Genomic DNA, 109,687 nt, shown 5'->3' on the forward strand with positions numbered 1-109,687 from the left:
CGGTGGCCGTGTTGTCGAAGGGGTTGGGGATGACAGTCTGAGCCGCAATGATGGACAGCGATGCGCGGCTGAGGGTCTTGCCCCAGGAGGCGCGCCAGGTCAGGGTGTCCGTCAGGTCCAGTGCCGAGCTCACGGCCGGCAGCACGTTGCTGTAAGAGCCCTTCTCCTGGTTGGGCAGGTAGGTCAGGCTGGTGCCTTGCTGCTTGAAGTTGTCGATCAGCGTCTTGGTGCGCGAGTAGCGCACGCCGGCGTTCAGGCGCAGTTCCCTGCCAAACACCTCGCCCCTGAAGTCGGATTGGATGAAGCCGGTCGACACGTTCTCCTGTGCCTTGAAGCTCTGCGCCGGCGTGAAGGTCGCCTCCGAGTTGAAGGCCAGCGGGTCGAAGGTGGCGTAGGTGTAGTCGCGGGTGAAGGTGCCCCAGGCGTGCGGCCAGCCGGCGCCCATGTCGAGGTTGCCGATCGGCAGCGTGGAGGTCATGCCCGAACGCAGGCCTGCCGTGCCCAGGGTATTGAGCTTGGCGGTGGCGCCGGAGGTGCCGTTGCGCTTGTTGATGTCCTTGGAGGTCTCGGCGTACACCAGGCCGGCCTTCAGGTGGCCGGTCCAGTCGCCGGCCAGGGCGTAGTCCCAGTCGGCCACGACGCGGCCCTGCTTGCCCTTGTCGGTCTCGCGGGTCCAGCCGGTACCGATGCCGAAGCCCTGGAAATTGGCCGGGTCGGTGTAGCTGACCGGCGAGGACATCGACGGATAGACGTGGTCGCTACCGTAGTCGATGGTGGAGTCGACGCCGAAGATCTGGCCGGACAGCGTGTCCTGGTAGCTCAGCGCCTTGCTGTTGTTGGTGCTCAACTGGCTGGTGAGGACCAGCTTGTCGCTCACCTTCCAGCGGGCATTGGCGGCCACATAGCCGAACTTGGTCTCGTCTTCGCTGTAGGTCACGCCGCTGCTGTAGGACGTGTTGCCGAAGGTGCCCGTCAGCAGGTTGGATGCCGGATCGATCTTCACGTCGAGCGGGATGAAGCCGTTGTTGCCGGACTGGCCTGCGGGCGCGCTGCGGTTGGTGGTGCGGCTGTTGCGGATCAACAGGCCAAAGTACATCTCGTCGCGCGTGTTCTTCAGCTTGGAATAAAGCGTGTCCAGGCTGAAGTCCAGGGTCGGCGTCTTGTACTGCAGCGAGGCCACCATGCCGTCGCGGCTGCGGTCGTTGGACGAACCATAGAAGCGGTAAATGCGCGGCAGCAGTGCGTTGTCGACCTGGGCACGGGTCAGGCTACCCAGATTGGCGCGTGGGCTGTCGTAGTCCAGCGCAAAGGCGAAGTTGCCCTTCACTGGGCTCTGACTGGCGCGTGCGGAGCTGTTGTAGCCGCCGGTCGCCTCGAAGCCGGAGCGGTTGTTCACGCTCGACGCGTGCGACACGCCCGCCAGGAAGCCCCACTCGCCCCAGGTGTTGGAGAACAGCGCGAAGCCCATCGGGTCCGTCTTGCCGGACGTGGTGTTGTACGACGCGGTGACACCGTAGCGGATGGTGCGCTTGGGATTGTCGAAGGGGCGCGGGGTCTGCAGGTCCACCACACCGCCCATGCCGCCTTCGCTCAGCTCCGCCAACGGGGTCTTGTAGAAGTCCACGCGACCAAACAGCTCGGACGCGAACACGTCGTAGTTGAAGCCGCGCGCCGCGCTGCCGATGGTGGCGGTGGACGTGGCGTTCACCAGCGCGCCGTTCAGCGTGGTGACGGAGTACTCGGTCGGCAGGCCACGGATGGAAATGCGCTGGCCTTCGCCCGAACTCTCATCGCGGTTCAGGATGACGCCAGGCACGCGCTGCAAGGACTCCGCCACGTTCGCCTCGGGGAACTTGCCGATGTCCTCGGCCACGATGGAATCGCGCACGCCGATGGCCTGCTGCTTGAGCACCATCGATTTCTCCAGGCTGGAACGAAAGCCCGTCACCACGACGGCTTCGAGCTGGCTTTTTTCTGCCTTGGCCGCGCCGTCCGACGCGTCTGGCGCCTTTTCGGCCACTGGGGCGGCAGCAGTTGCCTGGGCACCTGCCTGCCCGTAGGCAGCGGCAAGCGCGATGGAGATCGCCGAATAGATCAGTCGTTGTTTCATTGTCTCTGCTCCATATGCCACTGCGGGCTTATTTGCAACTCCGGCCTTATTTAAACGCCGGAGATTGTCAGTTTATTTAAGCAACCACTGAAGTGGTATCTATTATTATGTCAACGTTACCATGTCAGGTTAAAAAAATAGCACCATCCCGGCCAATCACGCGCAGCACAAATTCCGGTCATCTGCTGGATGGCGGCTGCCAAGCGGGCGCCATCGATGCGGTCACGTGCCGGTGCCGCCTTCTTTGATATGGTAACGTTGTCTCATTCGGCTGCAAGTTGCTTTGCAACGACAGCCGCCAGCGGGCTGGCGCGACGTCGAGGGTGCGAGCCATTGTTGCCTCAGCTTACTGCCACGGGCCGAGGAGAAGGTATCAATAAAAGGGCCCGAGATATACGAAATTGCGTGGGACGCGGCTCGCATATCGGGGAAGCGCGGCAGTCGCACATCAATCCTTGTATTTGGGGTCGATGTTGAGGAAGGGCCCACCCTGGTACACCAGCGCGGGGTCGTGCGGGTCCGACCAGTCCACCGTGTCGGCGATTCGATCCGCAAACTGGCGCGAGCTCTGAGTCGGTTGGTAGCGCAGAAAGCGCGAGTGCCGGTCATCCCACCACTTGCCCGGGTTGTCGGAGACGCCGAAGGTGATGGTGTGGCCCACCCGCGGCGTCAGCAGCGAACGGCGCAACAGCTGGACCAGGTCGTCCAGCCCCAGCCAGGTCGCCAGTTGCCGGTGCGTGGTGGCCTCGGGGAAGCAATAGCCGATGCGGATGCACACCGTCTCGATGCCGAAGCGGTCCCAATAAAGCCGGGACAGCGATTCCCCGAACACCTTGGAGACGCCGTAGTAGCCATCGGCCCTCGTCGGCATCGAGGCGTCGACCGTCTCGGTCGTTCGGTACATGCCCATCGTGTGATTGGAGCTCGCGAACACGACGCGCCGGATGCCCAGCTTGTGGACGGCCTCGTACAGGTTGACCACGCCGAGGATGTTCGCGGCCATGATCGGCTGGAACTCGGTCTCGGTGGACACGCCGCCGAAGTGCAGGACGGCGTCGACGCCGTCGCACATCGCCAGCACCTGGTCGCGATCAGCGAGGTCGCAGTGCACCACCTCCTCGCCCGGTCGCGCCGGTCCCAGATCGGCGACGTCGCTCAGGCGCACGATCTCGGCGAACTCTTGCAGGCGGTCGCGCAGGCGGCCACCAAGCCCGCCGGCGGCACCGGTCATCAGGATGCGTTTGAAAGGCTTGGACATGATGATGGTGGCTACTCCGCGCCGACTTCAACGCGGATTGGCGCAGCCACGCGCTTGCGATAGGCCTCCACATAGGCCTGCCAGGCCGGCGCCGCGGGGAATTCGCCGGACCAGCTGGCCGCCGCGCCCAGGAAGTAGCGCAGCGGCTGCCCGGTCCTGGCCTTGACGAGGATCAGCTCGTTGTCGGCATCTGCTGCATAGCCCTGCGCACCCGGCAGGACGATGGCGGCGCCGAAGTCCCCAGCGCTGCGCTGGCGCACCCACTGCATCAGCGTGTCCGGCGCGCGGTAGGTGGCGACCTCCGGCGTCTGCTCGGCATAGGCCGGCTTCTTGTTCAGGCCCAGGGCGACGGTGAGCTCCTGCGGGTTGGCGGTGGTGAAGGTGCTTTCGACCGTGTCGAAATAGTGGCCTGCGTCGACCGTGAAGCGCTTGGTTTCGCTGACCGACACACCCTGCGCGTCCCAGGCCGCGTAGTCCAGCTCGAAGACGGCCCGCACGGGCCCGTTCGCCAGCACACGCCAGGCGGAGTAGTTGCGGCTGGTGAAGAGGCGGCTGCCATTCCAGATGCCGGTGCCGCCCGCGCCACGCGTGCGGCCGACGGCGTACATGTCCAGGCCCTCGCCCTCTTCCCGGTGATAGTGGTCGTGCCCCTTGTTGTACCAACGGTCGACGATGAGATAGGACGGCCGCTTGAACCAGATGTCGAGCCCGCTCGTGACCAGGACTTCCTTGTCACTGCCCGGCGGCGCCGGTTCGGCCAGTGCCGGCCCGTAGGTGCGGTGGCCGATCTTGTCGTTTTCCCAGGCGAAGTCGTCCAGGCGCTCGGGAACATAACGGGCAAACGCCTTGACCGGAAACGGCGGCGCCACCGTGGTGCTCCTCTCGACGGTGAAGCGGGCGCTCTGCTCATCCGCCGCGAAGTCGTGCTGGAAGATCAGCTCACCGTAGGCGATGCCCGCGCCCTTGGGGTCCCGCGCCAATGGCGCCACATTGGTGACCTGGTAGGGCAACAGGCGGCCGCTGGCATCACGCACGGCCAGCTGCAGCATCAGCGCCCCCGGCAGGCGCCGGGCAACCTCTGCCCACGGGATCGTGATCGTCTCGGCCGGACGCGCCGCCTTCAGCTCATGCCGGACGGTGATGACCATGCGCTCGGCCGCCTCGGCACCGAGCGCCGCCAAGGCCAGCCCTGCGGCGAAGATGGCACGCCACATCAATAGTTCACCGCGTAGTCTTTGGGAAACCTGCTGCCGCTGAACGCCTTCTTCTGCGTCCAGTCCTGCGCCGGCGCGGTCCAGTAGGAATCGCTGGCCGGCAGGCCCAAGGCCAGCAGACCGGCGGCAGCGATGTACATGCTGCCGTTGTTCGAGTACCAGTCCCCCAGCTCGGGCTGGTGGCCGCGAAAACCGATGGTGAGGAAGCCATCTTTGCTGAAGTTGCCCGGGCCGCCCCAGATGGCGACATGGGCCGCGTGCAGGGCCGAACGGACCTGCCCCTCGGGCAGCGAGGCGGGAAGCTGCTTGCGCCAGGCAAGCAAGGCCAGTGGCTGGAATACCGCGGTGCGGTAGGTCAGCGAGCGGCCGATGGGCGGGTAGCTGCCTTCCGGCCCCACGAAACGCTCCAGGTGTTCGCAGTAGCGCTGCGCGCGCTTGGTGGCTTGCGCCAGCAGGTCTTCCGGCTTGGCGTTCCAGAACGGCGCCTTCCTGGCCGCCAGCACCTCGAGGATCTCGAGGAGCATGGGGTACATGACGTAGGAGCAGTAGTAGTCGAAATGGAAGTCCTGGCCGTCCTTGATCCATCCGTCGCCGACATACCACTCGTTGATCTTGCGGATCGCGCCATTCATGCGCATCGGGTCGGATTCCTCGCCGATGGACAACAGCCAGGCCTCGTTCATCGCCGCGAACAGCAGCCAGTTGATGTAGGGCACCTCGATGCGGCGCAGGCCCTTGATCTCGGCAACGATGCGGACCTTGGTGGTGGCGTCGAGCGGCTCCCATAACACCTTGGGGGCGCGCATCAAGGCATTGGTGAAGTAGGCCGAATCGACCAACGCCTGACCGTGGCCCTTCCAGGTCAGGTAGTCGGGGCTTTTGGGGTCGACCGCGTTGGCATAGCTTTGCAGGGCCTGCTGCTGCAGGCGCTGGCGCAACCTGCCTTCGGGCGTGGCATCGGCCGGCAGCGCGAGCCAGGGCGCGATGCCCGACATCAGGCGGCCAAAACATTCGAGATAGGCAACCGACGGGTCCCGACCGTCCCAGGTGGGGCTGAGTTCCAGCACGAACTTCTTCTTCAGCTCGCCCCTGGACATGGGATCCAGCACCGGCTCGGCCATCTGCCGGAGCAGGTCCAGCAGGTAGGCACGCTCCTGGCCGGGCGCCCCCGCGGACACCGCAGAGCCCGCAGAGCCCGCGCCCAGCAGCGCCGGCAGGGCTGACCCACAGGCCGCTGCGCGCATGAAATTGCGACGTTCCATAGGACCTCCTGGCGGCAGCGTCATTTATCGAGCAGGCGGGCCATTTCCGCCCCGGCAAGGAGGAAAGCGCCGACGCCGAAGTGCGACGTGGAATTCTGGTCGACCACCTGACCCGGAATCGCGCGGTCACCGATGGGTTGCACATAGCCCAGCTTGCCGTCCGGCTGCATGGCGACCGTCGTCAGGTAATGCCAGCCGCGCTGCGCGGCCGGCAGATATCGGTCGCGCGGCAGCAATCCGTTGTTGATACCCCAGAGCAGGCCGTAGGTGAAAAACGCGGTGCCGCTGGTCTCGGGCCCGGGCGCGTGGGCCGGGTCCATGAGGCTGCGCGTCCAGTAGCCCTCGGGCTGCTGCAGCGGCACAAGCGCCGCCGCCATGGCCTGCAGCCGTTCGATGTATTCGCCGCGATGCGGGTCGTCCTGGGGCAAGTCCGACAGCACTCTCGCGAGCCCGGCAAACACCCAGCCGTCGCCGCGCGCCCAAAAGTCCTTCTTCCCGTTGACGCTCTTGTGCTTCGGATAAACGTATCTGGCATCGCGGTAGTAGAGCTGCTCGGCCGGGTCGTACATGATGCCGCCGGCGTGGCTGTAATACTCGTACAGCTTGTCGAGATATTGACGATTGCCGGTGATCTTGTGGAGTTTCGTCATGACGGGCATGACCATATAAAGCCCATCCACCCACCACCAATAATCCTTATTGGCGGTGCTCATCTGATATTCCATCACCTCGCGGGCGCGGGCGATCTTGCGTGGATCCTTGTCGAGCTGGTAGAGATCGGCATAGACCTGAAAACAGATCTGCCAATCACCGAACAACACGTGGTCGTCGGTTTCACCATAGCTGTATTTCCAGTTGGCCTTGTCCTGCGACTTCGCGCCCGCCCATTGGTTGTGCTCCGCCCAGGCCTCCGAATAGCGCCGGTAGCTTTCCTTGCCCGTCACCCGATAGGCCTCGATGTTGCCGGTGTGATAGGCCGCCACGTTCCAGAACGGACTTTCCTGCGCCGGCGTGCGCGCCTGCCAATAGGCATTGACCTTGTCGATCGCGGCAAGCACGTCACTGCGACTGCCGGCCCCACTTTTGGCGGGCGCATTGGCGCAACCGCCAAGCGCCAGGCTCAGCGCAAACAACAGGCCAGTCACGTGATTCTTCAGTCTGATCATTGCGGAGTGCAGCTGATGAGCAATGCCAGCCCATCATTGGAAGCGAATATGGTCACGTTAGCATACTGGTGATCACAGACAAAGAGTTTTCTTCCATCGCGCCGCGAGACCGCAGCGACTGGGGGTTTATACGGAGTAACAGATCCTTGCCATCACAGAATGTGGTATCGTGACCACATTAGGTATCCAATTTCTACGTCGATCTATGCCCAAACCGAGCAGGCTCAGTGAAGTAGCAAAACTGGCTGGCGTCGCCCCCATCACGGCATCGCGCGCAATTCGCGGCAAGGGCTACGTCTCCGAGGACGCGCGGGCGCGGATCATGGAAGCCGCGGCACAGCTGAACTACGCGCCGGACATGGTGGCGCGACGCATGCGCGGCGCGGAGAGCCGGCTGATCGGCATCTTCGTCAACAACTTCGGCTCACTCGCGCTTCACGAGATCACCAGGGAAATCAGCAACGAGGCCCGCGCCCGTGGCTACGACATCGTGCTTTTCAATGCCGAGCGCTTCGACGGCCCGGAACGCGCGGGCACACGCGACATGCTGGCCAACCTGTGCGCGGGCCTGATATTGCCCATGCCGAACGTCGAGGACGGCTACCTTGCCGAGCTGGAACAGCGCCAACTGCCCTGCGTTTTCGTCAACTTCGAGGCACGCAGCACCAAGCTGCCGGTCGTCGTCGTAGAGAACCGCAAGGGCGCCTGCTTGGCCGTCGAGCATCTGCTTTCACTGGGCCACCGTCGCATCGCCTTCATCGCCGGCTCGCATCACACCGGCCAGAGCGGCGAGCGCCAGGCCGCCTATGTCGAAACATTGAACGCTGCCGGGATTGCCGTCGATCCGGCATTGATCGTCACCGGCCGCTTCGTTCAAAGCGGCGGGTACGCGGCCACCCAGCAACTGCTGTCCTTGTCCGAGCCGCCAACGGCCATCTTTGCCGCCAACGATGAGATGGCGTTCGGCGCCATCGATGCCATCCACAGCAAGGGCTTGCGTGTGCCGGGCGACATCTCGGTCGTCGGCTTCGATGACATCGCCATCTCCGGCCACATCCACCCCCCGCTGACCACGATGCGCCAGCCGCTGGTAGAGCTCAGTGCGTGCGCCGTGCGGGAACTGATGGCACTCATCGAGGGCCAGAGCCAGGAGGCGAAGAAGATCGCCCTGCCCCTCGAGCTCATCGTGCGCAAATCGACCGGTCCAGTCCCGCAGCGCGGCTGACGATGAACTACGTGCGCTCTGCCAGCGCCCGAAGCGTCCTGTCGACCGGCCTTGCCGGCCTGGCCGTCCTGCTGCTCTGGCTGCTGTGCGGCGATTTCGGCGTCTCGATGCGCGAGCGCGCGGCCGTGCCGAGCGCGCTCGAACTGCTGCGCCGGCATGCGGCGTCCGACACCACGATCTCGCTGCTGCTGTCCACCGTGCCCGCCGCCTTGAGCTTGCTGCTGGTGCCGCTGGCCGGCTATCACTCGGACCGCTGCCGCAGCCGCCTCGGCAGGCGCAAGCCCTTCCTGATGATTGCCGCGCCCACCGGTCTTCTGGCCATGGTGGGCCTGGCCGCGTCGCCCACACTGGCGGGCTCGCTCGACGCCGCACTGGGCGGCTGGTCACCCGGCCTGCACAACTGCCGCCTCGTCCTGTTCAGCCTGTTCTGGGCCGCATTCGACTGCGCCGCCATCAGCGCTTTCTCGCTGTTCAACGGCCTCGTCAACGACCTCGTGCCCGCGGGCCTACTCGGTCGCTTCTTTGCGGTGTTCCGGATCGTCAGCCTGACGATCGGCATCGCGTACCACAACTGGATCTTCGCGCTCACAGACCACTATCTGCGCGAGGTCCTGATCGGCGTCGGCCTCTTCTTCTGCCTGCCTATCCTCGCGATGGCGTTGATGCTGAAGGAAACGCCCTTGCCGCCCGAGACCCCCTCCGCGGTCAGAACCGGGAGCCGGCTGAGATTTCCACTCGATCATGTGCTGGCCTGCTTCCGCTATCGCCCCTATGGGTGGGCCGTCGCCGCCTTCGTGCTGGCGAGCGTCACCTTCAGTCCCTTCAACACCTTCTACCTGCACTATGCGCACGCGGCCGGCATTCAGAAGACCACGCTGGGCGCGTTGACGGCGGCAGGCTATGCGGTGTCCATCGTGTCGGCTTTTGCCATCGGGTCCATGGCTGATCGCTTTGGCGCACTGCGGGTCTCGGTGGTCATCATGACGGTGTACTGCGCCATCTCCGCGGCCGGTTTCGCCATGGTGTCGGACGCCGCCAGCTTCCGCGCCTTCTACTTCGCCCACGTGGTGATCTCAGGCGCCTGGTTCACGGCCGCCGCCTCAATGCCAATGGCGCTGTTTCCTCGCGCCAGCTTCGTGCAGTTCAACTCGACCAAAGACCTGATGGTCATCTTCGGCACCATCCTTGTCAGCAGCATCCAGGGGCCAATGCTCGACCTGTCCGAGCATGACTATCGCTACACGCTGCTTGCAGGAACGGTGTTCTCGCTGCTGTGCGTGCTGTGTCTCTTGCGGCTGCAGGCAGGCCGTCTTGCCATGCAGATCGCCATCCGATAGGCACAGCACCCGACGCCGGCAGGACCTACCAGGCGCTGCAAGCCTTGCAGGGACGATTTCGATCCTCCTCCTCTCCACCAACCGATCATCCTGAGCGATCCCGCGTCGTCCCAGTAACTCCGAAAAGCCCTTGAGCATCACTGCTCCAGGGCTTCTTTTTTTCCCGATTGAGGTCGGCAGCTTGGTCAACGGGAACGTCATTTGCCCAAAACGGCGTCGCAGCTGCAGCGCAGTTTTTCCATGAAGGAGCTTCCATGCGTCGTGTTCAACATCTACTGTCAATCGCTCTCCTCACGCTCACCGCACTGGTGGCGTTGCCAGCCCACGCCAAGTCCGACGAGTCATTCATGAAGGATGCCGCGCACGCTGGTGCCGCGGAGATCGAGGCGAGCAAGCTGGCCCAATCCAAGGCAAAAAGTGCCGACGTGAAGGCGTTTGCCGACGCCATGATTACCGACCACACGAAGGTCGCCGACGAACTCAAGGCCCTGGCCGCGAAGAAGAGCGTCAAGCTCCCGGAAGGCCCGTCGATCAAGCAGAAGGCCGAGCTCAAGCTGATTGACGCTGGCGACAACGACAAATTCGACGAGCGCTACGCCAAGCACTTCGGCGTGAATGCGCACAAGGGCACGATCAAGCTGTTCGAGGACGCCGCCAAGAACGCCAAGGACCCCGAGGTGAAGGCCTGGGCGGAAAAGACGCTGCCGGGCCTTCGTCATCATCTTGAAATGGCCCAGGCCTTGAGCGTCGCTCCCAAAAAGTAAGGCTGTCGAGCAGCTCATTGCCGAATCGTGAGTACCTTGTCACTGGCGCTGCTTCAGGGCATGAAATTTGCCGATGGAGAAGCTTGAAAAGGCACGAAAGCGCCATTTGAACCCCGCGCCGCTCGGCTTGCATCGGGCGGCGCGCTTTGCCACCAGCCAGTAGGAAATCACATGCCAACCGCAACGAAAACCTCAGCCAAGGCGTCCAAGGGCGCATCCACCAAACCCGCCACCGGTTCAAAGGCGCGTGGCAGCGAAGCTCCCGACGCGATCGACCTCCTGATCACCGACCACCGCGAGGTGAAGGCGCTCTTCAAGGCCTACGAAAAACTCGTCAAAGCTGAAGCTGACCCGGGAGAGAAGCAGATCGTCGCCGCGCAGATCTGCGTGATGCTGACCGCCCATGCAACCGCGGAAGAGGAACTCTTCTACCCGCGCGCCCGCGAAGTGCTGGGCGAAGACGAGGATCTGGTCGACGAGGCCGACGTGGAGCACGCCAGCGCCAAGGAGCTGATTGCTCAGATCGAGGCCGGCTCGCCTGACGATCCGCTGTATGACGCCAAGGTCAAGGTGCTGGGTGAGTACATCGACCATCATGTCAAGGAAGAGGAAGGCGAGATGTTCCCCAAGATTCGCAAGTCCGACCTCGACCTGGATGTGATCGGCGAGGAGATCGCCGCGCGGAAGGCAGAACTGATGGGCCAGGCCGGCGACCCGCACTGACCGGCTTGCGACAAGGCCTAGTCATCCGGGCCTTGCCCTCCTCCACCGACATCAACATGCCGGAGCAACAACATGGCAGACGACAAGGCAAAGACCGGCGGCCAGGACCGTCAACGCATCAATGTCAACGAGGACTATGAGCTGCGCGATTGGGCCGCCAAGTTCGGCGTCACGACCGAACAGCTGAAGCAGGCGGTTGCCGCGGTAGGCGACCGCGCCGCCGAGGTGGAGCAGCACCTGAAAGGCAAGCGCAGCTGACCCACTGCCGGCACACAACTGACGGCGGCGTGGGTGACACATGGACTTTGCGCAAGGTCCGGAAACCGTGGCAAGACAGCTGGTCGGCTGGACGCTGCTGGTGAACGGCATCGGCGGCGTGATCGTCGAAACCGAGGCCTACGACGTCGACGATGAGGCCTCGCACAGCTTCAAGGGACCGACACCACGCAACGCCACGATGTTCGGCCCACCCGGCAGAGCCTATGTCTACCTGAGCTACGGCCTTCACTGGTGCCTGAACGTTGTCTGTCGGGAGGCCGGCCACGGTGCGGCGGTCCTCATTCGCGCGATCGAACCGACGCGCGGATTGGAGTTGATGCGCGAACGCCGTGGCGTTCGGCAAATGCAACTGCTGGCCGCCGGGCCAGGTCGGGTCGGCCAGGCCCTGGCGATTGATCGGTCTTTCGACGGCTTGCCGTTGAACCAACCACCGTTCGAACTGCTTGAGCCTCCCACGCAGGTCCGTTTGGCCGTCGGTGCCCGCATCGGCATCACCAAAGCCACCCATCGGCCCTGGCGGTTCGGCGTCGCCGACTCTCCCTATCTCAGCAAGCGATTCGGCCAGATCGGCAGCCTCTCCCAGTAGGTCTCGTCTGACCCTGCAAGTGCGCCTCGACGCACGATGCGTATTGCCATGTCGCGGCACATTGCTGCAATGCAACATGGAGATCGCAATGACACGATTGGATTCCGCTTCTGCAGCGTCGGCACCCTCGTTGGCCCTGTTGGGCCTGGAGCCACTTCGAGCGGCTTGGGAATATGCGCGCATGCGCGTGATGGATTCTTCGGGGATCGCGCGCGGGGACGGCCATGCCGTCGTGGTGTTTCCCGGCCTGGCATCAGACAGACACGCCACGGGGCCGCTCATCTCGTTCTGCCGTGACCTCGGCTACGAGACGCATGACTGGGGCCGAGGATTCAACACCGGCCCTCAGGGCGAGCCCAACGCATGGCTGGATGAACTGGCTGAACACGTGGCTGCGCTGCCGACGGACGGCTTGCTGGATGTCAGCCTGATCGGCTGGAGTCTCGGCGGGATCTATGCGCGGGAAATCGCCAAGCGGCTTGGCACGAATGTGCGCCAGGTCATCACGATTGGCACGCCGTTCGCTGGCGGCAACGACGACACACACGCGGCCCTCGTGTACCGGCTGCTGAATGGGCGCAAGCCCGTTCTCGACAGTGCCATGCGCCAGCAATTGCGGACGGCCCCCGAGGTGCCCACAACCTCCATCTACAGCCGCACCGACGGCGTGGTGGCCTGGCAGGCCTGCATACAGCCCGGGCGCCGCCGCGACACAGAGAACGTCGAGGTGGAAGGCAGCCATTGCGGCATGGGCTGGAACGCCAAGGTGCTTGAAGTGGTTGCCGACCGGCTCAGACAGCCACGCGGCCAGTGGAGACCGTTCACCGATTCAAGTCGCCAGGTCGGCGCGAATGCGGCCCCTTGCACCGGTTGATGAAAGCGCGCCCTTGCCCGTTGTTCGGCGCAGCGAATTCGATTCGCAAGACTTCAGTCCAGCTCGATCCACACCGGCGCATGGTCGCTGGACTTTTCCCAGCCGCGGACTTCGAGGTCCACGGCCGCTGCGCGCAACCGGGGCACAAGCGATGGGGTCAGCAGCAGGTGATCAATGCGCAATCCGGCGTGGCGTTGGAAGGCATTCCTGAAGTAATCGAAGTAGGTGTAGATCGTGGTGTCGGGATGGAGCGCCCGGATCGCGTCCGTCCAGCCTTGCGAAATCAGCCGCTCGAACGCTTCGCGCGTCTCGGTGCGAAACAGAGCGTCATCGACCCAGCGTTCCGGTTTGTACACGTCGCGCGGGGTGGGGATCACGTTGTAGTCCCCGGCCAGCACCACCGGCATGTCGCCTTGAATCAGCCCCGCGGCATGAAGGATGAATTGCTCCATCCAGCGCAGCTTGTAGTCGAACTTGGGACCCGGGGCCGGGTTGCCGTTCGGCAGGTACAGACACACCACCTTCAGGCCGCCCACATTGACCTCGAGGTAGCGGCTCTGGGTGTCGTCCGGGTCATCCGGCAGCCCTCTTTGGACCTCCACGGGCGCCCGGCCGCGCACGAGGACGGCGACACCATTCCAGCTCTTCTGGCCGTGCCAGACAGCCTCATACCCGAGCGCCTGCAGCTCCTCTCTTGGAAAACGGTCCTGGGGCGACTTCAACTCCTGCAGGCAAGCGACGTCGGGCTGCGTCTTCTCGAGCCAGCGCAGCAAGACGGGAAGGCGGGCGTTCAGGCCGTTGATGTTGTAGGTGGCGATGCGCATGGAAGACACCGGGAAGTGCGGGCGACGTGCCCGGCAGTTGAGTTGCAAACCGGATCAGCAATCTACCGCGGACCGCAAGGAGACGACTGCCGGGACAGCGCGCCGAGCTATGCCCCGGGCGGCCCTTCGTCCTTGTCTTGGCGCTGGGATCCCTCTTCATCGAACTTCAGGACGGACAGTTTCCCGTCGCCTTCGAGGAAGGCTGCTCGCACCTTGCAGACGTCGTCGACACCGGCTTGGCGCAGTTGCGCCTGCACGTCCTCGCGGGTCAGAAACTCCTTGCGCAGGTTGCGCATCAGCATCTGCCCATCCTTGACGAGCTGCAGCGGGTCGGGCTCAGTGAGCTTGCGGACGGCCTCCCACCGGAAACTGGCCCAGTCGAGCGCGTAGTTCCAGAACACCAGGGTGCCGACGAGGACGAAACCTTCCGCCACGGTCTGGTAGCTGCCAGACATGCCGTTCTGAGAGGCGTCGGCAATGACGACCACCAGGAGGATGTCCGCCACGCCGAACGACCCGGGATCGCGGCGCAGCACGAAACGGAAGATCAACAGCAAGAACCAGTACATCAACGTGCCCCGCGCGAACAATTCGAGCGGCGACACGTGAATCGAGAACAGTTCTGCCAAGTTCATAGCTACGTTCTAGATCGGACCGCTTCGGAGGGCCTGATGTCAGCCTTGAGCACGCGCGCCATCTGTTGCAGCGCGCTGTCCCGCGCGTCAGCAGACTCGGCGGCGACGCAGTCGACTGGAACCCAAACCGAGTAGCCCCGCAGGTAGGCATCCATGGCGCTGAACAGTACGCAGCTGTCTGCGGCGATGCCGGTGACGATGAGCCGCTTGCAGTGCAATTGATTCAGAAGCAAGTCCAGCGGCGTGGCATAGAAGGCCGAATGGCGCGGCTTCAACAGCGCGAAGTCGTCGCGTTTGGGGGCCATGAGCTTGGCGATCTTTCCGGGGGTGCCCGCAGTGGCGTGGCAGTGCCGCCAGAGCGCCTTGAAGTCGGATGTCCACTGGCCGTAGTTGTCATTCGCGTAGATGGTGCGGAAGCCATCGGCGGCCACGTGCTGGCGCAGCTTGGCCGTCTGCTTCGCAGCTTCCAGCGCCGACGGGGCCAGCTCTGCCGCACCATCGAAATTCAAAGGGTTCACGAAGTCCACCAGCAGCAAGACGGTCTTGCTGGGCTGCAGGTCGTCAGTCCTGATCTTGCTCATGTCGTCTCCAGCGGCGGTACTGGCAACACGCGTTCCCGCCCTGGAGCGTGGCACCCGCGCCCCTCGGCAGTTACGCATCGCCCGCCGTAACCGCGGCCTTGTCTGACATGCAGCCCGCGAGGGCTGCTTAATCTTGTGTCGCGGCGCCATGAGGGCGCCCGCGTTTTTCCACCATCCGCCCTGACTGCCGTGACGTCCAAACGCCAGCCGCCCAGCCTTGCCGGTTTCGTGCGCGTGCGCGGAGCGCGCGAGCACAACCTGAAGAACGTCGACGTGGACATCCCGCGCGACGCCCTGGTGGTTTTCAGCGGCGTGTCGGGCTCAGGCAAGTCCTCGCTGGCCTTCGCGACCATCTATGCCGAGGCGCAGCGGCGCTACTTCGAGTCCGTCGCACCGTATGCGCGCCGCCTGATCGACCAGGTCGGCGTGCCCGCGGTGGACGCCATCGACGGCCTGCCGCCGGCCGTGGCCCTGCAGCAGCAGCGCGGCACGCCCAGCGCGCGCTCTTCCGTGGGCAGTGCCACGTCGCTGTCCAGCCTGCTGCGCATGCTGTACTCGCGCGCCGGCCACTACCCGCCCAAGCAGCCCATGCTGTACGCGGAGGACTTCTCGCCCAACACGCCACAGGGGGCCTGCCCCAGCTGCCACGGGCTGGGCCGCGTCTACGAGGTCACCGAAGCGTCCATGGTGCCCGACCCCTCGCTCACCATCCGCGAGCGCGCCGTCGCCGCCTGGCCGCCGGCCTGGCACGGTCAGAACCTGCGCGACATCCTCGTCACGCTGGGCCACGACGTGGACAAACCCTGGCAAGACCTGCCGAAGAAGGTGCGCGACTGGATCCTCTTCACCGAGGAGCAGCCCACCGTGCCGGTCTACGCAGGCTTCACGCCCGCCGAGACCCGCGCCGCGCTCAAGAGCCGCATGGAGCCCAGCTACCAGGGCACCTTCATGGGTGCGCGCAAATACGTGCTGCACACCTTCGCCACGACGCAGAGCGCGCTGATGAAGCGCCGCGTCGCCCGCTACATGATCGCCAGCGACTGCCCCACCTGCGAGGGCAAGCGGCTCAAGCGCGAGGCGCTGTCGGTGACCTTCGCCGGGCTGGACATCGGCGAGATGGCGCGCCTGCCATTGCGCGAACTGGCTTCGGTGCTCGGCCCGGCCGCTCGCGGTGAAGCCCACGCGAGCCAGGGCCGCGGCATCAGTCACCACACGTCTCGCCAGCACGCCGCCCAGCGCGTCGCCGCCGGTGGCAAGGCCCATGCGGCGGCGCCGGACGTGAGGCGCACACCCGAGCAGTCCGAAGAGAAGCGCATCGCGGCGCAGCGGCTCGCGCACGACATGCTGGAGCGCATCACCACCTTGAACGAGTTGGGCCTGGGCTATCTGTCGCTGGACCGCGGCACGCCGACGCTCTCCTCGGGCGAGCTGCAGCGCCTGCGGCTGGCCACGCAGATCCGCTCCAACCTGTTCGGCGTCATCTACGTGCTGGACGAGCCCTCGGCCGGCCTGCATCCTGCCGACGGCGAGGCGCTGTTGCGTGCGCTGAAGGCGCTGAAGGACAGCGGCAACTCGCTCTTCATCGTCGAGCACGACGTGGAACTGATGCGCGAGGCCGACTGGCTGGTGGATGTGGGCCCCGAAGCCGGCGAGCGTGGAGGCGAGGTCTTGTACAGCGGGCCGCCGGCTGGGCTCGAGGCCGTGGCCGCGTCGCGCACCGCTGCCTACCTGTTTCCAAAGGCCCGGCCCGAACGGCCGGCGCGGCGCGAGGCACGCGGCTGGCTGGAGCTCGCCGGCGTCACGCGCAACAACCTGCGCGGGCTGGGCGTGAAGTTCCCGCTCGGCTGCTTCGTGGCCGTCACCGGCATCTCGGGCTCGGGCAAGTCCAGCCTCGTCAGCCAGGCGCTGGTGGACCTCGTCGGCCAGTCCTTGGGCCACGAACCGCCGCTGCCCGAGACCGATGAGGAGGACGACTCCGACGTTGCGGCGCGCGAGGTCACGCACGGCCACATCGTCGCCGGCGCGGAACACATCCGCCGGCTCGTGCGCGTCGACCAGAAGCCCATAGGCCGCACACCGCGCTCCAATCTGGCGACCTACACCGGCCTGTTCGATCACGTGCGCAAGCTCTTCGCCGCCACGCCGGCGGCGAAGGCCAAACGCTATGACGCGGGCCGCTTCTCGTTCAACGTCGCCAAGGGCCGCTGCGAGACCTGCGAGGGCGAAGGCTTTGTCAGCGTGGAGCTGCTCTTCATGCCCAGCGTCTACGCGCCCTGCCCCACCTGCCACGGCGCCCGCTACAACGAGGCGACGCTCAAGGTGCGCCTGCGCGAGCAAAGCATCGCCGACGTGCTGCGCATGACGGTGGATGAAGCCTCCGCCTTCTTCGCTCAGGACGCGGCGCTGGCACGGCCACTGACGCTGCTGCAGCAGATCGGCCTGGGCTACCTGCGGCTGGGCCAGCCCGCTACTGAGCTGTCCGGCGGCGAGGCCCAGCGCATCAAGCTCGCGACCGAGCTGCAGCGCGCCCAGCGCGGCCAGACGCTGTACGTGCTGGACGAGCCCACCACCGGATTGCACCCGGCGGACGTGGACAAGCTGCTCGCCCAGCTCAACAGTCTCGTGCAAGCCGGCAACACGGTGGTCGTCGTCGAGCACGAGATGCGCGTCGTGGCCGCCAGCGACTGGGTCATCGATGTCGGCCCGGGGGCCGGGGCCGAGGGCGGACGAATCGTTTGCGCCGGCCCCCCGGAAGCGATCGCCGCGGAGGCGCAGAGCCGCACTGGACGCTATATCGCCATGGCGCTGCGCTGAGTAGTGCGGCAGCGTGCATGTCGAAGCGCTTGCAGGGCGCCTGACGAGTGCCGCCGCCCGAAAGCCTACACTCTGATTCGCCCTGCAGGCCACGCGTGCGTGGCCGCGATCTTTGGAGCGCATGGACTTGTCTTCCGCCCCGCTGGCGCTGGATCGCATCCGCGGCGACATGGCCGCGCGGGTCAGGGCTTTTCGGTGGGAAACCACGGCGAGGACGTCTACTTCAATTTCTCGTACAGCGCCGTGCGCGACGAGCTCGGCCAAGCCCGCGGCGTGCTGGTGACCTTTGCAGAAACCACGGAGAAGGTGCTGACTTCGCGGCGCCTGGCCTTCCTTGATGCGCTGGCGCAGGCCACCCGCGAACTCGTCGATCCGGCGGACGTGATGCACATCACCGCCGAGCTGCTGGGGCGCCATCTCGGCGTCAATCGCTGCGCGTATGCCACGGTGCGCGAAGACCAGGACACCTTCGACCTCCTCGGTGATTTCAACGACGGCGTGCCCAGCATCGTGGGCACCTACCGCTTCGCCGACTTCGGCGAAGCGGTGTTGAGGCTGATGCGCGCTGACCAGGCCTATGTCAATCACGACGTGGATCGAGACCCCGCCACGGCCGGCACCGATCGCACCGCCTATGTGCGCACCAGCATCCAGTCCGTCATCTGCGTGCCGCTGCACAAGAACGGTCGTTTCGTGGCCGCCATGGCGGTCCATCAGCGCGTGCCGCGCCACTGGAGCGACGAGGAGATTTCACTCGTCAAGGTCGTCGTCTCCCGGTGCTGGGAGGCGCTGGAGCGCACTCGGGCCGAGGCCGCCCTGCGCGAAGAGGCGCGCACGCTGGAGACTCTGAACCGCACCGGCGCCGCGCTGGCGGCGGAGCTGGACATCGGCGTCCTGCTGCAGCGCGTGACCGACGCAGCGACATCGCTGACGGGCGCGCAGTTCGGCGCATTTTTCTACAACGGCGTCCACGACGATGGCGAGGCCTATCTGCTGTACACGCTGCCCGGCGCCGACCGCAAGCAGTTCGAGAACTTCGGGCATCCTCGCCCGACGCCCATGTTCGGCCCAACCTTCCGCGGCGAACCGACGATCAGGCTTGACGATGTGATGGCCGATCCGCGCTACGGGCAATGGGGGCCCCACCGTGGCATGCCGGCAGGCCATCTGCCGGTGCGCAGCTACCTCGCGGTAGCCGTGATCAGCCGCTCGGGCGAAGTGCTGGGCGGCTTGTTCTTCGGCCATGCCAATGTCGGCGTCTTCACCGAGCGCAGTGAGCGGATCGCCGAAGGCATCGCCAGCCAGGCTGCCATCGCCATCGACAACGCGCGCCTCTACGCCGCCTCTCGCGACGCGATGCGTGAGCGGACCCAGTTGCTGGAGAGCGAACGCACCGCCCGCCTGGCGGCGGAACAAGCGGGCCTGGTGAAGGACGAGTTCCTGGCAACACTTTCCCATGAGCTGCGCACCCCGCTGAGCGCCATCACCGGCTGGGTGCACATCCTGCGCCGCAAGGCGCGGAGCAAGACGCTGAATTGAAGAAAGGTATCGACGTCATCGAGCGCAGCGCGAAGGCACAGGTGCAGCTCATCGAGGACCTCCTCGACATGAGCCGCATCACCACCGGCAAGCTGATCCTGAATGTCGCGCCGGTCTCCGCGGCGAGCTTCACGCTTGCGGCAGTCGAGTTATTGCTGCCTGCAGCGGACCGTGCAGGCGTGCGGCTCACGACAGACGTCACGATGCACGAGGGCGCGGCCGTGATGGGCAACGCCGTGAGACTGCAGCAGGTGGTGACGAACCTGGTCTCCAACGCGGTTAAGTTCACTCCCCGTGGCAGCGAGGTGCACGTGGCGCTGCGTTGCACGGCCGAGGTCGCGGAGATCGTGGTCGAAGATACCGGCATCGGCATTTCGTCCGAGTTCCTGCCGTTCGTCTTCGAGCGGTTCCGCCAGGCGGACGGTTCAATGGCGCGCCGTCATGGCGGGCTGGGCCTTGGCTTGTCGATCGCGCGAAACCTGGTTGAACTGCATGGCGGCCAAGTAGGCGTGCACAGCGACGGGCCGGACCGCGGTGCACGCTTTTCAGTGCGGTTGCCGCTGATCAATGCGCGAAGTCTCGCCAGCGCCTCACCCGACCCTGGCGCGGTTGATCGAACCTCGCTCGCCGGCGCGCGAATTCTGGTTGTGGATGACGACGACACGGTGCGCGAGATGGTCGCCCGTGCGTTGGAACTGCAGGGGGCGCAGGTGGTGACGGCGGCCACTGGCGCCGAGGCGCTTGCCGTGCTGCCCAGTTCCGGGGTGAACTTGCTCGTTTCCGACCTCGGCATGCCTGAGATGACAGGCTTCGAGCTGCTGGAGCGCGTCAGGGCCTTGCCGGCGGATCAGGGCGGGAATATCCGCGCCATCGCGTTGACGGCGTTTGCTCGCGAGGCCGACCAGCGCAAGTCGATTGACGCAGGCTTTCTCATGCATTTCCGCAAACCTGTGGAGTTTTCTGCGCTGGTGCGGGCGATACAGGAAATGGGACTCGCGTAAGAGCCCTTGCTGGCGCCTGGAGGTCGCCAGTCGAGACGCAAGATTTCACGGCGCATCGAAGCCGCCATGCACCGGGCGCCCGCCCTGCTCAGGGCATGGAACTCAAGGCCTCGCTGCGAGACAGATAGGCGCTGAAGATCCTGTAGAGGCTGCCGTCAGCCCGCATGGCGGCGATGGCGTCCTCGATCCTGCGGGCGTCTTCCTCGCGAACCCTGGACCTGGACAGCGCAAATCCCGCAGCGTAGTTGTCCGCCGGAAAGCCATCGATGACCGTGACCCTGCCCTGCAGCTTGCTGTCCGCAAGGATTCGCCCCCACACGACGGGTTCGGACAGGAAGGCCGCATCGCGACCCAGGCCCACGAGCCGGGCCGCCATGTTGGCGTCGGCGTATTCGTCCACTCGCCCCTGCTGGCGCAGCCTGGCGATCCAGGGGTCCCACTGCGGGCCATGCTTGAAGCCCTTGACCACCGCCAGCCGCAATTGACTGTCTTCCGCGAATGCGTCCAATGTCAGGACCGGGCTGGGCAGGCCCTTTCGAACCAGCAGCCGGTTGCGCCCGCTCATGTAGATCACGAAGCGCGCGAAGCTGTTGCGCTCCTCGGTCTCGATGGCAGACACCGTCATGTCGAGGCTGCCATGGGCCAGGTCGGTCCAGGTGCGGACTCGGGAATCGACAAAGGTTTCGAACTTGCAGCCCGTGCGGCGGGCGACTTCGTTGACGATGTCGACATCGATGCCCACCGTACCGCCCCCTGCGCGTCGAAACGCCAGCGAACCGTACTCGTACAGGGCCACGCGGTAGGGCCCGCACACGGCCGGCTGCGCCAGTGCCTGCGCGCCCGCTGCGGCCAGGCATCCCGCCACCACCCACTTGCTGACCTTGCCCATGCGCCTTCGGTGCCCATCAAACCCCGACCGAGTATCTGCGGCTTCTGCGCGCGCTGCGGTCCAGGCGCGAAAAGGCTCAAGTCTGGGCCGGACCTGCCGATAGCAGGCGAATGGAACTCACCAACGTCAGCAATGTGAGCATCGCGTCAAGCCCCGCCCAGGGCGACACCGCCACCACCGTCGGCCTGCTGGTGCTCAGGAAGGCGCTCGACGTGCAGGCGGCCGGCGCCATGGCCCTGCTCAGCGCGCTGCCGCAGCAGCCGGCACTGGCGACCGAAGGTTCCTTGGGCCGCAACCTGAACACCTTCGCCTGACGGCGCCGCGCAGCGACTCCTCAAAGTCCGGCGCGCCGCAGCCACGCCTCTGACTCGACGGGCTGAATCCCGCCCGCCGACCGCAGCTCGCGCAGCACGCGGTAGCGGCTTTCGATACCCACCAGCATCAGCACCCTTTGGCCAGGGTGGGCGCGCACGGCGTCGCGCAGGCGCTCCGCATGGTGCCGATCCCACTGCGCCTGCACGTTCGCGGCGCCCTCGCCCACCAGCCCCTCCTCGATCTCGCGCAGCGCGGCCACCAGCCGGTCCGTCTTCTCGCTGTTCACGTCGGCGGCGGAGCGCCATCCACTGGCCATGGCCCGGTAGGTGGCCTGCTTCAGATCGTCGAGTGCCTTGGCGCCGGCCGGGTTCTGTTCGCCGAAGGCCTTGTATGCGCGGCCCGCCACACCAGTGAGCTGGCTGAACAGGGCTTCGTCCGGTTCCGAGCCCAAGCCCTTGGCGCCCGTGGCATCGAGGTAGGGGAAGACGACATCCGTGTACTCGACCTTGCCTGGCCAGACCTTGCGGCCGCGCAGTTCGCTGGGTGTCACATCCAGCACCAGCACATCCGGCTTCACAGCCACGATGACCTGCCGCAGCACGGCAAGATCGTAGGCGGCGATGGCCTTGTGCCGCGAATACAGCGTGGACAGCACGAGCAGCTCGCCTTGGGCATCCGCCAGCGCCCGCGTGGCCGCCAGAGGCGCCGCCGCCAACATGCCGAGCGCGCCCCGTCTCGACCAGTCATGCTTCACGGTGTTCATGCAGCGCCCTCGCGGTTGAAAGGCGTGCAATCTAGGCGGCACCAGCGTTCCGGTCAGGCGGATGCGACGAAACCGGCCCTGGTGCGATGAGGCGGGTTTGATGGCGCCCGGGCTGGACAAGCGCGGCCCCATGAATTACTGTATACAAACACAGTATTCACAAGGACCGCCATGCCGACACCCCGACTGCTCCTCATCTCCCAGCCCACCGTCGAAGTGGAACGGCATATGTCGGCCGCCGTCGAGAGGCATGGCCTGGACCTGCGCCTCGGCGACGCGATGTTTCCGGCCTCGAATTGGCATCAGACCTGGTCGGACCGCTACCCGGACACGCCCTCCATGCGCAGCACGCTGAAACGCGTTGGCGCGCAGATTGCGGCCGAGGCTTTCACGATGGTCCTGAACCGCATCGGCGGCCGCGAGCACTGGGCCTTCTTCGGCCAAGGCCGGCCACCCGGTTTCGATGATGTGCTGGAGTCGGTACTGGCCGCCTTGCTGCGCGAGGGATGCGGCGAGGGCCCGGGGCACACGCCTCACCTGACCATCAGCTACCGGGCACCGGAGTCCCTGGAGCCCATCTACATCGATCCCATCCCCTGGCAAATCCGCGAAGTGCTGCTCGTCGTCGGCGGCAGCAACGCCGAGTACGGCTACGAGATCATCGACCGTTGGACCTTGCAATCGGTGCCGGCAGACCTGCAGGGCTGCCTTTTCTGAGGTTCGCCGCCTTCGTCCACGCGGCCTTGTCCGACTTTTGCGAGGCCCAAGCGCCGACGTGGCCGACGGGCCCGGATTCCTAAGCTGAGCGGCGTGGCACCTGCCCTGTTGAGGGCATGACGCTGCCACCCATCAAGCCAAAGGAGATCCTCATGACGAAGCAAATCCGCACCTCCCGCCTTTTGTGTGCCCTCGCGCTGATCGGCCTGGCCGGCACGGCTTCGGCCAATCTGACCAAGCCCGTCTATTCGCAGGCCAAGGATGAAGTCAAGGCCATGTTCAAGGCCGAGCGAGACAAGTGCAGTTCGCTGGCAGGCAATGCCAAGGACGTGTGCGCCGAGCGCGCCAAGGCCCACGAGAAGGTGGCCCTCGCCAACCTCGAGTACCAGTACACCGGCACGGTCAAGGATCACAACGACTACCTGGAGTCACGCTACGAGGCGCGCTTCAAGCTGGCCAAGGAAATGTGCGATGACAAGTCCGGCAACGCCAAGGACGTCTGCGTCGCCGAAGCCAAGGCCGAGCACGACAAGGCCAAGGCCGATCTGAAGGCCAACAAGAAGATCGCCTCGGCAGAAGCCGATGCGATGGAGACCAAGCTGAAGGCCGACTACAAGGTCGCCAACGAACGCTGCGACTCCCTGTCCGGTGACACCAAGGACAGCTGCCAGGCCAGCGCCAAGGCCCGCTACTTCCAGTGATGGAAAAGGCCCCGCCCGCGCAAGCGCGGCGGGGCTGATGGCAAAACCGCCGGCTCCAGGGCCGGCGGTTTTTTTGTCGGGGCGGCGTGTGCTCAGCGCACGGCACTGGCCGCAGCGTCGGCCGGCAGGCGCGGCACACCTTCGGCCACGGCCACGACGCGGCCGGCCTGCGGCAGCGTCAGCCGGTTGTCCACGCCGCGCACGCCCTGCGGCGCACCCGCCAGCACGGTGGCGCGATCCCTGGCGGCCGCATCCGGCGCCGGGCCGTCCAGGCGCACGACACCATCCGTCGTTGTCACCTCGATGCGCGGGGCGCTCAGCGCCGGGTCGGCGGCCAACGCCGTCTTGACCTTGAGACTGATGCCCGTGTCGTCGATTGCAGTGCCCACGCCATCCACGGCATTGCGCGAGGCCTCGACGGCGGCATGCTGCGAATCCGTCACTGTCTGGCCCATGCGATGGCCGAAGTCGCGCACGTTCGCGATCGCATCGTCGAGCTGGGTGCCAGGGCTGCGCGAGTCCTGCAGCGTGGCCACGGCGACCGCCGTGATGGCGGCACCCAGCCCGAGCGCAAGCAGCCAGGCACCGGCGCTGGAGCGCCGCCGCGGCCGCTCATCTGCACGCCAGCGGCGCGGCTTGATGTTGGGATCGGTGGGCTGACCGTAGGGCGGCAGACGCTCGCGCAAGTCGTCGGCAGGGGCGCTTGTGACGGGTCTCATGGCGATCTCCTGATAGGCCCGGCGGGCCTCTCGCAGCAAGTCTGGCCGGTGGCCTTTGCGCGGCCCATCAGCGGGCGCAAGCGCCCGCTGTAGGACCGCGCGCCGCGGCGTCATCGCGCTCATGACGGCTTCCCTTTGTCCGATACCTGCTGCCGCTGCAGGCCGACACGGCGCAAAACGGTCGCCGCCCATCATCGACTTCACCACCCCTGAAGCCGCTGCCGCCATGAACTTCCGCCTGCTCTTCTCGCTGCTTGGCCTGTCACTGGCTCAGAGTGGTCATGCGCAGGGCGCACCCACCGGTGGCATCAGCCTGGCAGGTGCGGCGGTGTCGTCCGCAGCGCCCGACCCCGAGCTGAACTGGCGCGACCCGCAATGGCTGAGCCGCCAGAACGAACGCTCGCGCTGGCGCTATCAACTGGGGTTGGAGCAGCAACTGCGCTCACCCGTCCAGCTCGGGCCTCAAGCCTCCGTGCGTGAAGCGCTGTGGGCCGGCGTGAGCTATGACTTCTCGCGTCGCTTCAGCGGCGGCGTCGAGACACCGGTCTGGCAACGCAACAGCGGCTGGGCCGCGCGCATGGCCTTCGAGCGCCCCAAGGGCGATGGCCTGGCTGGCCTGCGTGGCGCCTTCTCCTACCAGCTGAGCGCTCAAAGCCGGCTGACGCTGCGCCCGCAGGCTCGCCGCGTCATGCTGAGCTATTCGGCAAGCTGGTGATGAACGATGCTGGGCATCCAATGCGGCGCGCCGCCACATCGAGGCGATGGGCGGCGCGCAAAACGAGCACTGCGCTTCTGGCTCAGGCTCGCGCCATCCAGTCCTTCAGCTCGTCGGCATGCTCTTCCTCATCCGCCAAGATGTCCTCCAGGAGACGCCGGGTCGTGGAGTCCTTGTCGCCCACCAGACCGATCATCTGCCGGTAGGTCTCGACTGCCACACGCTCGGCAACGAGGTTGGACCTGATCATGGCCTTGAGGTCGTTCACCTCGTCGTAGCCCGCGTGGCTGCGCTCGGGAAGGCCCACCGGATTGAAGTCCGGTTCGCCGCCGAGTTGCACGATGCGCTGGGCCAGCCGGTCGGCATGGCCCAGTTCCGCATTGGCGTGGACAAGGAATTCCGCGGCAATGCTGGGCGACTCCAGTCCCGAGGCCATGAAGTGGTGGCGACGGTAGCGCAGCACACAGATGATCTCGGTCGCCAACGCCCCATTGAGCAGATTGACGATGTCCTCACGCCAGGGCCCGTAGGCCGGCGTCACGGCGCCATCGCCGAGGTCCATGCGGGCCGCGCGCAGACCGGACTCATCCAGTTGCAGGGGCCGGTGGCCTTCAGCCATTGCGCGCCACCACCAGCTGGTTGTCCACCGAGCGCACGCCGTTGACCGCGGAGGCCAGCGTCGTGGCGCGCGCCTGCGAGCCGGCATCGGGCGCCGTGCCCGTCAACGTGACGCGGCCTTCCTCGGCGCGGACGTCGATCTTGGTCGCCTTCAGCCTGTCATCGGCCATCAACGCGGCGTTGATCTTGGTGACGATGGCCGCGTCGGTAGCGGCCTCGGAGGCGGCGGCCGTCGCGTCCTTCAACTTGGTCTCGGCCTTGTCCATCGCCTGGCGGGCGTCGGTCTTGGCTTCGGCGCCGGCCTGCTTGGCGTCGGCAATCGCGCCGTCGAGCTTCTGGCCGGCCGTGCGCTCGTCGTCATGCTTGCTGCAGGCGGCCAGGGCGGCAACCAGAGCCAGAGCGCCGATCAGCGGCGCGCGGAGGGTGGTGATGCGGTTCATCTTGCGTCCTTTCTTCATCGCTGAAGCTGTTGGGAAAACGATGTGGCCAACTGTGGAGGCTTGGCTTGCTGCGCCGCGGCAGCCACGGTGCCTATCGGCTGTCGGACAAGGCCGACTCGTTGCCACTGGCGCCTCTCCTCCTCGCCATGGCGAACATGCTCCCGGAGGATGTCGATGAAGGCCATCAACAACGCAGCGCTGAGCACGACCGTCGTCGCCAGCATCAGCCACAGCGGCGGTGGAGGCATGAGGCGCGCCAGGTTGTCGGTCAGGGTCTTCATCGCTCGCTCCGTGGGGCCTGAACGGCCATGAGCTGACTATGCAAAAACCCTGGTTCTGCGACTGCCGGCCGCCCCCGCGAAGGCCCGTAGGACAAGCGGCCGGCCTATACCCTTTGTAGGACAGCGCTGATCGCGCACGCCATTTGCCGTCGCTACGCTTTACCCATCCTCACAACTGATTCGGAGCGCAACATGATTCGCATTGGCATCGTTGACGACCACGCCATCGTCCGGTCCGGTCTGCGTCAGTTCCTCGGCGAGAACGTCGACCTGCGCGTGACGGGTGAAGCTGGCAACGGACGCGACGCGCTGGAACTGGCCCGCACCGGCGAGGTGGATGTGCTGCTGATGGACATCTCCATGCCGGGCCAGAGCGGCGTGGACGCGCTGTCGGCCATCAAGACGCGCTTCCCCGAACTGCCCATCCTCATCCTCAGCGGCTTCCCCGAGACGCACTACGCCACGGCGCTGCTGCGCCAGGGTGCCAGCGGCTATCTGAACAAGGAATGCGATCCCGAGGAGATCGCCAACGCCATCCGCACGGTGGCGCGCGGCCGCCGTTACATCAGCCCGGCCGTGGCCGAGCTGCTGGCCGACGGCGTCGCCGGTGGCGGCTCCGATCGGCCGCTGCACGAGTCGCTGTCGGAGCGTGAACTGCAGGTCTTCCTGCGCCTGGCCAAGGGCGAGACGGTGGGCGACATGGCCAAAGCCATGTTCCTCAGCGTGAAGACCGTCAGCACCTACCGCACCCGCGTGCTGGAAAAGATCAAGCTCGAGACCAACAGCGACCTGACCTACTACGCGCTGAAGAACGGGCTGATCCAGTAAGAAGGGCGGCCTGCAAATGACAACGGCCCCTGACGGGGCCGTTTGTTCTTGTCAGCCGGTTCGGCTCAGCGGCCGATGTTCAGCGGGCTCGTCGACGAAGCGCGTGACTGGCTCGCAATGCGGCGCTCAAGGTCGGCGTGGTCGATGGCGTCCGACAGATAGCTCTCGTCGACGTCAGACTGGGTTTCCAGCGTCAGGGCGCTGCGCAGGGAGGAGAAGAGGTTGTGGATCAGTTCCATGGGGCTTGGGTGGCTTGTGGCCGTATGCACTAGGGTTAACCCCATTATAGGGTTAATACTAGATTCAACACAACCCAGGCTTCGTGAAATGCGTCACCCCGGCTCCAGTGCCAACCCCGCCTGGGTCCAGGCATCGATGCCGCCGCGCAGCACCTGGGCCTGGTGGCCCCGCTGCTTCAACCAGATGGCCGCTCGCACGGCCGAAGCATCGGCAGGACAGGCGCAATAGGTGATGAAGACGGCCGCCGCCGGCCAATCGGCCAGGGCTGCGTCGCCCAAGGCGCCCATGTCGAGATGACGGGCGCCGGGGATGCGGCTGGCCAGCGGCATGGTCGGCGAGCAGGCGCGCACGTCGACAAACACGATGTCGCTGCGCTGCTGGGCCAAGGCCAGGGCTTCGGCCGGGCCGAGGCGCTCGAAACGCTCGAGCTCCCGGCGCACGCGGGCGCGCCGCCACAGCCGCCAGACCAGGTACAGCCCCAGCGCCACACCCGCCAGCGCCAGGGCGACGCCGCCGAGATGGCTGAGTGCGTGCAGCAGCTCGTCAATCTGCTCATGGAACAGCCGCCCCACGCCGATGGCCACGCCGGCCCACAGTGCCGAACCGAGCAGATTCCAGGCGATGAAACGCGAGACCGGCATGCCCAGCGCGCCCGCCAGCGGCGGCGCCAGGATGGACAGCCCCGGCACAAACTTGGCGATGACCAGGGTCAGCACGCCGCGGCGGGCAAAGCTGGCCTCGTTCTGGCGCACGCAGCTGTCCGGCGAGATGGAAATGCGGCACAGCGTCGCCAGCACCCGCCGCCCGAGCCGTTGCCCGGCCCAGAACCACAAGCCGTTGGCCACGAGCGCCGCCAGCGTCGCGACGGCAAAGCTTTGCAGCGCGAAACCGTCGCGCGTGGCCGATTCCACGCCCGCCAGCAGCAGCACCGGCGTGGACGGCACGGGTGCGCCCAGTTGCTCCAGCAGCACGGCAAGGGCCACGGCGAGCAGCCCGTATTGGGAAAAGAGGTCGTTCAGCATGTCGAGGCTGGTGAGGATAGTCGGAACGACAACTCGCTGATGTCAGCAGCCCAGGCAACCATCGTGATGTAGTTGATTACATTACGACTCCATGCCTACCGAGCTCTGGAGCCAGTTCGACGCCGCGCCGCTGGCGCTGACGCTGCGCATCGCCGTTTTCGCCACGCTGCTGGCCCTGCTGCTGGGCGTGGCCCTGGGCTGGGTGTTCGCGCGCACCCGGCTGCCGGGCCGCGGCCTGCTGGAAGCCATCTGCATGCTGCCGCTGGTGCTGCCGCCCACGGTGCTGGGCTACGGCATCCTGGTGCTGATGGGCCGGCGCAGCGCCCTGGGCGGCTGGCTGCGCGAGCACTTCGACTACACGGTCATCTTCAACTGGCATGGCGCCGTCATCGCCTCGACGCTGGTGGCCCTGCCGCTGGTGCTCAAGGGTGCGAGCAGCGCCTTCGCCCAGGTCGACCGCAACCTGGAGGCCGCGGCCCGCACGCTGCGCCAGTCGCGCTGGAGCACCTTTGTGCGCGTGACGCTGCCGCTGGCCTGGCCCGGCATCCTGGCCGGCACGCTGCTGGCCTTCGCTCGCGCCATGGGGGAGTTCGGGGCCTCGTTGATGGTGGCCGGCTCCATCCCCGGCCAGACGCAGACCGCCTCCATGGCCATCTACGACGCCGTACAAGCCGGCCGTGACGATCTGGCGCTGATGCTGGCCCTCATCGTGTCGGCTGTGTCGGTTGCCATCCTCGTGCTGTCCAACCGCTATCTGCAACGCTCGTCGCCATGAAACGTCGCCTGCTCGCCCTCTGTGCCGCCCTGCCCCTGTTCGCCTCGGCCCAGCAACTGACCGTCTCGGCCGCCGCCAGCCTGACCGATGCTTTCAAGGAGATGGGCCCGCGCTTCGAGGCCGCCAGGCCCGGCGCGACGCTGCGCTTCAATTTCGCCGCGTCGGGCGTGCTGCTGCAGCAGATCGCGCAAGGAGCGCCCGTGGACGTCTTCGTCAGCGCCGACCAGGAGACCATGAACCGCGCGGCGGATCAGAAGCTCATCGCCACCGTTACGCGCCGAGACTTTGCGGCCAACTCGCTGGTGCTGGTCACCCCGACCCAAGGCGCACCCGCCATTGCGACATTGGCTGACCTGAACAAGCCCTCAGTGCGCCGCATTGCCGTCGGCAAGGTGGCTTCCGTGCCCGTGGGCCGCTATACGCAACAGGCCCTGGGCACGGCGCAGCTCTGGTCGGCCCTGGCGCCGAAGCTCGTTTTCGCCGACAACGTGCGCCAGGTGCTCGACTACGTGGCCCGCGGTGAGGTCGAGGCCGGCTTCGTCTACCGCACGGATGCCGAGGTCGCCAAGGGCAAGGTGCGCGTGGCCGCGACGGTGGGCGGCCACACGCCCATCACCTATCCGGCCGCCGTCGTGGCCGACAGCAAGCAGGCCGCGTTGGCGCGAGACTTCGTCAACTTCCTCGGCGGGGCCGATGCTCAGGCCATCCTGGCCAAGTACGGTTTCGGCAAACCTTGATCGACGTCAGCCTCCAGCTATCAGTCAGTGACGCCCGGCGCCGCTTCGACCTCGACATCGCGTTCGCGACCGATGCGCCCTTCATCGCCCTCTACGGCCCGTCGGGCGCCGGCAAGTCGCTGACGCTGCAGGCCATGGCCGGCCTGTTGCCAGTGCAGGCCGGGCGCGTGCTGCTGAACGGCCGCGCGCTGTTGGACACGACAGCCGGCATCGACCTGCCACCCGATGCGCGCGGCGTCGGCTATCTCTTCCAGCACTACGCTCTCTTCCCCCACCTCAGCGTGCGCGACAACATCGCCTTCGGCCTGACGAGCTGGCGCAAACGCCTCAAGTCCGACGACGCGGCGCGGGTGGACGAGTTGATCGAGTCTTTCGGCCTCACCGCCATGGCACGCAGCAAGCCGGCCACGCTGTCCGGCGGCCAGCAGCAGCGCGTGGCCCTGGCGCGAGCTCTGGCCTGCAATCCCCAGGTGCTGCTGCTCGACGAACCCTTCGCGGCCCTGCACCCCATGCTGCGCCAGCAACTGCGCGACGAGCTGCGCACGGTGCGTGAACGCTGGGGCATCCCGGCAGTCATGATCACCCACGACCTCGACGATGTGGCCGCGCTGGCGAATCGCGCCTATGTTGTCGACAGCGGCCGCGTCACGCGCGAGGTGGACCTGGACGCCGGCCAAAGCCGCGAGCTGCAGGATGGCAGTGCACTACGGCCCGAGGATGAGCAGCGCCGCGACTTCCTGAAGACGCAGATCGCGTGACCCCCGGCGACCACCCACTGCTGCAAGGCGAACTGCGCCTCGCTGGCCGGCTCGACGGCCGCTTCTTCGACCTGCTCGCCGCGTTGGCCTTGACCGGTTCGCTGCAAAAGGCGGCCCGCGTCGCCGGCTACAGCTACAAGGGCGCGTGGCTGGTGCTAGACGCAGCCGGCGCGCTGACGCATGCACCGCTGGTCGAGACCGCCACCGGCGGCTCAGGCGGCGGCGGCACGCGACTGACGACCGAGGGCCAGGCCTTGCTCGCCGCCTGGCAGCAACTGCAATCCCGCCATCAGGCCTTCCTGCACGAACAGGCCGCCTGGCTGGAAACCCAACCCGCGCTCGACGCGCTGCTGAAAAGGATGTCCATGAAGACCACCGCCCGCAACCAGTTCCATGGCCGCGTGGCCGGCGTCAACCCCGGCCCGGCCACGACGACGGTGCGTGTCGCCCTGGAGGGTGGCCAGGAGATCACCGCCTCGCTGACGACCCAGGCCGCACAGGAACTGCAGGTACAGACGGGCAAGGAAGCCCTGGCGCTGGTGAAGTCCAGCGAGGTCGTGCTGGTGACGGACTTCGGCGGCTACAGGCTGTCGGCGCGCAACCAATTGGCCGGTACCGTCTCGCGCGTGCAGCGCGGCGCGGTGTCCAGCCTGGTCGGCCTGACCCTGCCCGGCGGCGCCGTCGTCACGGCCAGCGTCACCAACGATGCCGTCGATGCGCTTGGCCTGGCCGTGGGTCAGCAGGCCACCGCCGTGTTCAAGGCCTATGCCGTCATGCTGGCTGTTCGCGACTAGAGCCCCAGCTCGCTCAGACCTGGGTGTTCATCCGGGCGCCGGCCCAAGGGCCAGAAGAACAGCCGCGCCGACGCCGCGATGGGCAGGTCATTGATGCTGGCAAAGCGTCGCCGCATCAGGCCTTCATCGGTGAACTCCCAGTTCTCGTTGCCGTAGCTGCGGTACCAGTGGCCCGAATCGTCGTGCCACTCGTAGGCGAAGCGCACGGCGATGCGGTTGCCTGCACAAGCCCACAGCTCCTTGATGAGCCGGTAGTCCAGCTCGCGCGCCCACTTGCGCACGAGGAATTCATGCACCTGCTCGCGGCCGACCGGGAACTCCGCGCGGTTGCGCCAGACCGTGTCGTCCGTGTAGACGCCGACGACGCGGTCGGGGTCGCGGCTGTTCCAGGCGTCTTCGGCCAGGCGCACTTTCTGGACGGCCGACTCGGCCGTGAAGGGCGGCAGCGGCGGCTTCATCTTCAATACGTCTTGTAGGGCAGGAACTTGCCGCTCATGACGATGCTGACGCGGTCACCCGCCGCGTTGGGCTCGCGCTGCAGGTCCATCTTGAAGTCGATGGCGCTCATGATGCCGTCGCCGAATTCCTCGTGGATCAGCTCCTTGAAGGTCGTGCCGTAGACGCTGATGAGCTCGTAGAAGCGGTAGATCAGCGGGTCGGTCGGCACCGACGTCGGCAGGCTGCCCTTGTAGGGCACGACCTTGAGCCACTGCGTCTCACACTCGGTCAGGTCGAAGAACCTGGCCAGCTTGGCGGCCTGCTCGTCGTTGAAGGTCATCTGGCCCAGGCAGCCGGCGGTGACCCACTCCTTGCTGAGGCCGATGTCGGCGGCCACGTCGGCCCATTTGATGCCCTTGGCAACCTTGGTGGCGATGATCTTTTCGGTGACTTCGAGGCGGCTCATGCGGTGCTCCTGTGGATGGCGGGGTTGGTATCGAGGGGAATGACTTCGGCGGTCTGCAGGCCTGGCCGCACCTCGGGCGGCTGCTCGGGCGCGCGGCCATGCGACAGCGTGGCGCTGCGCTCGACGAGGAAGTCGACGAGGTGGTTGCGGATGCGGTAGTACTGCGGGTCGTGGTGCAGCGTGGCGCGCTGCCGCTCGCGGGGCATGGTGTTGACGACGATCTCCGCCACGCGGGCCTGCGGGCCGTTGGCCATCAGCAGGATGCGGTCGGCCAGCAGGATGGCCTCGTCCACGTCATGCGTGATCATGAAGACGGTCTGGCGCGTGGCAGCGCAGATCTTCAGCAGCTCGTCCTGGATGGTGCCGCGCGTCAGCGCGTCCAGCGCGCCGAAGGGCTCGTCCAGCAGCAGCATGCGCGGCTCGATGGCGAAGGCACGCGCTATGCCCACTCGCTGCTTCATGCCGCCAGAGAGTTGGCTGGGTTTCTTGTCCAGCGCCGGTGTGAGGCCGACGAGGGCGACGTGCTTCTGGACCTGCGCGTCGACCTCGGCGCGCTTCCAGTCGGGCCATTTGCTGCGCACCGCGAAGGCGATGTTCTGGCGCACGGTCAGCCACGGCATCAGCGCATGGCCCTGGAAGACGACGCCGCGCTCCAGCCCCGGTCCGGCCACCTCGCGCTGGGCCATGAAGACGTGGCCGCTGCTCGCCTGCTCCAGGCCGGCCAGCACGTTGAGGATGGTGGTCTTGCCACAGCCGCTGTGGCCGATGATGCAGACGAACTCGCCCTCGCTCAGCGTGAAGTTGACGCCGTCGAAGACGGTCGCGTCGCCATAGCGCTTGGTCAGGCCCTGGACCTGCACAAGTTCAGTCGGCATAGGTCACCGCCTTCTGCGCGCGGGCGAAGAGCAGGTCCAGCGCCATGCCCACGAGGCCGATGACGAGGATGGCGAAGATGACGTTGGGCAGGCTGAGGTTGTTCCACTCGTTCCAGACGAAGTAGCCGATGCCGGTGCCGCCCACCAGCATCTCGGCCGCCACGATGACCAGCCACGCGATGCCCATGCTGATGCGCATGCCCGTCAGGATGGTCGGCGCCGCCGCCGGCAGGATCACTTCGAAGGCCCGGCGGAGCGGGCTGACCTCCAGCGTGCGGGCCACGTTCAGCCACTCGCGCCGCACGCCGGCCACGCCGAAGGCCGTGTTGATCAGCATCGGCCACAGGCTGCAGATGAAGATGACGAAGATGCCGCTCGCCGCCGAGTCCTTGATCGTGTAGAGGGCCAGCGGCATCCAGGCCAGCGGCGAGATGGGCTTGAGCACCTGGATGAAGGGGTCCAGCGCGCGGTAGGCCAACGGACTCATGCCGATGACGAAACCCAGTGGAATGGCGACCAGCGCAGCCAGCAGATAGCCCAGGCCGACCCGCCCCAGCGAGTAGGCCAGCTGCAGGCCAATGCCCTTGTCGTTGGGGCCGCGGTCGTAGAAGGGCTCGGCCAGGTGATGGGCCATGGTGCGGCCCATTTGCGCCAGCGTCGGAAAGCCGCTCTTGGCCGCCACCGGCGTGGCGTCCACCGGCTTGCCCATCAGCTTGGCGTACTCGATCTGCTCGGGCGTCATGGCTGCAGCCGGTGCCGCAGCAGGCGTGCCCTGCGTGGCGAGGTACCACACACCCAGCAGACAGCCGAGCAGCAGCAGCGACAGCACACCAGCGCGGAAGGCGAGCGAGCGCTTCATGTGCGTTTGATCGCGAAGCTGGCCACGTAAGCATCCGGCTTGGCCGGGTCGAACTCCTTGCCCATGACGCTGAACTTCGGATAGCCGCCCGTCTTCTCCTCGGGCGCCGCCATGTCCAGCGCCTTCATCTGCTTCTTCGCATCCGTCAGCAGGAAGACCTTCTCGGCGATCTGCCGGTAGTTCACGTCACCCTTCAGATAGCCCCAGCGCTTCATCTGCGTCAGGATCCACACGGCCATGCTCTGCCAGGGCATGGGGTCGAAGTCGGCGCGGTCGGGCACGACCTTGACATTGCCCAGGCCGTCGGCGAACTTGCCCGTCAACACCTGGGCGATGACGGTCTCGGGCTGGTTCAGATAGGCCTGTGGCGCGATGACCTTGGCAATCAGCTCGCGGTTGCGCGCCTCGCGGGCCATGGCGGCGGCCGTCAGCACCGCGCGGTAGAGCGCGATGAAAGTGTTGGGGTTCCTGGCGATGAACTCGCTGCTGGTGCCGAAGGCGCAGCAGGGGTGGCCGTTCCACAGCTCCTTGGTCAGCAGGTGGATGAAGCCCACCTCCTCGTAGACCGCGCGCTGGTTGAACGGATCCGGGCCGAGGAAGCCGTCGATGTTGCCGGCGCGCAGGTTCGCCACCATCTCGGGCGGCGGCACCACGCGGATCTGGATGTCGCGGTCCGGGTCCAGCCCCGCTTCCGCCACGTAATAGCGCAGCAGGAAGTTGTGCATCGAGTACTCGAAGGGCGCGGCGAACTTGAAGCCCTTCCAGTCCTTGGGATCGCGCTTGTCCTTGTGTTTGACGCTGAGGGTGATGGCCTGGCCGTTGGTGTTCTGGATGGTGGCCACATTCATCGGCGTGGCCGGCGCGCCCAGGCCCAGGCTGATCGCAATCGGCATCGGCGACAGGAAGTGCGTCGCGTCGTACTCCTTGTTGATCATCTTGTCGCGGATCAAGGCCCAGCCCGCCGTCTTCACGACCTCCACGTTCAGCCCCTGCTTGGCATAGAAGCCCAGCGGGTGGGCCATGATCAGCGGTGTGGCGCAGGTGATGGGGATGAAGCCGATCTTGAGGTCCTTCTTCTCCAGCGCGCCCTTGTCTTGCGCCATCGCCTGCAGCGAGGCGATGGGCAGCACGCTGCCGATGGCGGCCATCGCCGTGCGGCGGCCCACGGCCTTCAGGAAGCGGCGGCGCAGCGCGTCCTGCGGAAACAGCGCTTTGACCAACGTCGCCTCGACGAAGCTGGCCGATTCGGCCTCGAAGTCCGTCGTCTCGCTGCGGGTGCGCAGTTCGGCGGCGGCGTGCTCGGCCGGACTGCCGTGCTGGCCACAGGCGCAGTGCATCAGCAGGGGCCGGTCGGCGTCGTAGGGATCGTGGGTCATCGAGTGCTCCTCAAGTGGAAGCGACTCTAGGGAGCGCGCCGGCTCGGCGGCATCGTGGTGGCCGGCGACTTCTTGTAGGGCTGGAACTACGCCACATCGCCCGAAGCCCCCCTAACTGGGCAAGCCGGGGACCACAGGACTGTTGCTCAATCCCTCAGGCAGGGGGTCTCATACCGCTGCCCCACGCCGGTGCCAGCGTGATTTGCGCACTAGCATCCCGCCTCATTCGCGCTCACTCGGACAGACAGGGAAGTTCAATGACCATCGCCACAATCAAGTCATTCATCCTCGGGACGGCTTCGGCAGTCGCCCTGGCCGCTCCCGCCGGTGCGGCCACCATCATCCTGCACGACATCGGCGGCGCCGCCCAGGTGACCGGCACGCAGGCCGAGGCAGGCTTCAGGATCGCAGCGAAGTACTGGGAATCGGTCCTCACCAACAACGCCACGATCGAGCTGAACGTCGGCTACGGCGGGCTGCCGCCGGGCGTGCTGGGCTCGACCGGCTCCAGCCTGATCGACTACGTGCCGATCGGTGCCTACTACAACCTGCTCAACGCCAACAAGACCAGCGCGCTGGACAACCTGGCCGTGGCCAACCTGTCACCCCTGAATGCCAATGGCGGCGTGTCGGTCCTGGTGCCGGCCTATCTTTCGCCGGCCACCCAGGACGGCATCGACGTCGCCGGCGGCACACGGCTGGCGCCCGACAACACCATCAACCAAGCGATGGCGCTGACCTCGGCCAACGTCAAGGCCCTGGGCATCGACCTCGGCCCAAGCTTCATCGATGGCACCATCCAGTTCTCCAACCAGTTCGCCTTCGACTTCAACCCCACGGACGGCATCACGCCGGGCAGCTACGACTTCATCGGCGTGGCCATCCACGAGATCGGGCATGCGCTGGGCTTCGTCAGCGGTGCCGACGATTTCGACTACACCGACGGCCAAACCGGCCCGGTCGATGATTTCTGGTGGGGCTATGGCCTGGACATGTTCCGCTACAGCGCCGCGGGTCAATTGAACTGGGCGCCGAACCAGCCGGCCTACTTCTCGGTGGACGGCGGCGCCACGGCCCTCGGCGATTTCTCGACGGGTGAAAACACCGGCGACGGCAACCAGGCCTCGCACTGGAAGGAGCCCAACCAGGCCACGCCGTGCAACGACTTCCTGGGCGTCATGAACCCCTACATCTGCGGCGGCAAGATGGACTCGGTCACCGCGCTGGACCTGGCGGCCTTCGATGCCATCGGCTGGAATGTGAACGTCGATGTGCTGGCCAACCCGGCCTACGAGCTGACGACGGCACAGATCTACGCGCAGTTCGCCATTCCCGAGCCGTCGACCTGGTCGGTGGTTTTCCTGGGCCTGTTGGCTGCCGGGCTGGTCACGCGCCGCCGCAAGCAGCAAGGCTAAACCTCAGTTACCGCCTCGGCGGCTCGCCCCGGTTGCAGACCTGCACCGGGGCGATTTTCGTTGGGCCGCAGCGCCTCAGGCCGCCGCGGCCACCGCGCGCGTGATCTGCACCTGCACTTCACCCGCGCCCGCAAACACATGCCGCGACTGCTGGCCGATGCGGATGTCGTGCACGCCGGTGATCATGCCGGTCGAGATGACGTCGCCGGCACGCAAAATTTCACCCTGCTGGGCGCGCTTGTTCAGCGTGAAGGCGAGCGCGCCGAGAGGCCCGGGCTTGATGGCGACCTTGCCGGTACCGACCGACTGGCCGTCGATGAAGGTCTCGACATCAATGGTTTCCAGCTCGCGCCAGTTGGTGATTTCGGCGCCGACGACGACGCCCCAGTTGTTGCCGAAGTCGGAGATGACGGCGCCGGGGCCGATGTCGTTCAGCGTGGCCAGTGGGCTGCTCGCCACTTCGACGCCGATGTGCATGGACGCCACCAGCGGGAGGACGGACTCCGCTGTCCAGTCGCTCTTGCCGGCCGGCGAATCCGCCGCGACGACGATGACGACCTCGGCCTCGACGGCCGCGAAGCCGCCTTCGAACACGGGGCATTGCGCCGCGCCGCCCTGCGCCACGTGGTGGACGTTGGGGGCAAAGGCGGGGCCGATGAGGCGCTCTTCAGGAAATTGGGCCGCGAACGCGGGGTTCACGCGGGCGACCTTCCAGCCCTTGACCGCATCGGGCCAGCGGGCGATGGCCGCGGCCTGGATCGCATAGGCCTCGGCCAGCGTCGCGGGCGGCGTGCCGGGGTAGGCCTCGAGGGCGCGGCCGGCGGCGCGGGCGGTGGTGAAGGTTTCGGCGATTTGTTGGGAGGCGCTCATGGAGTTCTTTCTGTGCGCCGGCCGGCGCGGTCATGCATGCGGCCGGCAATGTACCGCGCCGAAACGAAACAGGGTTTTACTTTTCCGGAAGCAACCCTATCCCGCCTGCTCCATGCGCACCGCGAACAGCGCCAGCTCCACGTCGTTGCGCACGCCGATCTTCTCCAGCACGCGGGCACGGTAGGTGGACACCGTGTTGGGTGACAGCACCAGTTGCTCGGCGATCTCGCCCACGCTGCGGCCGGCGGCCAGCAGCTGGAAGACCTGGTATTCGCGGTGCGACAGCTTCTCGTGCAGCGGCTGCTCATCGTCCGCCGGCCGGCCGCCCGCGCCGATGGCGCCGGCCAATTGCTCGGCCACGCTGGGCGTGATGAAGAGCTTGCCGCGGGCGACGCTGCGCACCGCGTCGATCATCTGCTCACTGTGCGCGCTCTTGTTCAGGTAGCCGGCCGCGCCGAGCTTGAGGCTGCGCACGGCGTACTGGCGGTCGGGGTAGGTCGACAGCATCAGCACGGGCAGGCGCGGGAACTCGGACTTCAACGCCTTCAGGATGTCCAGCCCGTCGCGCTGCGGCATGGCGATGTCCAGCAGCACCACGTCGACCTGGCCTGCCCTCACCTGCTGGATGGCATCCGGCCCGTTGGCCGCCTCGCCGACGACGCGCAGATCCTCCGCCTCGGCCAGCACCTGCTTGATGCCCTGGCGGACGATGAGGTGGTCGTCGCAGATCAGCACGCGAATCATGTCAGGCTCTCGTCCGACGGGTACATCGGCCGGTCCCCCGAGCGGACGGCGGTCCGGCTTGGGGCGGCCCGGCGCTCGGCCCGCTTCATTGCGCCTCCAGCGGCATCACCAATCGAACTGTCGTGCCCCGCCCCGGCGCACTCTCGATGCCCAACCGCCCCCCGAAGTGGCCGGCACGCTCGCGCATACCCAGCACGCCATAGCTGCGCGCGTCGTTCAGCGCCTCGGGTGCCGCGCCCACGCCGTCGTCGCGCACCTGCAGATAGAGCACCGGTGCCGGTGGCGCGTCCACGTCGATGCGGATGGCCACATGCCGGGCCCTGGCGTGACGGGCGACGTTGGACAGCACCTCCTGGAAGATGCGGAACACCGCAATCGCCAGCCCCCCTTCCGGCGGCGCGACATCGGCCGCGACGTGCATCTTGACGTCCACCTGCCGCTCGTCGCTGCCGGCAAGCTGGAACTCCTGCGCCTGCCACTCCAGCGCCGCCCACAGGCCCTGGTGGTCCAGGATGCTGGGGCGCAGGTCCGTGATGATGCGGCCGACCGAGTCGACCGCCGTGTCCACCAGGCCGCCCATGCGCTGGCATTTGTCCAGCATGGGCTCGCGCAGGCCAGGGTCGCCGACACGGCGGGCCAGCCAGTCCAGGTCCATCTTCAGCGCCACGAGCAGGGAGCCCAGCTCGTCATGGATCTCGCGGGCAATGCGCTTGCGCTCGGTCTCGCGCATGGCCTCCAGGTGGTGGGCCAGCTCGCGCAGCTCGGCCGTTCGGTCGGCCACGCGCTGCTCCAGCTCGTCATGGCTGGCGCGCAGCAGCGCCTCGGCGCGGCGGCGGGCGGAAATGTCGACGAAGGTGACGACGGCGCCCTGCACCTCGCCATGTTCGATGACCGGGTAGCTCGAATACTCGGCCGGGAAGGGACTGCCGTCAGCCCGCCACAGCACTTCATCGTCGATGCGGCAGGGCTCGCCGCGGCGGAAGGCATTGAAGATGGGGCAGTCGCACTCCGGATAGTGGGCGCCGTCGTCGCGCGAGTGATGGATCAGCTCGTGCATATTGCGGCCCAGCACTTCTTCGGTGCGCCAGCCCAGGGCCTCACAGGCAGCGCGGTTCACAAAGGTGCAATGGCCACCCATATCGATGCCGAATATGCCCTCGCCGGTGCTTTCCAGCAGCAGGGTCAGGCGGCGCGTCGCCTCCAGCGAGGCAACCGGCGGGGTGGCGAGCGTGTCCTGGGCAAACGGCATGCTCATGAGGCGAGCAAAGCCCATGCCACGCTTTGGTGCATATCGAATAAGGAAATAAGCAAACTGTCGTTTGGTGAATAAGCGACTTCGGGCACTCTCGCGGCTTCGTTCATTCGACGGCCATGCCATGCCCTTCTTCCTGCCTTCTCGCCGCACCGTTCTCGCGCTGATCGCCTCCAGCGCCGCCCTGCCGGCGCTGGCCAGTGACGCCACGCTGCTGAACGTCTCCTACGACGTGGCGCGCGAGCTCTACAAGCAGATCAACCCGGCCTTTGTCGCCGCGCAGAAGGCCAAGGGCCAGACCGTCGTCATCAACCAGAGCCATGGCGGCTCCAGCAAGCAGATCGGCGCCGTCATCGGCGGCCTGGAAGCCGACGTCGTAACGATGAACCAGGCCACCGACGTGGACCAGCTCGCCAGCGCCGGCCTGACCCCCGCCGACTGGCGCAGCCGCTTCCCCAACGGCGCGGCGCCCTATTCGTCCACCATGACCTTCCTCGTGCGCAAGGGCAACCCCAAGGGCATCAAGGACTGGAGCGACCTGGCCCGCCCGGGCGTGCAGGTCATCATCCCCAACCCCAAGGTCACCGGCAACGGCCGCTACAGCTACCTGGCCATCTGGGGCAGCGTCATTGCCACCGGCGGCAGCGAAGCCCAGGCCAAGGAACTGGTCACCAAGGTGCTGACCAATGTGCCGGTGCTGGACGGCGGCGGCCGCGGCGCCACCACCACCTTCACGCAGCGGGGCATCGGCGACGTGCTCGTCACCTTCGAGGCCGAGGTGGAGCTGATCGAGAACGAGTTCGGCAAGGGCCAGTTCGAGCAGGTCAACCCCAGCATCTCCATCGAGACCGATGCCCCGGTGGCCCTGGTCGACAAGGTCAATGCCAAGAAGGGTACGGCCGCGCTGGCCAAGGCCTACCTCGACTTCCACTGGACACCGGAAGGCCAGGAAATCATCGCCAGGAACAACTTCCGCCCGCGCGACCCAGCCATCTTCAAGAAGCATGCGCAGCGCTTCGCCAACATCAAGCTCTTCACGGTCGACCAGACGCTGGGCGGCTGGGCCAAGGTCAGCAAGCAGCACTTTGCCGACGGCGGCTCGTTTGACCAAGTCATGGCCAGCATCAAACGCTGATGGCTTCCTTCCTCTCGGCACGCCGCCGCGTGCTGCCCGGATTCGCACCGACGCTGGGCTTCACGCTGTTCTATCTGTCGCTGATCGTGCTGGTGCCGCTGGCCGCCGTCTTCTTGAAGTCCTCGGGCCACGGTTTCGACGCCTTCTGGGCTGCCGCCACGGCACCGCGCGTGATGGCCTCGTACAAGCTCAGCTTCGGGGCCTCGCTGATCGCCGCCTTCATCAATCTCTTCTTCGGCCTCATCCTGGCCTGGTGCATCGTGCGCTATGAGTTCCCGGGCAAGAAGCTCGTCGATGCGCTGATCGACCTGCCCTTCGCCCTGCCCACGGCCGTGGCCGGCATCGCGCTGACGGCGCTGTACGCGCCCAACGGCTGGGTCGGTTCCCTCTTCGCCAAGTACGACATCAAGATCGCCTTCACGCCGCTGGGCATCCTGCTGGCGCTGATCTTCATCGGCCTGCCCTTCATCGTGCGCACCGTGCAACCGGTGCTGGAGGACATGGAGACCGAGCTGGAGGAGGCCGCCGCGTCGCTGGGCGCCCAGCGCTGGACCACCTTCCGCTATGTCGTGCTGCCGACGCTGCTGCCGGCCCTGCTGACCGGCTTCGCGCTGGCCTTTGCGCGCGCCGTTGGCGAATACGGCTCGGTCATCTTCATCGCCGGCAACATCCCCATGGTCAGCGAGATCACGCCGCTGATGATCATCGCCAAGCTGGAGCAATACGACTACGTGGGCGCCACGGCCATCGCGGCCGTCATGCTGATCGCCAGCTTCGTGCTGCTGCTCATCATCAACGGCCTGCAGGCCTGGAGTTCGCAGCGGGGTGGGCGCAAATGAGTACCGCACTGCATCTCGCCCCGGCTCGCGCCAGAGCCAAGTACCAGGACAACCCCGCCACGCGCGAATCCCCCGCCGTGCGGTTCGCGCTGCTGGCACTGGGCCTGACCTTCTTCGCCATCTTCCTGCTGCTGCCCCTCGTGGCCGTCTTCACCGAGGCGCTGCGCAAGGGCTGGGAGGTGTACTTCGCGTCCATCGCCGAAGAGGAAACCTTCTCCGCCATCAAGCTCACCCTGATCGCTACGGCCATCGCGGTGCCGTTCAACCTGGTGTTCGGCCTGAGTGCGTCATGGTTGATCGCCAAGCACGAGTTCCGCGGCAAGCAGCTGCTGATCACGCTGATCGACCTGCCCTTCTCGGTCTCGCCCGTCGTGGCCGGCCTGATGTATGTGCTGATCTTCGGCGCCCAGGGCTGGTTCGGCCCCTGGCTGCAGGCGCATGACGTGAAGATCATCTTCGCCGTGCCCGGCATCGTGCTGGCGACCGTCTTCGTCACCTTCCCCTTCGTCGCCCGCGAGCTGATCCCGCTGATGCAGGCGCAAGGCAAGGACGAGGAAGAGGCCGCCACCGTGCTCGGCGCCAGCGGCTGGCAGACCTTCCGCCGCGTGACCCTGCCCAACATCAAATGGGGCCYGCTGTACGGCGTCATCCTTTGCAATGCGCGCGCCATGGGCGAGTTCGGCGCGGTGTCGGTCGTGTCCGGCCACATACGCGGCCTGACCAACACGCTGCCGCTGCACGTCGAGATCCTCTACAACGAATACCAGTTCGCGGCCGCCTTCGCCGTGGCCTCACTGCTGGCGCTGCTCGCGCTGGTGACGCTGGTGATCAAGCAATTCATCGAGTGGCGTGCCAGCCAGTCGGCCAAGGAAGCGTGATGGGAATTCAAGTCCAAAACATCCACAAGAGCTTCGGCAGCTTCACCGCTCTCGGTGATGTGTCGCTGGACTTCCCGACCGGCGAACTCGTCGCCCTGCTCGGCCCCTCGGGCTGCGGCAAGACGACGCTGCTGCGCATCATTGCCGGCCTGGAGCAGGCCGATGCGGGGCGCGTGCTGCTGGACGGCCAGGACGCCTCGGACACGCATGTGCGCGAGCGCCAGGTCGGCTTCGTCTTCCAGCATTACGCGTTGTTCCGCCACATGACGGTGTTCGACAACGTCGCCTTCGGCCTGCGCGTGAAGCCCAGGAAGCAGCGCCTGCCCGAAGCCGAGATCAAGAAGCGCGTCACCGAACTGCTCAAGCTCGTGCAGCTGGACTGGCTGGGCGACCGTTTCCCGCCGCAGCTGTCCGGTGGCCAGCGCCAGCGCATCGCGCTGGCCCGTGCGCTGGCCGTCGAGCCGCGCGTGCTGCTGCTGGACGAGCCCTTCGGCGCGCTCGACGCCAAGGTGCGCAAGGAGCTGCGCCGCTGGCTGCGTCGCCTGCACGACGAGCTGCACATCACCAGCATCTTCGTCACCCACGACCAGGACGAGGCCTTGGAAGTGGCCGACCGCATCGTGCTGATGGACCATGGCCGTGTCGAGCAGGTCGGCACGCCGCAGGAGGTCTACGAGCGCCCGGCGACGCCCTTCGTCTACGGCTTCCTCGGCGCGGTCAACCGCTTCGTCGGCCAGGCCCGCGGTGGCGTGCTGCACATGGGCGAGCACCAGTTGCCGCACCAGGGCGCCCACGGCGACGGCGAGGTGCAGGCCTATGCGCGGCCGCATGAGCTGCAGATCCTGACCGACGAGTCGGCCCAGGGCCTGTCGGCCACCGTGGAGCGCGTGCTGTCCTTTGGCGCGAGCGCACGTGTCGAGCTGATCGGCCCGGACGGCCAACCGCTGGAAGCCGAATTGACTCGCGAAGAGGCTGAGTCCTTGCGCCTGCAAGGCGGCCAGCGCGTGAAGTTGAGCGCGGCGCGGCTGAGCCTGTTCGAGGCCGGCGCCGGCATCTGAGCACCGGCTCCTCAGTCATGAGGAGGCCCGCGTCCCCAAGATTGGGGACCTAGGGGATGTCCGCTTCCCGCCACCGACTACGTTTGGACAAACAGGTGTCTGTCGCCGGTACGGGCACCGCTGTCGCAAACGCCGGCGGGAGTTCGACATGTCATCCTTCTCCGACAAGGCCGCCCATCGTCAGCGCATGCTCTGGGTCTGCGCCATCATCGCCATCGCTGGCGTCGGCGCCTATGAGCTGGTGCCCACCCAGCCTGGCCGCGACGTGGTCGCGGTCGACGCGCCGCTGCGCTTCGACGCGCCCGCCGCCGGGCCCGACGCATGGCGCGCTGCCTACCGCAACTGCATCGCCCATCCTGCGCCGGACGGCTCCACCGCCGATTGCCTGGTGCTGCTGAAGGACGACTCGCCGCAAGGTTGATATACGCAGCCCGCATGGGCTGCTGCGTTTCGATTCCTTCCGCTCGGCGGACCCCTTGGCCACACTGCCCTCATCCCGCAGCCACCAAGGAATTCCGCATGACCATCACCGCCATCAACGTCCGCAACCAGTTCCGCGGCACGATCAAGGAAATCATCGAAGGCCCGGTCGTCTCGGAAGTCGATGTCGTCACGCGCAGTGGCGATGTCGTCACCTCGGTCATCACGACGCGCTCGGTCAAGGACCTTGGCCTCGAAGTCGGCCGCGAGGTCGTCGCGCTGGTCAAGTCCACCGAGGTGTCGATCGCGACGCTCTGACGAGGAGCCCGACATGGCCTACAGCGCGCCCCGCGTCCTCATCATCCCGGGCCTGAACGACAGCGGCCCGGCGCATTGGCAGACCTGGCTGCAAGGCCAGTACCGCGACGCCCGCCGCGTCACGCAGCGCGACCCCAGCAAACCCGAACTGGAGCGTTGGGCCGAGCGCATCCAGCGCACATTGGAAGTGGCGGGCGACGGGGAATGGCTGGCCGTGGCGCACAGCTTCGGCTGCCTGGCCCTGGCCCGCCACCTGGCCGACCACCCGGACTCGCCCATCCGCGAGGCCCTCTTCGTCGCCCCGGCCGAGCCCGACAAGTTCGGCGTCGCCGAGTCATTGCCCCACCAGCGCCTGCCACGCCGCTCGCGCCTGATCGCCAGCAGCACCGACCCGTGGATGAGCGCCGCCAGCGCCGCGCGCTGGGCGCATCGTTGGGGTGCCAGCTACAGCAATCTCGGACCGGTCGGCCACATCAATGCAGAGGCCGGCTTCGGCCCCTTTCCGATCGCCAAGAGCTGGATCGAAGCTGCGCGAGCGCGCGCCGCCGCCGAGCAAAGGCCACGCCACGCCGAGTTCCGCGAGTGGGCCTTCGCCGTCTGAGATGAAGCTGAGGGTTCAACAACCGCGGACGAGGAACTCGACCCGCCGGTCGAGCGCGTCGGACAGGTCGTCGCGGCCGTTGCCGATCAGCGCCTGCCTGGAGCCGACGCCGCTGCTGGCCAGTCGCGGCGTCAGCTTGGGTGCCACCCGCTTCAACTCGCCCGCGACCATCTCCGCGCGCATCAGCGAAATCCTTTCGTTCACCGGCTCGGCGCCGCTTGCGCTCGTGTGGCCGACCACGTCCAGGCAACTCGGCCGCGCCGCAGCGCGCCTGCCGATCTCGCCCATCCACATCGCATAAGGCAGCGCCGTGGTGCCCGGCGGCGACCAGATCGCCGCAGTGCCGGGCTTGAACAGCACCTTCACGCCCAGCCGCTTCTGGTCGAGCCCCTGCTCGACGATGTCGCCGAAGGCCTTGGCCGCCGCCGACCGCTGGCCGAGCCGCATCCGGGTGAGGTACAGCCCCGTATGCACGCGCAACTGGTTGCCGCCGGGGCTGGCCAGCGCCGTCTCGAACAGCGTGGCAGCTTGCGCATAGCGCTTGGCGGCGTAGGCCTCGCTGGCTTCAGCGATGGTCGCAGCCGTCACGATGCGGTCGATGTACAGCGGGTGGATGGCGTCGCCGGGCTTGGTGCCTTGACAGGTGCGCACATAGCCGGTGGTGGCATCATCCGGCGCCCAGGCCGGTGAATCGGCGAACAGCGGCAACGGCGTCGTGTCCACGCCCTCGGGCAGCGCGAAGGCCAGGCCTTTGCTGACCAGCTTGCCGGTCTTCAGGTCCGCCAGGGCAAGGCAGATCCGGAAGGCTTCGCGCTTGCCCTCGCTCTTGCGCTCGGCATTCACGCCGGTGAAGGTCCCGGTCAGGATCAGCGGCCCACGCACGACGTTGACCGGGTTGAACGGCTTGACGCTGTAGCGCGGGTACTGCTGGGCTATCAGCTTGACCAATTGCGTGCCCATCGTCTGCGTGGCATTCGACTGCAGCCCGGTGACGCCGTCCACCAGCGGATCGATCACCAGCTCGCGGGCCTCTGCCGGCTGCGCGTCGGCGAGCAAAGCCGTGGCGGCGCGCAGCACGGCGGCATCGAACGGCAGCGTGGGGGGTGGCACCGGGGCCGGCGGCGGTGCAGGCATTGTGGCCGGGACCGGCGCCGCCGCGGGGGCCGTGGCAGAGCCGGGGGCACCGCAAGCACCCAAAAGACTCATGAGGCTCACGCCAGCCAGCACCGCCAGCCACCGTGCGGCGCTGGCCCGTCGGACCCGGGATGCCATCCTGTCGCGTCTGATTCGATGCTGTGTCATGGCGCGCTCGCGTCGGGCCTCGGGAGCCGCAAGCGTATCGCGCCTGCGACGTTGCGGCATCCTGTGACCGCGCGCGAGCCCTAGCCGAGCGTTGACTTGAATACCGCCAGCGTCCTCTCCCAGGCCAGCTGTGCCGCAGCGGCGTCATAGCGCGGCGTCGTGTCGTTGTTGAAACCGTGCTGGGTGCCGGCGTAGACGAACTGCTCGTAACGCACGCCGGCCGCCTTCAGCGCGGCCTCATAGGCTGGCCAGCTGGCGTTGACGCGCTCGTCGTTGCCCGCGTAATTCAGCAGCAGCCGCGCCTTGATGCGCGGCACGTCCTCCAGCGCCGGCGCGCCGCCGTAAAAGGGCACAGCCACGCCCAGCTCCGGCACTTGCGTGGCGACGTAGTTGGACAGCGACCCGCCCCAGCAAAAGCCGACGACACCGAGCTTGCCATTGCCGTCGGGCACGGCCAGCAGGCCGCGGGCAGCAGCGACGATATCGGCGCGCGTCTTGGGCGCGTCGAGCTTGCCGAACAGCTCACGCGCCTTGTCCTCGTCGCCCGGGTAGCCGCCCAGCGGCGCCAGCGCGTCGGGCGCATAGGCCACGTAGCCGGCCAGCGCCACGCGGCGGGCGATGTCCTCGATGTGCGGGTTCAAGCCGCGGTTCTCGTGCACGACCAGCACGGCCGGCAGCTTGCCCGCCGCACTCGCGGGTTTGGCGAGATAGCCCTGCACCTGGCCGTTGCCGTCGGGCGACGGGAAGGACTGGCGGCGGATCACCAGGCGCGGGTCATCTGGCTTGACCTGCTGGGCGGCGGCGAAATTGGGGCTGAGCGTGGCCAGCAGCGCTGCGGCCCCGGCCGGGCCGCCGGTGAAGGCCGCGGCCTGCTCCAGAAAACCACGGCGGCTCAGATCGCCATGCACATAGCGGTCGAACAGGGGCCAGGCCTGCGCGGGGATATCGGTCGGTTGCGTCATCGCTAGCGTCCTTATGCGTGGGAATGCCAACTTTAGTGGGACAACCCGGCAAGAAGCGAATATCGATATGGCGAATAGTTCGACGACAGATGCAGGTGCAATTCGCAGAATCGCCTCGCATGAACTTCCAGCAGCTCCGTTCCGTCCGTGAGGCCCAGCGCCGCGGCTTCAACCTGACCGAAGTCGCTCAGGCCCTGCATACCTCGCAGCCCGGCGTCAGCCGCCAGATCCGCGAGCTGGAGGATGAACTCGGCATCGAGCTTTTCGTGCGCGTCGGCAAGCGCCTGACGGGGCTGACCGAGCCGGGCGAGCAGGTGCTGCCCGTCATCGAGCGCCTGCTGCAGGAGGCCGAGAACCTCAAGCGCGCGGCCGACGACTTCGCCCAGGCCGGCAGCGGGCGCCTGCGCATCGCCGCCACGCACAGCCAGGCCCGCTATGCGCTGCCGCCCGCCGTGCGCGACTTCCGCGCCCATCACCCGGACGTGAGCCTGCATCTGCAGCAGGGCTCGCCTCAGCAGATCGCCCGCCTGCTGCTCGACGGCGAGGCCGATGTCGGCATCGCGACCGAGGCGCTGGCGCAATATCCCGAACTCGTCGCCCTGCCCTGCTACCGCTGGACGCACTCGGTCGTCGTGCCGCCCGACCACCCGCTGCTGGACGGCCCGCTGACGCTGGCCCGCCTGGCGCAATTCCCCATCGTCACCTATGAGCCCGGCTATACCGGCCGCTCCCACATCGACGAGGCCTTCGCCGCGGCCCAACTGACGCCCCACATCGTGCTCAGCGCGATGGACGCCGACGTCATCAAGACCTATGTGGAGCTGGGCCTGGGCGTGGGCATCGTCGCGGCCATCGCCTTCGATGACGAGCGCGACCGCCACCTGCGCGCCCTCGACGCCCGCCATCTGTTCGCGGACAACATGACGCGCCTGGCCGTGCGCCGCAGCGCCTACCTGCGCGACTACGTCTACGAGTTCATCCAGACCTTCGCCTCGCCGCTGCGGCGCGAGGTCGTGGACGCCGCGCGCCACCAGAACCCCGAAACCGAGGGGCAGGTGCTGGCGCTGGCGGCCTGATCCGGGCTGTCACCCCGCATTTCCGGGGGTGGCGGCCGAAGGGCGCCAAGCTTGTCACGCCCGGCGCATCCGGGCGCCTGGCCGGCCATTCCTGGCCGACCACCGGCGCACACGGCCCTCGCAGGCTGGCTTAGGCTCAAGCCACGAAGTCTGGAGGAGCCCCGCCATGAAACGCCTTGTCGCCTTGCTCGCCGTCGCGCTGAGCACCCAACTGGCCGCCGCCGGGCCGCTCAGCCTGCAATGGAGCGACCCCGCGGGTGACGCCAGCCCCGTCGGCGACGTCGTGGGCGTTCAACTGCAATGGGACGCCAGCGGCGCCTGGACCGCCTCGTGGACCGCCGACGCCGCCCACCCCTTCACGGGCAATGCGCGCTTCAACCTGAACCTGTTCGACACGGCGCTGTGCAATCTGGCGACGGCCGTGGCGCCACAGCTCTCGCTGGATGCCCTGCACGACTTCGGCGGCAGCACGGCGCTGGTGTTCAGCTACACCGGCCAATCGGCTTTCCTGGCCAACTGGCATGTCGGCGACACCGTCAGCACCGGCAACAACAGCAATTTCATTTCCGGCCTCGTGAACCTGGGCGCCAACGGCGGCCGGGACAATATGGTCACCCAGGCCCGCATCACCGGCAGCCTGCCGGAGCCCGGCACCTGGGCGCTGGCCGCGGCCGCGCTGGGCGGGCTGCTGCTCAGCCGCCGCCGATCCGCGCGCTGACAGCGCCAGGCCCGAGCAAGGCCTGCATGAGCTAGTACGTTCTTCTTCTTTGCCCAGGGTGCTGGCCTTGCCTAGAGTGAACGTCCTCACTCCAGCCACTGCTCATGCGCCGCCTTCTCACCGCACTTTCCCTTGCCATCGCCGCCACCGGCGCGTTGGCACAGACCTCGCTGTTGAACGTCTCCTACGACCCGACGCGCGAGCTCTACCAGGACTTCAACAAGGCCTTCGCGGCGCAGTGGAAGGCCAAGACCGGCGAGACCGTCAGCGTCAAGGCCTCGCGCGGCGGCTCGGGGAAACAGGCCCGAGCCGTCATCGACGGCCTGGAGGCCGACGTCGTCACGCTGGCCCTGGCCTATGACATCGACGCCGTGGCCGACCACAAGCTGCTGCCGCTGGACTGGCAGAAAAAGCTGCCCAACAACGCCAGCCCCTACACATCGACCATCGTCTTCCTGGTGCGCAAGGGCAACCCGAAGAAGATCAGCAACTGGCCCGACCTGGCCCGCAGCGGTGTCGACGTCATCACGCCCAACCCCAAGACCAGCGGCGGTGCTCGCTGGAACTACCTGGCAGCCTGGGGCTATGCGCTGAAGAATGGTGGCACGCCGGATTCGGCCAAGGACTTCGTCAAGCGCATCTACGCCAATACCAAGGTGCTGGACTCGGGCGCCCGCGGCTCGACGACGACGTTCGTGGAGCGCGGCATCGGCGACGTGCTGATCGCCTGGGAAAACGAGGCCTATCTGGCCGTCAAGGAGCTCGGCCCCGACAAGTTCGAGATCGTCACGCCCAGCGTGTCCATCCTGGCCGAGCCGCCGGTCGCCATCGTCGACAAGGTCGTCGACAAGCGCGGCACGCGCAAGCAGGCCGAGGCCTATCTGAACTACCTCTACAGCCCCGAGGGCCAGGAGATCGCGGCCAAGAACTACTACCGCCCGCGTGACGCCAAGGTCGCGGCCAAGTTCGCCAAGCAGTTCGGCCCGGTCAAGCTCTTCACGCTGGACGAGTACTTCGGCAACTGGCGCCAGGCCCAGAAGACCCATTTCGACGACGGCGGCGTGTTCGACCAGATCTACGCACCGGGTTCCAAGTAACGCGCCGACTCACTGGACCGACAAGATGTGAAGTCTTGTTGCTCCGGTCATCCCCGTCTCGACAGCGGGCGTTGAGCGGCCTCATCATGAGGCCGCCATGAGAAAACTCGCGCTCAGCACCGCTCTGCTCATCAGCCTTGCTGGCTGCGCCACGGCGCCGCCACCGGTCACCTCCGCACACGGTCCAGCCCAAGACACGCTCTGGCTGGACCGTCTCACTTGGGGCGCCAGCAGCACCGACCTCAAGGCCGTGCAGGCCAAGGGCCGCGAGGCCTGGCTCGACGCCCAGCTCAAACCCGTCGACACAGCGGCATTACCCGAGGCCGCCAAGGCACAGATCCAGGCACTTTCCATCACCCAGCCGCTGCTGCCGCTGGTGCAGCAGATGGAAGCCCAGCGCAAGGCCGCCGACGCGCTGACCGAGGACGCGGCCAAGGCGGAGGCGCAGAAGAACTACCAGCAGGCCCTGACCAAGCTCGCCCGCGAGGCCTCGACGCGGCAGCTGCTGAATGCGCTGTACTCGCCCAACCAGGTGCAGGAGCAGCTGAGCTGGTTCTGGTTCAACCACTTCAACGTCCACCAGTACAAGAACAATCTGCGCGTCATGGTGGGCGACTACGAGCAGGGCCTGCGCGAGCGCTCCCTCGGGCGCTTCCGCGACCTGCTCGGCTACACGGCCCACCACCCGGCCATGCTGCGCTATCTCGACAACGAGCAGAACGCGGCCAACCGCATCAACGAGAACTACGCACGCGAGTTGCTCGAGCTGCACACCCTGGGCGTGGGCGGCGGCTACAGCCAGCGCGACGTGCAGGAGCTTGCCCGCGTGCTGACCGGCCTGGGCGTGAACGCGACGGACAACAAACCCAAGCTCAAGCCGGCCCAGGAAGCCCAGTACCGCCGCGATGGGCTGATGGAGTTCAACCCCGCCCGGCATGACTTCGGCGACAAGCAGTTGCTCGGCATCACCGTCAAGGGCCAGGGCGAGGCGGAACTGGAGCAGGTGCTGGACCTGCTGGCCAAGCATCCGAGCACGGCGCACTTCGTGTCGCGCAAGCTGGCCCAGTATTTCATCGCCGACGAGCCGCCACCGGCCCTGGTCGAACGCATGGCCGAGCGCTGGCTGCAGAGCGACGGCCGCATCGCCGAGGTGCTGCGCGCCATGGTCGGCGCGCCGGAGTTCGAGGCGTCGCTGGGCCGCAAGTTCAAGGACCCGACGCACTATGTCGTCTCGGCCGTGCGCCTGGCCTATGCCGACAAGGTGGTGCTGAACACCGGCCCCATGATCGGTTGGCTCTACCGCCTCGGCCAGGCGCCCTACAACCGCCAGACGCCCGATGGCTATGCCATGGACGAGAGCGCCTGGGCCGGCCCGGGCCAGATGACGACGCGCTTCGAGATCGCCCGGGCCATCGGCAGCGGCAGTGCCGGCCTCTTCAAGGTCGACGGCGAGGCCAAGGACAGGCCCGCCTTCCCGCAGATTGCCCACCCGCTGTACTACGAGGGCATCGCGCCGCGCCTGGCCACGGCCACGCAGCAGGCCCTGGCCCAGGCCACGTCGCCGCAGGAATGGAACACCTACCTGCTGGCCTCCCCCGACTTCATGCACAGGTGATGTGATGGACCGACGCCTTCTGCTCCAACTCGGCCTGGGTGCCACGCTGCTGCCCACCCGACTCTGGGCCGCTGCACCTGACACGCCCCGCCTGCTTGTCGTCTTCCTGCGCGGCGCCTACGACGCCGCCAATCTGCTGGTGCCGACGTCGTCGAGCTTCTACTACGAGGCGCGGCCCAATATCGCCATCGCCAAGTCGGTGGCGCTGCCGCTGGACGCCGACTGGGGCCTCGCACCCGCGGTGGCCGACAGCATCCACCCGCTGTGGCTGAAGCAGCAGGCCGCCTTCGTGCCCTTTGCCGGCACCAACGACACGACGCGCAGCCACTTCGAGACGCAGGACCATATCGAACTGGGCCAGCCGGACGAGGGCTCGCGCGACTTCCGCAGCGGCTTCATGAATCGCCTGGCCGGCGTGCTCGGTGCGGGCTCCCGTCTGGAAGCCATGGCCTTCACCGACCAGGTGCCGCTGATCCTGCGCGGCAATCTGCCCGTCGCCAACCAGGCGCTGCGCGACCTGGGCAAGCCGGCCATCAGCGGGCCCCAGGCCCAGGTCATCGCCGGCATGTATGCCCACACCCGCCTGGCCGGCACGGTCAGCGGCGGCTTCGAGGTGCGCGACGAGGTCTCGCGGGAAATGGCTGGCGAGATGGAAGCGGCCAGCCGCGGTGCCATCGCGGCCAAGGGTTTTGCGCTGGAGGCGCGCCGCATCGCGCGGCTGATGCGCGAGCGCGTCACGCTGGGCTTCATCGACGTCGGCGGTTGGGACACCCATGTCGGCGAAGGCGGCGCGACCGGCCAGCTCGCCAACCGCCTGGGCGAACTGGGCAAGGGCCTGGCGACATTCGCCGACGAGATGGGGCCGCAGTGGAACAACACCGTGGTGGTGGTGGTCAGCGAGTTCGGCCGCACGTTCCGCGAGAACGGCAACCGCGGCACCGACCACGGCCACGGCAGCGCCTACTGGGTGCTGGGCGGCGGCGTGAAGGGCGGGCGCATTGCCGGCGAACAGGTGGAGGTCAAGGCCTCCACGCTGTTCCAGAACCGCGACTACCCGGTGCTCAACGAGTACCGCGCCCTGTTCGGCGGCCTGATGCGCCGCATGTACGGCCTGAACGACGCGCAGCTGGCCACGGTCTTCCCCGGGGCCAGTGCGCGCGATCTCGGCCTGGTTTAGCGCGCGAGGCGGGCGGCCACCGTCTTGATGCGCTCGCCAAAGACCTTGGCGGTCGCAAAGTCGCCGGCGGCCATCTCGGCGGGCGACGCGTCGCTCGGCGAGGTGGTCATCAGGCCGCCGAAGGAGGCGACGTAGTTGATGTCGTCACGCGTCGAGCTCTTCTTGTTGGACGGCATCATGCCGGTGCCCACCCACAGCATGGAGTGCTGCTGGCTCAGCGTGAAGAAGTAGTGCAGCGTCGACAGCTTGTCGCCGTTCATCGACGCGCTGTTGGTGAAGCCGGCGGCCAGCTTGTCCTTCCAGCCCTGGGTGAACCAGACCTTGCTGGAGGCGTCGGCAAACTTCTTGAACTGCCAGCTGGCGGCGCCCATGTAGGTGGGCGAGCCGAAGACGATGGCGTCGGCCCCGGCCAGCGCTTCCCAATCGGCGTCGGTGATGTTGCCCTCGGCATCGATGGCGATGAGTTTGGCGCCAGCGCTCTCGGCGACGGTCTCGGCGACGCGCTTGGTGTGGCCGTAGCCGGAGTGGTAGACGACAACGATCTTGCTCATGGAGGACTTTCTGTGTGGGTGGGGTGGAGAGAACTCAGGCCGCGAGGTCGAAGACCAGAACTTCAGCATCCTTGCCGGCCGTCAACGCGAGGCGCGATGTTTCGCGAATCTGCAAGGCATCACCGGTTGTCAGGTCTTGTCCATTCACGCTAAGCGCGCCGCGCACGAGGTGCACGTAGGCGAGGCGACCGGGCGCCAGTTCGAGCTCCGCTTGTTCCGCGCCGTCGAAGAGGCCGGCATACAGGCGCGCGTCGGCGTGGAGGGTCACCGAGCCTTGCGCGCCATCGTTGGCAGCGACGAGGCGCAGCTGGCCGCGCTTGGAGGTCGCGTCGAAATGCTTCTGCTCATAGCTCGGCGCAATGCCGCGTGCATCCGGTTGAATCCAGATCTGCAGGAAGTGCGTCGTCTCGTCCTTGGCGTGGTTGAACTCGCTGTGCATCACGCCGGTGCCGGCACTCATGCGCTGCACGTCACCGGGGCGGATGACGCCGGCGTTGGCACCGCCGACCTCGCCGTTGCCCATGCTGTCCTTGTGCGCCAGTTCGCCCGAGAGCACATAGCTGATGATCTCCATGTCGCGGTGGCCGTGAGTGCCGAAGCCCTTGCCGGCGGCCACCTTGTCCTCGTTGATGACGCGCAGGGCGCCAAAGCCCATGCGGGCCGGGTCGTAGTAGTCGGCGAAGGAGAAGCTGTGGAAGGACTTCAGCCAGCCGTGGTCGGCGTAGCCGCGGTCGCTGGACTTGATCAGTTGCATCACCTGGTTTTGCATGCTGGGCTCCTTGGTTTGCTTGCGATGGAGTCAATGTAGGAGCCAGGGTCACCGCCATCGACAAGCGGCTCTGAGGACACCGTTCAAATAGACTGAACGGATGTCGAACCCCCAAGACAAGCGCCGCGCGCTGACCCCCGAGGCCCTGTCCATGATGGACACCATCGCCCGCACCGGCAGCTTTGCCGCCGCGGCCCGCGAGATGGGCCGGGTGCCCTCGGCGCTGACCTATTCAGTGCGCCAGCTGGAAGATGCGCTCGACGTGCTGCTGTTCGACCGCAGCTCCCGCCAGGCCGTGCTGACCGCGGCCGGCCAGGAGCTGCTGCACGAGGGCCGGCGCCTGCTGCAGGAACTGGACGCCGTCGCCAACCGCGTGCGCCGCATCTCCACCGGCTGGGAGAGCGAGCTGACCCTCGCCGTGGACGACGCCATCGCCCGCCGCGCCCTGTTCGACCTGATGGAAGCCTTCTACGCCGAGAAGATCGACGGCGGCGGCCCACCGCCGACCCGGCTCAAGCTGCGCGTGGAGGTGCTGGCCGGCACCTGGGAGGCCCTGCTGCATGGCCAGGCCGACGTGGCCATCGGTGTGCCAGGCCAGCTGCAGAACAGCGGCATCCACTGCGAGATCGCGGGTGAGCTGGAGTTCGCCTTCTGCATCGCGCCCCACCACCCGCTGGCCAACCTGCCCGAACCGCTGACGGCCAGCCAGATCGCCGAGCACCGCATCATTGCCGTGGCCGACAGCGCCCGGCTGATGGCGCCGCTCAGCGTCGGCCTGCTGCCCGGCCAGGACGTGCTGACGGTGCCGTCGCTGGCCATCAAGCTGGAGGCCATGATGCGCGGCCTGGGCTGCGGCTCGCTGCCGGTGCCCATGGTGCGCCGCCACATCGAGGCCGGCCGCCTCGTGCGCAAGGCCACCTACGAGGGCCGCCGCGCCGGCAAGATGCATTACGCCTGGCGCGACACCGGCCAGACGCCGGGCAAGGCCCTGGCCTGGTGGGTGGACAAGCTGCGCAGCGAGACCACGCGCAAGGCGCTGCTCGAACAGCACGAAGGGCTGCTGCTTTGAGCTATCGCGGCCGCTTCGCGCCCTCGCCCACCGGCCCCCTGCATGCCGGCTCGCTGGTGGCCGCGCTGGCCAGCTGGCTGGATGCGCGCGCCCACGGCGGCCAGTGGCTGGTGCGTATCGAAGACGTTGACGGCCCGCGCTGCCCGCCCGGGATGGACGAGATCATCCTGGGCCAGCTCACGGCGCTGGGCCTGGTGCCCGATGAACCACCGGTCTGGCAATCACGCCGCGGCGAGCTTTACCAGGCCGCATTGGAGAAGCTGATCACGTCCGGCCACGTCTATGGCTGCGCCTGCACACGCGCCGAGATCGCGGCGGCCGCCGGCCCCAGGGCCAAGCATGGCGAACTGATCTACCCCGGTACCTGCCGCAATGGCACGCAGGGCAGACCGGTGCGCGCCTGGCGCTTTCGTGCGGAGGGCCGCATCGACTGGCAGGACCGCCACCTGGGCACCCACAGCCAGGACCTGGAAACCGAGGTCGGCGACTTCGTGCTGAAGCGCGCGGACGGCCTATGGGCCTACCAGCTTGCCGTCGTCGTCGACGATGCCGAACAAGGCATCACCGATGTCGTTCGTGGCGAAGACCTGGCGGACAACACGCCACGACAGATCGCGCTGCAGCGGGCGCTGGGCCTGCCCACGCCGCGCTATCTGCACACGCCGCTGGTGATGGCGGCGGATGGACACAAGCTGTCCAAGCAGAACGGGGCGGCGGCGCTGGATCTGGTCGACCCGCCGGCGCGACTGCGTGAGGCGGCGCTCAGGCTGGGCCTGCAGCTGTCTGCAGCGCTGGCGCCCCCCGAAACCCTGGCCCGGCTCGTGCCGCAATGGCTGGCGCAGGCCGGCGGTTGAGGCAGGTCACCGGCGCGCGAGCAGTGCCTCGTAACCATCGCGGCTGTAGCCACGCAGCTTTTCACCGTTCTTGATCAAGAAGGGCACACCGCCGCCGCCGGCAAACTGCACGAAAGCCGTTCGCCCGTCTGGCGTGTCGATGTCGAAGTCGCGATAAGTGATGCCTCGCTGCGCGAGGTGGGCCTTGGCCTGGCGGCAATACCCGCACCAGGTCGCGCTGAACAGAACTGTTCCGCCGAGGGGCGCGGCCGCTGTCGTCTTGCCCTCCTTCTTCAACCGCTCCATCTCCTTCAGAACCTCCGGCGGAATGGCCGTATTGGGAAGGGTCTGCACATCCAGGGTCTTTTCCAGTTTGCCCGTCGTCGGTGGTTGGTCGCTGTAGACGACCTTGCCATCGGGGCCAATGGATTTGTAGAGGGTCTGGGCGTGCAGCGGCGCGCCGGCTGCCGCGAGAAGCACTGCAGCGAGGGCGAGCGAGGAGATGCGCATCGCTTGCGAGCTAAGGTTCGACATGAGCGGCGGCCACAGGCGCGTGGGCACCACGCTGGAGATGCGCATGGAGGTGCTTCAAATAAGGATAGGTTGTCAGCACATCGTCCACCTCGGCCTGGATCAGCTCGCAGATCTCCGCCTGGGCCGGTGACTCGCCGAAGGCCGAGTCGACGATGACCCAATAGGCCGCGCCGCCCGGCATCTTGCACAGGTACTTGGCGCTGAGTGCGGGCCCTTCGTCTCCTCCCCTGTGCTCATAGTCCTTGAGCAGCACCACGGCCTGCGCACCATCGAAAACGGTCTCGCCTTCCTCCGTGTGCAACACGGCAGAGCGCAATTTCGAGTCGACCTCCCTTCTGAGCCTCCTCCTTTGGCTGACAACCAGCCAGGCGATAGCGCCCAGCACGGCAACGACGAGGACGGAATCCAGCAAAGTCATGTCAAACAATTGTGTGCGTAGCGATCTGGGCCGCCAAGAACGTGTTTGCCCTGCCCGAGTCGCGCCCGACGGGTCACGCGGCGACAATCCCGCCTTTCTCCAACAGCTCAAGGATTTCCCATGAACACCACGCCCAGCGGTCTGCAGTTTGAAGATACCGTCGAAGGCGACGGCAAGCAGGCGGCGGCCGGCCAGGACGTCACCGTGCACTACACCGGCTGGCTGTGGGTCGACGGTGCCAAGAACGCCAAGTTCGACTCCAGCAAGGACCGCGGCGACCCCTTCGAGTTCGAGCTGGGCGCCGGCATGGTCATCAAGGGCTGGGACGAGGGCGTGCAGGGCATGAAGATCGGTGGCAAGCGCACGCTGATCATCCCGGCCGAGCTGGGTTATGGCGCGCGCGGCGCCGGCGGCGTCATTCCGCCGAATGCGACGCTGTGCTTCGACGTGGAACTGCTCGGCCTGGCCGGCGGCCCCGAGCACGTCGAACTCAATCTGCACACCACCTCCACCGGCCTGCAGTACGAGGACCGTGTCGTCGGCGATGGCGCCGAAGCCACCAAGGGCCAGCGCGTGTCGGTGCACTACACCGGCTGGCTCTACAAGGACGGCATGAAGGGCAAGAAGTTCGACTCCAGCAAGGACCGCGGCCAGCCCTTCAAGTTCCGTCTGGGCGGCGGCGAGGTCATCGCCGGCTGGGACGAAGGCGTGCAGGGCATGAAGGTCGGCGGCACGCGCATGCTGGTGCTGCCGCCCGAGCTGGGCTATGGCGCCCACGGTGCCGGTGGCGTCATTCCCCCGAACGCGACGCTGCTGTTCGAAGTCGATCTGCTCGCGGTTTGACCGTAGTCAAATCAGGGGACGGCGGCGCTGCTGACAAGCGCCTGTCATTCGCGGATGCTTTGATCCAGTCCGTTCACGCACCCAGATCACATCATGTCGATTGACCAGCGCCGTTTCCCTCGCGTCGAGTTCTTCCTGGTACCCGACGAGCATGAGCAGTTGCCGGTCTGGGTCATCAAGCCCGATGGCCTCGCCGAGGCGCGCGGCGGTGTCGTCGTCAACCTCAGCGAGGCGGGCCTGCAGATCCTGGCCGCGGCCGAACCGCCGTTGGAGGCCCAGCACTATGAGCTGCGCCTGCTGCTCGGCGAGGACGAGGGCGTGCCCCTGTTCAGCGCCGAGGTGCGTCGCGTCTGGACACGGCCGCTGAGCCGCATCGTGCAGCTCGGCGGCTTCGAGTTCGCGTCGCCCAACTCCCAGGCCGAGGAGTTCCTGCTGGCCCAGACTGCCCAGATCACGGCGCGCAAATGGGTGCGCTGTGTGCTCGTGGAGCGCATGACGGCTCTCGCCTGAGCAGGCATACAACGGCCCCTCTGGCGGGCCGTATCAGACTGGGATAGCGTGGCCTCGGGGCAGCATCGCCCCGCCACCGGCCACGCCCATGCTCGAAGCCGACCACCTGCTGCGCTACTGGACCGACAGCCAATGGGCCGCCAATGTGCTGATGCTGATGCATCTCATGGGCGCCATGCTGCTGGGCCTGCTGCTCGGTTATGAGCGGGCCTACCACGGGCGCGCGGCGGGCATGCGCACCTATGCGCTGGTCTGCATGGCGTCCTGTGCCGTGACCATCCTCGTCGGCTATCCCGACCAATGGTTCGGCGGCCACATGGCTGGCGGCTCACTGCCGCAATTCACCGACCCGACGCGGGTCATCCAGGGCGTGGTGACCGGCATCGGCTTCCTGTGCGCCGGCGTCATCATGCGCGAGGGCATGAACATCTCCGGGCTGACGACGGCCGCCTCGATGTGGGCGGCCTCGGCCATCGGCATCGTGCTGGGCATGGGCTTCTACTTCGCCGCCATCGCGCTGACGCTGCTGTGCGCGACGTTGATGATGTGGGGCGCCAAGCTGGAGAGCCGCCTGCCCTCACACCCGGCCATCGCCGTGACGCTGCGCGGCGAATCGGGCCGGCGCTTCACGCAGGCCGAGCTGGCCGAGTTCGCCGACGGCCTGGGCTACCGCTTCGCGCCCGGCTCGCTGAGCATCGAGAAGCAGGGCGACCACGAGGAGTGGCGCTTCGTCTGCACCGCCAAGCAGAACTTCAAGGGCCAGACGCTGTGCCGCTTTACCGGCCGCCTGCATGAGCTGCCCGGCGTGGCCGGCTACCGCGTGACCCACGCGCGCAACTAGAGCAGGCTGACGGCGGCCAGGTTCAGCAACGAGGTCTCGCGCATCAGCCGCACGAAGTCGGCCAGGAAAGGCTTGGCCGCCAGGCCCTCGGTGCTGACCGCATACAGCCGCCCCGTCAGCCCTTGTTCGCCAATGCGCTGGCGCGCCACATAGCCGCGCGCCAGGTAGTTCTCCACCGCCCACAGCGGCAGCGCCGCGATGCCGCGGCCACTGGCCACCAGCTGCAGCATGGCGACCGTCAGCTCACTGGTGCGGCGCGGCGGCGTGACGCCGGCCGGCTGCAGCACGCGGCGCACGAGGTCGAGCATCTCGTCGGGCACGGGGTAGGTGATGAGGGTGTGGTCGGCAAAGTCGCCCGCCTCCAGCCAGGGCTTGGCGAGCAAGACATGACCCTTGGGCAGCAGCGCGACGATCTCGAAGCTGAACAGCGGATGCACGACGACGCCGGTCTCGTCGGCATCCACGTCGGACACGATGGCCAGCTCGGCGCGGTCCTGATGCAGCAGGCCCACCGGGTCGGCCTGGAAGCCGGACACGATGTCCAACTCCACCTCGGGCCAGCGCCCGCGGAAGGCATCCATGGCCGGCATCAGCCAGTCGAAGCAGGTGTGGCATTCCACGGCGATGCGCAACTGGCCGGCCGAACCATCCACCAGCCGGCGCACATCGCGGTCGGCCTCATCGACCTGGGGCAGCACCGAGTCCGCCAGCTTCAGCAGCCGCTGGCCGACGACGCCAAACACCAGCGGGTTGCTCTTGCGCGCGAACAGCTCGGCACCGTAGTGCTCTTCCAGGGCCTTGAGTTGATGCGAAAGCGCCGATTGCGTCAGGTTCAGCAACTGCGCCGCGCGGGACAGGTTGCCGGCCTCGCGCAGGGCGACCAGGGTGCGCAGATGGCGCAGTTCCAGTGGTGTTTGCATGAGCAGAACTGTTGATGAACCCGAAAACGTTTCGTTTGATTCATTGTGCCCGATTGCCGATCATCACGAATCGCTTTCAGCATTGTTCGATTCATCATGATCAAGACTCATATCCTCGGCTTTCCGCGCATGGGCGAGCACCGCGAACTGAAGACCGCGCTGGAGCGCCACTGGCGCGGCGACCTGCCCGCCACCGAGCTGGAAGCCCAGGCCGCCGCGCTGCGCGCCCGCCACTGGAAGCTGCAGCAGGACGCCGGACTGGACCACGTCACCGTCGGCGACTTCGCGCTTTACGACCATGTCGCCCACCTGATCCAGCTGTTCGGCTGTGAGCCGGCGCGCTTCGGCTTCACGGGCCAGGAAACACCGCTGCAGCGCTATTTCGCGATGGCGCGCGGCATCACGACGACCCATGCGCAGACCGAGGCTTGCGGCTGCAGCGGCACGCATGTCGACGGCGTGCCCGCCCTGGAAATGACCAAGTGGTTCGACACCAACTACCACTACCTCGTGCCCGAGTTCGACAGCGCCACCGAGTTCAGCCTGAACGCCGAGCGCCTGCTGGCCGAGGTCGACGAGGCCATCGCCCTGCCCGCCAGCCCCAAGGTCGCGCTGCTGGGGCCGGTCAGCTTCCTCTATCTCGGCAAGAGCAAGCAGGAGGGTTTTGACCGCCTCGTGCTGCTGAAGCGCCTGCTGCCCGCCTACGAGCAACTGCTGACCCGCCTGGCCGCCCGCGGCGTGACCTGGGTGCAGTTGGACGAGCCCATCCTCGGCCTGGACCTCAGCCCGGCCTGGCAGGACGCGCTGCGCCTGGCCTATGCGCGCCTGGGCGTCGTCGGCCAGCCGCTGCTGCTGGCCACTTACTTCTCGCCGCTGGGCGACAACCTCGCGCTGGCCTGCGAGCTGCCCGTGGCCGGCCTGCACATCGACGCCGTGCGCGCGCCCGAGGAACTGCTGCCCGTCGCGCTGCGCCTGCCGCTGGACCGCGAGCTGTCGGTCGGCATCATTGACGGCCGCAACATCTGGCGCAACGACCTGGACCACGCCCTCGCGCAGCTGAACAAGGCCCGCGAACTGCGCGGCGGCCGGCTGTGGGTGGCGCCGTCCTGCTCGCTGCTGCACGTGCCCTTCAGCCTGCGCCATGACGCGGCGCTGGACACCGAGCTGCAGGGCTGGCTGGCCGGCGCCGTCGAGAAGCTGGACGAGTTGCGCGTGCTCAAGCGCGCCCTGTGGGGCGACGAGACCAGCGTGGCCCGCGAACTGGCCGAGTCGCGCATCGCCCGCGCCAACCGAGTCGCCAGCCGGCGGGTGCGCAACGGCAGCGTCGCGGCCCGCCTCAGGGGCCTGTCGGCCGACGCTGACCAGCGCCGCTCGCCCTTCCCCATTCGCCAGGCCGCGCAACGCCAGCGCCTCAACCTGCCCGCCTTCCCGACGACCACCATCGGCTCCTTTCCGCAGACGCCCGAGATCCGCGCCGCCCGGGCCGCCTTCAAGCGCGGCACGCTCGACGACGCGACCTATCGCGAAGCCATGCAGCGCGAGATCGAACTCGCGGTGCGCAAGCAGGAAGCGCTGGGCCTGGACGTGCTGGTGCACGGCGAGGCCGAGCGCAATGACATGGTCGAGTACTTCGGCGAACAGCTGTCGGGCTTTGCCTTCACCGCCAACGGCTGGGTGCAGAGCTATGGCTCACGCTGCGTGAAGCCGCCGGTGCTGTTCGGCGATGTGTCGCGCCCCAAGGCCATGACCGTGGACTGGACCGTCTTCGCGCAAAGCCTGACAGACAAGCCCATGAAGGGCATGCTGACCGGCCCCATCACCATCCTGCAATGGTCTTTTGTGCGCGACGACCAGCCGCGCGCCGACACGGCCCTGCAGATTGCGCTCGCCATCCGCGACGAGGTGGCCGACCTGGAGGCCGCCGGCATCGCCGTCATCCAGATCGACGAACCCGCCATCCGCGAAGGCCTGCCGCTGCGCCGCGCGGCCTGGGGCCACTACCTCGCCTGGGCCACACGCGCCTTCCGCGTCTCGGCCAGCGCTGTGCGCGATGACACCCAGATCCACACGCATATGTGCTACTCGGAGTTCAACGACATCCTGCCCGAGATCGCGGCCATGGATGCCGACGTCATCACCATCGAGACCAGCCGCTCCGACATGGAGTTGCTGCGCGGCTTTGGCGACTTCCGCTACCCCAACGAGATCGGCCCGGGCGTCTATGACATCCACTCGCCGCGCGTGCCGGACACGGCCGAGATGCTGCGCCTGCTGAAGAAGGCCGCCGAGGTCATTCCGCCGGAGCTGCTGTGGGTCAACCCGGACTGCGGGCTGAAGACGCGCGGCTGGCCGGAGACGGAGGCGGCGCTGGCGAGGATGGTGGAGGCGGCGCGGGAGTTGCGGCGTGAGGTGGTGCCGTTGGGCTGACGCGCGCGGCACACGGGCTGGCATCATTGCGCTCGCCGGCGCCAAGAAGCAGTCGACCGGGAACCCGTCAGGCGTCACACGCAAACCGTAGGAGAGCGCGGTGGACATGCAAGACATCACCTCTGCGGTATTCGGTCCTCTTGGCGGCGTTGCCGTTGTGCTCGGTGGCCTCGCGGGCTGGATCGGTTCAGTGCTTCAAGCCCGCATCAACAAGGCGACGGACACGTCCGCGGCAGTTGATATCGATCTGCGCAATCGCCGCATCTCGGCGTATCAGGACTTGTGGAAGATGACTCGGGCGCTGCCAAAGTGGCCCCGGAACCAGGACCTTCAGTACTCCGACCTCGAGGCCCTCTCAGCGCGCCTGCGAGACTGGTATTTCGCGGGGAACGGCATGTACCTGTCTCGAGCCACGCACGCTCATGGCTACTCGCCCCTACAGGAAGCGCTCGCAAAAATCCTGCAGAAGGGAGCCAAGGGGCAAGTGTCCATGGCGGAAGGCGGCGACTATGACAAGGTCCGCGATCGATGCAGCCGCTTGCGAACCGAGCTCACGCTCGACATTGAATCTCGCACGTCGCGTCGGCGCAGCATATGGTTTGTCGAGAGGTGACGCCCAAACATTGAGGTCACCGGCCATACGACCCAGCTCGCATCGACCCGAGGGCCGCGTGCATCGGGCCCTCAATCAATCGCCGGATAGTCCCCCAAGCCATCCGGCCACGGTGTCAGGATCTCGAAGCCGTCCTTGGTGACGGTCACCATGTGCTCCCACTGCGCCGACAGCGACTTGTCCCGCGTCACCACCGTCCAGCCGTCGTTCAGCTCACGGATGGCGGCGGCGCCCGCGTTGATCATGGGCTCGATCGTGAAGATCATGCCCTCCTGCAGCTTCAGTCCCTCGCCCGGGCGGCCGAAGTGGTTGACGTGCGGGTCGTCGTGATAGACGTCGCCGATGCCATGGCCCCCGTACTCGCGCACGACACTGAAGCCGGCCGCGTGGGCGACGGTCTGGATGGCGTGGCCCACATCCCCTAACGTCGCGCCCGGACGCACCTGGCGGATGCCGGCGCGCAAGGCTTCGTAGGTCGTGTTGACGAGCCGGCGTGCCAGCACATTGGTCTCGCCGACGATGAACATGCGGCTGCTGTCACCGAACCAGCCGTCCTTGGTCAGCGTCACATCGACATTGACGATGTCGCCCTTCTTCAGCCGCTTGTCCTTGGACGGGATGCCGTGGCAGACGACATGGTTGGGCGAGATGCAGGCCGTCTTCGGGTAGCCGTGATAGCCGACATTGGACGGGATGCACTTCAGCTCGTTGACGATGTAGTCGCGGCAGAGGTCGTCCAGCTCCTCTGTCGTCACGCCGGGCACGACGTGGGGCTTGAGCATGGCCAGCACCTCGGCGATCAGATGCCCGGCCTCGCGGGCCTTGGCCACCTGCTCGGGCGTACGCAGCTTGAGGCTCTTCATGCCCGCGCTCCCTTGGCCTTCGGCGCCTGAGCCCAGCCGGCCAGGCGCGCCAGGTCCAGCCCGCCCTCCTGCTCGGCGCGGATCAGCAGCTGGCAGATCTCGCTGTGGCTCAGCTGCGGATGCAGTTCGGCCAGCATGCCGATGCGCATCCAGTGCTCTGCCTGGGCATTGATGGAGCGCGACAAGGCCTGGCTCGCAACGCGCAGGCTCTCATGCATTGGATCGGAGATTTTGACGATTCCCATGTCGCGACTATATACGCTTCGTATACGAAACGTATATCACTCAACCTTGGAAACCACCACCGCTTCGTAAGCGCTCAGGAACTCGGGCGGCATGCGCTTGGGCTTGCCGCTGCTGATCTCGATGCAGACCAGCAGCCAGCGGCCGCGCACCAGCGTGACGCCGTCGCTGGCGCGTCGCAGCTGGAAGCGCCGCTCCATCGTCAGCTTGCCGTCGCTGGCCGTCAGCCAGGTGCCGAGCAGCAGCGCTTCGCCTTCGGACGACGGCAGCAGGTAGTCGTAATGGCCCTCGCGGATGGCCATCGCGCGATCGAGCCGGCGGTAGTCGTCGAGCGACAGGCCCAGTGCGTCGGAATGCGCCCAGCCCGCTTGCTCGCACCACTGCACATAGACGGCGTTGTTGGTGTGGGCCAGCCCGTCGATGTGCTCTTGCGCCGGCGTCAGCGCCAGCGTGAACGGCGACGGGTAGTCCCAGTCAGTCATAGGCCGAGACTTCGGGCCGGCGTGCCAGCACGGCAATCGGCGGCGCCCAGCGTTCGCCACGTGGCTTCTTGCTCGTGACCAGCGTGATCTCGCTGGGCTCGAAGACCTCGACGTTGTGCGTGATCGGCGTCGTCAGCAGGTATTGGGCGCGCGTGCTGCGCAGGAAGTGGCCGACGAGCTGGATGTTGCGCACGTCCAGGTGGGCGAAGGGCTCGTCGATGAAGACGAAGCCGCCCGGTGTCTCGTCGTCCTTCATCAGGCCCACCAGCAGGATCAGGCTCTTCAGCACCTGCTGGCCGCCCGAGGCCTCGCCGTCGTTGAGCCCCACCTCGCCCTTGCCGTCGAAGTTGAACTTGACCTGCAGGCCGGCCTGGGCGAGCACGGTGTCGTCGTTGTCCAGATGCGGCAGCACGGCCTCGGCCGTCGTGCCGGCTAGTTCGCCCAGTTCGGCCACGTTCTTCTTGTAGCGGCGCACGGTGGCACGCATCACGTCGATGTAGCGCTCGCGGGCGTTGAAGGCGGCGATGCGGGCCAGCTCGTTGCTGGCGCGGCGGTCGTTCAACTGGGTGTCCTGCTCATGCACCTGGGCCGACATGCGCGCATGTCGGTCGACGACGCTCGCATCGACTTCCCAGTGGCCGCCTTCGAGCTCCTGGTCGACGTGATGGGCGCGGATCTCGGCCTGGCGGGCGTTCTCGAATTCGTCACGGGCGGCGGCCAGCGCGGCGGGCGTGATCCAGGACCTGGGGAACTGGGCCTTCTGCTTGCGGGACTCCTGGGACGCCTTGCGCAGCGCCTCGCGCCTGGCCTCGTGCTCGCGCAGGCGGCCGGCGGCCGAGCCCTCGCCGTCCTTCAGCGCGATCTGGGCGCCTTCATAGGCCTGCTCGCTGCGCGTGGAATCGCGCAGCATGCGATCGTGCTCGGCGTCGAGCTGGCTCATGCGCGAGGCGGCTTCAGCGCGGGCCTGGCGCAGCACAGGCAGGCGGCTGCGGGCTTCGGTGAACTCGTCGGCACGCTCGCTCAACTCCTGCGCCGCCTTGTGGCCCACGGCCGCGCGCTGCACGTCCTTGAACTGGCGTTCGACTTCCGCCTGCGCCTTGGCGACTCGGCTCAGCTCGCCATCCCAGCGGGCCAGCTCGGCCTCCAGCGCACCTCGACGCGAATCGACGGCGGACGCGCCGAACTGGTGGTCGCGCGGCTCGACGAAAACGCTGCGGCCGCCGCGGCCGTCGCGGTAATAGGCATCCGTCGTGATCCATTCGCCGCCGACCTTGGCGCCCTCTTCCGTCGACGTGACGCAGCGGATGCCGCCCAGCTGGCGGGCCAGCCAGGCCGGCAGCGGCGCGCTGACGTTCAGCGCGGCCAGCAGCGTGCCGGCGGGCGCCTGCGTGACGGGCGAGGTGTCGGCCACGACGTAGTGGCGGTAGCGCTGCTTGGCGGCGATGTCGAAGGCGCGGCCCTCGTCGCTGCGGTGCTTCAGCACGACGACCCAGCGCGACGGGCGCAGCAGGCCTTCGGCAGCGGCGCGCCAGGTCTCGTCGGCGATGTCGATGCTGTCGGCAACGAGGTAATGGGCAATGCCGGCGTCATCCAGCGCGCGCTTCATCGGCGCGACTTCAGGCGGCGGCGGGGGCAGGCGCTTGCCGCTCAGCTCGCCGAGCTGGGTCTGAGCTCTCGCTGCCTTGTCGCTGGCGCGGGTGTAGTCGGCGCGCAGGCGCTCGCGCTCGCTGGCCAGCTCCTGCATCTTGGCCGTCAGCGCGGCGGCGTCGGCCTCGACGTCGGCCAGTGCCTTGAGTTCGTCCTCACGCTTGACCAGCGCTTCGGCCGGCCGCTCGGCTTCACGGGCGGCATCGAACGAAGCCCGCGCTTCGCGGCGCTCGCCGTCCAGCGCCTTCATGCGCTCCTTGGCCGTTTCCTGCGCGGTGAACAGGCCATGCAAGGCCGCGCGCTTCTCGCTCAGCGCCTTCACGTCGCCCGAGGCGAACAGGCGCTGGCGGTGCAGCTCGCGCGCATCGCGGGTGATGCGCTCACGCGCCTCGCTCCAGCGCAGCACGGGCAGCACCTCGGTGGCCAGGCGTTCGCGCTCCTGGATCTTGAGCTGGTACTGGCGGTGGCTGTTGACGCGGTTGGCCAAGTCGCTGAGCTGGGCCTGGGTATGCGCCAGCTCGGCGCCGGCCTGCTCCACTTCCTTGCCCAGCTGCTGCTGGTGGCTGCGCGCCTGCTCATAGCGGTCCAGCACCTCCTGGTCGCCGAAGACCTCGAAGACGAGGCGCAGCAGTTCCTTGGGAGACAGCTCGCAAAGGCGGTCGGTCTGGCCCTGCTCCAGCGCCAGCACGCGGCCGATGGCGCGCGTCAGGCCAGCCGCTTCGAGCCGCTTCTTCCACGCCTCGATGCCCAGCCAGTCGCGGTCGCCGCGCTCGGCGAGTTGCTCGATCTCGTGAACGCCGTCGAGGATGACGTAGCGGCGCACCCAGTCGCCGCCATGGCGCTCGATGCGGCAGGCCAGCGTGACCTGGTCGGCATACAGCAGCGACGACGCAAACGGCCGGCTGCTGTTCTGGCGCGAACGCGGGCGGTTGTCCACCAGCGCGCGCAGCCAGGCCGTCTCGGCGTTGGCGTGGCGGGCGTAGGTCTTGTACGTGCGGCCGCCGGAACACTCCAAACCCAGCAGCGTGCGCATGGCGTCCAGCAGCGTGGTCTTGCCCGAGCCGTTGGGGCCGGCGATGGTGATGATGGCGCCGTCCAGGGGCAGCGTGACGCGCTGGCAGTAGTCCCAGTGCAGCAGTTCAAGCGATTGCAGGTGGAACATCAGTCGTCGAGTTCTTGTTGTTCTGCTTCTTCGGCGCGCGGCAGCGGATGGCCGGCGCGGGCCAGCACGTCGCCGAGCGCACCGTCGAGGATGCGGGGTGCCAGCAGGTCGTAGTCGATCAGCAGGTCCAGCAGCGGACCTTCGGCAATGTCCTCGCCGCGGCGCGTGACGAAGCCGTGGCGCTCCAGCAGCTTGAGGTTGGTGTCCAGGCGCAGCTTCTTGCCGAGCTGGTCACCGAAGTCGGCCAGCAGGCTGCGGTAGCTGATCAGCGGCGCGACGCTGGCGGCCTGCGGCATGGGTTTGTCGGTGGCGAAGAATTCGCCCTGGCCGGCATGGATGGCGTCGCTGCGGGCCACCTGGCGCTGGCGCTTGGGCAGGACGATGAGCGACCACAGCACGACGAGCAGCGCCACGCCGTCGCGCGGCAGGTCGAGGTTGTTGTTGGCGGCCAGGCCCATCTCGCCGAACACGGCGCTCTCGGCCGGGCGCAGCAGCGCGACCGAGATGTGGTCGGCATGCACGTTGTCCACCAGGCGCAGGCCCACGCCGGCCAGGCGGGCGCCGAGCTGGTTCCACAGCTCGGTGTCGATCAGCGCGCGGCGCACGAGGGGGTGGCTGCGCGGCAGCCAGCGGCGCGCGAGCAGCTGGGCCGCGAGTTGCGCGGAGTCGTCGAGGGCTTGGCTCATGAGGAAGAAGATTCAGGTGAGAGGACGCCGCGGCTCATCCATTTGACGAACTCGTCGTCGACGGGGCCTTGCTCGGCGGACCAGCGCACCGACCAGGGCTGGCGGGCCATGTCGCCGGTAGCGCCCTTGAGGTGGCGGGCCTGGGCATCGCCCAGCAGCGGCAGCAGCTGGGCGCGGTAGGCAGCGCGGGCATAGCTGTCGCCCAGGATGGCCGGCGCCAGGTCGCGTTCCACGGGGTCGGCGGCGGCCCAGATGGTCAGCAGGGCCTGCATCTGGTCCATGTCGGGCGGCAGCTGCATCACGGCCAGCTCGCCGGTCGGCGCGGCCTGGCCTTGCGGCAGCGCGGCGGCTTCGGAAGGCTTGGGCCGGTCGCGCTCGAACTCGGCCTCGGCGGTGTCGACGAGGTCGTACTGGGCAACCAGCACCGGGTGCACCGGTCGCTCCCAGGCGCCATTCAACAGGGTGGCCAGGTCGCCCTGGCTCTGCAGCCAGCGGCGCACATCGGTGGTCGTGATGCCGGTGGAACCCAGCGTCACGCGCTGGCGGTCTGCCTGCTGCAGGGCGCGGTTGAACTGGCTGGCCATCGCCAGCAGCCGTGCCTGGGCCAGGCCCAGCTCGCGGGCCAGGCGCTCCAGGCGGGCGTCGCCGGCGGTCTCGGCCTGGGCAATGATGGCGCCCAGGGCTTCGCCGGCGCGGTCCACCAGCGTCAACGCCTTCTCGAAACGGGTGCGGGCCCGACGCAAGGCGAACTCGCTGCCGCTGGCGATGGCGTCGGCGAACTCGTCGTAGAGCCGCGAGAGCTGGGCCAGCAGRTGCTGCARCTGGGCCGGCTGCAAGGTGCCGAGCTGGTGGGCGCCRGCGACGCCGGCCAGCAGCGAGGCCAGGTCGCCGTCGGGCGCCTGCTCCTGCGTCAGCGGCTGCAGCAGGCCGACGAGCTGCTGGGCCAGCGGCGTGACGGCATAAGTCTGGGCGGTGGCGTCCCAGGCCAGCAGCTCGGCCTCGCGCAGGCGCTTGAGCACGTTGTCCAGCACCTCGTCGCGCAGCACGTGGAAGGCCTGGTTCAGCGCCTCGCGGGTCAGGCGCGACTCGCGCAAGGCCATCAGCTCGAAGAACACCCACAGCCGCAGCCGGGTGACGCCCGCCGGGCCCTGGAAGAGCGCCCGCAGCGCAACCTGCAAGGCGTCGTGTCGTTCGAGCTGCCACCACAGCAGCGCGTCCGCCGGCACGGCGCCGTCGCGGAAGTAGTCCTCCACGCGGTCGGGGCGCAGCGCGTCGTCGGTGTCCAGGGGTGATATCAGCATGGGGCGCGGATTATCGACGGCGCCTCAGATGCCTCTCGCCGCCGACAAACTAGGGGGTGTCGACGGCTTTGACAGCCACGCGACGTAGTCAGATGCCGTGGCGGCACGGCGCCCATGCAGCCGTCCCGATGGCACCGAACTTGCGTAGTCTCCTGCAACAACCGGAGGAGATGCCATGACCCGCCACTCGCTGCTCGCCATCGCTGCTTTAGCCCTGGCCGCGGCCGCGCCTCAGGCCCAGGCTGCCCTCGTCATCGACTACGCCAACTTCACTGGCGCCTGCGGCTCGACGCTGACCTGCGTCGGCGCTACGGCCCCCACCGGTGGCGGCGACCTGCGGTTGACGCCAGCGGCCGCCTTTGTCGGCGGCGCCGGTTACAGCACGACGGCCATCTCCCTCGGCGCCGGCGCGACCTTCAGCACCAGCTTCCAGTTCCGCATGAGCGAAGCCGGGGGTATCGACCCTGCCGACGGTTTCACCTTCGTGGTAGCCAAGGCCACTGCGGGCCTGGGCGGGCTGGGCGGCGGAATGGGCTACGCTGGCGTGGGCAACAGCGTCGCCATCGAGTTCGATACCTATGACAACGGCGAAGTAGGCGGCAGCAACCATGTGGCCGTGGACGTCAACGGTTCGCTGGCCAGCCTGGTGACGGCCTCGCCCTACGGCAACAGCAACTGCCACCTCGGCAACCACCTGGCGGCCGGCTGCATGAGCAACGGCAAGGTCTGGTCGGCCTTCGTCAACTACGACGGCACGACGCAGAAGCTCAACGTCAGCGTCCAGGAAGCCGGTTCTGCGCTGATTCAACTCATCACCGACTTCAGCATCGACATTTCCGGTGCCCTGGGCACCAACGACGCCTTCGTCGGCTTCACGGCCGCGACCGGCTCAGGTATCGAGAATCACGACATCCTGAACTGGCAACTGGCCAACGACACCTCCATCGTCGGCCCCGGCAACCGCCTGCCCGAGCCGGCCAGTCTGGCCCTCCTGAGCCTGGCCGGCGTTGCCGCCCTGGCCGTCAGCCGCCGTCGCCGCCAGGCCTGATCGACGTTCGAGTTTTGCGAATGCCGGCGTCAAGCCGGCTGAAACCAGGCCCGCGCAAGCGGGCCTACGCTTTGGGGCATGCAAAACACTCGCCTGCCCAGCTTCTTCCTGTCCCACGGCGGTGGCCCTTGGCCCTTCATGGACGGCGACTACCGTCGCGCCCACGCCAAGCTGGAAACTTCGCTGCAAGCCTTGCCCGCCACATTGCCGGCCAAGCCGAAGGCCATCCTGATGCTGTCGGCCCACTGGGAAGAGGCCGCCTTCACGGTCATGACCTCGCCAGCGCCCGGCATGCTCTACGACTACGGCGGCTTCCCGGCCCATACCTATGAGGTGGTCTATCCGGCCCCTGGTGACCCGGTGTTGGCCGAACGCGTCGTCGCGCTGATCCAGGCGGCCGGCCTGCCCGCCGCACGCGACGCCCAGCGCGGCTTCGACCATGGCGCCTTCTGCACGCTGGTGCCCATGTACCCGGACGCCGACGTGCCCGTCGTGCAGCTGTCGCTCAAGCGCGGCCTGAACCCGGCCGAGCACCTTGCCCTGGGCCGGGCGCTGGCACCGCTGCGCGACGAAGGCGTCCTCATCCTCGGCAGCGGCTTCAGCTTCCACAACCTGCGCCTCTACGGCGCGGCGGGCCGCGAACCGTCGGTCGCTTTCGACGCCTGGCTGCAGGCCGCCGTGCCCTCGCCGGACGGCCGCGCCGAGCGCCTGCAGGCCTGGGCCCAGGCCCCCGCCGCCCGCCTCGCCCATCCGCGCGAAGAACACCTGCTGCCGCTGATGGTGGCGGCCGGCGCCGCCGAGGGCGAAGCCGGCGCCTGCAGCTATCACGAGACGGAGTTCATGGGCGGCGTGACCGCGTCCAGCTTCCGCTTCGGCTAGGGCGGGAATGCGCTTGACCTGACGACTGCCGTCACCCTGAGGCTGATGGCTTTTCCCTTCTGGAGAGGCCATGACAGACGAAACCTTCCTGGCAGCCATCGCCAGCGGCGCACTGCCCGCCAGCGACTTCGGCCATCTGCAGCATCTGCGGCTGGCCAGGTTGCATCTACAAAGCGCGCCGCTGGAGGTCGCCATCGAGCGCACCTGCGCCGACATCGCCCGCTTCGCGGCCCACCATGGCGCCCAAGCCAAGTTCCACCGCACCATCACCGAGGCCCTGCTGCGGCTGATGGCAGCCCACGGTCCCAACGATGCGGCCCTGCTGGACGACGCGAGGGGTCTGTCGGCGCGCCACTATTCGCCGACACTGTTGGCCAGCCCGGAGGCGCGGTTGCGCTTCCTTCCACCCGACCTGCTGCCCCTGCCCGCATGAGCCCGCCACTGACGCTCGGTCGCCTGGCCCGCGCCACCGGCCTGGCGCGCTCCTCACTGCTGCATTACGAAGCCCTGGGGCTGCTGAAGCCACTCGCCCGCAGCGAGAGTGGCTATCGGCTCTATGGCGAGGCCGAGGTGCAGCGGCTGCAGGCCATCCGCCGCTACCGCGACGCCGGCCTGTCCCTGCAGGCCATCCAGCAGCTGCTGTCCCGCCCCGCTGCCGGCGGGCCTGCCGCCCTGCTGGAGCAACGCCTGCTCGCGCTGAGCGACGAGGTGCAGCGACTGCGCGAGCAGCAGCAGGAACTGGCCCGGCTGCTCGCCATGCCGGAATTCCATGCACGCCGAAAGGCCCGCGGCAAGGTCGACTGGGTCGCGCTGCTGCGCCAGGCCGGCTTCAGCGACGCGGACATGCGCCGCTGGCACGCTGGCTTCGAGACTGCGGCGCCCGACCAGCACGAGGCTTTCCTGAACTCACTCGGGCTGTCGCCGGCGGAAGTCGCTGCGATTCGTCAAGCGGCTGCGTGATTGCGAGCCGCGGCGTCCGCGACACTGGGGCCATGAGAAACGCGCTGATAGCCCAACTCGTCGCCTGCCATCGCGAAGGCGGCCAGCTCAAAGCCGCCGACTGGGTCGACGCCGTCCGCGACGAAGCCGACGCCTACGCCGTGCAGGACGGCGTCGCGCTGGCCCTGGGTTGGCGCTTCGACCGCTGGAAGTCCGGCGGTGCCAGCGCTCAGGGGCCGTTCAGCCATTCGCCCGTGAATCCCGTGGCGGGCACGGCCCTGCTGGGCGTCGAGGCCGAAGTGGCGCTGCACGTCAACGCGGATGGCGCGCCCGAAGCCATGTGCATCGCCGTGGAACTGGTCGCCTCGCGCTGGGAAGAAGGGCTGGACGCGCCAGCCCTGCTGCGCATGGCCGATCACCAGTCCAATGCCGGCCTGCTGCTCGGCGCCTGGCAGCCCTTTCGCACACTGGACTGGGGCCAGCTCGAATGGCGCCTGGCCCTGGAAGGCCAGCCCGACATCGTCCGCCGCGGTGGCCATTCTCTGAACTACCCGGCCGGCGTGCTGCCCGCGTGGTTCCGTCATGCCACGCGAAACGGCGCCACTGTCGCTGCGGGAACCGTCGTGACGACGGGCGCCTGGGGTGGCCTGCATGCCCTCACCGGCCCGGCCCACGGCAGCCTCGTCATCGAGGGCCTGGGCGAACTCAGCTTTTCAGCAGCGGCGTGAAGACCGCGGCGAAGGCCGCGATGTTGATGACGACCGTCGCCCAGTAGAGGCGCCGGAACGCCGGCTTCACGCTCTTGTGGCGCAGCACCTGCTGGGCCAGCAGCGCCCCCGGCCAACCGCAGGCCAGGGACAGCCCGTGCAGCGTGTTCTCGCCCACACGCCAGTCACCGCGCCGGGCGGCACGCTTGTCGAGCGCATAGACGATGAAGGTCGCCATGCTCATGGCGGAGTAGAGGCCCCAGAGCCAGTTGGGCACACCCCACAGCAGGTGCACGGTGAGCACAAAGCCGGCAAAGGCCGGCACCAGCAGCAACACCCGGCCGCGATCACGCGGCGTGGCGGGCGGCGGTGGCGCCTTGATGGGCCGCACGGCCAGTGCGCGCGGCTTGCCCTGGGCGTCACGGCCCGTCTGGAAGCTCAACCTCTCGCCCACCACCGGCCGCTGCGGGCGGGCCGCAAAGGCCTGGATGTGCACGAAGAGGCGGGCCGCGCCGCCATCGGGCGCGATGAAGCCATAGCCCTTGGCGTCGTCCCACTGGACGAGGGTGCCGGTCTGTCTGTCGCTGGAGCTCATCATGAAAAAAGGGCCCGCACAGCGGGCCCTCCATCATCGCCGGGCGGCAACTGCCGCCGCGGGATCAGCGGCCGAAGCCACCCTTGCGCGGGCCACTCGGCGGACGGCGGTCGCCGAAGGCCGGCTTGGCACCGAAGCTGGGCTTGGCGCCCGGCTGGAAGGGGCGATCGCCGCGCGGTGCGAAACCACGGTCGTCACGGGGCGCGAAGCCGCGGTCTTCACGCGGCTGGAAGCCACGCTCGTCGCGGTTGGCAAAACCACGGTCATCACGCGGCTGGAAGCCACGGTCTTCACGGGGTTGGAAACCACGCTCGTCACGCGGCTGGAAGGCCGGGGCGTCGCCACGCGGTGCGAAACCACGCTGGTCGCCACGCGGGGCGAAGCCGCGGTCGTCACGGGGCGCGAAGCCACGGTCCTGGCCGCCGGCACCATGATTGAAGGGCTTGCCACCGCCATGGAAGGGACGGCCGCCGTCTTCACGACGGAAGGGCTTGTTGCCGAAGCTCGGACGGCCACTGCCGAAGTTGCCACGCGGGCCACGGTCGTCGAAGCTGCCAGCCGGACGCGGCGGGAAGATGCGCGGCTCTTGCGTCTTGGGCTCGAGGCCTTCGATTTGCTGCACCGGAATCGTCTGCGTCGTGAACTGCTGGATGCGGCGGATCATGGACACGTCGTCGCGCAGGCCCAGCGTGATGGCCAGACCCTGGCGACCGGCACGGCCGGTGCGGCCGATGCGGTGGACATAGTCCTCGGCCTTCATCGGCAGGCCGTAGTTGATGACGTGGCTGATGGTCGGCACGTCGATGCCGCGGGCAGCGACGTCGGTGGCCACCAGCACGCGCACCTGCTTGCTGCGCAGGGCCTGCAGCACGCGGTTGCGCTTGCCTTGCGGCATGGCGCCGTGCAGCGGGGCGACCGAGTGGCCGATCTCGGCCAGGCGCTCGGACAGCCAGTCGGCGTCACGCTGGGTGCTGGTGAACACAACGGCCTGCTCCATTTCCGGCAGCGCCAGGATGGATTCCAGCAGCTGGTCCTTGTGATGGGGGTTGTCAGCCCAGTGCAGGCGCTGTTCGATGTTCTCGTGCGTGTCGGTGTGGTTGGCAACCTCGATGCGCTGCGGATCCTTCAACAGGTTCTGCGCAAGGCGGCCGACGTGGCCGGCGAAGGTGGCGCTGAACATCACGGTCTGACGCTCGGGCGGCGTGTTGCCGGCGATCATCGTGATGTCGTCGATGAAACCCATGTCCAGCATGCGGTCGGCTTCGTCCAGCACCAGCATCTCGACATTGCCCAGCACGCACTTGCCGGAATTGATGTGGTCGATCAGGCGGCCGGGGGTCGCGATCAGGATGTCCAGGGGGCCAGTCAGCTGGCGGATCTGCAGCGGGTAGGGCATGCCGCCCAGCACCGTCGCGACCTTCAGGCCGGGAATGAAGCGACCGTAGGTCTGTGCAGCCTTGGCGACCTGCATGGCCAGCTCACGGGTGGGAGCCAGCACCAGGATCTTGGGGCCGTAGATCTTGCCCTTTTCGCGCCGCTTGCTGTCGTCACCGCGGGCGGCCAGGATCTTTTCCAGCGCCGGCAGGATGAAGGCAGCGGTCTTGCCCGAGCCGGTGCGCGCCGAGACCATCAAGTCCTTGTTGGCGATGGCAGCGGGGATGGCGAGCGTCTGCACGTCGGTGGCGTTCTCGTAGCCGGAATCTTTCACGGCCTTCAGGACCACTTCGTTCAGGCCCAGGGTATCGAAACTCATGTCGTTCTTTCAGTCAAAGCCCATCCATGCCGCCCGGAAAACAGTGAGGGCAGACACGCGGGCGCTGAACAGACCATGCCGTTCAGCAGTCAAAGTCGCTGGGAGAAAGCTCGTGTCGGGCGGCTCGGGCTGCTGGTTGCAGTCGGGTGCGGCACGGGGGAACAGTCAAAGCGACGGCTTCATCGCCGCCGACCGATCCACGAGGGGTGTTCGAGAAGCCGTATGAACTACGGGCCGAACGAGGTCAGAGGAGACGTACGAAGCTCGGTTGGAACCGAGCGAAGCTGCGACTGTAGCACAGATCAGGGTTTTCACGGAACTCACCCCTGAAGTGCGGGTGTGCGATCCGGCACGCTTACCGGGCCAACAGTTGGCGCACGCGCGCTTCATCGGCCGGTGTGGCCGGGTGGTAGACGATCATCGTCAGGTCCGGCCGGCCTTCCACGGCCAGGCCGCTGTATTCCAGTGAGATCGGCCCGGCCACCGGATGGTGGATCTGCTTGGCCGCCTCGCCGTAGTTGCCGCGCACGTCCAGCTCCGCCCACATCGCGGCGAACTCGGCGTTGACGGCACTCAGCTCGCTCACCAGCGCCTGCACCGCCGCCGTCGCGCCGGCCCGCGCGGCATCGGCGCGGAAAGCAGCGACGACGAAGCGCGCGTCCTGCGCCCAATTGGGCATGCGCAGGCGCGCGGCGGGGTTGGCGAAGATGTGGCGCAGGATGTTGCGCCGCTCGGGGGGCATGGCTGAGTAGTCGTTCAGCACGGCCGCGCAGGCGCGGTTCCAGGCAACGACATCCCAGGTCGGCGTGCGGATCACCGCCGGGCAGTATTCGAGCGCATCCAGCACGCGTTGCAGCCGCGGCGGCACGTCGGTCGCGGCCTGGTAGCGCACTTCGGGCGGGCGGTTCTGCGCCAGCAGGAAGAGGTGCTCGCGCTCCACGCTGCTCAACTGCAGCGCGCCGGCCAGGCGCTCCAGCACTTCGGTGGACGGCGCGCCGCCGCGGCCCTGCTCCAGCCAGGTGTACCAGGTGGGGCTCACATGGGCGCGCTGCGCCACCTCCTCGCGGCGCAGGCCCGGCGTGCGCCGGCGCGCCAGCGGCAGGCCCAGCGCGACCGGGTCCAGGCGCGCGCGACGTTCCTTCAGGTAGCGGCCCAGCGGGTTGTCTTCGACGACAGACATCGTGATCCTGTTAGTGGCAATACCGGTATGCGCTCACGGCTTCACGCCAGCAGGCGGCGCCGCGACAGTGGCGCCACTTCCACTGTTTCGCAAGGACCTTTCCCATGCATGTGTTCGTGACGGGCGCGACCGGCTTCATCGGCTCGGCCATTGTGCAAGAACTGCTTTCCCACGGTCACCGCGTGACGGGCCTGGCGCGCTCGGACGCTGCCGCTGAAACCCTCGCCGCAGCAGGCGCCGCAGCCCACCGCGGCGATCTGATTGATCTCGACAGCCTGAGGCGCGGCGCGGCGGCGGCCGACGCCGTCATCCACACCGCGTTCAACCACGACTTCTCCCGCTTCGCCGCCAGCTGCGAGGATGACCGCGGCGTCATCACGGCGCTGGGCGACGCGCTGGCAGGCAGCGACCGGCGCCTCGTCGTCACCTCGGGCACGGCCCTGGTGGCCGGCAAGCCGCTCGCGACGGAGACGGACGCGCCTTCCAGCCATCATCCCCGCGCCGCCTCCGAACAAGCCGCGGCGGCCCTGGCCGAGCGCGGCGTGAATGTCAGCGTCGTGCGCCTGCCGCCCTCGGTTCACGGCGAGGGTGATCATGGCTTTGTGCCGCTGCTCATCACCCTTGCGCGCCAAAAGGGCCTGGCCGCTTTCGTGGGCGAGGGGCGCAACCGCTGGCCCGCGGTGCACCGGCTGGATGCCGCCGCCCTGTTCCGCCTCGTGGCCGAACAGGGCCGGGGTGGCGTGAGCTATCACGGCGCCGCCGAAACCGGCCTGCCCTTCGCCGATCTCACGGCCATCATCGGCCGGCGCCTGGGCCTGCCGGTCCAGGGCCTGACGGGCGAGGCCGCGGCGGCCCATTTCGGCTGGTTCCAGCATTTCGCCGCCTTGGACAACCCCTGCAGCAGCGAGTGGACGCAGCGCGAACTGGGCTGGCAACCGCGTCGCACCGGCCTGCTGGCCGATGTGGACCAGCCGGGCTATTTCAGCAACTGAGCCGGCAGCCAGCCGCGCAGGCTGTTGAAGAAGGCCAGGCCCGAGGCGCGGGCCAGGTCGTCGCGCGTCAGCCGCGCCTCCTGGACGCGGCCCTGGGCCAGCAACTCGGCGCGCAACACGCCGGGCAGCAGGCCGGCCGCCAGCGGCGGGGTCAGCCAGCGGCCGTCGAGTTGCAGGGCGAGGTTGCCGAAACTGCATTCGGTCAGCTCGCCGGCCTCGTTCCAGAGGATGAGGTCAAAGGCTTCGGCCGGCTTGGCCAAGGCATACAGCTCACGACGCGTGGTCTTGTGGGCCAGGTATTCGGCGCGTGGACCGCGCGTCGGGATGGGGCGGTCCGCCAGCGCCAGGCGCACCGGCTCGGCCGTGGGCGTGAAGGCGGTGAGCGTGTGTGCGACGCGGCCTTCGGCATCGCAGGTCAGGCGCAGCCGCCAACTGCCTTGCGCATGGGCCTCGGCCACGGCCTTCAGATGCGCCCGCGCCTCGGCCAGCGAAAAACGCAGGCCGAAATGCCGCGCCGTGCGCTGCATGCGGGCCAGGTGCGCTTCGCCACGGAGAGCCACACCGGCTTCGAGGCGCAGCGTCTCCAGCGCCTCGACGGGCGCCTCGGCGCGCGCCAGGAAGCGCGACTTGGCCCGCCATTCGGCGATCTCGGCGGTGGGCTCGCTGTCCAGCGTGATCGCGCTGCCGATGCCGCAAGTGAGGGCGTCGCCGTGGAAATCGACCGTGCGGATGGGCACATTGAAGGTCGCGACGCCGCCGGGCTGGATCAGCCCCAGCGCACCGCAGTACCAGCCCCGCGCCTTCGGCTCCAGCTCGCGGATGATCTGCATCGCACGGATCTTGGGGGCGCCGGTCACCGAGCCGCAGGGGAAGAGCGCCGCGAACGCGTCCGCCAGCGTCAGCCCGCCGCGGCTGACGGCGGTCACGGTGGACGTCATCTGCCAGACCGTCGGCAGCGCATGCAGCTCGAACAGCCGCGGCACGCGCACCGTGCCGAGCTGGGCGACGCGGCTGAGGTCGTTGCGCAGCAGGTCCACGATCATCAGGTTCTCGGCGCGCTCCTTTTCGCTGGTGCGCAGATGCGCCTGGGCAGCTTCGTCGTCGACGCGGTCGCGGCCGCGCGGCGCCGTGCCCTTCATGGGCTGGGCGGCGAGCAGCCAGCTCGCCTTGGCACCGGGCACGGGGCGCCAGTCGAAGAAGAGCTCCGGCGACACGCTGGCGGCGCCCGCTTCGCGCAGAAACAGGCTGAAGCCACCCGGCTGGCTGGCGTGCAGGGCCAGGAAGAGCTGCTCGGGGTCCAGTGCGCCGGCCGCCGCACGCAGCCGCGTCGTCAGGTTGACCTGATAGCAGTCGCCGTCGCGGATATAGGCGCGTATGCGCTCGATGGCGGCCGTCGCGTCGGGCTCAGCATCCTGCCAGCCGAGCAGGCCGGTGTGGGCCAGCGGCAGCTCCGGCCAGGGCTCGGGCGCCGTGTCGTAGACGGCGAACTCGACCAGGGGTTCGCTGGCCGGATGGGTGGCGAGGGCCTTGTCGAAAGCAGCCGCCGCCTCGTAGCGCAGGCCCCCCAGCACCCAGGCGCCGGCGCGCGCGGCGGCCTCGGCTTCGGCGATGACACCGACGACCTCGTCGAGCCGCCCTGCCCTCAGCCAGCGCGCCGGCGGCTGCCCCCAGCAGCCACGCAGGCGCTCGCCGTCCTCGCGGGCCAGCGGGTGGCGGGGGAAGTCGAAAGCGGCGTGCAGCAAGCGCCGTGCAGGCCGATCAGGCCAGGTTCAGGAAGTGGGTGCGGTAGTGCACCAGCTCGTCGATGGACTCATGGATGTCGGCCATGGCCGTATGCGCCTGGGCCTTCTTGAAGCCCTCCAGCGCGGCCGGCTTCCAGCGCTTGGCCAGTTCCTTCAACGTGGAGACGTCGAGGTTGCGGTAGTGGAAGAAGCTCTCCAGCTCCGGCATGTAGTTGGCGAGGAAGCGGCGGTCCTGGCAGATGCTGTTGCCGGCCATCGGGCTCTTGCCCTTGGGCACGTATTGCTTCAGGAAGGCGATCGTCTGGGCGGCGGCTTCCGCTTCGGAGATCGTGGACGCCTTGACGCGGTCGATGAGGCCGCTCCTGCCGTGGGTGCCCTTGTTCCAGGCATCCATGGCGTCCAGCGTCGCGTCGCTCTGGTGGACGGCGAAGACCGGACCCTCGACGCGCTTTTCGAGGTTGGCGTCGGTGACGACGACGGCGATCTCGATGATGCGGTCGGTGTCGGGATAGAGCCCCGTCATTTCGAGGTCGATCCAGATCAGGTTGTTTTCGCTGAGGGCAAGGGTGTCGGACATGGTGGGCTCTCTCTGAAGAGGCGGAATTCTCGCAGCCTAAACTTGAGGCTTATGTCTCCATTGCTGTTGTCCCTTGCTTTTGCGCTCGCGCTGGCCGCCTCGACCCTCGTCAAATTCTGGCTGTCCTCGCGGCAGATCCGCCATGTCGCCGCCCACCGCGACCAGGTGCCGGCGGCCTTTGCCGGCAGCGTGACGCTGGCGGCCCATCAGAAGGCGGCGGACTACACCGTTGCCCGCAGCCGCTTCGGCCTGCTCGCGCTGGCCTTCAATGCGGCCGTGCTGCTGGGCTGGACGCTGCTGGGCGGCCTGAACGCGCTCAATGGCTGGATCCTCGCCGCCAGCAGCACCCTGCCCGAGGCCTGGCAAGGCATGGGCTACCAGCTCGGCCTCGTCGCCGCCTTCGTGCTGGCCGGGTCGCTGCTGGACCTGCCCTGGGAGCTGTGGTCGACCTTCCGCATCGAACAGGCCTTCGGCTTCAACCGCACGACGCTCAAGCTCTTCTTCGCCGACATGGCCAAGGGCCTGGCCGTCGGCGTGCTGATGGGGCTGCCCATCGTGGCCCTCATCCTGTGGCTGATGGGTGCCGCCGGCCCGCGCTGGTGGCTGTGGGCCTGGGGCGCGTGGATGGGCTTCAACCTCCTCATCATGGTCATCTACCCGACCGTCATCGCCCCGCTGTTCAACAAGTTCGAGCCGCTGACGGACCTGGCGCTCAAGGACCGCGTCGAGAAGCTGATGGCCCGCTGCGGCTTTGCGGCCAAGGGCCTGTTCGTCATGGACGGCAGCCGCCGCTCGGCGCATGGCAATGCCTACTTCAGCGGCTTCGGCCCGGCCAAGCGCGTCGTCTTCTTCGACACCCTGCTGGCCAAGCTCAACGGCGGCGAGGTCGAGGCGGTGCTGGCCCATGAGCTGGGCCACTTCAAGCACAAGCACATCACCAAGCGCATCGTGTTGATGTTCGCCATGAGCCTGGCCGGCTTCGCGCTGCTGGGCTGGCTGATGCAGCAGCCAGCCTTCTACCTGGGCCTGGGTGCGACACCGAATCTCGCGGCGCCCAACGACGCACTGGCCCTGATCCTCTTCCTGATCGCCGGCCCGGTGTTCGGCTTCTTCGTCACGCCCCTGGCCAGCCACTTCTCGCGCCGAGACGAGTTCCAGGCCGATGCCTATGCCCGCGCCCAGGCCAGCGGCGCCGACCTGTCCTCGGCACTGCTCAAGCTGCACGAGGACAATGCGGGCACGCTGACGCCCGACCCGGTCTACGCCCGCTTCTACTACTCCCACCCACCTGCTGCCGAACGCCTTGCAGCCCTCGCCTCATGAACGATCTGCTGCTTGCCCAATGTGATCCCAAGGCGCCCCTGATGGATGCCGACACGCGGGGCCGCGTGCTCGCCGCCCTGCCCGGCTGGCTGCCCGATGCCGAGAACAAGGTGATCGGCCGGCGCTTCGGCTTCGCGAACTTCTACCAGACCATGGCCTTTGTCGACGCGGTCGCCGAGATCGCGCATGCCCAGGACCATCACCCCGAGATGCTGGTCGGCTATGACGCCTGCACCGTCAGCTTCACCACGCATTCGCGGGGCGGGTTGACCTTGAACGATGCCATCTGTGCCGCGCAAGTGAGCGCCCTGCCCGAAGCGACCGGTACATGAGCAAATTCCAGGCGCTGGACCTGGGACTTGTCGTGCGCGGCCACGGCCGCCACTACATTGTCGAGGACGCCGACGGCAAGCGCTTCGTCTGCCATCCACGCGGCAAGAAGAGCGACGCGGTCGTTGGCGACCAGGTGCGCTTTGCGGATTCTGGCGACGAGGGTGTCATCGAAGCCGTCGAGCCGCGTCGCAATCTGCTGTTCCGCCAGGACGAGTGGAAGACCAAGAGCTTCGCGGCCAATCTCGACCAGTTGCTGGTGCTCGTCGCCGTCGAGCCGGTGTTCAGCGAAAGCCAGCTCACGCGCTCGCTGATCGCGGCCGAGTCCGCCGGCATCAGCATGGCCATCGCGCTGAACAAGACCGACCTGCCGGGCACCGATTCGGCTCGCGAGCGCCTCGCGCCCTATCGTGCGATGGGCCTGAAGATGTTCGAGGTCGCGCTGAAGGCCGACCCCGAGGGCTCCCGCGCGACGCTGGCGCCCTGGCTGGCCGGCCAGCGCACCTTCGTGCTCGGCCCCAGCGGCACAGGCAAGAGCACGCTGATCAATCTGCTGGTGAAAGATGCCAAGGCCCAGATTGGCGAGATCTCGCAGGCCCTGAACTCCGGCCGCCACACGACGACGACGACGCAGTGGTACTGGACCGATGACACGCGCACGACGGCGCTGATCGACTCACCCGGCTTCCAGGAATTCGGCCTGCGCCAGATCATTGCTTCGGACCTTTGGCGCTACATGCCCGATCTGCGCGAGCACGCCAACTGCCGCTTCGCCAACTGCAGCCACATTCACGAGCCCGACTGCGGCGTGCGCGCGGCCGTGCAGGCGGGGCAGATCAGCGCCAGCCGCTACCGCATCTACGGCGAAATCCTCGAAGAACTGCAGCGCAAGACCTGGTGATGCGCAGACCACTCCTGCTCTGCGCCCTCGCCGCGCTGGTCGGCTGCGCCTCGACCGTCTCGCCCCCACCGGCCGCCCAAGGCTGGCAGCCCCTGGCGCTGCCCGGCAAGAAACCGACGCTGTACAGCTGGACGGAGAAGGACGGCCGCCCCGCGCTGGAAGCAGCGTCGGACCGCTCGGCCAGCATCTGGCGCAAGCGCCTGGATCAGGCGCAGCCCCAGGTCGGCGAGGTCAGCTTCTCGTGGTGGGTACAGAGCCTCATCCCGGGCGCCAATGTCGCCGACATCGACCACGAGGACGCCGTGGCCCGCGTCATCTTCGGCTTCGGTGGCGACATCGACAAACTGCCCTTGCGCACGCGCATGAAGTTCGAGCTCGCCCAGGCCCTGACCGGCGAAATGCCGCCCTATGCGACGCTGATGTATGTCTGGGACAGCAAGCTGCCCGTGGGCACCGTCGTCGTCAACCCGCGCAGCGACCGCATCCGCAAGATCGTGGTCGACTCCGGTCCGGCCGAACTGCGCCGCTGGCGCGACCACCGCCGCGACCTCGCCGCCGACTTCCGCCTGGCCTTCGGTGAGACCCCCGGGCCGCTGACGTCGATGGCCGTCATGACCGACAGCGACAACAGCCGCGCGTCGGCGCGCACCTGGTATGGGCCCGTGGAATTGGAAGCCCCTCGCTCAGCCTCGCCTCGCTGAACGCGGGCGCGTCTGATCGGTCTTTGCAGACCGCGCTGCGGCATGTGCCGCAGCTCTTCGGCAGGCACATCGCGCCCACTGGGCGCAATGTGTCCGGCCTCAGCCCCCGAGGGGACGGCGATGCTTGCCGGATCGACCCGCAAGCACATCGCCAGCGCGGGCCGGCTAGGTGAACTGGAGTCGGACACAAGCAGTCCCTGCGGACTGCTTGTGCCTACGGAAGGCCATGGGCCTCTGGACCATGGCAGGCCCGGCGCTCGGCTCGCAAATTCAGCCCAAGCAATGCACAAATCAGCGCTGCTCGGGCGACCGCAACGACAGCGGTGCGGCGTCAGGCACTTCGCGCGCCTCGATGTCGACCACATCGCCCGCCGGCTGGCGGCGCTGCGCCCAGGGGTTCTTGTTGACGCGGAACTGCAGATTGGGCTTGCGGCCGGTCAGCAGGCTGAAGAGCAGGAAGGCCAGGAAGGCCAGCACGGCGATCAGGAACAGGCCGAGGCCGATGAGGGCACCGGCGGCGATCATCAGCAGGCGGAGTAGCGGGCGGAACAGCGACATGGCTCTATTCTGAACGCTCGGCGCTCCATCGTCGCCGTGACGATCGTCACCCGTCAGACGCCTCATTGCCGCGCGCCAAAAACGCCAACAAGGCGGCGGCCGCAGCCTTGGGAGAGGCTTGCAACAGCCCATGGGGACCCTCAAGGCTAACCACCTGGAGAGCAGGCAACAACCGGCGAATCTCGGCGCCCGCATGGGGCGGCACGAGGAGATCCTACCGCGCCTGCAGGTAAAGCACGGGACACCGCAATTGCGCGAGCAGCGGCATGACGTTGACCGCCATCACCGCCTTGAGCCGGGCGCGAAGCACTGCGGCCGGCAAAGCCGAGAGGGCTTGCGTGAGCAACAGGCGCGACTCGGAAGGTGCCTGCGCACCCAGCATCACGCGTGACGAGACTRCCGCCGGCATGAATGCGGGCGAAGGCAAACTGCCTGTCAGACCACCAAGCCAGGAAAGCCCCGGGCGAGGGTTGCGAGCAAAGCTGCTGCACAGGATCAGCGCCTGTACACGCGAACCCAGCTCACTCGCCAACTGGATGGCGACAGGCCCCGAGAAGGACTCGCCGAGCAGCACCAACAGCCCGTCGGGCGGCAGTGCCGTTCGCGCCAGCGAGGTCAAGGCTTCATATCCCAGCCGGGCATCCGCCGGATAGCCCACCACGATCACCCGACAATCGGCAGGCAGTTCGCGAACGAAGGGTTGAAACAGCTTGCCGGTGCCGTCCATTCCGGGCAGCAGCACCAGCGTCGTCATGGACAAGCCGTCAACCGCGCCCGACAAAAGGCATGTTTGTCGCCATGACCGTCATCGTCTGCACATTGGCGGACAGCGGCAGGCCGGCCATGTAGACGACGGCGCAGGCGACGTCCTGGACGTCCATGCGAGGCTCGACCGCCATCGAGCCGTTGGCTTGCGGCACGCCGCGCGTCATCTTCTCGGTCATCTCGGTGGCGGCATTGCCGATGTCGATCTGGCCGGCCGCAATGTCGAAGGCACGGCCGTCCAGGCTCAGCGATCGGGTCAGGCCCGTGATCGCATGCTTGGTGGACGTGTAGGGCACCGTGTTCGGCCGCGGCGCATGGGCCGAGATGGAGCCGTTGTTGATGATGCGGCCGCCGCGCGGCGACTGCGACTTCATCAGCGCGAAGGCGGCGCGGGCGCAGAGGAAGCTGCCGGTCAGGTTGGTGTCGACCACCTGCCGCCACTGGGCCACCGTCAGCTCGTCGATGGGCACGGCGGGCGCGGAGATGCCGGCGTTGTTGAACAGCAGGTCGAGACGACCGAAGCGCTCGCGCAGCGTCGCAAAGGCGGCATCGACCTGGGCCTCGTCGCAGACGTCGGTCGGCAGGGCCAAGGCGTCCGGCAGGGTCTCGCGCAGGGCCGCCTCGCGGCGGCCCATCAGCGCCAGCGTCCAGCCTTCAGCGGCCAGCGCGCGGGCCACGGCCCGGCCGATGCCGGAGCCGGCACCGGTGACGAGAGCGACCTTCGTCATCAGCGGCCCGTCGGCGAGACGAGGCTGCGCTGCACCCAGCCGCTGAAGTTGGCGGCATCGACCTTGACGAAGCCATCCTTGACCTCGCCGGTCGCGACGAGTTCGTCGCTGCGGTTCAGCGTCGCGACAACCTTGCTGTCGCGCGACGGCGCGGCATAGGCCTTCACATTGGAGATCTTGGCCACCAGCATCTGGCCGGCCGGCACGGGCGCACCGGCCTGTGTGGAGGCGCCCGCATTGGCGTCGCCCGCGGCGCTGCCGGTGCGGATCAGGCTCTGCTGGTCGCGGATGGTCAGCACGATCTTGTTGTAGTTGTCGAGCAGGCTGGCCGCGATGAGCTTGCCCTCGGGCGTGCTGGTATAGCCGCCCGCGGCACCGACCAGGCCACCACCATAGCCCCAGCCACCGATGGAGAAGTCGGTCTTGGTGGCCTTGCCTTCGGCGGCCGCGACCTGGATGCTGGAACGCACGTCGGCGATCAGCAGGCTGGTGGTGGCTTCCTTGAACTTCAGGCCGCCGGCGATCGAGCTGATGGCGCCCAGCTTGCCACCCAGCAAGCCGCCGAGGGCACCGCCGACGCCGCCGGTATTGCTGGCGGGGATCAACACATTGGGCGTCATGACGAAGTCGGCCGCCTGCATCTGACCCTTGCCGATATTGGATTCCTGGCGCATCTCACCGGCCGCCGCCAGGTTGCGCTCCTGCTGGATGTTCTGCATGGCCTGGCCGCGTTCGACGACGTCGAAGCAGCCCGATTGCTGCACCATCATGCGCAGCAGCGCCGCGGGCGAGCCCAGGCCGTAGTGCGACAGGTGGTTCCAGCCATGCTGAGGCTCGGCCACGGCCAGCACGCCGAGCTTCTTGGGGCATTTCTCGACATTGGAGCCAGCGTCCTGCGCCTGGGCGGCCACCGCGGCCAGAGCCAGCACGGTCATGCTGAGAATCTTGTTGTTCATCGTGAACCTCGCGTCGTCGTTATCGGATGGCCAGGATTGTGCCCAGCGCTTGGCCTTCGCGGCGTCCCCATTCCGCTGGAACGGGGTCGCCTGGATCAGGGTCTTAATACCAGGCGATGGGTCGTCTCCCCGGGCAGGAAGGGCAGCGGCTCGCCGGCCAGCCAGGCGGCATGGTCGCCGCGGTAGAAAGGCGACATCGGGTGGCCGCTCTGGCCGCCCGGGATGACGAGGATGCCGCTCTCCTCATGCCCGGGCGAGACCACCATGCGTTCGCTCTGGCCGTGGCCGTGGTTGTGCACGCGCGGCATGTGGCTGTCGCCGGCCATGCCCTGGGAGGCCTGGTCGAGCCAGCCGGACAGCAAGGGCACGGCGGCGCTCAGCGGATGGCGCATGCTGGTGGCGTTGTCGGCGCCCCAGGTGGCCGCGGCCAGGCTGCCGTATTTGCCGATCAGCTCCTTGCGGCTGTCGAGCACGGCACGCTGCAGCAGCTCGGGCCAGCTCTTGAAGGCGGCCGGCAGGGTATCGGGCCGTGCGGCCTGGATCAGCGCCCAGCCGGGCGTCTCGGGCACCAGCTTGAGGTCGGACAGCTTCAGGCCCTGGGCTTCGAGCAGACCGGCCAGCGGGTCGAACAGGGATTTCAGCGCCTGCAGCCGGAAGGAGCGCACCAGCAAATAACCCACGGCGTCGGGCTTGGCCGCGTCGGCGCTCTTCTCGACCTCGATGCGGTAGTCCGCCAGGCCGTTGGCGGTGACGAAGTCGGGCGTCAGCACCTGCTCCAGCAGCAGCTTGCGCCAGTGCTGGTGGAAGAGCGCGCGGTGGTCGAGCTGGACGGCGTGCAGGCCGGCCTCGTCGAATTTGTCCTGGGCACGCAGGCCGTCGCGGATCTGCATGCCGCGGGCACCGAGGTCGTAGCCGCCGTTGCCCAGCGTCTTGAGCGCGTCGCCACCCACCATGCGGGCATTGGCCGTCCACAGCCGCCCGTCGACGGGGTCGACGATGCGCGGCTGCTCGGCCGCGGTCAGATAGCCCTGCCAGCGCGAGCGGCCATCGCTCCAGTCCTGCGGCCGGTCCAGGTCGTCGGCAGCAACACGCTTGGGCATGGCGCCAATGACGGTCCAGGCGATGCGCCCAGCGGCGTCGGCCACGAGCAGGTTCTGCGCCGGCAAGCCGGCGCCCGCCGCCAGCTGCACGGCCTCGTCGACATTGCCGGCCGTCTCCATGTGCATCAGGCGCAGATTGATGCCTTCGCGGTCATGGGCCACCCAGCGCAGCGCATAGGCCTGGCCGGCAGGCGCCTTCTGGGGCATCACGGGGCCCCATTCGCTTTCCAGCACCACGTGATCGACGGCCGCCTCACCGGCGACCTCGATGCGCTCGACGGCGCGCTGCAGCGGTTTCTCGGCGCCGCCCACTGCGTAATGCGTGCCGCCCGCGTTGAGCTTGAGCGCGACGACATCGGCCCAGTCGGAAGTCGTGTTCGTGAAGCCCCAGGCCACATGGCCGTTGCTGCCGACGACGAGCAGCGGCGCGCCGGGCAAGGTCACGCCGGCCACGTCATGGCTGCCGGCGGTGTCCTTCCATTTCATGCGCGCCTTGAACCAGGTGCCGGGCGTGCGCAGGCCCAGGTGCATGTCGTCGGCCAGGATGGCCCGCCCGCTGGCGCCATGCGCGGCGGCAACCGCGAAGTTGTTGCTGCCGAGGTCGCGCGCGTCTCGCAGGCTGCAGTCGCTGCAGGCCGTCTTGGCGGCGCGCAGGGCCGGCGGCAGCGGGCCGGCCGGCAGCGGCACCGCGGCCACGCGGCTGTCGTCCATCGCGGCCTGCCAGTCGGCGCTGTGCTGGGTCAGGAAGGCATACCAGTCGGCCGACACCGCCTCGTGCAGCAGGCCGGTGGCGACGTCGTCGCGCCCCTGGGAGCCCTGCAGGTCCAGGTACATGCCATAGGCGACGAGGACGGTGTCGGCCGCCACCCAGGGCTGGGGCTGCTGGCGCAGCAGCAGGTATTCGGGCGGGCGGGCCGAAAGGCCGGCCAGCCCCGCGTTCACACCGCTCACATAGGCGTCCAGCAGCGCGCGCTCGTCGGCGGCCAAGGCCGCGATGCCGGCCTCGGCACGATGGCGGAAGCGGTGCAGACGGCGTGACTTGTCCAGCGGCAGCGCCTTGGGCCCGACGATGGCCGACAGCTCACCGGCGGCGTTGCGGCGCATCAGGTCCATCTGGAAGAAGCGTTCCTGGGCGTGCACGAAACCCAGGGCGCGGGCCACGTCCAGGCGGTTCTCGGCCGTGATGGTCAGGTAGCCGCGCGCATCGCGCTGCAGTTCGGCCGGTGCGCTGAGGGCAGCGACCGCACGCTCGCCGTCGAGCTGGGCGAGGCTGCCGCGCAGCGCCAACCAGATCGTCAAGGCAAGCAGCAGGATGATGACCAGCAGGCCGACGAGGACGCGCTTGAGCCAGACCATCAGAAGGTTCCCGGGTAGTTGCCGCCATCCAGCAGGATGTTCTGGCCGGTCAGATAGCCGGCCTGGGCGCTGCACAGCATGGCGCAGATGGCACCGAACTCGGCCGCGGTGCCGAAGCGCTGGGCCGGGATGCTCGAGCGCCGCTTGGCGGCCACATCGTCGACCGACTGCCCGGCCTTGGCGGCGCCGGCGGCCAGCGTCTTCTTCAGCCGGTCGGTGTCGAAGGCACCGGGCAGCAGGTTGTTGAGGGTGACATTGGCGCCGGCCAGGCGCGGCTGGCGGGCGAGTCCGGCGACGAAGCCGGTCAGGCCCGAGCGTGCGCCATTGGAGAGGCCAAGCACGTCGATGGGCGCCTTCACGGCGCCCGAGGTGATGTTGACGACACGGCCGAAACCGCGCGCGGCCATGCCGTCGACCGTGGCCTTGATCAGCTCGATGGGGGCCAGCATGTTGGCGTCCAGCGCGGCGATCCACTGCTCGCGGCCCCAGTCGCGGAAGTCCCCGGGCGGCGGGCCACCGGCGTTGTTGATGAGGATGTCGACCCGCGGGCAGGCGGCCAGGGCCGCCGCACGGCCTTCAGGCGTCGCGATGTCACCGGCCACCGCGCGCACTTCGACGTCGGGGTTCAGCGCCCGCAGCGCGTCGGCCGTGGCCAGCAGGTCGGCCTCGCCGCGCGCCGTGATGACGACGTTGACGCCCTCCCCCACCAGCGCTTCGGCGCAGCCGCGCCCCAGCCCTTTGCTCGCCGCGCAGACGAGGGCCCAGTGGCCCTTCAAACCAAGATCCATGTCAGTCTCCCGACGTCGCGAAAGACCGCATCATCGCGCGACCGCCAGCCGGCGTTGCGCGTCGGTCCTAACGCCAGAACTTGCCGTCAGGCCCGACGATGGACACGTCGGTGAACTCCAGGCCGCTGTGGTCCTTCTCGGAGTAGTGCACCTGCAGGCCGCCAATGTCGATGCGCGCGCCTTCGAGCGCCTTGGTGAAGGCCTCGCGACCGATGTCCTTGCCGTTGGCGCGCTTGATGGTCTCGACGACGAGCTTGGCAGCCGCAAAGCCTTCCAGCTGGGCCGGCGTCAGCTCGCCGCGGCCGGCCGCCTTGGCCAGGCCCAGGGCCTCGCGCACCAGCGGGTTGGAGGTGGAGCGCTCATAGGGGAAGAGCTGCGTCACGACGATGCCGCGGGCGTTCTCGCCGAGCTGCTTCACGAAGTCGCTGGAGGCATTGTTGGACAGCGTCGCGACATGGGCCGTCGAGCCCGCGGCGCGCAGCGCATTGACGCCCTCGACGACGGCATAGGCCGGGCCGATGAAGACGATGGCCTCGATGCCGGCCTTGGCGATGGCCTGCATCGTCGGCGCGAGTTCGGGCTTGTTGCGGTCGAAGCGCAGATGGGACAGCGCCCGCAGCTTCATGTCGTCCAGGCCCTTGATGGCGCCCTTGCCGGCGTCGTTGCCGAAGGGGTCGTTGACCTGCACGATGGTGATGCGCTTGACGCCGATGCCGGCCAAGTGCCTGACGGCACGCTCGGCCTCCTTCTGGTAGCTGGCGCGCAGGTGGTAGACCCAGGGCTGGACGGGGTCGCGCAGGCTGGCCGCACCRGTGGCCGGTGCGATCAGCGGCAGCTTGTTCTCCTTCAGCACCGGCAGCAAGGCCTCGGTCGGGCCGGTGCCGCGGCTGAGCATCAAGGCCAGCACGCCCTGGCTGGCCAGGGACTTGGCCGCTGCCACGGTGGCGGCCGGGTCGTATTTGTCGTCCTGTGTGAGCAGCTCGATGTTCTGGCCCTTGATGCCGCCCTGGGCATTGACCGAATCGAAATACAGCTTCGCGCCCTCGGCGCTCTCCTGCACGATGCCGGAGACCGGGCCGGTAAAACCGGCCACCATGCCAATGCGCAGCGTGCTCTGCGCAAACGCGCCATTCGTACTGATACAGGCAGCGAACAAGGCCGCCAGGCCAACCCAACGCTTCACTGTTTTTCTCCAGGCCAAGCGCCCACAGGGGCGCGTTATGGCCGCGGATTGTGGGGCCAGCCCCCCCGCCCCCAGCAGCCCCCCTGCCCCAGGAAAAACCCGGGCTTCACCGGGTTCGAATGCGCAATTGCACCGCTTTTGCCGGGCCTACACTCTGGCCGCCTCTGCGCCACCGCCGCGCCACCCCCGCGCCTCGCCCGCGCCCGCCCATGCCGGAAAGCCCATTGCCGCCGCCCGTTGCCCTGCCCCGTACGCCCTCGCCTGCGTTGGGTTGGCAGCGCAGTTCCCTGACTTTCGCCGTCGTGCTGGCCCTGCTGCTGGGCCTGCTGCTGCCGACGACCGGCGTGCTGCTCTACGACGGCCAGAAGACCCGCGCCACGGCGATGGAGGACCTCAAGCGCGACCTCGCGCGCGCCACCGAGGTGATGGCCCTGTCGCTGGCCGAGCCGGTCTGGCAGGTCTCGCCCGATCTGGCCGACCCCATGGTCAAGGCGCAGATGGACGACCCGCGCTTCGTGTCCGTGCAGGTCGTCGAACCGGCGTCGTCGGCGCCCTTCCTGTCGCAGCAGCGTGCCGGTGAACCGGGCGACGGCGACCTGGTGCTCAGCCAGACCCGGCCCATCCAGCGCGACGGCCGCGAGATCGCCAAGCTGACGGTGCGCATGAGTGCCGCGCCGCTGCTGCAGGCCAAGCAGGCCGAAGTCTGGCGCACGGTGTGGCGCAGCGTGCTGACGCTGACGCTGTCGCTGGTGCTGATGCTGTGGGTGCTGCAGCGCTATGTGATGCGGCCCATGACCGAGCTCACCGGCGCTGCAGAGGCCCTGGCGGCCGGCCGGCTGGAGCAGCCGCTGCGCGTGGCGGGCGCCGATGAGATCGCACGCGTCGGCGTGGCCATGGAGCGCATGCGCCAGGCCCTGCTGTCGGCCTTCGAGGCGCTGCGCCAGCACAACGTCAACCTGGAAGAGACCGTCACTCAGCGCACGGCCGAATTGACGGCCAGCAATGCCGAGTTGTCCGAGGCGCTGGAAACCTTGCAGAAGGCGCAGCGCGAACTGGTCGAGTCGGAGAAGCTCGCGTCGCTGGGCCGGCTGGTGGCCGGCGTCGCTCATGAGCTGAACACGCCGCTGGGCAATGCGCTGACCGTCGTGTCGGCGCTCGACGACCGCTACAAGCAGCTCGAGCTCATGCTGACCGGTGGCGTGCAATTGCGCCGCAGCACGCTGGAGGAACTGGCGCGCGACACGCGGCGGGGCCAGGACATCCTGCAGCGCAATGTGCAGAAGGCGGCCGACCTGGTGCGCGACTTCAAGCAGGTGGCCATCGACCAGACCAACGACATGCGGCGCGACTTCGACCTGGCCAAGGTCGTCGAGGACGTCATGGTCATGGTGGAGCCGAGCTTCAAGCACACACCCTTCGTCATCGACACCGAGCTCTGCCACGGCCTGGTGATGAACAGCTACCCCGGCGCGCTGGGCCAGGTGCTGACCAATCTGCTGATGAATGCGCTGCTGCACGGCTTTGACAGCGCGGAGCAGGGCCGCGTCAAGGTCTATTGCGCGCGCCTGGACGACGAGCAGGTCGAGCTCACGGTGACCGACGACGGCCGCGGCATGGACGAGTCCGTGCGGCGGCGCATCTTCGACCCCTTCTTCACGACCAAGCTCGGCACCGGCGGCTCGGGCCTGGGCATGCACATCGTGCACAGCATCGTGACCAATGTGCTGGGCGGCCAGATCGAGGTGCGCTCCTCGCCAGGCCAGGGCACGCAGATGCTGATGCGCCTGCCGCTGATGGCGCCTCAACGCGCCGGCACCGAGACTCAATGACGGCCCCTCGCCCAAACTCGCGTCGCTGAACGCGAGCGCGTCTGGTCGGTCTTGCAGACCGCGCAGCCGGCAGAGCGGCTGCTCTTCGGCAGGCACGACGAGTTCACAGGACTCGCCGTGTCCGGCCTCAGCCCCCGAGGGGACGGCGATGCTTGCGGCATCGAGCCGCAATCACATCGCCAGTGCGGGCCTGCTCGGGAGCGGCCCAGCGCTTGGCCCGAAAAGTCAGTTGGACGCTGCGGAAGCAGGCGCCGAAGCGCCATCGACCGCAGCCACGGCAGCTGAGGCGGCCGAAGCCGCCGGTTCATGGGCACCCGCCGCCACGTCATGCTTCTCGCCGCTCAGGTCGATATTGCCGCCGCTCTTCATCAGGATGAACAACGCCAGCGCGGCAAAGGCGATGAAGCCAACGATCAATTTCCACATGCTCGGGTCTCCGGGGGTTTGAACTGCCCCGGATTCTGCTCAGCCAGGCTGACGCTCAACTGAAGGCGAAGCGTCCCGGCCCATCACCCTCGGTGCTGTAGCTCAGCTCGTGATCCAGACTGGCAAAGTCCAGGCGCAGGGTCGCCCAGTGGCCGTCCTGCTGCCAGCGCAGGCTGAGTTCCTCTTCGCTGCTGGCCAGCAGCTGGAAACTGCCGTCAAAGGCCGGGTGGCGGTTGCGCAGCTTGATGAGTTCGATCAGGCGGCGCACGACCGGGCGCTCGCACTCGCCAGCGATCTCGTCCTCGCCATAGAAATGGCGATTGATATCGCGGCCGACCTGGGTGCGGGACAGCAGCACCATGTCGTTGTGGCCGGCCAGCAGGCCGACGTAATAGACCTGGGGCACGCCGGGCAGGAAGAACTGGACGGCGCGGGCCAGCAGATAGGCCGTCTCGTTGCGGCCCATGGCGTCAAAGAAGCTGCAATTGACCTGGTAGAGATCGAGGTTGCTGGCCGCAGCACCCGTGGCGAGCCGGCTCGCGCCGCCGCTGGCCTCGTGGATGCGCTCGACCAAGGCGTCCAATTCCCACGGCGGCACCAGGCCGGGGTGGGCCGTGCGGTCGCCGGCGTCGGCGCCGATGTCGATGATGCCGATGCCGTCATGGGTGTCGAGCACCGTCAACGCATTGGTCGGCCGGATGGCGATCCAGCGCTTGAGCGCCGTCGCGGTCTTGAAGGCGAAGGCATGCAGCACCAGGGGCGGCAAGGCGAAGTCATAGACCCAGTCGACCCGGGCCGCGATCTCGATCTGGCGCTGGTGGTAGGCGTGGATCTCGACCAGCACCTCGATGCCCAGCGCCCTCGCCTCGGCCGCAAACTCGGCGATGAAGTCAAAGGTCTCCGGCATCATGAAGCAGCTGGCGCCGGCCTTCTTGATGGCATAGCCGACGGCGTCCAGCCGCACCATGCGAATGCCGTTCGCAGCCAGGGTCTTGAGGATGCCGCTCAGATAGGCCCGGCCCTGTGGATGGCGCACGGCGATGTCGATCTGCGCGGCCGTGAAGGTGGTCCACAGGATGCGGCGTTCGCCGTTCTTCAGCATCGCGGTCGTCAGGGGCAGGCCGGGGCGGGGGCGGTACACGGACAGCAGGTCGCGCTCGCTGGCGCCGCCGGGGAAGACCGCATCCAGCGTCAGGAACAGGCCCGCATAGGCCGAGGCCTCGCCCTTCTCGGCGTAGTCCAGGAACTGCGGCGACTCGCTGGACATGTGGTTGACGATGACGTCGGCCATCACGTCCAGGCCCTCGGTCAGCGCCTTGATGTCGCTCCAGTGCCCCAGGCGCGGGTCGACCTGGGTGTGATCGATGGGATCGAAGCCTGCGTCGGCGCCGTCGATGGCATGGAAGAAGGGCAGCAGGTGGACGCCGCCGAACACGCCCGCCAGCGGCGAGCCGGGTTGGCCGAGCAGCTTCCTGAGCCGGATCAGGTCGGCGCCATCGCGCCGGCCGCCAAGGCGGTCCACATAGGTGATGAGCTGGACTTGGTTCTTCATGAGGACTTGGGACTCTTGACGGCCAGCACGCACAGCGCCGCAAGCGCCAGCAGCACGCCGGCGAGGCGAATGACGTTCTCGGGCCGACCGCCCAGCAGGCTGTCGTAGAACAGGGGCAGCGTCATCGCCTGGATCAGCATGGGGATGACGATGAACATATTGAAGATGCCCATGTAGACGCCGGCGCGCTCGGGCGGGATGCTGCCGGCCAGCAGCACGTAGGGGTTGCCCATGATGGAACCCCAGGCCAGGCCAATGCCAACCATGGGCAGGAAGAGCCAGGCTTTGTCCCGAATGCCGGGCAGCGCCCACATGCCCGCGGCCGCACAGGCGAGTGCGAAGGCATGCACCCATTTCGCGCCGAGGCGCTTGGTGAACGGCACCATCGCGAAAGCGGCGACGAAGGCGACGGCGTTGTAGAAGCCGCCGACCTGGCCGTTGAGCAGCGCCGCGTCGCGAAAGCCGGCGCTGTGCGGGTCGTCGGTGCCGAAGACCGTCGCGGCCAGCGTCGGCACGATGTAGATCCAGTAACACATCATGCCGTACCACTGGAACAGCGCCATCCACCACAGCCGCCGCATCGTGGCCGGCATGTCGCGCAGCGCGGCCCAGATCTCCGCGAGTGCCGGGCCAAAGCCATGCGGCAGCGCGCGCAGCCGCGCGATCTCCTCGGCCGGCAGTGGCAGCTCGGGCACCTTGCGGATGGACCACCACACCGTCGTGAACGACAGCAGCGCGCCGATGACGAAGGCCAGCGTGGTGACGACCGGGATGCCGTTGGCGCCCAGCGCGTCCTTGTTCATGCCGAAGAACACGAGCAGGCTGGGTGTCAGATAGGCCAGCGTCTGCGCCAGGCCGGTGAACGAGGCCTGCGTGAGGAAGCCGCTGGCATGCTGCTCTTCGCGCAGGCGGTCGCTGACATAGGCGCGGTAGGGCTCCATCGTCACGTTGTTGGCCGCGTCCAGGATCCACAGCAGGCCGGCCGCGAACCACAGCGCCGGGCTGAAGGGCATGGCCAGCAAGCCCAGCGAGCACAGCAGCGCACCGATCAGGAAGTAAGGCGTGCGCCTGCCCAGGCGGTGCGTCGTGCGGTCGCTCATCGCGCCAATGAGGGGTTGCACCAGCAGGCCGGTGATGGGGCCGGCCAGCCAGAGGTAGGGCAGGCTCTTGCCGTCGGCGCCCAGCATCTGGTAGATCGGGCTCATATTGGCCTGCTGCAGGCCGAAGCTGAACTGGATGCCGAGGAAGCCGACATTCATGTTCACGATCTGGGAGAACGACAGGTGAGGCTTGTGCATCTTCATTCCTCGGCCGGCAGCGCGTGCAGTGCTTCGCGCCAGGCGGCCAACGCTGTCGGATCGGAAGGCAGCGGGCCGCGCACGCCGCAGATCATCGCGGCGTAGCGGTTGGCCAGGGCCAGGGTTGCGCCCAGGTCACGGCTCAGCGACAGGCCGGCCAGCAGCATGGCGGTGAAGCCGTCACCGGCGCCGACGCTGTCGACGAAGGCCGGCTGCGGCACACCCTCCCCCGTCGCCAACAGCTGGCCCTGCTCGCCGTGCAACGCGTAGCCGGCGGCGCCGCGCGTCAGCACCAAGCCCTGCAGCGCGAAGCGGGCCATCAGCGCTGGCAGCGTGGGCTCGAACCAGGCGAGCAGRCAGCCGAGTTCGTCTTCGTTGAGCTTGACCCAGTTGGCCAGCATCAGCACTTCAGCGGCCAGTTCGGGCGTGTCGCTGCCGGGGCGCAGGTTGAGGTCGAGCAGGCGCGAGCCGGGCGTGCGCTTGACGGTCGCACGGATGGCAGCGCGGGAGCTTGGATGACGTTGGGCCAGGCTGCCGAAGTAGACGATGCCGTCGCCGGCCACCGGTGCCTCGAGATGGTCCCAGGCCGCATCGGCGTGGATCTCGAAACGGTGGTCGCCGGCCACATCCTCATGCACGCTGACGCGGCCGGTGGCGTGGGTCGCGTCGCGCTGCAGGCCGTCGACCGCAAGGCCGAAGCGCGCGGCGCTTTCCAGCACCAGACGGCCGGCCGGGTCATCCGCGCCGATGCGGCTGACGAAACGGACCGGTGCCCCGAAAGCGGCCAACGAGCGCGCGACGTTGAACGGTGCGCCGCCGGCGACTGCGCCGTCGTGGAACTCGTCCACGAGGGCTTCGCCGAGCACGAGGACGGGCGTGGCCATGAGCTTCAGAAGCTGTAGCGCAGCGAAGCCTTGACCGTGCGGCCCGTGTAGGCCCGCGCGGCACCGCGGCCGTCGTTGCTCTCGGTGTAGGCCAGCTCGTTGAAGAGGTTGTTGGCTGCCAGCGAGAGCGTCGCGCGATCGGTAAGCGCATAGCTCGCGAACGCGTTGACGACGGTGTAGGCCGGCAGCGTGATCGTCAGCGCGCCGGTGGGGCCATCGTCCAGGCTCTTGGTCGTGCCGACGATGCTGACGCCCAAGCTCAGCGCATCGTTCAGGTTGACGGTGGGCGTGAGCTGGTAGACGACCTTGGCCTGGCGCTTCGGAGCCCGCCCATCGGCCTGCTTCGCGTCGGTGTAGGTCAGGCCGCCCAGCAGGCTGACGACACCCAAGCGGGCTGAGCCTTCCAGCTCCAGGCCGTTGCTGCGGTAGCTGTTGGCCTTGACGACGATGGGGTTGGTCGTCACGTCGACGTTGACCTCATCCGTCTTGGCGTGGAAGAGCGTAGCGAACAGGCTCATGCCACCGCCGCGGATCTTCACGCCAGCCTCGGCCTGCCTGACCTTGTTGGTCGGGATGGTCGGGCTCTTGCCGTTGACGAGGTTGGGGTTGTTGAAGAAGGTGATGCGGTCGGCGTTGTAGGCGGCGCCGTCGGAGTAGCGGGCGAACAGCGACAGGTCCCTGTTCAGCGCGTAGTTGCCGCCCAGGGAGTAGGAGGTGCGGCCCAAGTCGTAGTCAATGGCGTTGGGCTTGCCGAGGTCATAGGCCAGGCCGGCGTTGGACTGGTAGTAGGCCCCGCTGGCCTTCTGGTTGTCGCGGCGCAGGCCGATGTCGGCCGACAGCGCGCCGGACTCCAGATTGAGCACCAGGTAGGGCGCGTTGGTCGCGTACTTGCTGTCCTGGGTGTTGCTGCAGCAGCCACCGAAGCCGGGCGAGCCGTTGACGAGGCCGGGCACGTTGAGCACGCGGGCACCCTCGCCGCTGGCCGACAGCGAGTACTGGTTGAAGTTCCACGTCAGGTCCAGCTGCTGCACCGAGGTGTAGAGGCCGGCCACGGCGCTGAGCTTGGCACCGCCGCCGAGGTCGAAGTCACGCGAGAACTTCAGGTCGTTGGCCATCAGGCCGGCGTTGTCGACCTGGGTGTTGAAGACGACGGCCGTGAACTTCGCTCCCGTGTAAGCCGCGCCGGCGTCGGGGCCGGTGGCCAGCGTCGTGCCGGCGGGTGCTGCGGCCACGTCGTCGCCCGGGAAGATGCCGATGAAGCGGCCCGAGTTCTTGCTCCACGAAAACTTGTTCTGCAGGCGAAACCCGCCGCCGGCGTCGAGGTCCATCTCGGCGCCGAAGGCATCGCTCTTGGCGGTCAGGCCGTCGCGGATGTTACTGGTGGCGCGGCCGTTGCTGTTGGTCAGCGTGCTGTCCATGGGCCAGGCGACGTCATAGAAGGCCGTGCGCCGCGGGTCCAGGCCCGGGATCTGCTGGATGCCGCCGTTCACATAACGCACCGGCGTCGGCATGAAGGTCGGGCTGTGGTCGTCCAGATGCTTGAGGCTGAAGCGCACAAAGCTCCTGCCCTCCAGTTCGAAGGTGACGTTGGCGCGCACCTGGCCACCGTTCTCGGTGCCATCGGCGCCCTTGCGGCCGCCATCGCCAACACGGTAGAAGCCGCCGATGAAGAAGCGCGTCTTGGGCGCGAGGCGCCCGCCGTAGCCGAAGTCGACACGGGTCTGGTCGAAGTCCAGGCCCTTGGTCAGCTGCAGGCTGCCGCCGGGCTCCAGGCCGGTCTTGCCGATGAAGTTGATGATGCCGCCAGGCGCGCCGGTGGCCAGCAGCGCGGCCGAGCCGCCGCGGACCACCTCCAGGCGCTCGAAGCCGGCATCGGCGCGCATCCAGGTGTCGGGCGTGGCGAAGGCGATGTCGCCGAACTGCAGCACGGGCAGGCCGTCTTCCTGGAACTGGATGTAGCGCGCGCCGCCCGCCGAGACCGGGATGCCGCGCACCGCGACGTTGGCGTTGGATTCACCACCGCTGGCCTCGGCACGGATGCCGGGCACGCCCCGCAGCAGGTCCGTCGCGCTGGCGGCGGTGACGGCCGCGACGCCTTCGCTCTCGATGGTCGAGATGGCCACGCTGGAACGCATCTTGGACTTGGCCGAAGAGGTCCCCGTGACGACGACGGCGTCGAGCTTGAGGCCGTCGGCCGTGTCAGTGGTGGCGGCCTGCTGCGCCTGTGCGGCCGCAGCGATGACGGCGAGCGCCGCAGCGGCCAGGGGAGTGAAGCGCGCGCGGCGCAGTGCAAGGGTGTGCATGTCGTCTCCTGTTGTCGTATTCCGGGCGCCTTCTTCGAGGCGGGCGGCAGCGCCTGAATCAAGCGCCGTCCGTGTCCTCATTCTGCACTCGATGCAATCGTTTTGCAATCGATTGCAATTCAGTAGAAGCCCTTAGTAATCGACAACAACCCGCACAAATCATCAATCGTTGGAAACGATATTCAACGGCCCAATGGCCTGCGCACCGAAGGCCCGATGCCCCGGCTCAGCGGGAACGGTCGGGAGCGCTTTCGCGCAACTTCAGGTAGACGGGCAGCGTCTGCGGCCCGGCGCGCTCGCCACGCAACTGGCCCAGCAGGGCCTCGACGAGTTCGGCGCCCGCCTCGGCCACCGGCTGGTGAACCGTGGTCAGCGGCGGATCGCAATAGGCGGCCAGCGGCATGTCGTCGTAGCCAACGACGGCGACGTCATCCGGTACGCGGCGGCCAGTGGCACGCAGGGCCTGGACCATCAGCATGGCCAGCACGTCGCTGCAGCAGAAGACGGCGTCGAAGTCGCGTTGCGCCGCGCAGAACTCGCGCAACTGCCCCGTTGCGACGCTGGGCTCGAAGGGGGCCGGCAGCTCCAGCGCTGGATCGACCTCCAGACCCGCCTCACGCAGCGCCTGCTGATGGCCCTGATGGCGCAGCCAGACCTCGGGCAGGCGGGCGTCGCCGATGAAGGCGATGCGCCGCCGCCCCAGCGCCAGCAGGTGCCCAGTCGCAAGGATGCCGCCCAGCACGTTGTCGCCACCCACGCTGCAGTACAGCTGCTGCGGCATCTCGCCGCCCCAGACCACCAGCGGCAGCTTGCGCGCGGCCATCTCGTTGAGCTGGTCGTGCTGGCGCCACTGCCCGATGAGGATGACGCCGATGGCCTTGCCGGAGTCGAACCAGTGCGAGGCCAGGTCCAGCCGCTCGGCATCGACGCGCGACAGCAGCATGTCGTAGCCGCGGTCGGTCAGCGCATCGGCAATGGCGCCGACGATGGACAGGAAAAAGGGGTCGGAGATGTGCTGGCGGGACTTGGGGTCATAGGGCACGACGACGGCGACCGTTTTGTTCTCCTGCAGGCGCAGGTTGCGCGCGCCGAAGTTGATCGAGTAGTTCAGCGAGCGCGCCAGTTCAGCCACGCGCTGGCGGGTCTCGGCGTTGACGAGCTCGCTGCCGTTCAAGGCCCGCGACACCGTCGACACCGACACGCCGGCCAGGCGGGCGATGTCGACCATCTGCAGCCGCCGCTGCTCGCCGGCGCTGCCGTCGGGGGAGTCTTTGGACTTGGGCATCCGCGGCATCCTCGCAGGGCTGGCTGCAATCGACAAGCAGGGTGACCCAGAAAGGGAAAGGCCGGCTTGCGCCGGCCTTTCGCCTTTCTTCCGGGCCGAGCGCCGGGCCGCTCCCAAGCCGGCCCGCTCTGGCGATGTGCTTGCCGGTCGAGCCGGCAAGCATCGCCGTCCCCTCGGGGGACCGGCTGGGCACGCCCGCGTTCAGCGGCGCGTGACCAGACGAGGGGCTCGTCAGTCCCGGGCGTAGATGTCCACGTCCTTGGTTTCACGGACGAACAGCACGCCGATGACGAAGGTCGCGGCAGCGATGACGATGGGGTACCAGAGGCCGTGATAGATGTTGCCGTTCTGCGCCACCATCGCGAAGGTGATGGAGGGCAGCATGCCGCCGAACCAGCCGTTGCCGATGTGATACGGCAGGCTCATCGACGTGTAGCGGATGCGGGTCGGGAACATCTCGACCAGCATGGCCGCGATCGGGCCGTAGACCATGGTCACGTACAGCACCAGCACGAACAGGATGGCGATGACCATCGGCACATTGGCCTTGGCCATGTCGGCCTTGGCCGGGTAGCCGGCGGCCTTCATCGCTTCGCCCAGGTCCTTCTTGAAGGCGGCGATGGCCTTGGTGCTGGCTTCGTCGAACTTGTGCTCGGTCAGCTTGGCCGCGGTGGGGACGGCGATTTCCTTTTCACCGACGCGCACGACGGTCGGCGAACCGGCCGGCGCCTCGACGGTCTCGGAGCTGGCGGACGAGCCCGCCAGCGCGCGCTTGGCGATGTCGCAGGCACTGGTGAAGTCCACTTCACGGGCAATCGGGCTGCCCTGGAAGGAGCAGCTGGCCACGTTGGTGCTCAGCGTGACCTTGGAGGTCTCCTGGGCCTTGGCGAGGTCGGGGTTGGCCGCGCCGGTCAGCGCCTTGAACAGCGGGAAGTAGGTCAGCGCGGCGAGCAGCAGGCCGGCCATGATGATGGGCTTGCGGCCGATCTTGTCCGACAGCGTGCCGAAGATGACGAAGAAGGGCGTGCCCAGGATCAGCGCGATGGCGATCCAGATGTTGGCGGTGGGCGCGTCGACCTTGAGCACCGACGTCAGGAAGAACAGCGCGTAGAACTGGCCCGAATACCAGACCACGCCCTGGCCGGCCACCAGGCCGAAGAGAGCCAGCAGCACGATCTTCAGGTTCTTCCACTGGCCGAAGGACTCGGACAGCGGTGCCTTGGAGGTCTTGCCCTCGGCCTTCATCTTCTGGAAGGCGGGCGATTCGTTCATCGACAGACGAATCCACACCGAGATACCCAGCAGCAGGATGGAGACGATGAAGGGAATGCGCCAGCCCCACTCGGCGAAGTCCTTCTCGCCCAGCGAGGTACGAACGCCCAGGATGACCATCAGCGACAGGAACAGGCCCAGCGTCGCCGTGGTCTGGATCCACGAGGTGTAGGCGCCGCGCTTGCCGTGCGGCGCGTGCTCGGCCACATAGGTGGCGGCACCGCCGTACTCACCGCCCAGAGCCAGGCCCTGCAGCAGACGCAGGCCGATCAGGATGACCGGGGCCGCGGCACCGATGGTCGCGTAGGTGGGCAGCACGCCGACGATGAAGGTCGACAGACCCATGATCAAGATCGTCACCAGGAAGGTGTACTTGCGGCCGATCATGTCGCCCAGGCGGCCGAACACCAGCGCGCCGAAGGGGCGCACGATGAAGCCCGCGGCAAAGGCCATGAGCGACGCGATGAACGCGGCGCCAGGCTCCAGGCCGGCGAAGAACTGCTTGGCGATGATGGCCGCCAGGGAACCGTAGAGGTAGAAGTCGTACCACTCGAACACCGTGCCCAGCGAAGAAGCGAAGATGACCTTCTTCTCTTCGCGGGTCATCGGCGCCGAGGCCGTTGAAGTCGCAGTTGCCATTGATATGTCTCCGTCGTGTTGCAGGCCGCCCCACAGGCTTCCCTCACCGTGACTATTCACACCGCCTCTGACCCCGTTCTGACGCCAGTCTGAATCGAGGCTGACAAACTCCGCAGGAACCCGCAGTTCGCATTTCTCAATGCGAGATCAGATGACCCTCGCGGGTAAATCCTGAGACGTTTTGAATCAGTGTTTCCGGGTGATGCCGGGTCTGGCCTGAGCCGCCGACTCCCAGACGCCGCTGCGAAACCAGGGGTCGCCCGCCAGCGCCGCGCGCAGCATGGGCAGCGCGTCCTGGCCCCAGAACAGGCGCCCCTCGAACTCGATGGTCGGCACGCCGAACACGCCCAGGGCCAGCGCGCTTTCAGTTTCGCTGCGCAGGCGTTGCTTGACGGCGTCGCCGGCCGGATCCTGCGCAGGCGCGAGACGCTCGGTCAACGCGGCCAGGCGAGCCGCGTCGCTGGCGTCGGCGCCGGCGCCGCGCCAGACATGGTGGAAGAGCTGCTCGACGACCCAACGGCCCGGCGTGTCGCCGGGCTGGCCTTCCGGCGCCGCGCAGGCCCAGGCCAGGCGCAGCAGCGGCAAGGGGTTGAAGGGGTGCTGGGCCGGCGGGTCCAGCACGACGCCCTGGGTGTGCGCCAGCCAGGCTACCTGGCGGAAGGTCCAGCGGCGCTTGGCCTCGATCTCGGCCGGACCCTTCTGCCCGAGGGCCTGAAGCAGGGCCGCGAACAGGATGGGCCGGTAGACGACCTCGACGCTGTGGCCGGCCAGCGCCTCGGGCAGGGCCTCGAAGCCCAGGGCCGCATAGGGCGAGATGGGGTCGAAATAGAAGGTCAGCTGCTTCATCGATCCTGTTCCTCGCTGTGCGGCCAGGGGCCGAGCCACAAACCATGGCGATGCATCTCGACGCGCCGCTCGGGCAACTGATCCAGGATGTGGCGTTGCAGGGTCTCGGGCGCCCCGCCCCAGCCGGCGATCTCGTTGATGCTGCGCGCACAGCCGCGGCACCAGCCGGTGGCAGCGTCCATCTGGCAGACGTTGACGCAGGGAGAAACGACCGCGGGCTTCATGCCTGAACGACGTCGATGACGGGAGCGCCGGTGATCCTCTCCAAATCGCCCGGCGTCAGCTTGAACACGCCGTTCGGATGTCCGGCCGCGGCCCAGATGATGTCGAAGCGGAACAGTTCGCGATCGATGAAGAGCTGGGGGTGGGCCGCGCCGTCGGTCGGTGCGAAGCCGGCGGGCGACACGCCGCCGATGGAGAAGCCGGTGCGGGCCTTGACGAAGTCGGCGTCGGCCCGGCCCAGCGGCCCGGTGTGGGGCTTGAGCTTGGCCTCGTCGACGCGCTTGTCGCCCGAGGTGATGACGAGGACGGCCCCATCTTCAGCCCCTTCGGCCTTGCGGCGGAAGACGACGCACTTGGCGATCTGGCCGAGCGTGACGCCGAGGGCGTCGGCCGCCTCCTGGGCGGTGCGGGCGGCAACGTCCAGCCACAGCGGCGCATGCGGGTGGGCAAGCGCCGTCAGCGCCGCGTTGACGCGCTGAAAGCCTTCGGGTCGGGTGTCGCGGGATTCGGTATCGGGCATGGCCGCAATTGTGTCGCGGCCCTGCCGCGTCAATCGCGGTCCTTGCCCTTGTCCTTGTGCTTGCCATGGCCCTTGCCATGGCCTTTGCCCTGGTCGTTGCCTTCGCCGCGCCGCTCGTAGCGATCCTGGTACCAGTCCTCGCGGACAAAGTAGACCGGCATGCCACAGGCGTTGTAGCGGGCGCAGTGCTTGGCCCAGTTCTTCTGGTGGCCGGGCGGGATGCGCATATAGACGGGCTCGACATGCACGGGCCGACGCTGCACCCAGACGGGCTCGGCCAGCACGACGGGCGGCGGTGCGACGTTGCCGATGTCGATGCGTCCGTAGAAGCCCGGCTGGCCGATCTGCACCGACACGCCGACGTCGGTGGCCCGTGCGGCGCCCGCGAGCAGCATCAGGGCCATCAGGGGGAGGATTTTCGTCATGGCGTCTCCTTCAGTCGGGCAGCGAGAAGTCAAAGTCGTAGAAGTGCTGGTGGCCTTCGACGCGGATGCGCATGCTGCCGGCCAGGCCGGCCAGGGCGCCGGTGCCGGAGTCGGGCACGACGCTGATGTCCAGCGTGGGCTGGCCGCGGCTCATGCGGCCCTGGTGGACCAGGGCGAAGCTGCCAGCGCGCCCCTGCAGGCTGCCCGTCACCGTCTCCAGCGCCACATAGGCCGCCGAGCCGGCCACGCTGCCATGGGTGGCCAGCATCTGGCCGGCACCCTTCGCCTCGAGGGCGCCGTGATACTGCTTGTCGAGCAGCATGCGGCCGATGGCCGGGCTTTCGGGCTGTGCGTCCTGGCCCTTCATGCCGACGCTGAATTCACCGCTGATCGCCGTCATCACCGTTCTCCTTGGAGCTGCGGCTCCGATTCGACCACGCGCAGCGGCTCGGCGGCCAGCGGCGTGAACAAGGGGTTGGCCACGCGCACCGGCACGACGTCGAGCCGGGCACCCAGCACCGTGTAGTCCTCGCTGCCCAGCATCGCGCTGCACCAGCCGACGAGGCCGGGGCCACGCCGCAGGCGGAACTCGAAGCCGATGTCCGGCATCGGGTCGCCCGGCCGGGGGTTGGCCCGGTAGGCCAGGCCGCGCACCTGGGGCGACGGCCCGTCGAGCAATTGGGTCAGCGCTTCGAGGAGGCAACCGTCGCCGAGGATGTCGAGGAAATAGCGGTCGGAGTCCAGGCCCGGCTCGAAGCCCGGGGCGGCCGGTTCGATGCGCGGCTCGCTCAGCTTGTGCGGGGCCGGCGTCGTCACCCCGCTGACGAGGTCGTGGCGGTCGCCATGGTCCAGATAGGACAGGCGGGCGCCACGCAGGTTGAAGGCTGGCAGCGTCGGGTCGTGGGTGGCTTCGCCGAGGTCGACCAGCACGGCGCCGCTGCCACCGATCACCTCGAGCGCGGAGCCCTTGATGACGACCGCGGCGTTCTCGTCCACGCCCAGGCCGAGACGGTAGCCGAGTGCCTGCAGGGCCGGCAGCATGCGGCCGATGCGGCCCCGCTTGAGGAAATGCTGGTCGATGAGGAGGTCGGGGGCGACGAAGCCGAAGCCGCGGTCGTACTCCTGGCCGGCCCGCCACTGGCCGCGCAGCACGGCGAGGTTGTCCATCGCGTCGCGGAACATCAGCCGGCTCATGACGGCCGCACCCGCGCTGGTGCCGGCAATGACACCACCGGCCGCGAAGACGGCACGGATGGCGCCGAGCATGGCCGTCGGCTGGCCACCGGGTTGCAGCACGTCGACGAGGTATTCCTGGGCGCCGCCCGAGAAGAACACCGCCCGCGACGCCGCAACGCGGGCGATCAGCGCCGGGTCGTTCAGCGTGGCGGCCAGGTCTATCCCGTCGAGATGAGGCGCGAGCGGGATGGCCTCGGCGCGGGCGCCGCAGCGGTTCAGCGCCGCGACGATCTGGGCCGCGATGCGCTCAGGTTCGTAGGCTGCCGTCGGGAAGACGGCGATGGGCGCGCCAGCGCCACCGGCCTCGTCGACGATGCGCTGCCAGACAGCGTCGCTGTCAGCTTTGAGTGCGCCGCCAATGACGATGACGGTGCCGGCGGGGGCGTGGGAGACCAAGGTAGATGAAAGAGCCCGGCGAAGGGGCCGGGCCGGCAGGAATCACAGGCCAGCCATCATGGCAGCGCGGCGGCGGCCGCAACAGCGGGTCAAGCCCGAGGAAGCGCAAGCAGCCGTGAGCAAACGCTGCAAGCCGTCACGGCCGGGCCGCCGAGGCGGCCGACGCAGCGGCAGGTGCTGGCGGAGGGGGCGGTGTCGCAGCCGCCTTGGGCGGCGTCCAGCCGCCATACAGCGGCATGGGCAGGCGCACCGGGCTGATGTCGAGGTAGAGGTTGGTGACGGTGAACTGCTCGCCGCCGAACTCCTCGGTGCTCCAGCCCAGCGAATCCGAGCCCTTGTAGAGGCGGAACAGGAAGCCCAGCTCGGCCAGCGGGTCGTTCTGGCGCGGCAGCACGTCGAAGGCCAGGCCCTTGACCTCCTTGCGCATGCTGTCGATCAGGCGGCTCATGGCACCGGAGATGGTCGAGTCGCCCAGCATGTCGAGGTGGAAGACGTCGTCGGTGTAATAGGGCTTGAAGTTGGGCGACTCGGCGTCGTGCAACTCGCCGCGCAGCTTGGGCGCCGAGGGCGTCGTCGAACGTGCGCGCAGGTGGTAGCGGTCGCCGTGCTCCAGGTAGGACAGGCGCGCGCCCTGCACATTGAAGGCGCCCAGCGTGGCATCCGTCTTGGCTTCGCTCAGGTCCACGACCAGGGCGCCACGGTCGCCGATGACCTCGATCTCGTCGCCACGAATGATGGCGGCGGTGTTCTCGTCCACGCCCAGGCCGATCTTGTAGCCCTTGGCCATCATCAGCGGGATCATGCGGCCGAAGCGCCCGCGCTTGAGGAAATGCTGGTCGACGAAGAGATGCGGGCCGACGAAGCCCAGGCCGCGGTCGACCTGCTTGCCATCGACGAAGCGGCCCTTGAGGATGTTGACGACGCTGGGCGCGTCGCGAAACATGACCGTGCTCATGATGGCCGCGCCGGCCGAGGTGCCGGCGACGACACCGCCCTTGCGGTAGACATCCCAGATGGCCTCCAGCATGGGCGTGCTCTGGCCGCCGGGCTGCAGCACGTCGACGATGCGCTCCTGCGTGCCACCGGTGAAGAAGATGCCCTTGGCGGCCTTGACCTTGGCGATCAGCGCCGGGTCGCGCACGACCTTGGTCAGGTCCACCCACAGGAATTTGGGCGCCACGGGCAGGGCCTCGGCGATGGCACCGCGGCGCTGCAGCAGGTCGACGACCTGCTTGGCACTGGCTTCGGGATCCTCGCTGGCGGTGCCGAAAACGACGAAGCGCGCGCCCTTGCCGCCGGCCAGTTGGACGATGCGCTGCCAGACTTCCTCGTTGTCGGCCTTCAGGGCGCCACCGATGGGCACCGCATAGCCGCGGATGGCGGGCTCGGTCTCGACGACGGCCGAGGCAGGCGCCGGGGCCGATGCGGGTGCGTGGACCGGGGCCGCCGCCTTGGCCGGTGCCGGTGCATTCGCACGCGGGCCCGAGGCCGGCGTGGCGGGTCGAAACAACCTGAAACCCTGGGGCGCACTCGCCGCCGGTGCTGCGGGGGTGGCCGCCTGCACGCTCATGGCCATCGCCATCGCTGCCATTCCGGCCCAGATCCTTGCCCTCATGCCCACTACCCTCCTTGGTCAGACCGCGCATGATGACAGAGCCCCGATGACCATTCGCCCCTAATTCAAACGACGAGGGGCGTGGCGCGGGCGAGACGAATCCACAGCTGGCTACCGGCGGCTAGCGCCACCGTGCCTAGACTCGCGCGAACCACGGAGGCCACCCCAATGAAAACGCCCTGCCCTTCCCGCATTGCCGCCGCAGCGGCGCTGCTCGCGCTGAGCTATGTCGCTCAGGCCCAGGCCCAGTCGACGCTGGAGCGTGTCGAGATCACCGGCACGGCCATCAAGCGCATCGAGGGCGAGACGGCGCTGCCGGTGCAGGTCATCACGCGCAACGAGATCGACAAGGCCGGCGTGACGACGGCCGCCGAGCTGATTGCCCGCATCAGCGCCAGCGCCAACAACCTGACCGACGGCGGCAGCATTGGCTACGGCGGCTTTCGCGACCAGATGGGCCTGAACGCCGCCAACCTGCGCGGCCTGGGCGTGTCGTCCACGCTGGTGCTGCTGAACGGCCGGCGCATGGCCAACTTCGCCTCGCCGGGCGACGCCGCCGGCGTGGACCTGAACAGCATCCCGGCTGCGGCCATCCAGCGTGTCGAGATCCTGCTGGACGGCGCCTCCTCGCTGTACGGCTCTGACGCCATCGGTGGCGTCATCAACTTCATCACGCGCAAGGATTTCAACGGCGCCGAGATCAGCGTGCTGGCCGGCAACACGACCGAGGGCGGTGCCAGCAAGCGTTCGGCGACGCTGGCCGGCGGCTTCGGCGACTACGGCCGCCAGGGCTTCAACGTGATGGCCGTGCTGGACGTGCAGAAGACCACCAGCCTGAATGCCTCGCAACGCAAATTCATCAAGGAGCTGGACATCCCCGGCCGGCTGCCGGACCTGCTGTCCAGCGCCAGTTATCCCGGCAACATCCTGCTGGACCAGAACCTGCCGGCCTCCGAGCAGCGCGACACCCTGATCGCGGAAGGCTACAAGGCCAATGGCAAGGACGTCATCAGCACCTACCGGGTCAACCCTCTGGCCGCCACTGGCTGCAATCCGGCCAACGGCAGCCTCTACCTGCCCGACGGCATCGGCGGCGTGGACGGCTGCACCTTCGACTACATGCGGGACATCGAGCTCTATCCCAAGGCGAAGAAGAGCAGTCTGTTCACCCGCGGCGTGTTCAACCTCGGCGGCGGCCACCAGCTCTTCGCCGAGGCTTCGCTGGCGCGCGCCCGCACCTTCTACACCGGCACGCCCAACCGCGTGGACGCCGAGATCGACATCTCGCGCATCCCGGCCCTCGCCTTCAGCTCGCTGAACGCGCTGCCGGCAGACGACGAGCGCCGCATCATGGTCGTGCGCACCCGCCTCACCGAGTCAGGCCTGCGCACCAGCGAGGTGGTGTCTTCGGCCGACCGCTTCGTGCTGGGCACCAACGGCTTGCTGGCCGGCTGGGACTACGAATGGGCACTGAACCACAGCCGCAGCAAGGTGTCCGACCGCGACTATCAGGGCTATCTGAACGAAGCGATGATCATGGACGGCTTCGCCGCCGGCACGCTGAATGCGTTCGGCCCGTCCAGCGCGGCGGGCCTGGCTCTCTACGAGAAGGCCCAGATCCGCGGCGAGGTTCGCCAGGCCACCGGCACGATGGACGCGCTGGACTTCAAGGCCTCCAAGGCGCTCACGCAGCTCGCCGGCGGCGACCTGGCCGTTGCCTTCGGTGGCGAACTGCGCCGCGAGAAGCAGAACTACCATCAGTCCGATGCACTGAAGCAGGACCTCATCCTGGGTGAATCCTCGCAAGGCCCGGACTCCGATTTCGGCAAATCGCGCAAGGTCAGCGCCGTGTTCGGCGAGATCAGTGCGCCCGTCACCAAGCAGCTCGAGCTGCAGGCGGCGCTGCGCTATGAGCACTACCAGGTGAGCGGCGGCGCGGCCAGCCCGAAGGTCGGCCTGAAATACGTGCCCATGCCGGAGCTGCTGCTGCGCGCCTCGGTCGGCAAGGGCTTCCGGGCACCGAGCATGTCCGACCTCTACCGCCCGCTCACGCAAGGAAATTCCGCCACGCTGGTCGACCCGGTCTGCCTGGCCGCCGACCCGGACAACACGCCCACCGACTGCTCCGACA

The 109,687-nt window shown here is 67.8% G+C and carries 114 protein-coding genes and 1 pseudogene (2 of these 115 running past the window's edge); 52 read left to right on the forward strand and 63 right to left on the reverse strand.

The genetic code is table 11. The annotated features are described in order from the left end of the window. The 5 genes from AC1DW3_RS02165 to AC1DW3_RS02185 form a co-directional block, all read right to left on the reverse strand. Positions 1-2,110 carry the 5' portion of a TonB-dependent receptor gene (locus AC1DW3_RS02165; RefSeq protein ID WP_477928156.1) on the reverse strand. It extends 767 nt beyond the left edge of the window, so 2,110 of the gene's 2,877 nt are visible here — the first part of the coding sequence; it begins with the start codon at positions 2,108-2,110; its stop codon lies off the left edge, out of view. Between the two features lie 448 nt (positions 2,111-2,558). Beyond that, positions 2,559-3,368 (reverse strand): NAD-dependent epimerase/dehydratase family protein, encoded by an 810-nt coding sequence (locus AC1DW3_RS02170; RefSeq protein ID WP_477928158.1) that lies wholly within the window; start codon positions 3,366-3,368, stop codon positions 2,559-2,561. 11 nt (positions 3,369-3,379) lie between these two features. Beyond that, positions 3,380-4,582 (reverse strand): DUF4861 family protein, encoded by a 1,203-nt coding sequence (locus AC1DW3_RS02175; protein ID WP_477928160.1) that lies wholly within the window; start codon positions 4,580-4,582, stop codon positions 3,380-3,382. After that, positions 4,582-5,844 (reverse strand): DUF2264 domain-containing protein, encoded by a 1,263-nt coding sequence (locus AC1DW3_RS02180; protein ID WP_477928162.1) that lies wholly within the window; start codon positions 5,842-5,844, stop codon positions 4,582-4,584. The genes AC1DW3_RS02175 and AC1DW3_RS02180 overlap by 1 nt, the downstream gene beginning before the upstream one ends. Positions 5,845-5,864: 20 nt before the next feature. After that, the gene (locus tag AC1DW3_RS02185; protein ID WP_477928164.1) at positions 5,865-7,010 is read right to left on the reverse strand and encodes a glycoside hydrolase family 88/105 protein; all 1,146 of its coding nucleotides are present in this window, start codon (positions 7,008-7,010) and stop codon (positions 5,865-5,867) included. Between the two features lie 205 nt (positions 7,011-7,215). Here AC1DW3_RS02185 and AC1DW3_RS02190 point away from each other — a divergent pair, with 205 nt between their 5' ends. From AC1DW3_RS02190 to AC1DW3_RS02220, 7 genes are all read left to right on the forward strand, one after another. After that, entirely contained in the window at positions 7,216-8,235 is a 1,020-nt protein-coding gene (locus AC1DW3_RS02190; RefSeq protein ID WP_477928166.1) for a LacI family DNA-binding transcriptional regulator, read from the forward strand. Positions 8,236-8,237: 2 nt separating this feature from the next. Beyond that, the gene (locus AC1DW3_RS02195; protein WP_477928168.1) at positions 8,238-9,572 is read left to right on the forward strand and encodes an MFS transporter; all 1,335 of its coding nucleotides are present in this window, start codon (positions 8,238-8,240) and stop codon (positions 9,570-9,572) included. Positions 9,573-9,826: 254 nt separating this feature from the next. Further along, positions 9,827-10,336: a DUF4142 domain-containing protein gene (locus tag AC1DW3_RS02200; protein ID WP_477928170.1), complete on the forward strand. Its 510-nt coding sequence runs from the start codon at positions 9,827-9,829 to the stop codon at positions 10,334-10,336. 171 nt (positions 10,337-10,507) lie between these two features. Further along, complete coding sequence (locus AC1DW3_RS02205) at positions 10,508-11,059, forward strand: hemerythrin domain-containing protein (RefSeq protein ID WP_477928172.1); 552 nt, start codon at positions 10,508-10,510, stop codon at positions 11,057-11,059. Positions 11,060-11,131: 72 nt separating this feature from the next. Continuing rightward, complete coding sequence (locus tag AC1DW3_RS02210; RefSeq protein WP_477928174.1) at positions 11,132-11,317, forward strand: DUF3606 domain-containing protein; 186 nt, start codon at positions 11,132-11,134, stop codon at positions 11,315-11,317. Positions 11,318-11,357: 40 nt separating this feature from the next. Beyond that, positions 11,358-11,924 carry a DNA-3-methyladenine glycosylase gene (locus tag AC1DW3_RS02215; RefSeq protein ID WP_477928175.1) on the forward strand — a complete coding sequence of 189 codons (567 nt, stop codon included), beginning with the start codon at positions 11,358-11,360 and terminating at the stop codon, positions 11,922-11,924. Between the two features lie 181 nt (positions 11,925-12,105). Then, positions 12,106-12,798, forward strand: coding sequence for an esterase/lipase family protein (locus tag AC1DW3_RS02220; protein WP_477928176.1), 693 nt, complete (start codon positions 12,106-12,108; stop codon positions 12,796-12,798). A gap of 53 nt (positions 12,799-12,851) precedes the next feature. Here AC1DW3_RS02220 and xth read toward each other — a convergent pair whose 3' ends face one another. The 3 genes from xth to AC1DW3_RS02235 all read right to left on the reverse strand — a co-directional run bounded on the left by xth (position 12,852) and on the right by AC1DW3_RS02235 (position 14,838). Beyond that, positions 12,852-13,622: an exodeoxyribonuclease III gene (gene xth, locus AC1DW3_RS02225; RefSeq protein ID WP_477928177.1), complete on the reverse strand. Its 771-nt coding sequence runs from the start codon at positions 13,620-13,622 to the stop codon at positions 12,852-12,854. 107 nt (positions 13,623-13,729) lie between these two features. After that, positions 13,730-14,257, reverse strand: coding sequence for a DUF421 domain-containing protein (locus AC1DW3_RS02230; RefSeq protein ID WP_477928178.1), 528 nt, complete (start codon positions 14,255-14,257; stop codon positions 13,730-13,732). A 2-nt stretch (positions 14,258-14,259) separates the two neighbouring features. Next, entirely contained in the window at positions 14,260-14,838 is a 579-nt protein-coding gene (locus tag AC1DW3_RS02235) for a cysteine hydrolase family protein (protein ID WP_477928179.1), read from the reverse strand. Positions 14,839-15,027: 189 nt separating this feature from the next. Here AC1DW3_RS02235 and AC1DW3_RS02240 point away from each other — a divergent pair, with 189 nt between their 5' ends. The 3 genes from AC1DW3_RS02240 (at position 15,028) to AC1DW3_RS02250 (ending at position 20,192) form a co-directional block, all read left to right on the forward strand. Continuing rightward, positions 15,028-17,652: an excinuclease ABC subunit UvrA gene (locus AC1DW3_RS02240; protein ID WP_477928180.1), complete on the forward strand. Its 2,625-nt coding sequence runs from the start codon at positions 15,028-15,030 to the stop codon at positions 17,650-17,652. A 195-nt stretch (positions 17,653-17,847) separates the two neighbouring features. Further along, positions 17,848-19,191, forward strand: a complete 1,344-nt coding sequence (locus AC1DW3_RS02245) for a GAF domain-containing protein (protein ID WP_477928182.1) — start codon at positions 17,848-17,850, stop codon at positions 19,189-19,191. Beyond that, positions 19,188-20,192 carry an ATP-binding response regulator gene (locus tag AC1DW3_RS02250; RefSeq protein ID WP_477928184.1) on the forward strand — a complete coding sequence of 335 codons (1,005 nt, stop codon included), beginning with the start codon at positions 19,188-19,190 and terminating at the stop codon, positions 20,190-20,192. Before AC1DW3_RS02245 ends, AC1DW3_RS02250 begins: the two co-directional genes overlap by 4 nt. 88 nt (positions 20,193-20,280) lie before the next feature. Here the strand turns inward: AC1DW3_RS02250 and AC1DW3_RS02255 are convergent, their stop codons facing one another. Continuing rightward, positions 20,281-21,081, reverse strand: a complete 801-nt coding sequence (locus AC1DW3_RS02255; RefSeq protein WP_477928186.1) for a substrate-binding periplasmic protein — start codon at positions 21,079-21,081, stop codon at positions 20,281-20,283. Positions 21,082-21,191: 110 nt separating this feature from the next. Here AC1DW3_RS02255 and AC1DW3_RS02260 point away from each other — a divergent pair, with 110 nt between their 5' ends. Beyond that, the gene (locus AC1DW3_RS02260; RefSeq protein ID WP_477928188.1) at positions 21,192-21,395 is read left to right on the forward strand and encodes a YjfB family protein; all 204 of its coding nucleotides are present in this window, start codon (positions 21,192-21,194) and stop codon (positions 21,393-21,395) included. Positions 21,396-21,415: 20 nt separating this feature from the next. On the opposite strand, the gene AC1DW3_RS02265 is transcribed toward AC1DW3_RS02260, so the two are convergent. Further along, positions 21,416-22,159, reverse strand: coding sequence for a hypothetical protein (locus AC1DW3_RS02265; RefSeq protein WP_477928190.1), 744 nt, complete (start codon positions 22,157-22,159; stop codon positions 21,416-21,418). Positions 22,160-22,330: 171 nt separating this feature from the next. On the opposite strand from AC1DW3_RS02265, the gene AC1DW3_RS02270 reads away from it, so the two are divergent. After that, a complete protein-coding gene (locus AC1DW3_RS02270; protein WP_477928192.1) occupies positions 22,331-22,876 on the forward strand; it encodes a hypothetical protein in 546 nt (181 codons plus the stop codon). 152 nt (positions 22,877-23,028) lie between these two features. Continuing rightward, positions 23,029-23,577, forward strand: coding sequence for a hypothetical protein (locus AC1DW3_RS02275; protein WP_477928194.1), 549 nt, complete (start codon positions 23,029-23,031; stop codon positions 23,575-23,577). Between the two features lie 92 nt (positions 23,578-23,669). On the opposite strand, the gene AC1DW3_RS02280 is transcribed toward AC1DW3_RS02275, so the two are convergent. Beyond that, entirely contained in the window at positions 23,670-24,296 is a 627-nt protein-coding gene (locus AC1DW3_RS02280; RefSeq protein WP_477928196.1) for a BON domain-containing protein, read from the reverse strand. 226 nt (positions 24,297-24,522) lie between these two features. Between AC1DW3_RS02280 and AC1DW3_RS02285 the strand changes: the two genes are divergently transcribed. After that, a complete protein-coding gene (locus tag AC1DW3_RS02285) occupies positions 24,523-25,011 on the forward strand; it encodes a hypothetical protein (protein ID WP_477928197.1) in 489 nt (162 codons plus the stop codon). A gap of 82 nt (positions 25,012-25,093) precedes the next feature. Here AC1DW3_RS02285 and AC1DW3_RS02290 read toward each other — a convergent pair whose 3' ends face one another. The 3 genes from AC1DW3_RS02290 to AC1DW3_RS02300 are packed head-to-tail and all read right to left on the reverse strand — an operon-like array spanning position 25,094 to position 26,350. Continuing rightward, positions 25,094-25,630, reverse strand: a complete 537-nt coding sequence (locus AC1DW3_RS02290) for a ferritin-like domain-containing protein (protein WP_477928199.1) — start codon at positions 25,628-25,630, stop codon at positions 25,094-25,096. Beyond that, the gene (locus AC1DW3_RS02295; RefSeq protein WP_477928201.1) at positions 25,623-26,087 is read right to left on the reverse strand and encodes a BON domain-containing protein; all 465 of its coding nucleotides are present in this window, start codon (positions 26,085-26,087) and stop codon (positions 25,623-25,625) included. The genes AC1DW3_RS02290 and AC1DW3_RS02295 overlap by 8 nt, the downstream gene beginning before the upstream one ends. Then, positions 26,084-26,350: a hypothetical protein gene (locus AC1DW3_RS02300; protein WP_477928203.1), complete on the reverse strand. Its 267-nt coding sequence runs from the start codon at positions 26,348-26,350 to the stop codon at positions 26,084-26,086. Before AC1DW3_RS02300 ends, AC1DW3_RS02295 begins: the two co-directional genes overlap by 4 nt. A gap of 192 nt (positions 26,351-26,542) precedes the next feature. On the opposite strand from AC1DW3_RS02300, the gene AC1DW3_RS02305 reads away from it, so the two are divergent. Continuing rightward, positions 26,543-27,178 (forward strand): response regulator, encoded by a 636-nt coding sequence (locus AC1DW3_RS02305; protein ID WP_056197556.1) that lies wholly within the window; start codon positions 26,543-26,545, stop codon positions 27,176-27,178. Between the two features lie 65 nt (positions 27,179-27,243). On the opposite strand, the gene AC1DW3_RS02310 is transcribed toward AC1DW3_RS02305, so the two are convergent. Next, positions 27,244-27,417 (reverse strand): hypothetical protein, encoded by a 174-nt coding sequence (locus tag AC1DW3_RS02310; protein WP_477928204.1) that lies wholly within the window; start codon positions 27,415-27,417, stop codon positions 27,244-27,246. Between the two features lie 93 nt (positions 27,418-27,510). Next, positions 27,511-28,440 carry a VTT domain-containing protein gene (locus AC1DW3_RS02315; RefSeq protein ID WP_477928205.1) on the reverse strand — a complete coding sequence of 310 codons (930 nt, stop codon included), beginning with the start codon at positions 28,438-28,440 and terminating at the stop codon, positions 27,511-27,513. A gap of 91 nt (positions 28,441-28,531) precedes the next feature. On the opposite strand from AC1DW3_RS02315, the gene modB reads away from it, so the two are divergent. Genes modB through AC1DW3_RS02335 form a run of 4 tightly spaced genes read left to right on the forward strand, consistent with a single transcriptional unit; the run spans position 28,532 to position 31,504 of the window. Next, positions 28,532-29,215, forward strand: a complete 684-nt coding sequence (gene modB / locus AC1DW3_RS02320; RefSeq protein ID WP_477928207.1) for a molybdate ABC transporter permease subunit — start codon at positions 28,532-28,534, stop codon at positions 29,213-29,215. Next, positions 29,212-29,952 carry a molybdate ABC transporter substrate-binding protein gene (gene modA / locus AC1DW3_RS02325; RefSeq protein ID WP_477928208.1) on the forward strand — a complete coding sequence of 247 codons (741 nt, stop codon included), beginning with the start codon at positions 29,212-29,214 and terminating at the stop codon, positions 29,950-29,952. Before modB ends, modA begins: the two co-directional genes overlap by 4 nt. Further along, a complete protein-coding gene (locus tag AC1DW3_RS02330; RefSeq protein ID WP_477928210.1) occupies positions 29,949-30,710 on the forward strand; it encodes an ABC transporter ATP-binding protein in 762 nt (253 codons plus the stop codon). Before modA ends, AC1DW3_RS02330 begins: the two co-directional genes overlap by 4 nt. After that, positions 30,707-31,504: a TOBE domain-containing protein gene (locus AC1DW3_RS02335; protein ID WP_477928212.1), complete on the forward strand. Its 798-nt coding sequence runs from the start codon at positions 30,707-30,709 to the stop codon at positions 31,502-31,504. The genes AC1DW3_RS02330 and AC1DW3_RS02335 overlap by 4 nt, the downstream gene beginning before the upstream one ends. On the opposite strand, the gene AC1DW3_RS02340 is transcribed toward AC1DW3_RS02335, so the two are convergent. From AC1DW3_RS02340 to AC1DW3_RS02360, 5 genes are read right to left on the reverse strand one after another with little or no spacing between them, the layout of a single operon-like run. Then, positions 31,501-31,968, reverse strand: coding sequence for a nuclear transport factor 2 family protein (locus AC1DW3_RS02340; RefSeq protein ID WP_477928214.1), 468 nt, complete (start codon positions 31,966-31,968; stop codon positions 31,501-31,503). The two genes, AC1DW3_RS02335 and AC1DW3_RS02340, sit on opposite strands and share 4 nt — an antisense overlap. After that, complete coding sequence (gene cynS / locus AC1DW3_RS02345) at positions 31,965-32,408, reverse strand: cyanase (RefSeq protein ID WP_477928216.1); 444 nt, start codon at positions 32,406-32,408, stop codon at positions 31,965-31,967. Before cynS ends, AC1DW3_RS02340 begins: the two co-directional genes overlap by 4 nt. Beyond that, the gene (locus tag AC1DW3_RS02350; protein ID WP_477928218.1) at positions 32,405-33,283 is read right to left on the reverse strand and encodes an ABC transporter ATP-binding protein; all 879 of its coding nucleotides are present in this window, start codon (positions 33,281-33,283) and stop codon (positions 32,405-32,407) included. Before AC1DW3_RS02350 ends, cynS begins: the two co-directional genes overlap by 4 nt. Next, positions 33,273-34,142, reverse strand: coding sequence for a nitrate ABC transporter permease (gene ntrB / locus AC1DW3_RS02355; protein WP_477928220.1), 870 nt, complete (start codon positions 34,140-34,142; stop codon positions 33,273-33,275). Before ntrB ends, AC1DW3_RS02350 begins: the two co-directional genes overlap by 11 nt. Next, positions 34,139-35,518, reverse strand: a complete 1,380-nt coding sequence (locus AC1DW3_RS02360; RefSeq protein ID WP_477928222.1) for a CmpA/NrtA family ABC transporter substrate-binding protein — start codon at positions 35,516-35,518, stop codon at positions 34,139-34,141. The genes ntrB and AC1DW3_RS02360 overlap by 4 nt, the downstream gene beginning before the upstream one ends. Positions 35,519-35,775: 257 nt before the next feature. Between AC1DW3_RS02360 and AC1DW3_RS02365 the strand changes: the two genes are divergently transcribed. Further along, on the forward strand, positions 35,776-36,933 hold the full coding sequence (locus tag AC1DW3_RS02365; RefSeq protein WP_477928224.1) for an NF038122 family metalloprotease: 1,158 nt from the start codon (positions 35,776-35,778) through the stop codon (positions 36,931-36,933). Positions 36,934-37,008: 75 nt separating this feature from the next. Here AC1DW3_RS02365 and AC1DW3_RS02370 read toward each other — a convergent pair whose 3' ends face one another. The 3 genes from AC1DW3_RS02370 to AC1DW3_RS02380 form a co-directional block, all read right to left on the reverse strand. Next, on the reverse strand, positions 37,009-37,803 hold the full coding sequence (locus tag AC1DW3_RS02370) for a hypothetical protein (RefSeq protein WP_477928226.1): 795 nt from the start codon (positions 37,801-37,803) through the stop codon (positions 37,009-37,011). Positions 37,804-37,899: 96 nt separating this feature from the next. Further along, positions 37,900-38,547 carry a response regulator gene (locus tag AC1DW3_RS02375; RefSeq protein WP_477928228.1) on the reverse strand — a complete coding sequence of 216 codons (648 nt, stop codon included), beginning with the start codon at positions 38,545-38,547 and terminating at the stop codon, positions 37,900-37,902. A gap of 85 nt (positions 38,548-38,632) precedes the next feature. Beyond that, on the reverse strand, positions 38,633-39,796 hold the full coding sequence (locus AC1DW3_RS02380) for a PAS domain-containing sensor histidine kinase (RefSeq protein ID WP_477928396.1): 1,164 nt from the start codon (positions 39,794-39,796) through the stop codon (positions 38,633-38,635). Positions 39,797-39,923: 127 nt separating this feature from the next. Here AC1DW3_RS02380 and AC1DW3_RS02385 point away from each other — a divergent pair, with 127 nt between their 5' ends. The 7 genes from AC1DW3_RS02385 to AC1DW3_RS02415 all read left to right on the forward strand — a co-directional run bounded on the left by AC1DW3_RS02385 (position 39,924) and on the right by AC1DW3_RS02415 (position 45,048). Then, positions 39,924-40,934, forward strand: a complete 1,011-nt coding sequence (locus AC1DW3_RS02385; protein WP_477928230.1) for a sulfate ABC transporter substrate-binding protein — start codon at positions 39,924-39,926, stop codon at positions 40,932-40,934. Continuing rightward, positions 40,934-41,773: a sulfate ABC transporter permease subunit CysT gene (gene cysT / locus AC1DW3_RS02390; protein ID WP_477928232.1), complete on the forward strand. Its 840-nt coding sequence runs from the start codon at positions 40,934-40,936 to the stop codon at positions 41,771-41,773. The genes AC1DW3_RS02385 and cysT overlap by 1 nt, the downstream gene beginning before the upstream one ends. Next, positions 41,770-42,651: a sulfate ABC transporter permease subunit CysW gene (cysW, locus tag AC1DW3_RS02395; protein ID WP_477928234.1), complete on the forward strand. Its 882-nt coding sequence runs from the start codon at positions 41,770-41,772 to the stop codon at positions 42,649-42,651. The genes cysT and cysW overlap by 4 nt, the downstream gene beginning before the upstream one ends. Continuing rightward, positions 42,651-43,709 (forward strand): sulfate/molybdate ABC transporter ATP-binding protein, encoded by a 1,059-nt coding sequence (locus tag AC1DW3_RS02400; RefSeq protein WP_477928236.1) that lies wholly within the window; start codon positions 42,651-42,653, stop codon positions 43,707-43,709. The genes cysW and AC1DW3_RS02400 overlap by 1 nt, the downstream gene beginning before the upstream one ends. Positions 43,710-43,857: 148 nt before the next feature. Continuing rightward, positions 43,858-44,130 (forward strand): hypothetical protein, encoded by a 273-nt coding sequence (locus AC1DW3_RS02405; RefSeq protein ID WP_477928238.1) that lies wholly within the window; start codon positions 43,858-43,860, stop codon positions 44,128-44,130. A gap of 98 nt (positions 44,131-44,228) precedes the next feature. Next, positions 44,229-44,447, forward strand: coding sequence for a TOBE domain-containing protein (locus AC1DW3_RS02410; RefSeq protein ID WP_373714675.1), 219 nt, complete (start codon positions 44,229-44,231; stop codon positions 44,445-44,447). A gap of 13 nt (positions 44,448-44,460) precedes the next feature. After that, complete coding sequence (locus tag AC1DW3_RS02415) at positions 44,461-45,048, forward strand: RBBP9/YdeN family alpha/beta hydrolase (protein WP_477928240.1); 588 nt, start codon at positions 44,461-44,463, stop codon at positions 45,046-45,048. A gap of 15 nt (positions 45,049-45,063) precedes the next feature. Here the strand turns inward: AC1DW3_RS02415 and AC1DW3_RS02420 are convergent, their stop codons facing one another. Together AC1DW3_RS02420 and AC1DW3_RS02425 are read right to left on the reverse strand one after the other, a co-directional pair. Next, entirely contained in the window at positions 45,064-46,158 is a 1,095-nt protein-coding gene (locus tag AC1DW3_RS02420) for an OmpA family protein (protein WP_477928241.1), read from the reverse strand. A 272-nt stretch (positions 46,159-46,430) separates the two neighbouring features. Beyond that, complete coding sequence (locus AC1DW3_RS02425; protein WP_477928243.1) at positions 46,431-47,312, reverse strand: dienelactone hydrolase family protein; 882 nt, start codon at positions 47,310-47,312, stop codon at positions 46,431-46,433. A 119-nt stretch (positions 47,313-47,431) separates the two neighbouring features. Between AC1DW3_RS02425 and AC1DW3_RS02430 the strand changes: the two genes are divergently transcribed. From AC1DW3_RS02430 to AC1DW3_RS02450, 5 genes are all read left to right on the forward strand, one after another. Beyond that, a complete protein-coding gene (locus tag AC1DW3_RS02430) occupies positions 47,432-48,388 on the forward strand; it encodes a CysB family HTH-type transcriptional regulator (protein ID WP_477928245.1) in 957 nt (318 codons plus the stop codon). A gap of 166 nt (positions 48,389-48,554) precedes the next feature. After that, complete coding sequence (locus AC1DW3_RS02435; RefSeq protein WP_477928247.1) at positions 48,555-49,106, forward strand: PEP-CTERM sorting domain-containing protein; 552 nt, start codon at positions 48,555-48,557, stop codon at positions 49,104-49,106. A gap of 104 nt (positions 49,107-49,210) precedes the next feature. Further along, entirely contained in the window at positions 49,211-50,203 is a 993-nt protein-coding gene (locus AC1DW3_RS02440; protein WP_477928249.1) for a sulfate ABC transporter substrate-binding protein, read from the forward strand. A 97-nt stretch (positions 50,204-50,300) separates the two neighbouring features. Then, on the forward strand, positions 50,301-51,818 hold the full coding sequence (locus AC1DW3_RS02445; RefSeq protein ID WP_477928251.1) for a DUF1800 domain-containing protein: 1,518 nt from the start codon (positions 50,301-50,303) through the stop codon (positions 51,816-51,818). Positions 51,819-51,822: 4 nt separating this feature from the next. After that, positions 51,823-52,995 (forward strand): DUF1501 domain-containing protein, encoded by a 1,173-nt coding sequence (locus AC1DW3_RS02450; RefSeq protein ID WP_477928253.1) that lies wholly within the window; start codon positions 51,823-51,825, stop codon positions 52,993-52,995. On the opposite strand, the gene AC1DW3_RS02455 is transcribed toward AC1DW3_RS02450, so the two are convergent. Both AC1DW3_RS02455 and AC1DW3_RS02460 read right to left on the reverse strand, forming a co-directional pair. After that, positions 52,992-53,546, reverse strand: a complete 555-nt coding sequence (locus tag AC1DW3_RS02455) for a flavodoxin family protein (protein ID WP_477928255.1) — start codon at positions 53,544-53,546, stop codon at positions 52,992-52,994. The genes AC1DW3_RS02450 and AC1DW3_RS02455 overlap by 4 nt on opposite strands. A gap of 34 nt (positions 53,547-53,580) precedes the next feature. Further along, positions 53,581-54,303, reverse strand: a complete 723-nt coding sequence (locus tag AC1DW3_RS02460) for a pirin family protein (RefSeq protein ID WP_477928398.1) — start codon at positions 54,301-54,303, stop codon at positions 53,581-53,583. A gap of 112 nt (positions 54,304-54,415) precedes the next feature. Between AC1DW3_RS02460 and AC1DW3_RS02465 the strand changes: the two genes are divergently transcribed. Both AC1DW3_RS02465 and gluQRS read left to right on the forward strand, forming a co-directional pair. Further along, positions 54,416-55,384 (forward strand): LysR family transcriptional regulator, encoded by a 969-nt coding sequence (locus AC1DW3_RS02465; protein WP_477928257.1) that lies wholly within the window; start codon positions 54,416-54,418, stop codon positions 55,382-55,384. Beyond that, positions 55,381-56,238, forward strand: a complete 858-nt coding sequence (gluQRS, locus tag AC1DW3_RS02470; protein ID WP_477928259.1) for a tRNA glutamyl-Q(34) synthetase GluQRS — start codon at positions 55,381-55,383, stop codon at positions 56,236-56,238. Before AC1DW3_RS02465 ends, gluQRS begins: the two co-directional genes overlap by 4 nt. Positions 56,239-56,244: 6 nt before the next feature. Here the strand turns inward: gluQRS and AC1DW3_RS02475 are convergent, their stop codons facing one another. Together AC1DW3_RS02475 and AC1DW3_RS02480 are read right to left on the reverse strand one after the other, a co-directional pair. Further along, a complete protein-coding gene (locus tag AC1DW3_RS02475) occupies positions 56,245-56,796 on the reverse strand; it encodes a DUF4124 domain-containing protein (RefSeq protein ID WP_477928261.1) in 552 nt (183 codons plus the stop codon). Beyond that, positions 56,738-57,169 (reverse strand): hypothetical protein, encoded by a 432-nt coding sequence (locus AC1DW3_RS02480; protein ID WP_477928262.1) that lies wholly within the window; start codon positions 57,167-57,169, stop codon positions 56,738-56,740. Before AC1DW3_RS02480 ends, AC1DW3_RS02475 begins: the two co-directional genes overlap by 59 nt. 120 nt (positions 57,170-57,289) lie before the next feature. On the opposite strand from AC1DW3_RS02480, the pseudogene AC1DW3_RS02485 reads away from it, so the two are divergent. The 4 genes and pseudogenes from AC1DW3_RS02485 to AC1DW3_RS02500 form a co-directional block, all read left to right on the forward strand. Continuing rightward, positions 57,290-57,634 (forward strand): annotated as a pseudogene (locus AC1DW3_RS02485) (FKBP-type peptidyl-prolyl cis-trans isomerase); the annotation flags it as partial. Between the two features lie 30 nt (positions 57,635-57,664). Next, positions 57,665-58,012, forward strand: coding sequence for an FKBP-type peptidyl-prolyl cis-trans isomerase (locus AC1DW3_RS02490; protein ID WP_477928400.1), 348 nt, complete (start codon positions 57,665-57,667; stop codon positions 58,010-58,012). A 93-nt stretch (positions 58,013-58,105) separates the two neighbouring features. Next, positions 58,106-58,522 carry a PilZ domain-containing protein gene (locus AC1DW3_RS02495; protein ID WP_477928264.1) on the forward strand — a complete coding sequence of 139 codons (417 nt, stop codon included), beginning with the start codon at positions 58,106-58,108 and terminating at the stop codon, positions 58,520-58,522. 88 nt (positions 58,523-58,610) lie between these two features. Beyond that, positions 58,611-59,363: an MgtC/SapB family protein gene (locus tag AC1DW3_RS02500; protein WP_477928266.1), complete on the forward strand. Its 753-nt coding sequence runs from the start codon at positions 58,611-58,613 to the stop codon at positions 59,361-59,363. Here AC1DW3_RS02500 and AC1DW3_RS02505 read toward each other — a convergent pair. Beyond that, positions 59,360-60,283 (reverse strand): LysR family transcriptional regulator, encoded by a 924-nt coding sequence (locus tag AC1DW3_RS02505; protein ID WP_477928268.1) that lies wholly within the window; start codon positions 60,281-60,283, stop codon positions 59,360-59,362. The genes AC1DW3_RS02500 and AC1DW3_RS02505 overlap by 4 nt on opposite strands. Before the next feature lie 96 nt (positions 60,284-60,379). Here AC1DW3_RS02505 and metE point away from each other — a divergent pair, with 96 nt between their 5' ends. Beyond that, a complete protein-coding gene (metE, locus tag AC1DW3_RS02510; protein WP_477928270.1) occupies positions 60,380-62,710 on the forward strand; it encodes a 5-methyltetrahydropteroyltriglutamate--homocysteine S-methyltransferase in 2,331 nt (776 codons plus the stop codon). Between the two features lie 106 nt (positions 62,711-62,816). Next, the gene (locus AC1DW3_RS02515; RefSeq protein ID WP_477928272.1) at positions 62,817-63,323 is read left to right on the forward strand and encodes a hypothetical protein; all 507 of its coding nucleotides are present in this window, start codon (positions 62,817-62,819) and stop codon (positions 63,321-63,323) included. Between the two features lie 71 nt (positions 63,324-63,394). Here the strand turns inward: AC1DW3_RS02515 and map are convergent, their stop codons facing one another. The 6 genes from map to AC1DW3_RS02545 are packed head-to-tail and all read right to left on the reverse strand — an operon-like array spanning position 63,395 to position 69,707. Next, positions 63,395-64,186 (reverse strand): type I methionyl aminopeptidase, encoded by a 792-nt coding sequence (gene map / locus AC1DW3_RS02520; RefSeq protein WP_477928274.1) that lies wholly within the window; start codon positions 64,184-64,186, stop codon positions 63,395-63,397. Then, complete coding sequence (locus AC1DW3_RS02525) at positions 64,183-64,431, reverse strand: ParD-like family protein (protein ID WP_056197644.1); 249 nt, start codon at positions 64,429-64,431, stop codon at positions 64,183-64,185. The genes map and AC1DW3_RS02525 overlap by 4 nt, the downstream gene beginning before the upstream one ends. Positions 64,432-64,467: 36 nt before the next feature. After that, a complete protein-coding gene (locus AC1DW3_RS02530; RefSeq protein WP_477928276.1) occupies positions 64,468-64,911 on the reverse strand; it encodes an acyl-CoA thioesterase in 444 nt (147 codons plus the stop codon). After that, a complete protein-coding gene (locus AC1DW3_RS02535) occupies positions 64,904-67,720 on the reverse strand; it encodes an ATP-binding protein (RefSeq protein WP_477928278.1) in 2,817 nt (938 codons plus the stop codon). The genes AC1DW3_RS02530 and AC1DW3_RS02535 overlap by 8 nt, the downstream gene beginning before the upstream one ends. Further along, a complete protein-coding gene (locus AC1DW3_RS02540) occupies positions 67,720-68,406 on the reverse strand; it encodes a hypothetical protein (protein WP_477928280.1) in 687 nt (228 codons plus the stop codon). Before AC1DW3_RS02540 ends, AC1DW3_RS02535 begins: the two co-directional genes overlap by 1 nt. Continuing rightward, positions 68,403-69,707 carry a hypothetical protein gene (locus AC1DW3_RS02545; protein WP_477928282.1) on the reverse strand — a complete coding sequence of 435 codons (1,305 nt, stop codon included), beginning with the start codon at positions 69,705-69,707 and terminating at the stop codon, positions 68,403-68,405. The genes AC1DW3_RS02540 and AC1DW3_RS02545 overlap by 4 nt, the downstream gene beginning before the upstream one ends. Before the next feature lie 175 nt (positions 69,708-69,882). Here AC1DW3_RS02545 and AC1DW3_RS02550 point away from each other — a divergent pair, with 175 nt between their 5' ends. From AC1DW3_RS02550 to AC1DW3_RS02570, 5 genes are all read left to right on the forward strand, one after another. Next, positions 69,883-70,755, forward strand: coding sequence for an L-type lectin-domain containing protein (locus tag AC1DW3_RS02550; protein ID WP_477928284.1), 873 nt, complete (start codon positions 69,883-69,885; stop codon positions 70,753-70,755). Positions 70,756-70,833: 78 nt separating this feature from the next. Further along, positions 70,834-71,634, forward strand: a complete 801-nt coding sequence (locus AC1DW3_RS02555; protein ID WP_477928286.1) for a DODA-type extradiol aromatic ring-opening family dioxygenase — start codon at positions 70,834-70,836, stop codon at positions 71,632-71,634. 70 nt (positions 71,635-71,704) lie between these two features. After that, a complete protein-coding gene (locus AC1DW3_RS02560) occupies positions 71,705-72,067 on the forward strand; it encodes a hypothetical protein (protein WP_477928288.1) in 363 nt (120 codons plus the stop codon). Then, on the forward strand, positions 72,064-72,594 hold the full coding sequence (locus tag AC1DW3_RS02565; RefSeq protein WP_477928290.1) for a MerR family transcriptional regulator: 531 nt from the start codon (positions 72,064-72,066) through the stop codon (positions 72,592-72,594). The genes AC1DW3_RS02560 and AC1DW3_RS02565 overlap by 4 nt, the downstream gene beginning before the upstream one ends. A gap of 32 nt (positions 72,595-72,626) precedes the next feature. Next, positions 72,627-73,301 carry a hypothetical protein gene (locus tag AC1DW3_RS02570; protein WP_477928292.1) on the forward strand — a complete coding sequence of 225 codons (675 nt, stop codon included), beginning with the start codon at positions 72,627-72,629 and terminating at the stop codon, positions 73,299-73,301. On the opposite strand, the gene AC1DW3_RS02575 is transcribed toward AC1DW3_RS02570, so the two are convergent. From AC1DW3_RS02575 to AC1DW3_RS02585, 3 genes are all read right to left on the reverse strand, one after another. Then, positions 73,279-73,875 (reverse strand): DUF1294 domain-containing protein, encoded by a 597-nt coding sequence (locus tag AC1DW3_RS02575; protein ID WP_477928293.1) that lies wholly within the window; start codon positions 73,873-73,875, stop codon positions 73,279-73,281. The genes AC1DW3_RS02570 and AC1DW3_RS02575 overlap by 23 nt on opposite strands. A 64-nt stretch (positions 73,876-73,939) precedes the next feature. Next, a complete protein-coding gene (locus tag AC1DW3_RS02580) occupies positions 73,940-75,628 on the reverse strand; it encodes a DEAD/DEAH box helicase (protein WP_477928295.1) in 1,689 nt (562 codons plus the stop codon). 355 nt (positions 75,629-75,983) lie between these two features. Beyond that, positions 75,984-76,808, reverse strand: coding sequence for a helix-turn-helix transcriptional regulator (locus AC1DW3_RS02585; RefSeq protein ID WP_477928297.1), 825 nt, complete (start codon positions 76,806-76,808; stop codon positions 75,984-75,986). A 104-nt stretch (positions 76,809-76,912) separates the two neighbouring features. Between AC1DW3_RS02585 and AC1DW3_RS02590 the strand changes: the two genes are divergently transcribed. Then, entirely contained in the window at positions 76,913-77,800 is an 888-nt protein-coding gene (locus tag AC1DW3_RS02590; protein WP_477928299.1) for an SDR family oxidoreductase, read from the forward strand. Here AC1DW3_RS02590 and AC1DW3_RS02595 read toward each other — a convergent pair. Together AC1DW3_RS02595 and orn are read right to left on the reverse strand one after the other, a co-directional pair. Next, a complete protein-coding gene (locus AC1DW3_RS02595; protein ID WP_477928301.1) occupies positions 77,785-79,542 on the reverse strand; it encodes a chorismate-binding protein in 1,758 nt (585 codons plus the stop codon). The two genes, AC1DW3_RS02590 and AC1DW3_RS02595, sit on opposite strands and share 16 nt — an antisense overlap. A gap of 16 nt (positions 79,543-79,558) precedes the next feature. Continuing rightward, the gene (gene orn, locus AC1DW3_RS02600; RefSeq protein WP_477928303.1) at positions 79,559-80,119 is read right to left on the reverse strand and encodes an oligoribonuclease; all 561 of its coding nucleotides are present in this window, start codon (positions 80,117-80,119) and stop codon (positions 79,559-79,561) included. A 51-nt stretch (positions 80,120-80,170) separates the two neighbouring features. Between orn and AC1DW3_RS02605 the strand changes: the two genes are divergently transcribed. From AC1DW3_RS02605 to AC1DW3_RS02620, 4 genes are read left to right on the forward strand one after another with little or no spacing between them, the layout of a single operon-like run. Beyond that, positions 80,171-81,442, forward strand: a complete 1,272-nt coding sequence (locus AC1DW3_RS02605; RefSeq protein WP_477928304.1) for a M48 family metallopeptidase — start codon at positions 80,171-80,173, stop codon at positions 81,440-81,442. Next, the gene (locus tag AC1DW3_RS02610; protein WP_477928306.1) at positions 81,439-81,774 is read left to right on the forward strand and encodes a 4a-hydroxytetrahydrobiopterin dehydratase; all 336 of its coding nucleotides are present in this window, start codon (positions 81,439-81,441) and stop codon (positions 81,772-81,774) included. The genes AC1DW3_RS02605 and AC1DW3_RS02610 overlap by 4 nt, the downstream gene beginning before the upstream one ends. Further along, positions 81,771-82,673: a ribosome small subunit-dependent GTPase A gene (gene rsgA, locus AC1DW3_RS02615; protein WP_477928308.1), complete on the forward strand. Its 903-nt coding sequence runs from the start codon at positions 81,771-81,773 to the stop codon at positions 82,671-82,673. The genes AC1DW3_RS02610 and rsgA overlap by 4 nt, the downstream gene beginning before the upstream one ends. Beyond that, the gene (locus AC1DW3_RS02620; RefSeq protein WP_477928310.1) at positions 82,673-83,374 is read left to right on the forward strand and encodes a DUF3047 domain-containing protein; all 702 of its coding nucleotides are present in this window, start codon (positions 82,673-82,675) and stop codon (positions 83,372-83,374) included. Before rsgA ends, AC1DW3_RS02620 begins: the two co-directional genes overlap by 1 nt. Before the next feature lie 291 nt (positions 83,375-83,665). On the opposite strand, the gene AC1DW3_RS02625 is transcribed toward AC1DW3_RS02620, so the two are convergent. The 7 genes from AC1DW3_RS02625 to AC1DW3_RS02655 all read right to left on the reverse strand — a co-directional run bounded on the left by AC1DW3_RS02625 (position 83,666) and on the right by AC1DW3_RS02655 (position 90,808). After that, on the reverse strand, positions 83,666-83,932 hold the full coding sequence (locus AC1DW3_RS02625; RefSeq protein WP_477928312.1) for a hypothetical protein: 267 nt from the start codon (positions 83,930-83,932) through the stop codon (positions 83,666-83,668). Between the two features lie 214 nt (positions 83,933-84,146). Further along, on the reverse strand, positions 84,147-84,686 hold the full coding sequence (locus AC1DW3_RS02630) for an alpha/beta fold hydrolase (protein WP_477928314.1): 540 nt from the start codon (positions 84,684-84,686) through the stop codon (positions 84,147-84,149). A gap of 10 nt (positions 84,687-84,696) precedes the next feature. Beyond that, entirely contained in the window at positions 84,697-85,425 is a 729-nt protein-coding gene (locus AC1DW3_RS02635; protein ID WP_477928315.1) for an SDR family oxidoreductase, read from the reverse strand. Then, positions 85,425-86,381 (reverse strand): CsgG/HfaB family protein, encoded by a 957-nt coding sequence (locus tag AC1DW3_RS02640; RefSeq protein WP_477928317.1) that lies wholly within the window; start codon positions 86,379-86,381, stop codon positions 85,425-85,427. The genes AC1DW3_RS02635 and AC1DW3_RS02640 overlap by 1 nt, the downstream gene beginning before the upstream one ends. Before the next feature lie 95 nt (positions 86,382-86,476). Then, positions 86,477-88,837, reverse strand: coding sequence for a penicillin acylase family protein (locus tag AC1DW3_RS02645; RefSeq protein WP_477928319.1), 2,361 nt, complete (start codon positions 88,835-88,837; stop codon positions 86,477-86,479). Next, positions 88,837-89,625 (reverse strand): SDR family oxidoreductase, encoded by a 789-nt coding sequence (locus AC1DW3_RS02650; protein ID WP_477928321.1) that lies wholly within the window; start codon positions 89,623-89,625, stop codon positions 88,837-88,839. Before AC1DW3_RS02650 ends, AC1DW3_RS02645 begins: the two co-directional genes overlap by 1 nt. 67 nt (positions 89,626-89,692) lie before the next feature. After that, entirely contained in the window at positions 89,693-90,808 is a 1,116-nt protein-coding gene (locus tag AC1DW3_RS02655) for an ABC transporter substrate-binding protein (RefSeq protein ID WP_477928323.1), read from the reverse strand. 209 nt (positions 90,809-91,017) lie between these two features. On the opposite strand from AC1DW3_RS02655, the gene AC1DW3_RS02660 reads away from it, so the two are divergent. Beyond that, positions 91,018-92,637, forward strand: coding sequence for a sensor histidine kinase (locus tag AC1DW3_RS02660; RefSeq protein WP_477928324.1), 1,620 nt, complete (start codon positions 91,018-91,020; stop codon positions 92,635-92,637). A 225-nt stretch (positions 92,638-92,862) separates the two neighbouring features. Here the strand turns inward: AC1DW3_RS02660 and AC1DW3_RS02665 are convergent, their stop codons facing one another. The 14 genes from AC1DW3_RS02665 to AC1DW3_RS02730 all read right to left on the reverse strand — a co-directional run bounded on the left by AC1DW3_RS02665 (position 92,863) and on the right by AC1DW3_RS02730 (position 107,556). After that, positions 92,863-93,063: a hypothetical protein gene (locus AC1DW3_RS02665; RefSeq protein WP_477928326.1), complete on the reverse strand. Its 201-nt coding sequence runs from the start codon at positions 93,061-93,063 to the stop codon at positions 92,863-92,865. A gap of 55 nt (positions 93,064-93,118) precedes the next feature. Further along, positions 93,119-94,615, reverse strand: a complete 1,497-nt coding sequence (gtfA, locus tag AC1DW3_RS02670) for a sucrose phosphorylase (RefSeq protein ID WP_477928328.1) — start codon at positions 94,613-94,615, stop codon at positions 93,119-93,121. Continuing rightward, the gene (locus AC1DW3_RS02675) at positions 94,612-95,913 is read right to left on the reverse strand and encodes an MFS transporter (RefSeq protein WP_477928329.1); all 1,302 of its coding nucleotides are present in this window, start codon (positions 95,911-95,913) and stop codon (positions 94,612-94,614) included. Before AC1DW3_RS02675 ends, gtfA begins: the two co-directional genes overlap by 4 nt. Before the next feature lie 2 nt (positions 95,914-95,915). Beyond that, the gene (locus tag AC1DW3_RS02680) at positions 95,916-96,797 is read right to left on the reverse strand and encodes a PfkB family carbohydrate kinase (protein ID WP_477928331.1); all 882 of its coding nucleotides are present in this window, start codon (positions 96,795-96,797) and stop codon (positions 95,916-95,918) included. Between the two features lie 5 nt (positions 96,798-96,802). Beyond that, a complete protein-coding gene (locus tag AC1DW3_RS02685; RefSeq protein ID WP_477928333.1) occupies positions 96,803-99,100 on the reverse strand; it encodes a TonB-dependent receptor in 2,298 nt (765 codons plus the stop codon). A 226-nt stretch (positions 99,101-99,326) separates the two neighbouring features. Next, entirely contained in the window at positions 99,327-100,385 is a 1,059-nt protein-coding gene (locus AC1DW3_RS02690; RefSeq protein WP_477928335.1) for a LacI family DNA-binding transcriptional regulator, read from the reverse strand. A gap of 231 nt (positions 100,386-100,616) precedes the next feature. Continuing rightward, on the reverse strand, positions 100,617-102,296 hold the full coding sequence (locus AC1DW3_RS02695) for an MFS transporter (RefSeq protein ID WP_477928337.1): 1,680 nt from the start codon (positions 102,294-102,296) through the stop codon (positions 100,617-100,619). A 186-nt stretch (positions 102,297-102,482) separates the two neighbouring features. Further along, entirely contained in the window at positions 102,483-103,142 is a 660-nt protein-coding gene (locus tag AC1DW3_RS02700) for a DsbA family protein (RefSeq protein ID WP_477928339.1), read from the reverse strand. Next, positions 103,139-103,366, reverse strand: a complete 228-nt coding sequence (locus AC1DW3_RS02705) for a DUF1289 domain-containing protein (RefSeq protein WP_477928341.1) — start codon at positions 103,364-103,366, stop codon at positions 103,139-103,141. Before AC1DW3_RS02705 ends, AC1DW3_RS02700 begins: the two co-directional genes overlap by 4 nt. After that, positions 103,363-103,884: a YbaK/EbsC family protein gene (locus AC1DW3_RS02710; protein WP_477928343.1), complete on the reverse strand. Its 522-nt coding sequence runs from the start codon at positions 103,882-103,884 to the stop codon at positions 103,363-103,365. The genes AC1DW3_RS02705 and AC1DW3_RS02710 overlap by 4 nt, the downstream gene beginning before the upstream one ends. A gap of 29 nt (positions 103,885-103,913) precedes the next feature. After that, complete coding sequence (locus AC1DW3_RS02715; protein WP_477928345.1) at positions 103,914-104,309, reverse strand: hypothetical protein; 396 nt, start codon at positions 104,307-104,309, stop codon at positions 103,914-103,916. 10 nt (positions 104,310-104,319) lie between these two features. Further along, on the reverse strand, positions 104,320-104,709 hold the full coding sequence (locus AC1DW3_RS02720; protein ID WP_477928346.1) for a DUF3224 domain-containing protein: 390 nt from the start codon (positions 104,707-104,709) through the stop codon (positions 104,320-104,322). Continuing rightward, entirely contained in the window at positions 104,709-105,941 is a 1,233-nt protein-coding gene (locus AC1DW3_RS02725) for a cyanophycinase (RefSeq protein WP_477928348.1), read from the reverse strand. Before AC1DW3_RS02725 ends, AC1DW3_RS02720 begins: the two co-directional genes overlap by 1 nt. A gap of 136 nt (positions 105,942-106,077) precedes the next feature. Then, positions 106,078-107,556 (reverse strand): cyanophycinase, encoded by a 1,479-nt coding sequence (locus AC1DW3_RS02730; RefSeq protein ID WP_477928350.1) that lies wholly within the window; start codon positions 107,554-107,556, stop codon positions 106,078-106,080. A 168-nt stretch (positions 107,557-107,724) separates the two neighbouring features. Between AC1DW3_RS02730 and AC1DW3_RS02735 the strand changes: the two genes are divergently transcribed. Continuing rightward, positions 107,725-109,687: the 5' portion of a TonB-dependent receptor gene (locus AC1DW3_RS02735; protein WP_477928351.1), read on the forward strand. Its footprint extends 752 nt past the window's final position; 1,963 of the gene's 2,715 nt are visible here — the first part of the coding sequence; the start codon lies at positions 107,725-107,727; its stop codon lies beyond the right edge, outside the window.

It is taken from the genome of Roseateles sp. P2_H4 (assembly GCF_056403315.1).

Coding starts and splice junctions, on each gene's coding strand:
- AC1DW3_RS02180 (WP_477928162.1), bottom strand. CDS start 5,844: ATGGAACGTCGCAATTTCATGCGCGCAGCGGCCTGTGGGTCAGCCCTG.
- AC1DW3_RS02695 (WP_477928337.1), bottom strand. CDS start 102,296: ATGGCAACTGCGACTTCAACGGCCTCGGCGCCGATGACCCGCGAAGAG.
- AC1DW3_RS02450 (WP_477928253.1), top strand. CDS start 51,823: ATGGACCGACGCCTTCTGCTCCAACTCGGCCTGGGTGCCACGCTGCTG.
- AC1DW3_RS02290 (WP_477928199.1), bottom strand. CDS start 25,630: ATGGCTGAAGGCCACCGGCCCCTGCAACTGGATGAGTCCGGTCTGCGC.
- AC1DW3_RS02380 (WP_477928396.1), bottom strand. CDS start 39,796: ATGCCGTTTGCCCAGGACACGCTCGCCACCCCGCCGGTTGCCTCGCTG.
- AC1DW3_RS02525 (WP_056197644.1), bottom strand. CDS start 64,431: ATGGGAATCGTCAAAATCTCCGATCCAATGCATGAGAGCCTGCGCGTT.
- AC1DW3_RS02375 (WP_477928228.1), bottom strand. CDS start 38,547: ATGATTCGCGTGCTGATCTGCGACGACCACCTCATCGTCCGCCAGGGC.
- AC1DW3_RS02265 (WP_477928190.1), bottom strand. CDS start 22,159: ATGAACACCGTGAAGCATGACTGGTCGAGACGGGGCGCGCTCGGCATG.
- AC1DW3_RS02515 (WP_477928272.1), top strand. CDS start 62,817: ATGCAAGACATCACCTCTGCGGTATTCGGTCCTCTTGGCGGCGTTGCC.
- modB (WP_477928207.1), top strand. CDS start 28,532: ATGCCTACCGAGCTCTGGAGCCAGTTCGACGCCGCGCCGCTGGCGCTG.
- AC1DW3_RS02580 (WP_477928295.1), bottom strand. CDS start 75,628: ATGAGTTTCGATACCCTGGGCCTGAACGAAGTGGTCCTGAAGGCCGTG.
- AC1DW3_RS02170 (WP_477928158.1), bottom strand. CDS start 3,368: ATGTCCAAGCCTTTCAAACGCATCCTGATGACCGGTGCCGCCGGCGGG.
- AC1DW3_RS02555 (WP_477928286.1), top strand. CDS start 70,834: ATGCAAAACACTCGCCTGCCCAGCTTCTTCCTGTCCCACGGCGGTGGC.
- AC1DW3_RS02445 (WP_477928251.1), top strand. CDS start 50,301: ATGAGAAAACTCGCGCTCAGCACCGCTCTGCTCATCAGCCTTGCTGGC.
- modA (WP_477928208.1), top strand. CDS start 29,212: ATGAAACGTCGCCTGCTCGCCCTCTGTGCCGCCCTGCCCCTGTTCGCC.
- AC1DW3_RS02230 (WP_477928178.1), bottom strand. CDS start 14,257: ATGAACTTGGCAGAACTGTTCTCGATTCACGTGTCGCCGCTCGAATTG.
- orn (WP_477928303.1), bottom strand. CDS start 80,119: ATGTCCGACACCCTTGCCCTCAGCGAAAACAACCTGATCTGGATCGAC.
- AC1DW3_RS02690 (WP_477928335.1), bottom strand. CDS start 100,385: ATGCCCAAGTCCAAAGACTCCCCCGACGGCAGCGCCGGCGAGCAGCGG.
- AC1DW3_RS02465 (WP_477928257.1), top strand. CDS start 54,416: ATGTCGAACCCCCAAGACAAGCGCCGCGCGCTGACCCCCGAGGCCCTG.
- ntrB (WP_477928220.1), bottom strand. CDS start 34,142: ATGAAGCGCTCGCTCGCCTTCCGCGCTGGTGTGCTGTCGCTGCTGCTG.
- AC1DW3_RS02415 (WP_477928240.1), top strand. CDS start 44,461: ATGGCCTACAGCGCGCCCCGCGTCCTCATCATCCCGGGCCTGAACGAC.
- AC1DW3_RS02440 (WP_477928249.1), top strand. CDS start 49,211: ATGCGCCGCCTTCTCACCGCACTTTCCCTTGCCATCGCCGCCACCGGC.
- gtfA (WP_477928328.1), bottom strand. CDS start 94,615: ATGAAGAACCAAGTCCAGCTCATCACCTATGTGGACCGCCTTGGCGGC.
- AC1DW3_RS02310 (WP_477928204.1), bottom strand. CDS start 27,417: ATGGAACTGATCCACAACCTCTTCTCCTCCCTGCGCAGCGCCCTGACG.
- AC1DW3_RS02640 (WP_477928317.1), bottom strand. CDS start 86,381: ATGAACAACAAGATTCTCAGCATGACCGTGCTGGCTCTGGCCGCGGTG.
- map (WP_477928274.1), bottom strand. CDS start 64,186: ATGAAGAGCCTCAAGCTGCGTACGCCCGAGCAGGTGGCCAAGGCCCGC.
- metE (WP_477928270.1), top strand. CDS start 60,380: ATGATCAAGACTCATATCCTCGGCTTTCCGCGCATGGGCGAGCACCGC.
- AC1DW3_RS02665 (WP_477928326.1), bottom strand. CDS start 93,063: ATGTGGAAATTGATCGTTGGCTTCATCGCCTTTGCCGCGCTGGCGTTG.
- AC1DW3_RS02660 (WP_477928324.1), top strand. CDS start 91,018: ATGCCGGAAAGCCCATTGCCGCCGCCCGTTGCCCTGCCCCGTACGCCC.
- AC1DW3_RS02410 (WP_373714675.1), top strand. CDS start 44,229: ATGACCATCACCGCCATCAACGTCCGCAACCAGTTCCGCGGCACGATC.
- AC1DW3_RS02200 (WP_477928170.1), top strand. CDS start 9,827: ATGCGTCGTGTTCAACATCTACTGTCAATCGCTCTCCTCACGCTCACC.
- AC1DW3_RS02350 (WP_477928218.1), bottom strand. CDS start 33,283: ATGCCGACTGAACTTGTGCAGGTCCAGGGCCTGACCAAGCGCTATGGC.
- AC1DW3_RS02210 (WP_477928174.1), top strand. CDS start 11,132: ATGGCAGACGACAAGGCAAAGACCGGCGGCCAGGACCGTCAACGCATC.
- AC1DW3_RS02540 (WP_477928280.1), bottom strand. CDS start 68,406: ATGAGCCAAGCCCTCGACGACTCCGCGCAACTCGCGGCCCAGCTGCTC.
- AC1DW3_RS02360 (WP_477928222.1), bottom strand. CDS start 35,518: ATGACCCACGATCCCTACGACGCCGACCGGCCCCTGCTGATGCACTGC.
- AC1DW3_RS02675 (WP_477928329.1), bottom strand. CDS start 95,913: ATGCACAAGCCTCACCTGTCGTTCTCCCAGATCGTGAACATGAATGTC.
- AC1DW3_RS02550 (WP_477928284.1), top strand. CDS start 69,883: ATGACCCGCCACTCGCTGCTCGCCATCGCTGCTTTAGCCCTGGCCGCG.
- AC1DW3_RS02365 (WP_477928224.1), top strand. CDS start 35,776: ATGACCATCGCCACAATCAAGTCATTCATCCTCGGGACGGCTTCGGCA.
- AC1DW3_RS02645 (WP_477928319.1), bottom strand. CDS start 88,837: ATGGTCTGGCTCAAGCGCGTCCTCGTCGGCCTGCTGGTCATCATCCTG.
- AC1DW3_RS02715 (WP_477928345.1), bottom strand. CDS start 104,309: ATGACGAAAATCCTCCCCCTGATGGCCCTGATGCTGCTCGCGGGCGCC.
- AC1DW3_RS02535 (WP_477928278.1), bottom strand. CDS start 67,720: ATGTTCCACCTGCAATCGCTTGAACTGCTGCACTGGGACTACTGCCAG.
- AC1DW3_RS02305 (WP_056197556.1), top strand. CDS start 26,543: ATGATTCGCATTGGCATCGTTGACGACCACGCCATCGTCCGGTCCGGT.
- AC1DW3_RS02495 (WP_477928264.1), top strand. CDS start 58,106: ATGTCGATTGACCAGCGCCGTTTCCCTCGCGTCGAGTTCTTCCTGGTA.
- AC1DW3_RS02585 (WP_477928297.1), bottom strand. CDS start 76,808: ATGTCTGTCGTCGAAGACAACCCGCTGGGCCGCTACCTGAAGGAACGT.
- AC1DW3_RS02650 (WP_477928321.1), bottom strand. CDS start 89,625: ATGGATCTTGGTTTGAAGGGCCACTGGGCCCTCGTCTGCGCGGCGAGC.
- AC1DW3_RS02295 (WP_477928201.1), bottom strand. CDS start 26,087: ATGAAGAAAGGACGCAAGATGAACCGCATCACCACCCTCCGCGCGCCG.
- AC1DW3_RS02280 (WP_477928196.1), bottom strand. CDS start 24,296: ATGAGACCCGTCACAAGCGCCCCTGCCGACGACTTGCGCGAGCGTCTG.
- AC1DW3_RS02195 (WP_477928168.1), top strand. CDS start 8,238: ATGAACTACGTGCGCTCTGCCAGCGCCCGAAGCGTCCTGTCGACCGGC.
- AC1DW3_RS02400 (WP_477928236.1), top strand. CDS start 42,651: ATGGGAATTCAAGTCCAAAACATCCACAAGAGCTTCGGCAGCTTCACC.
- AC1DW3_RS02190 (WP_477928166.1), top strand. CDS start 7,216: ATGCCCAAACCGAGCAGGCTCAGTGAAGTAGCAAAACTGGCTGGCGTC.
- AC1DW3_RS02175 (WP_477928160.1), bottom strand. CDS start 4,582: ATGTGGCGTGCCATCTTCGCCGCAGGGCTGGCCTTGGCGGCGCTCGGT.
- cynS (WP_477928216.1), bottom strand. CDS start 32,408: ATGAGCCGCCTCGAAGTCACCGAAAAGATCATCGCCACCAAGGTTGCC.
- AC1DW3_RS02315 (WP_477928205.1), bottom strand. CDS start 28,440: ATGCTGAACGACCTCTTTTCCCAATACGGGCTGCTCGCCGTGGCCCTT.
- AC1DW3_RS02720 (WP_477928346.1), bottom strand. CDS start 104,709: ATGACGGCGATCAGCGGTGAATTCAGCGTCGGCATGAAGGGCCAGGAC.
- AC1DW3_RS02575 (WP_477928293.1), bottom strand. CDS start 73,875: ATGAGCTCCAGCGACAGACAGACCGGCACCCTCGTCCAGTGGGACGAC.
- AC1DW3_RS02730 (WP_477928350.1), bottom strand. CDS start 107,556: ATGAGGGCAAGGATCTGGGCCGGAATGGCAGCGATGGCGATGGCCATG.
- AC1DW3_RS02370 (WP_477928226.1), bottom strand. CDS start 37,803: ATGAGCGCCTCCCAACAAATCGCCGAAACCTTCACCACCGCCCGCGCC.
- AC1DW3_RS02235 (WP_477928179.1), bottom strand. CDS start 14,838: ATGAGCAAGATCAGGACTGACGACCTGCAGCCCAGCAAGACCGTCTTG.
- AC1DW3_RS02215 (WP_477928175.1), top strand. CDS start 11,358: ATGGACTTTGCGCAAGGTCCGGAAACCGTGGCAAGACAGCTGGTCGGC.
- AC1DW3_RS02530 (WP_477928276.1), bottom strand. CDS start 64,911: ATGACTGACTGGGACTACCCGTCGCCGTTCACGCTGGCGCTGACGCCG.
- AC1DW3_RS02605 (WP_477928304.1), top strand. CDS start 80,171: ATGTCTCCATTGCTGTTGTCCCTTGCTTTTGCGCTCGCGCTGGCCGCC.
- AC1DW3_RS02610 (WP_477928306.1), top strand. CDS start 81,439: ATGAACGATCTGCTGCTTGCCCAATGTGATCCCAAGGCGCCCCTGATG.
- AC1DW3_RS02500 (WP_477928266.1), top strand. CDS start 58,611: ATGCTCGAAGCCGACCACCTGCTGCGCTACTGGACCGACAGCCAATGG.
- AC1DW3_RS02205 (WP_477928172.1), top strand. CDS start 10,508: ATGCCAACCGCAACGAAAACCTCAGCCAAGGCGTCCAAGGGCGCATCC.
- AC1DW3_RS02620 (WP_477928310.1), top strand. CDS start 82,673: ATGCGCAGACCACTCCTGCTCTGCGCCCTCGCCGCGCTGGTCGGCTGC.
- AC1DW3_RS02185 (WP_477928164.1), bottom strand. CDS start 7,010: ATGATCAGACTGAAGAATCACGTGACTGGCCTGTTGTTTGCGCTGAGC.
- AC1DW3_RS02405 (WP_477928238.1), top strand. CDS start 43,858: ATGTCATCCTTCTCCGACAAGGCCGCCCATCGTCAGCGCATGCTCTGG.
- AC1DW3_RS02255 (WP_477928186.1), bottom strand. CDS start 21,081: ATGGGCAAGGTCAGCAAGTGGGTGGTGGCGGGATGCCTGGCCGCAGCG.
- AC1DW3_RS02475 (WP_477928261.1), bottom strand. CDS start 56,796: ATGCGCATCTCCAGCGTGGTGCCCACGCGCCTGTGGCCGCCGCTCATG.
- AC1DW3_RS02635 (WP_477928315.1), bottom strand. CDS start 85,425: ATGACGAAGGTCGCTCTCGTCACCGGTGCCGGCTCCGGCATCGGCCGG.
- AC1DW3_RS02435 (WP_477928247.1), top strand. CDS start 48,555: ATGAAACGCCTTGTCGCCTTGCTCGCCGTCGCGCTGAGCACCCAACTG.
- AC1DW3_RS02565 (WP_477928290.1), top strand. CDS start 72,064: ATGAGCCCGCCACTGACGCTCGGTCGCCTGGCCCGCGCCACCGGCCTG.
- rsgA (WP_477928308.1), top strand. CDS start 81,771: ATGAGCAAATTCCAGGCGCTGGACCTGGGACTTGTCGTGCGCGGCCAC.
- AC1DW3_RS02430 (WP_477928245.1), top strand. CDS start 47,432: ATGAACTTCCAGCAGCTCCGTTCCGTCCGTGAGGCCCAGCGCCGCGGC.
- AC1DW3_RS02705 (WP_477928341.1), bottom strand. CDS start 103,366: ATGAAGCCCGCGGTCGTTTCTCCCTGCGTCAACGTCTGCCAGATGGAC.
- AC1DW3_RS02700 (WP_477928339.1), bottom strand. CDS start 103,142: ATGAAGCAGCTGACCTTCTATTTCGACCCCATCTCGCCCTATGCGGCC.
- AC1DW3_RS02425 (WP_477928243.1), bottom strand. CDS start 47,312: ATGACGCAACCGACCGATATCCCCGCGCAGGCCTGGCCCCTGTTCGAC.
- AC1DW3_RS02455 (WP_477928255.1), bottom strand. CDS start 53,546: ATGAGCAAGATCGTTGTCGTCTACCACTCCGGCTACGGCCACACCAAG.
- AC1DW3_RS02385 (WP_477928230.1), top strand. CDS start 39,924: ATGCCCTTCTTCCTGCCTTCTCGCCGCACCGTTCTCGCGCTGATCGCC.
- AC1DW3_RS02220 (WP_477928176.1), top strand. CDS start 12,106: ATGCGCGTGATGGATTCTTCGGGGATCGCGCGCGGGGACGGCCATGCC.
- AC1DW3_RS02560 (WP_477928288.1), top strand. CDS start 71,705: ATGACAGACGAAACCTTCCTGGCAGCCATCGCCAGCGGCGCACTGCCC.
- AC1DW3_RS02710 (WP_477928343.1), bottom strand. CDS start 103,884: ATGCCCGATACCGAATCCCGCGACACCCGACCCGAAGGCTTTCAGCGC.
- AC1DW3_RS02260 (WP_477928188.1), top strand. CDS start 21,192: ATGGAACTCACCAACGTCAGCAATGTGAGCATCGCGTCAAGCCCCGCC.
- AC1DW3_RS02685 (WP_477928333.1), bottom strand. CDS start 99,100: ATGCACACCCTTGCACTGCGCCGCGCGCGCTTCACTCCCCTGGCCGCT.
- AC1DW3_RS02590 (WP_477928299.1), top strand. CDS start 76,913: ATGCATGTGTTCGTGACGGGCGCGACCGGCTTCATCGGCTCGGCCATT.
- AC1DW3_RS02300 (WP_477928203.1), bottom strand. CDS start 26,350: ATGAAGACCCTGACCGACAACCTGGCGCGCCTCATGCCTCCACCGCCG.
- AC1DW3_RS02285 (WP_477928197.1), top strand. CDS start 24,523: ATGAACTTCCGCCTGCTCTTCTCGCTGCTTGGCCTGTCACTGGCTCAG.
- AC1DW3_RS02275 (WP_477928194.1), top strand. CDS start 23,029: ATGACGAAGCAAATCCGCACCTCCCGCCTTTTGTGTGCCCTCGCGCTG.
- AC1DW3_RS02505 (WP_477928268.1), bottom strand. CDS start 60,283: ATGCAAACACCACTGGAACTGCGCCATCTGCGCACCCTGGTCGCCCTG.
- cysT (WP_477928232.1), top strand. CDS start 40,934: ATGGCTTCCTTCCTCTCGGCACGCCGCCGCGTGCTGCCCGGATTCGCA.
- AC1DW3_RS02270 (WP_477928192.1), top strand. CDS start 22,331: ATGCCGACACCCCGACTGCTCCTCATCTCCCAGCCCACCGTCGAAGTG.
- AC1DW3_RS02570 (WP_477928292.1), top strand. CDS start 72,627: ATGAGAAACGCGCTGATAGCCCAACTCGTCGCCTGCCATCGCGAAGGC.
- xth (WP_477928177.1), bottom strand. CDS start 13,622: ATGCGCATCGCCACCTACAACATCAACGGCCTGAACGCCCGCCTTCCC.
- AC1DW3_RS02480 (WP_477928262.1), bottom strand. CDS start 57,169: ATGACTTTGCTGGATTCCGTCCTCGTCGTTGCCGTGCTGGGCGCTATC.
- AC1DW3_RS02625 (WP_477928312.1), bottom strand. CDS start 83,932: ATGTCGCTGTTCCGCCCGCTACTCCGCCTGCTGATGATCGCCGCCGGT.